Source organism: Streptomyces sp. NPDC018029 (assembly GCF_044327655.1).
Lineage (GTDB): Bacteria > Actinomycetota > Actinomycetes > Streptomycetales > Streptomycetaceae > Streptomyces.
In genome coordinates, this window is record NZ_JBIRFV010000002.1 from 573843 (window position 1) to 687503 (window position 113661).

At 71.8% G+C, this 113661-nt stretch carries 92 protein-coding genes, 2 tRNA genes and 2 pseudogenes (2 of these 96 running past the window's edge); 48 read left to right on the forward strand and 48 right to left on the reverse strand.

Features of this window, described 5'->3' with window-relative positions:
• From ACH4D5_RS06725 to ACH4D5_RS06745, 5 genes are all read left to right on the forward strand, one after another.
• A protein-coding gene (locus ACH4D5_RS06725; protein WP_398299307.1) for an SsgA family sporulation/cell division regulator crosses the window boundary here: on the forward strand, positions 1-20 show its 3' portion. Its footprint begins 397 nt before the window's first position; the window shows 20 of its 417 coding nt (coding positions 398-417); its start codon lies off the left edge, out of view; its stop codon occupies positions 18-20.
• A 296-nt stretch (positions 21-316) separates the two neighbouring features.
• Positions 317-1960: an ABC-F family ATP-binding cassette domain-containing protein gene (locus ACH4D5_RS06730; RefSeq protein WP_398299309.1), complete on the forward strand. Its 1644-nt coding sequence runs from the start codon at positions 317-319 to the stop codon at positions 1958-1960.
• 10 nt (positions 1961-1970) lie between these two features.
• On the forward strand, positions 1971-4268 hold the full coding sequence (locus ACH4D5_RS06735; protein ID WP_398299311.1) for an ATP-binding cassette domain-containing protein: 2298 nt from the start codon (positions 1971-1973) through the stop codon (positions 4266-4268).
• A 38-nt stretch (positions 4269-4306) separates the two neighbouring features.
• Positions 4307-5083, forward strand: coding sequence for a dimethylargininase (ddaH, locus tag ACH4D5_RS06740; RefSeq protein ID WP_398299313.1), 777 nt, complete (start codon positions 4307-4309; stop codon positions 5081-5083).
• Positions 5084-5253: 170 nt separating this feature from the next.
• Positions 5254-6225 carry an acyl-ACP desaturase gene (locus tag ACH4D5_RS06745; protein WP_398299315.1) on the forward strand — a complete coding sequence of 324 codons (972 nt, stop codon included), beginning with the start codon at positions 5254-5256 and terminating at the stop codon, positions 6223-6225.
• 21 nt (positions 6226-6246) lie between these two features.
• Here the strand turns inward: ACH4D5_RS06745 and ACH4D5_RS06750 are convergent.
• The 6 genes from ACH4D5_RS06750 to ACH4D5_RS06775 all read right to left on the reverse strand — a co-directional run bounded on the left by ACH4D5_RS06750 (position 6247) and on the right by ACH4D5_RS06775 (position 10114).
• Positions 6247-6322 (reverse strand) — tRNA-Trp (locus ACH4D5_RS06750).
• 60 nt (positions 6323-6382) lie between these two features.
• Complete coding sequence (locus tag ACH4D5_RS06755) at positions 6383-7549, reverse strand: ribonuclease inhibitor (RefSeq protein WP_398299317.1); 1167 nt, start codon at positions 7547-7549, stop codon at positions 6383-6385.
• 16 nt (positions 7550-7565) lie between these two features.
• Positions 7566-8906: an SDR family NAD(P)-dependent oxidoreductase gene (locus ACH4D5_RS06760; RefSeq protein WP_398299319.1), complete on the reverse strand. Its 1341-nt coding sequence runs from the start codon at positions 8904-8906 to the stop codon at positions 7566-7568.
• A gap of 29 nt (positions 8907-8935) precedes the next feature.
• Positions 8936-9007, reverse strand: a tRNA-Ala gene (locus tag ACH4D5_RS06765).
• Between the two features lie 101 nt (positions 9008-9108).
• Positions 9109-9438 carry a branched-chain amino acid transporter permease gene (locus ACH4D5_RS06770; protein WP_398299321.1) on the reverse strand — a complete coding sequence of 110 codons (330 nt, stop codon included), beginning with the start codon at positions 9436-9438 and terminating at the stop codon, positions 9109-9111.
• On the reverse strand, positions 9431-10114 hold the full coding sequence (locus ACH4D5_RS06775; protein WP_398299323.1) for an AzlC family ABC transporter permease: 684 nt from the start codon (positions 10112-10114) through the stop codon (positions 9431-9433). Before ACH4D5_RS06775 ends, ACH4D5_RS06770 begins: the two co-directional genes overlap by 8 nt.
• 128 nt (positions 10115-10242) lie before the next feature.
• On the opposite strand from ACH4D5_RS06775, the gene ACH4D5_RS06780 reads away from it, so the two are divergent.
• The gene (locus ACH4D5_RS06780; protein WP_398299328.1) at positions 10243-10701 is read left to right on the forward strand and encodes an Lrp/AsnC family transcriptional regulator; all 459 of its coding nucleotides are present in this window, start codon (positions 10243-10245) and stop codon (positions 10699-10701) included.
• Positions 10702-10795: 94 nt separating this feature from the next.
• A complete protein-coding gene (locus tag ACH4D5_RS06785; RefSeq protein WP_398299330.1) occupies positions 10796-13267 on the forward strand; it encodes a hypothetical protein in 2472 nt (823 codons plus the stop codon).
• 17 nt (positions 13268-13284) lie between these two features.
• Here ACH4D5_RS06785 and ACH4D5_RS06790 read toward each other — a convergent pair whose 3' ends face one another.
• Both ACH4D5_RS06790 and ACH4D5_RS06795 read right to left on the reverse strand, forming a co-directional pair.
• Complete coding sequence (locus ACH4D5_RS06790; RefSeq protein ID WP_398299332.1) at positions 13285-13533, reverse strand: WhiB family transcriptional regulator; 249 nt, start codon at positions 13531-13533, stop codon at positions 13285-13287.
• 242 nt (positions 13534-13775) lie between these two features.
• A complete protein-coding gene (locus tag ACH4D5_RS06795) occupies positions 13776-14573 on the reverse strand; it encodes a VOC family protein (RefSeq protein ID WP_398299334.1) in 798 nt (265 codons plus the stop codon).
• A 256-nt stretch (positions 14574-14829) separates the two neighbouring features.
• Here ACH4D5_RS06795 and ACH4D5_RS06800 point away from each other — a divergent pair, with 256 nt between their 5' ends.
• On the forward strand, positions 14830-16071 hold the full coding sequence (locus tag ACH4D5_RS06800; RefSeq protein ID WP_398299336.1) for a glycoside hydrolase family 64 protein: 1242 nt from the start codon (positions 14830-14832) through the stop codon (positions 16069-16071).
• Between the two features lie 81 nt (positions 16072-16152).
• Here the strand turns inward: ACH4D5_RS06800 and ACH4D5_RS06805 are convergent, their stop codons facing one another.
• Both ACH4D5_RS06805 and ACH4D5_RS06810 read right to left on the reverse strand, forming a co-directional pair.
• A complete protein-coding gene (locus ACH4D5_RS06805) occupies positions 16153-17187 on the reverse strand; it encodes a LacI family DNA-binding transcriptional regulator (protein ID WP_398299338.1) in 1035 nt (344 codons plus the stop codon).
• A 118-nt stretch (positions 17188-17305) separates the two neighbouring features.
• Positions 17306-18763 (reverse strand): serine hydrolase domain-containing protein, encoded by a 1458-nt coding sequence (locus ACH4D5_RS06810; protein ID WP_398299340.1) that lies wholly within the window; start codon positions 18761-18763, stop codon positions 17306-17308.
• A gap of 137 nt (positions 18764-18900) precedes the next feature.
• Here ACH4D5_RS06810 and ACH4D5_RS06815 point away from each other — a divergent pair, with 137 nt between their 5' ends.
• Both ACH4D5_RS06815 and ACH4D5_RS06820 read left to right on the forward strand, forming a co-directional pair.
• A complete protein-coding gene (locus tag ACH4D5_RS06815; RefSeq protein WP_398299342.1) occupies positions 18901-19623 on the forward strand; it encodes a TetR/AcrR family transcriptional regulator in 723 nt (240 codons plus the stop codon).
• Positions 19624-19642: 19 nt separating this feature from the next.
• Complete coding sequence (locus tag ACH4D5_RS06820; protein ID WP_398299344.1) at positions 19643-21121, forward strand: hypothetical protein; 1479 nt, start codon at positions 19643-19645, stop codon at positions 21119-21121.
• 54 nt (positions 21122-21175) lie between these two features.
• Here ACH4D5_RS06820 and ACH4D5_RS06825 read toward each other — a convergent pair whose 3' ends face one another.
• Positions 21176-22273 carry a multicopper oxidase domain-containing protein gene (locus tag ACH4D5_RS06825; protein ID WP_398299346.1) on the reverse strand — a complete coding sequence of 366 codons (1098 nt, stop codon included), beginning with the start codon at positions 22271-22273 and terminating at the stop codon, positions 21176-21178.
• Positions 22274-22472: 199 nt separating this feature from the next.
• Between ACH4D5_RS06825 and ACH4D5_RS06830 the strand changes: the two genes are divergently transcribed.
• Together ACH4D5_RS06830 and ACH4D5_RS06835 are read left to right on the forward strand one after the other, a co-directional pair.
• Positions 22473-24998 (forward strand): ThuA domain-containing protein, encoded by a 2526-nt coding sequence (locus tag ACH4D5_RS06830; RefSeq protein ID WP_398299348.1) that lies wholly within the window; start codon positions 22473-22475, stop codon positions 24996-24998.
• Positions 24998-27229, forward strand: a complete 2232-nt coding sequence (locus ACH4D5_RS06835; RefSeq protein ID WP_398299981.1) for an OmpL47-type beta-barrel domain-containing protein — start codon at positions 24998-25000, stop codon at positions 27227-27229. Before ACH4D5_RS06830 ends, ACH4D5_RS06835 begins: the two co-directional genes overlap by 1 nt.
• 83 nt (positions 27230-27312) lie before the next feature.
• Here ACH4D5_RS06835 and ACH4D5_RS06840 read toward each other — a convergent pair whose 3' ends face one another.
• Together ACH4D5_RS06840 and ligD are read right to left on the reverse strand one after the other, a co-directional pair.
• A complete protein-coding gene (locus ACH4D5_RS06840) occupies positions 27313-28194 on the reverse strand; it encodes a DUF6183 family protein (protein WP_398299350.1) in 882 nt (293 codons plus the stop codon).
• 32 nt (positions 28195-28226) lie between these two features.
• Entirely contained in the window at positions 28227-29258 is a 1032-nt protein-coding gene (ligD, locus tag ACH4D5_RS06845) for a non-homologous end-joining DNA ligase (RefSeq protein ID WP_398299352.1), read from the reverse strand.
• Between the two features lie 74 nt (positions 29259-29332).
• On the opposite strand from ligD, the gene ACH4D5_RS06850 reads away from it, so the two are divergent.
• From ACH4D5_RS06850 to ACH4D5_RS06860, 3 genes are all read left to right on the forward strand, one after another.
• Complete coding sequence (locus ACH4D5_RS06850; protein WP_398299354.1) at positions 29333-30406, forward strand: ATP-dependent DNA ligase; 1074 nt, start codon at positions 29333-29335, stop codon at positions 30404-30406.
• Positions 30407-30573: 167 nt separating this feature from the next.
• A complete protein-coding gene (locus ACH4D5_RS06855; protein ID WP_398299356.1) occupies positions 30574-32373 on the forward strand; it encodes an FAD-dependent oxidoreductase in 1800 nt (599 codons plus the stop codon).
• A gap of 38 nt (positions 32374-32411) precedes the next feature.
• Positions 32412-33368, forward strand: coding sequence for a DUF3048 domain-containing protein (locus ACH4D5_RS06860; protein WP_398299358.1), 957 nt, complete (start codon positions 32412-32414; stop codon positions 33366-33368).
• Here the strand turns inward: ACH4D5_RS06860 and ACH4D5_RS06865 are convergent.
• Complete coding sequence (locus ACH4D5_RS06865; RefSeq protein ID WP_398299360.1) at positions 33298-33813, reverse strand: MarR family winged helix-turn-helix transcriptional regulator; 516 nt, start codon at positions 33811-33813, stop codon at positions 33298-33300. The genes ACH4D5_RS06860 and ACH4D5_RS06865 overlap by 71 nt on opposite strands.
• A 170-nt stretch (positions 33814-33983) precedes the next feature.
• On the opposite strand from ACH4D5_RS06865, the gene ACH4D5_RS06870 reads away from it, so the two are divergent.
• The 6 genes and pseudogenes from ACH4D5_RS06870 to pcaD all read left to right on the forward strand — a co-directional run bounded on the left by ACH4D5_RS06870 (position 33984) and on the right by pcaD (position 39463).
• Complete coding sequence (locus ACH4D5_RS06870) at positions 33984-34739, forward strand: CoA transferase subunit A (protein ID WP_398299362.1); 756 nt, start codon at positions 33984-33986, stop codon at positions 34737-34739.
• A complete protein-coding gene (locus ACH4D5_RS06875; RefSeq protein WP_398299364.1) occupies positions 34739-35401 on the forward strand; it encodes a CoA transferase subunit B in 663 nt (220 codons plus the stop codon). The genes ACH4D5_RS06870 and ACH4D5_RS06875 overlap by 1 nt, the downstream gene beginning before the upstream one ends.
• Before the next feature lie 44 nt (positions 35402-35445).
• Entirely contained in the window at positions 35446-36174 is a 729-nt protein-coding gene (pcaH, locus tag ACH4D5_RS06880) for a protocatechuate 3,4-dioxygenase subunit beta (protein WP_398299983.1), read from the forward strand.
• Positions 36174-36722: pseudogene (pcaG, locus tag ACH4D5_RS06885) on the forward strand (protocatechuate 3,4-dioxygenase subunit alpha); the annotation flags it as partial. The gene pcaH and the pseudogene pcaG, both read left to right, overlap by 1 nt.
• Before the next feature lie 119 nt (positions 36723-36841).
• Entirely contained in the window at positions 36842-38221 is a 1380-nt protein-coding gene (gene pcaB / locus ACH4D5_RS06890) for a 3-carboxy-cis,cis-muconate cycloisomerase (protein WP_398299366.1), read from the forward strand.
• A gap of 96 nt (positions 38222-38317) precedes the next feature.
• Complete coding sequence (pcaD, locus tag ACH4D5_RS06895) at positions 38318-39463, forward strand: 3-oxoadipate enol-lactonase (protein ID WP_398299368.1); 1146 nt, start codon at positions 38318-38320, stop codon at positions 39461-39463.
• A gap of 152 nt (positions 39464-39615) precedes the next feature.
• On the opposite strand, the gene ACH4D5_RS06900 is transcribed toward pcaD, so the two are convergent.
• Together ACH4D5_RS06900 and ACH4D5_RS06905 are read right to left on the reverse strand one after the other, a co-directional pair.
• A complete protein-coding gene (locus tag ACH4D5_RS06900) occupies positions 39616-40545 on the reverse strand; it encodes an SDR family oxidoreductase (RefSeq protein ID WP_398299370.1) in 930 nt (309 codons plus the stop codon).
• A 45-nt stretch (positions 40546-40590) separates the two neighbouring features.
• The gene (locus tag ACH4D5_RS06905) at positions 40591-41355 is read right to left on the reverse strand and encodes an SDR family oxidoreductase (protein ID WP_398299372.1); all 765 of its coding nucleotides are present in this window, start codon (positions 41353-41355) and stop codon (positions 40591-40593) included.
• 68 nt (positions 41356-41423) lie between these two features.
• Here ACH4D5_RS06905 and ACH4D5_RS06910 point away from each other — a divergent pair, with 68 nt between their 5' ends.
• Genes ACH4D5_RS06910 through ACH4D5_RS06925 form a run of 4 tightly spaced genes read left to right on the forward strand, consistent with a single transcriptional unit; the run spans position 41424 to position 44990 of the window.
• Positions 41424-42179 (forward strand): enoyl-CoA hydratase family protein, encoded by a 756-nt coding sequence (locus tag ACH4D5_RS06910; protein WP_398299374.1) that lies wholly within the window; start codon positions 41424-41426, stop codon positions 42177-42179.
• Complete coding sequence (locus tag ACH4D5_RS06915; protein ID WP_398299376.1) at positions 42176-43093, forward strand: CoA transferase subunit A; 918 nt, start codon at positions 42176-42178, stop codon at positions 43091-43093. The genes ACH4D5_RS06910 and ACH4D5_RS06915 overlap by 4 nt, the downstream gene beginning before the upstream one ends.
• Complete coding sequence (locus ACH4D5_RS06920) at positions 43090-43884, forward strand: CoA-transferase subunit beta (protein ID WP_398299378.1); 795 nt, start codon at positions 43090-43092, stop codon at positions 43882-43884. Before ACH4D5_RS06915 ends, ACH4D5_RS06920 begins: the two co-directional genes overlap by 4 nt.
• A 29-nt stretch (positions 43885-43913) precedes the next feature.
• The gene (locus ACH4D5_RS06925; RefSeq protein ID WP_398299985.1) at positions 43914-44990 is read left to right on the forward strand and encodes an NAD(P)H-dependent flavin oxidoreductase; all 1077 of its coding nucleotides are present in this window, start codon (positions 43914-43916) and stop codon (positions 44988-44990) included.
• Here ACH4D5_RS06925 and ACH4D5_RS06930 read toward each other — a convergent pair.
• From ACH4D5_RS06930 to ACH4D5_RS06945, 4 genes and pseudogenes are all read right to left on the reverse strand, one after another.
• Positions 44970-47635: pseudogene (locus ACH4D5_RS06930) on the reverse strand (ATP-binding protein). The gene ACH4D5_RS06925 and the pseudogene ACH4D5_RS06930 overlap by 21 nt on opposite strands.
• Positions 47636-47783: 148 nt before the next feature.
• A complete protein-coding gene (locus ACH4D5_RS06935) occupies positions 47784-48941 on the reverse strand; it encodes an acetyl-CoA C-acetyltransferase (protein ID WP_398299380.1) in 1158 nt (385 codons plus the stop codon).
• Between the two features lie 42 nt (positions 48942-48983).
• A complete protein-coding gene (locus tag ACH4D5_RS06940; RefSeq protein ID WP_398299382.1) occupies positions 48984-49631 on the reverse strand; it encodes a TetR/AcrR family transcriptional regulator in 648 nt (215 codons plus the stop codon).
• Between the two features lie 15 nt (positions 49632-49646).
• Positions 49647-50429 (reverse strand): SDR family oxidoreductase, encoded by a 783-nt coding sequence (locus ACH4D5_RS06945; RefSeq protein ID WP_398299384.1) that lies wholly within the window; start codon positions 50427-50429, stop codon positions 49647-49649.
• Between the two features lie 109 nt (positions 50430-50538).
• Between ACH4D5_RS06945 and ACH4D5_RS06950 the strand changes: the two genes are divergently transcribed.
• The 4 genes from ACH4D5_RS06950 to ACH4D5_RS06965 all read left to right on the forward strand — a co-directional run bounded on the left by ACH4D5_RS06950 (position 50539) and on the right by ACH4D5_RS06965 (position 55069).
• On the forward strand, positions 50539-51738 hold the full coding sequence (locus ACH4D5_RS06950) for an acyl-CoA dehydrogenase family protein (RefSeq protein ID WP_398299386.1): 1200 nt from the start codon (positions 50539-50541) through the stop codon (positions 51736-51738).
• A complete protein-coding gene (locus tag ACH4D5_RS06955) occupies positions 51738-52724 on the forward strand; it encodes an acyl-CoA dehydrogenase family protein (RefSeq protein WP_398299388.1) in 987 nt (328 codons plus the stop codon). The genes ACH4D5_RS06950 and ACH4D5_RS06955 overlap by 1 nt, the downstream gene beginning before the upstream one ends.
• 121 nt (positions 52725-52845) lie before the next feature.
• On the forward strand, positions 52846-54030 hold the full coding sequence (locus ACH4D5_RS06960) for an anhydro-N-acetylmuramic acid kinase (protein ID WP_398299390.1): 1185 nt from the start codon (positions 52846-52848) through the stop codon (positions 54028-54030).
• Between the two features lie 85 nt (positions 54031-54115).
• Entirely contained in the window at positions 54116-55069 is a 954-nt protein-coding gene (locus ACH4D5_RS06965; RefSeq protein ID WP_398299392.1) for a DUF2510 domain-containing protein, read from the forward strand.
• Positions 55070-55222: 153 nt separating this feature from the next.
• On the opposite strand, the gene ACH4D5_RS06970 is transcribed toward ACH4D5_RS06965, so the two are convergent.
• Positions 55223-55807 carry a TetR/AcrR family transcriptional regulator gene (locus tag ACH4D5_RS06970; protein WP_362994993.1) on the reverse strand — a complete coding sequence of 195 codons (585 nt, stop codon included), beginning with the start codon at positions 55805-55807 and terminating at the stop codon, positions 55223-55225.
• A 159-nt stretch (positions 55808-55966) separates the two neighbouring features.
• Between ACH4D5_RS06970 and ACH4D5_RS06975 the strand changes: the two genes are divergently transcribed.
• Both ACH4D5_RS06975 and ACH4D5_RS06980 read left to right on the forward strand, forming a co-directional pair.
• Positions 55967-56803, forward strand: a complete 837-nt coding sequence (locus ACH4D5_RS06975; RefSeq protein WP_398299394.1) for a phosphatase PAP2 family protein — start codon at positions 55967-55969, stop codon at positions 56801-56803.
• Positions 56800-57711, forward strand: a complete 912-nt coding sequence (locus ACH4D5_RS06980; RefSeq protein ID WP_398299396.1) for a DMT family transporter — start codon at positions 56800-56802, stop codon at positions 57709-57711. Before ACH4D5_RS06975 ends, ACH4D5_RS06980 begins: the two co-directional genes overlap by 4 nt.
• A 175-nt stretch (positions 57712-57886) precedes the next feature.
• Here the strand turns inward: ACH4D5_RS06980 and ACH4D5_RS06985 are convergent, their stop codons facing one another.
• From ACH4D5_RS06985 to ACH4D5_RS06995, 3 genes are all read right to left on the reverse strand, one after another.
• The gene (locus tag ACH4D5_RS06985) at positions 57887-58819 is read right to left on the reverse strand and encodes a phospholipid scramblase-related protein (protein ID WP_398299398.1); all 933 of its coding nucleotides are present in this window, start codon (positions 58817-58819) and stop codon (positions 57887-57889) included.
• Positions 58820-58904: 85 nt separating this feature from the next.
• Complete coding sequence (valS, locus tag ACH4D5_RS06990; protein WP_398299400.1) at positions 58905-61484, reverse strand: valine--tRNA ligase; 2580 nt, start codon at positions 61482-61484, stop codon at positions 58905-58907.
• 63 nt (positions 61485-61547) lie between these two features.
• Positions 61548-63605: a phosphocholine-specific phospholipase C gene (locus ACH4D5_RS06995; RefSeq protein ID WP_398299402.1), complete on the reverse strand. Its 2058-nt coding sequence runs from the start codon at positions 63603-63605 to the stop codon at positions 61548-61550.
• Between the two features lie 239 nt (positions 63606-63844).
• Between ACH4D5_RS06995 and ACH4D5_RS07000 the strand changes: the two genes are divergently transcribed.
• Positions 63845-65092, forward strand: coding sequence for a serine hydrolase domain-containing protein (locus tag ACH4D5_RS07000; RefSeq protein ID WP_398299404.1), 1248 nt, complete (start codon positions 63845-63847; stop codon positions 65090-65092).
• 66 nt (positions 65093-65158) lie between these two features.
• Here ACH4D5_RS07000 and ppk2 read toward each other — a convergent pair whose 3' ends face one another.
• Positions 65159-66118, reverse strand: a complete 960-nt coding sequence (gene ppk2, locus ACH4D5_RS07005) for a polyphosphate kinase 2 (RefSeq protein WP_398299406.1) — start codon at positions 66116-66118, stop codon at positions 65159-65161.
• Positions 66119-66255: 137 nt separating this feature from the next.
• Here ppk2 and ACH4D5_RS07010 point away from each other — a divergent pair, with 137 nt between their 5' ends.
• Positions 66256-66759 carry an FBP domain-containing protein gene (locus ACH4D5_RS07010; RefSeq protein ID WP_398299408.1) on the forward strand — a complete coding sequence of 168 codons (504 nt, stop codon included), beginning with the start codon at positions 66256-66258 and terminating at the stop codon, positions 66757-66759.
• 24 nt (positions 66760-66783) lie between these two features.
• Here the strand turns inward: ACH4D5_RS07010 and ACH4D5_RS07015 are convergent, their stop codons facing one another.
• The 5 genes from ACH4D5_RS07015 to ACH4D5_RS07035 are packed head-to-tail and all read right to left on the reverse strand — an operon-like array spanning position 66784 to position 72753.
• Positions 66784-68220, reverse strand: a complete 1437-nt coding sequence (locus ACH4D5_RS07015; RefSeq protein WP_398299410.1) for a polysaccharide lyase 6 family protein — start codon at positions 68218-68220, stop codon at positions 66784-66786.
• A 35-nt stretch (positions 68221-68255) separates the two neighbouring features.
• Positions 68256-69548, reverse strand: a complete 1293-nt coding sequence (locus ACH4D5_RS07020; RefSeq protein ID WP_398299412.1) for an alpha-L-fucosidase — start codon at positions 69546-69548, stop codon at positions 68256-68258.
• Positions 69549-69593: 45 nt separating this feature from the next.
• Positions 69594-70460: a carbohydrate ABC transporter permease gene (locus ACH4D5_RS07025; protein WP_398299414.1), complete on the reverse strand. Its 867-nt coding sequence runs from the start codon at positions 70458-70460 to the stop codon at positions 69594-69596.
• Positions 70457-71428, reverse strand: coding sequence for a carbohydrate ABC transporter permease (locus ACH4D5_RS07030; RefSeq protein ID WP_398299416.1), 972 nt, complete (start codon positions 71426-71428; stop codon positions 70457-70459). Before ACH4D5_RS07030 ends, ACH4D5_RS07025 begins: the two co-directional genes overlap by 4 nt.
• Entirely contained in the window at positions 71425-72753 is a 1329-nt protein-coding gene (locus ACH4D5_RS07035) for an extracellular solute-binding protein (RefSeq protein WP_398299418.1), read from the reverse strand. The genes ACH4D5_RS07030 and ACH4D5_RS07035 overlap by 4 nt, the downstream gene beginning before the upstream one ends.
• Before the next feature lie 375 nt (positions 72754-73128).
• Here ACH4D5_RS07035 and ACH4D5_RS07040 point away from each other — a divergent pair, with 375 nt between their 5' ends.
• On the forward strand, positions 73129-74139 hold the full coding sequence (locus tag ACH4D5_RS07040; protein ID WP_398299420.1) for a hydroxyacid dehydrogenase: 1011 nt from the start codon (positions 73129-73131) through the stop codon (positions 74137-74139).
• A 5-nt stretch (positions 74140-74144) separates the two neighbouring features.
• On the opposite strand, the gene ACH4D5_RS07045 is transcribed toward ACH4D5_RS07040, so the two are convergent.
• From ACH4D5_RS07045 to ACH4D5_RS07065, 5 genes are all read right to left on the reverse strand, one after another.
• Entirely contained in the window at positions 74145-75254 is a 1110-nt protein-coding gene (locus tag ACH4D5_RS07045) for a 3-oxoacyl-[acyl-carrier-protein] synthase III C-terminal domain-containing protein (protein ID WP_398299422.1), read from the reverse strand.
• An 18-nt stretch (positions 75255-75272) separates the two neighbouring features.
• The gene (locus tag ACH4D5_RS07050; RefSeq protein ID WP_398299424.1) at positions 75273-75779 is read right to left on the reverse strand and encodes a PaaI family thioesterase; all 507 of its coding nucleotides are present in this window, start codon (positions 75777-75779) and stop codon (positions 75273-75275) included.
• Positions 75780-75816: 37 nt separating this feature from the next.
• Positions 75817-76758: a 3-hydroxyacyl-CoA dehydrogenase family protein gene (locus tag ACH4D5_RS07055; protein WP_398299426.1), complete on the reverse strand. Its 942-nt coding sequence runs from the start codon at positions 76756-76758 to the stop codon at positions 75817-75819.
• A gap of 105 nt (positions 76759-76863) precedes the next feature.
• Positions 76864-77253, reverse strand: a complete 390-nt coding sequence (locus tag ACH4D5_RS07060; protein ID WP_398299428.1) for a (2Fe-2S) ferredoxin domain-containing protein — start codon at positions 77251-77253, stop codon at positions 76864-76866.
• Between the two features lie 7 nt (positions 77254-77260).
• Positions 77261-78601 carry a 6-phospho-beta-glucosidase gene (locus ACH4D5_RS07065; RefSeq protein ID WP_398299430.1) on the reverse strand — a complete coding sequence of 447 codons (1341 nt, stop codon included), beginning with the start codon at positions 78599-78601 and terminating at the stop codon, positions 77261-77263.
• A gap of 95 nt (positions 78602-78696) precedes the next feature.
• Between ACH4D5_RS07065 and ACH4D5_RS07070 the strand changes: the two genes are divergently transcribed.
• Both ACH4D5_RS07070 and ACH4D5_RS07075 read left to right on the forward strand, forming a co-directional pair.
• Entirely contained in the window at positions 78697-79557 is an 861-nt protein-coding gene (locus ACH4D5_RS07070; protein ID WP_398299432.1) for a hypothetical protein, read from the forward strand.
• A 56-nt stretch (positions 79558-79613) separates the two neighbouring features.
• Positions 79614-80912 (forward strand): MFS transporter, encoded by a 1299-nt coding sequence (locus tag ACH4D5_RS07075; RefSeq protein ID WP_398299434.1) that lies wholly within the window; start codon positions 79614-79616, stop codon positions 80910-80912.
• A gap of 50 nt (positions 80913-80962) precedes the next feature.
• Here the strand turns inward: ACH4D5_RS07075 and ACH4D5_RS07080 are convergent, their stop codons facing one another.
• The 4 genes from ACH4D5_RS07080 to ACH4D5_RS07095 are packed head-to-tail and all read right to left on the reverse strand — an operon-like array spanning position 80963 to position 84226.
• Positions 80963-81454, reverse strand: coding sequence for a thioesterase family protein (locus tag ACH4D5_RS07080; RefSeq protein WP_398299436.1), 492 nt, complete (start codon positions 81452-81454; stop codon positions 80963-80965).
• A complete protein-coding gene (locus tag ACH4D5_RS07085; RefSeq protein ID WP_398299438.1) occupies positions 81451-82407 on the reverse strand; it encodes a 3-hydroxyacyl-CoA dehydrogenase NAD-binding domain-containing protein in 957 nt (318 codons plus the stop codon). The genes ACH4D5_RS07080 and ACH4D5_RS07085 overlap by 4 nt, the downstream gene beginning before the upstream one ends.
• 32 nt (positions 82408-82439) lie before the next feature.
• Positions 82440-83336 carry a 3-keto-5-aminohexanoate cleavage protein gene (locus ACH4D5_RS07090; protein WP_398299439.1) on the reverse strand — a complete coding sequence of 299 codons (897 nt, stop codon included), beginning with the start codon at positions 83334-83336 and terminating at the stop codon, positions 82440-82442.
• Between the two features lie 50 nt (positions 83337-83386).
• The gene (locus ACH4D5_RS07095; protein ID WP_398299441.1) at positions 83387-84226 is read right to left on the reverse strand and encodes a TetR/AcrR family transcriptional regulator; all 840 of its coding nucleotides are present in this window, start codon (positions 84224-84226) and stop codon (positions 83387-83389) included.
• Positions 84227-84403: 177 nt separating this feature from the next.
• On the opposite strand from ACH4D5_RS07095, the gene ACH4D5_RS07100 reads away from it, so the two are divergent.
• Entirely contained in the window at positions 84404-85363 is a 960-nt protein-coding gene (locus tag ACH4D5_RS07100) for an ADP-ribosylglycohydrolase family protein (RefSeq protein ID WP_398299443.1), read from the forward strand.
• 72 nt (positions 85364-85435) lie between these two features.
• Positions 85436-87364 carry an NAD-binding protein gene (locus tag ACH4D5_RS07105; protein ID WP_398299987.1) on the forward strand — a complete coding sequence of 643 codons (1929 nt, stop codon included), beginning with the start codon at positions 85436-85438 and terminating at the stop codon, positions 87362-87364.
• Between the two features lie 33 nt (positions 87365-87397).
• Here the strand turns inward: ACH4D5_RS07105 and ACH4D5_RS07110 are convergent, their stop codons facing one another.
• On the reverse strand, positions 87398-88252 hold the full coding sequence (locus ACH4D5_RS07110) for a metallophosphoesterase family protein (protein WP_398299445.1): 855 nt from the start codon (positions 88250-88252) through the stop codon (positions 87398-87400).
• 268 nt (positions 88253-88520) lie between these two features.
• Here ACH4D5_RS07110 and ACH4D5_RS07115 point away from each other — a divergent pair, with 268 nt between their 5' ends.
• Positions 88521-89270, forward strand: a complete 750-nt coding sequence (locus tag ACH4D5_RS07115; RefSeq protein WP_398299447.1) for a GAF domain-containing protein — start codon at positions 88521-88523, stop codon at positions 89268-89270.
• 474 nt (positions 89271-89744) lie between these two features.
• Here the strand turns inward: ACH4D5_RS07115 and ACH4D5_RS07120 are convergent, their stop codons facing one another.
• On the reverse strand, positions 89745-91391 hold the full coding sequence (locus ACH4D5_RS07120) for a cytochrome bc complex cytochrome b subunit (protein ID WP_398299449.1): 1647 nt from the start codon (positions 91389-91391) through the stop codon (positions 89745-89747).
• 206 nt (positions 91392-91597) lie between these two features.
• Here ACH4D5_RS07120 and ACH4D5_RS07125 point away from each other — a divergent pair, with 206 nt between their 5' ends.
• Positions 91598-93214 carry a GMC oxidoreductase gene (locus tag ACH4D5_RS07125; protein WP_398299451.1) on the forward strand — a complete coding sequence of 539 codons (1617 nt, stop codon included), beginning with the start codon at positions 91598-91600 and terminating at the stop codon, positions 93212-93214.
• Between the two features lie 19 nt (positions 93215-93233).
• Here the strand turns inward: ACH4D5_RS07125 and ACH4D5_RS07130 are convergent, their stop codons facing one another.
• Positions 93234-93659, reverse strand: coding sequence for a carboxymuconolactone decarboxylase family protein (locus ACH4D5_RS07130; RefSeq protein ID WP_398299989.1), 426 nt, complete (start codon positions 93657-93659; stop codon positions 93234-93236).
• A 69-nt stretch (positions 93660-93728) separates the two neighbouring features.
• A complete protein-coding gene (locus ACH4D5_RS07135) occupies positions 93729-94805 on the reverse strand; it encodes a dihydrodipicolinate reductase (protein ID WP_398299453.1) in 1077 nt (358 codons plus the stop codon).
• Positions 94806-94917: 112 nt separating this feature from the next.
• Here ACH4D5_RS07135 and ACH4D5_RS07140 point away from each other — a divergent pair, with 112 nt between their 5' ends.
• On the forward strand, positions 94918-97704 hold the full coding sequence (locus tag ACH4D5_RS07140) for an AAA family ATPase (RefSeq protein ID WP_398299455.1): 2787 nt from the start codon (positions 94918-94920) through the stop codon (positions 97702-97704).
• On the opposite strand, the gene ACH4D5_RS07145 is transcribed toward ACH4D5_RS07140, so the two are convergent.
• Positions 97677-98732 carry a diiron oxygenase gene (locus tag ACH4D5_RS07145; protein WP_398299457.1) on the reverse strand — a complete coding sequence of 352 codons (1056 nt, stop codon included), beginning with the start codon at positions 98730-98732 and terminating at the stop codon, positions 97677-97679. The genes ACH4D5_RS07140 and ACH4D5_RS07145 overlap by 28 nt on opposite strands.
• Positions 98733-98772: 40 nt before the next feature.
• Positions 98773-100119: an ATP-grasp domain-containing protein gene (locus ACH4D5_RS07150; RefSeq protein WP_398299459.1), complete on the reverse strand. Its 1347-nt coding sequence runs from the start codon at positions 100117-100119 to the stop codon at positions 98773-98775.
• 657 nt (positions 100120-100776) lie between these two features.
• Here ACH4D5_RS07150 and ACH4D5_RS07155 point away from each other — a divergent pair.
• The 6 genes from ACH4D5_RS07155 (at position 100777) to ACH4D5_RS07180 (ending at position 108204) form a co-directional block, all read left to right on the forward strand.
• A complete protein-coding gene (locus ACH4D5_RS07155) occupies positions 100777-101493 on the forward strand; it encodes a Clp protease N-terminal domain-containing protein (protein WP_398299461.1) in 717 nt (238 codons plus the stop codon).
• 140 nt (positions 101494-101633) lie between these two features.
• Positions 101634-102839, forward strand: a complete 1206-nt coding sequence (locus tag ACH4D5_RS07160) for a radical SAM protein (protein ID WP_398299462.1) — start codon at positions 101634-101636, stop codon at positions 102837-102839.
• A 9-nt stretch (positions 102840-102848) separates the two neighbouring features.
• Positions 102849-104990, forward strand: coding sequence for a DegT/DnrJ/EryC1/StrS family aminotransferase (locus ACH4D5_RS07165; RefSeq protein WP_398299464.1), 2142 nt, complete (start codon positions 102849-102851; stop codon positions 104988-104990).
• The gene (locus ACH4D5_RS07170) at positions 104987-106171 is read left to right on the forward strand and encodes a hypothetical protein (protein WP_398299466.1); all 1185 of its coding nucleotides are present in this window, start codon (positions 104987-104989) and stop codon (positions 106169-106171) included. The genes ACH4D5_RS07165 and ACH4D5_RS07170 overlap by 4 nt, the downstream gene beginning before the upstream one ends.
• Positions 106168-107295, forward strand: a complete 1128-nt coding sequence (locus ACH4D5_RS07175) for a hypothetical protein (protein ID WP_398299468.1) — start codon at positions 106168-106170, stop codon at positions 107293-107295. Before ACH4D5_RS07170 ends, ACH4D5_RS07175 begins: the two co-directional genes overlap by 4 nt.
• Positions 107296-107343: 48 nt before the next feature.
• The gene (locus ACH4D5_RS07180; protein WP_398299470.1) at positions 107344-108204 is read left to right on the forward strand and encodes a phytanoyl-CoA dioxygenase family protein; all 861 of its coding nucleotides are present in this window, start codon (positions 107344-107346) and stop codon (positions 108202-108204) included.
• A gap of 6 nt (positions 108205-108210) precedes the next feature.
• On the opposite strand, the gene ACH4D5_RS07185 is transcribed toward ACH4D5_RS07180, so the two are convergent.
• Positions 108211-109155: a Gfo/Idh/MocA family protein gene (locus ACH4D5_RS07185; protein WP_398299472.1), complete on the reverse strand. Its 945-nt coding sequence runs from the start codon at positions 109153-109155 to the stop codon at positions 108211-108213.
• 19 nt (positions 109156-109174) lie between these two features.
• Positions 109175-110176 carry a zinc-binding dehydrogenase gene (locus tag ACH4D5_RS07190; RefSeq protein ID WP_398299474.1) on the reverse strand — a complete coding sequence of 334 codons (1002 nt, stop codon included), beginning with the start codon at positions 110174-110176 and terminating at the stop codon, positions 109175-109177.
• A 258-nt stretch (positions 110177-110434) separates the two neighbouring features.
• Between ACH4D5_RS07190 and ACH4D5_RS07195 the strand changes: the two genes are divergently transcribed.
• Positions 110435-111964, forward strand: a complete 1530-nt coding sequence (locus tag ACH4D5_RS07195) for a glycoside hydrolase family 3 protein (RefSeq protein WP_398299476.1) — start codon at positions 110435-110437, stop codon at positions 111962-111964.
• Between the two features lie 31 nt (positions 111965-111995).
• Here ACH4D5_RS07195 and ACH4D5_RS07200 read toward each other — a convergent pair whose 3' ends face one another.
• A protein-coding gene (locus ACH4D5_RS07200) for a collagenase (RefSeq protein WP_398299477.1) crosses the window boundary here: on the reverse strand, positions 111996-113661 show its 3' portion. 677 nt of this gene lie beyond the right edge of the window; the window shows 1666 of its 2343 coding nt (coding positions 678-2343); its start codon lies off the right edge, out of view; it ends in the stop codon at positions 111996-111998.

The following is a 113661-nucleotide window of genomic DNA, read 5'->3' on the forward strand; positions in this document are numbered from 1 at the left end:
TGATGCGGGACGCCCTCTGAGGCGGCCCGCCGGGGTCCCGGTACAGCCGATAAAGCATTGACAGGCTCCACGGAGCCCCCTACGGTGTACAGCGGTTCTGTTGCCGTCGATAGGAGTAGGACGTTGCTCGTCTGAGGTCATGAGACACCGCGTCACGCAGCCTTCGCTGCCGTGCACGCCGTGTGCGACCTCGGCATCACGAGCCGTCCCGTCCCCCCGGCACAGGCCTTTTCTCTTTCCCGGCCTCGTCCTCGCCGCGGTGTCTCGAACGCGTTGCCCCTGACCGCGCTTCACACCACGCAACCGCGAGGCCCGTATGTCTTCTTCCCCCACCTCCATCACCTGTACGTCGCTCTCCTTCGCCTGGGCCGACGGAACCGACGTCTTCGACGACCTCCAGGTGACCTTCGGTCCCGGCAGAACCGGACTCATCGGCGTCAACGGCTCGGGGAAATCAACCCTGTTGAAGCTGATCGCCGGTGAACTGACGCCCACCGACGGCGCCGTGCGCGTCGCGGGCGAGGTCGGCTACCTGCCGCAGAACGTCACCCTCGACACCGGCCTGCGCGTCGACGAGGTGCTCGGCATCGCCGCGACCCGCGCCGCGCTGCACGCCATCGAGGCCGGTGACGTGCGCGAGGAGCACTTCACCACGGTCGGCGACGACTGGGACGTCGAGGAGCGCGCCGTCGCCACCCTCGCCGAGCTCGGACTCGGCCACATCGGTCTTGACCGCACCACGGGCGAGGTGTCCGGCGGCGAGTCGGTGCTGCTGCGCCTGGCGGCACTGCTCCTGCGCCGCCCCGACGTGCTGCTCCTCGACGAACCGACCAACAACCTGGACCTGTACGCCCGTCGGCGCCTGTACGCGGCCGTCGAGGCGTGGTCCGGTGTCCTGGTCGTGGTCAGCCACGACCGTGAACTCCTCGACCTCGTCGACCAGATCGCCGATCTGCGGGACGGGGAGGTCAGTTGGTACGGGGGCAACTTCACCGCGTACGAGGAGGCCCTTGCCGTGGAGCAGGAGGCGGCGGAGCGCATGGTGCGCGTCGCCGAGACCGATCTGCGCAAGCAGAAGCGCGATCTGGCCGACGCCCAGGTCAAGTTGGCCCGCCGCAAGCGGTACGGCCAGAAGATCCAGGACAGCAGGAGCCAGCCGAAGATCCTGATGGGCGCGCGCAAGCGGGCCGCGCAGGAGTCGGCCGGCAAGCACCGCATCATGCACCAGGAGAAGCTCGCCGAGGCCAAGGAGCGCCTGGACGACGCCGTCGAGGCGGTGCGCGAGGACGACGAGATCCGCGTCGACCTGCCGCACACCCTGGTGCACCCCGGGCGCACCGTGCTCACCCTCAGCGGTCTCGAACTGCGCTACGGAGCGCGCGTGAAGGGCGAGTTCGAGCTGCGCGGGCCCGAGCGGATCGCGCTGATCGGCCGTAACGGCGCCGGCAAGACCACGCTCCTGCGCACCGTCGCCGGAGAGCTGGATGCGGTCTCCGGCGAGGCGCGGACGCACGTACCGACGCGGTTCCTGCCGCAGCGCCTCGACGTGCTCGACGGCGACCTGACCGTCGCCGAGAACGTGGCGGCGTACGCTCCCGACGCGACCAAGAACCGCGTCAGGGCACGGCTTGCCCGGTTCCTGTTCAAGGGCGCCAAGGCCGACCAGCAGGCGGCCACCCTGTCGGGCGGCGAGCGGTTCCGCGCGGCGCTCGCGGCACTGCTGCTCGCGGAGCCCGCGCCGCAGCTGCTCATGCTCGACGAGCCGACGAACAACCTCGACATGGCGAGCGTGAAGCAGCTCTCGACGGCCCTGGAGTCGTACGAGGGCGCGCTGATCGTCGCCAGTCACGACCTGCCGTTCCTGGAGTCCATCGGCATCACGCGGTGGCTGCTCCTGGACGGAGAACTCAAGGAGATCACCCAGGAAAAGAGGACAGAAGCTGTCGGGTATTACTCGTAGCTTCGGACGCATGCACCAGGAAACGCACATCGTCATCGACGGAGCCCGTGAGAACAACCTCAGGGAAGTGAACCTGCGCATCCCGAAGGGCCGGCTCACGGTCTTCACCGGGGTGTCCGGGTCCGGGAAGTCGTCGGTCGTCTTCGACACGATCGCGGTGGAGTCCCAGCGCCAGCTGAACGAGACCTTCACCTGGTTCGTCCGCAACCGGCTGCCGAAGTACGAGCGGCCGCACGCGGACGCCATCGAGGGGCTCTCCCCCGCGATCGTCGTCGACCAGAAGCCGATCGGCGGCCACTCCCGCTCCACCGTGGGCACGATGACGGACATCTACTCCGTGATCCGCGTGCTGTTCTCCCGGCACGGCACACCGAGCGCGGGCCCGGCCACGGCGTACTCGTTCAACGACCCGGCGGGCATGTGTCCCGCGTGCGACGGGCTCGGCCGCACCGTGCGGCCCGACTACGACCGCATCCTGGACCCCACCAGGTCCCTGGCGGACGGCGCGATCCTCTTCCCGCCGTTCGCCGCGGGGACCTGGCAGGGCCAGACGTACACCAACACCACCGACCTGGACACGCACAAGCCGGTCGGCGAGTTCACCGCCGCCGAGCGGCAGTTCCTGCTGCGCGGCGGCGGGGGGAAGAGGAAGGTCAGCGTCGACAACACGGGCGGCGCGCGGGACATCGACTACGAAGGGCTCGCCGACCGCTTCGAGCGGCTGTACCTCAACCGCGACCTGTCCGCGCTCGCCCAGAAGACCCGCGACATGGTGCAGGGCTTCCTGATCGAAGGCGCCTGCCCGGCCTGCCGCGGGGCCCGACTCAACCCGGCGGCGCTCGCCACCCGCGTCAACGGCCTGGGCATCGCCGACTGCACCCGCATGGAAGTCACCGATCTGATCGGGGAGTTGGCCGGGATCGACGACGCGGTGGCGGGACCGATCGCCCGCGCCGCCGTGGCGGCCCTGGAGCGCATCGAGGCGATCGGCCTCGGCTATCTCAGTCTGGACCGGGAGACGTCCACGCTCTCCGGCGGCGAGGGGCAGCGCCTGAAGATGGTGCGCCACCTCGGCTCCAGCCTCACCGGCATGACGTACATCTTCGACGAGCCGAGCGTCGGGCTGCACCCGCGCGACGTGGGACGCCTCAACGACCTCCTCCGCCGGCTGCGCGACAAGGGCAACACCGTCCTGGTCGTCGAGCACGACCCGGACGTGATCGCGGTCGCCGACCACGTCGTCGACATGGGCCCGGCGGCTGGCACCGGCGGTGGCCTGGTCGTCTTCGAGGGCACGCCGGACGAGCTGCGCCGGGCCGACACCCTCACCGGCCGCCACCTGCGGCGCGCCACCGGCGTCAAGGAGCACCCGCGCGAGGCCGTCGGCGGCCACTGGGTCAAGGGCGCGGATCTGCACAACCTCAAGGACGTGAGCGTGCGGGTGCCGACCGGGGTGCTCACGGTGGTCACCGGTGTCGCCGGGTCCGGCAAGAGCACGCTGGTGTCGAAGGCGTTCGTCGAGGCGCATCCGGACGCGGTGGTCGTGGACCAGTCGTCCATCGGCATCTCCGGCCGCTCGACCCCGGCGACGTATCTCGGGATCATGGACACGGTGCGCAAGCTGTTCTCGCGCGAGACGGGCGCGAAGGCGAGCCTGTTCAGCTTCAACTCCCATGGGGCGTGCGAGCGTTGCCAGGGGCGCGGGATCATCTACAGCGATCTGGCGTTCATGGACCCGGTGACCACGACGTGCGAGGCGTGCGAGGGGCGGCGCTTCAAGGACGAGGTGCTGCGGCTGACCGTGGGCGGGCGTTCCGTCGTGGACGTACTGGACATGACGGCCGGTCAGGCGCTGGAGTTCTTCGAGCGCTTCGACGACACGTCGGTACGCCGCCGGCTGCGGGCGCTGCGGGACGTGGGCCTCACCTACCTCACGCTCGGCCAGCCGCTGAGCACGCTCTCCGGCGGCGAGCGCCAACGCATCAAGCTGGCCACGCAGTTGCACCGCACGGGCACCACCTACGTCCTGGACGAGCCGACCACCGGTCTGCACATGGCGGACGTCGACGGGCTGCTCGCGCTGCTCGACCGGCTGGTCGACGCTGGGAACACCGTCCTCGTCGTCGAGCACAACCTCGACGTCGTCAAGCACGCGGACTGGGTGATCGACCTGGGTCCCGACGGCGGCAAGCACGGCGGACGGATCGTCTTCGAGGGGACGCCCGCGCAGCTGCTGCGGGCCGAGGGTTCGTACACGGCGGAGCATCTGCGACGCGCTCTGGGCGAGGGCGGGGCCCGCGCTGCATGATGTGCGGCACCGTGCCGCCGGCGTGAGGAGAGCAAGCCGTGTCCAGCAAGAAGGCCCTGATCCGCCGCCCGGGACCCCGCCTCGCCGACGGCCTGGTCACCCACCTGCGGCGCACACCGGTCGACACGTGGCTCGCGGCGCGGCAGTGGGAGGCGTACGCGGCGGCGCTGGTCGGACACGGCTGGGAGACCTTCGAGGTGGAGCCGGCCGACGACTGCCCGGACGCGGTGTTCGTGGAGGACGCGGTGGTGGCCTTCCGGAACGTGGCCCTCATCGCGCGGTCGGGTGCCGCGTCCCGGCGGGGCGAGACACCGGGCGTCGAGGAGGCGGTGGGCGGGCTCGGCTGTTCGGTGAACCGGGTGCGGGAGCCGGGCACGCTCGACGGCGGCGACGTCCTCAAGATCGACGACACGATGTACGTGGGCAGGGGCGGGCGGACGAACGCGGACGGGGTGCGGCAGCTGCGGGAAGTCTTCGAACCGCTCGGGGCGCGGGTCGTCGCCGTCCCCGTGACCAAGGTCCTGCATCTGAAGTCCGCGGTGACGGCGCTGCCCGACGGCACGGTCATCGGGTACGAGCCGCTGGTCGACGCCGCCGCGCTCTTCCCGCGCTTCCTGCCCGTGCCGGAGGAGGCGGGCGCGCACGTGGTGCTCCTCGGTGGCGCGAAGCTGCTCATGTCGGCGAGCGCGCCGAAGAGCGCGGAGCTCTTCGCCGATCTCGGATTTGATCCGGTTCTCGTGGATATCCGGGAGTTCGAGAAGCTCGAAGGCTGTGTGACGTGCCTCTCAGTTCGCCTGCGCGATCTGTACGCCTGACCAGTGCTGGGGCCTTTGTTGCGGCAGGGGCGGGTGCGGTCCGGGCTCACAGCCTCTTTACGGCGGGTTTAACCTACGGCAACGTAACCTACGAGACCGTAGGTAGCGCACCGCTCGCGCTGCCTGCCCGCACCGCCTGTAAGTAGCCCCGTCCCCCCTCTGGAGCCCCCGTGACGATCACCTCTCCCCACCTCGGCAGCACGGACAGCTGGACCGATGCCCGTCTGCTCTACGCGCTGGAGGAAGTGGTCGAGCAGGAACTCAACCGCCACCTCAAGGTGGCCAAGGACTGGATGCCCCACGAGTACGTCCCGTTCTCCGACGCCCGCAACTTCCCCGGCTTCTTCGAGGACGGCGAGGCGTGGGAGAAGGGCCAGTCCCCGGTCACCGACATCGGGCGCATCGCCCTGGTGGTCAACCTGCTCACCGAGGACAACCTCCCCAGCTACCACCACGAGATCGCCTCCCTCTTCGGCCGCGACGGCGCCTGGGGCACCTGGGTGCACCGCTGGACGGCGGAGGAGGGCCGGCACGGCATCGTGATGCGCGACTACCTCCTCGCCTCGCGCGCCGTCGACCCGGACCAGCTCGAGCGGTTCCGGATGGTGCACATGAGCGAGGGCTTCGAGTCGGACAACCGCCACTCGATGCTGCACTCAGTCGCGTACGTCGCCTTCCAGGAGCTGGCCACCCGCATCTCGCACCGGAACACCGGCCACCAGTCGGGCGACCCGGTCTGCGACCGCATGCTGGCGCGCATCGCCACCGACGAGAACCTCCACATGGTCTTCTACCGGAACCTCCTGAAGGCCGCCTTCGAGCTCGCCCCCGACCTCACCATGCAGGCCGTCCGTGATGTGGTGGTCAACTTCCGGATGCCCGGTCACGGCATGCCCGGCTTCGAGCGGGCCGCCGCGCAGATGGCCATCGGCGAGGTCTACAACCTGCGCATCCACCACGACGACGTGATCCAGCCCGTGCTGCGCTTCCTGAAGGTCCTGGAGATCGACGGCCTCGGCCCCGAGGGGCTGCAGGCACAGGAGGAGCTCGGCCTCTACATGAACGGCCTCGACGCCGAGGCGTCGAAGTTCGACGAGAAGCTGGCCGCGCGCAAGGCGCGGATGGCGGCGCGGGGGGCCTGACCCCGGCCGAAGGCCCGAGGGGGCGGGGCGGCTGGATTCGAACCAGCGTGTTCCGGTTTTGGAGACCGGCGCGACTGCCTCTGCGCTACGACCCCGCCCTTGCGGAAGATCGTACGCCTCGCCCGCCCGGGGTCACGGCCCCCGATCCCGCCCCGGGTCAGCGGTGGACGCTGCGGACCGCCGCGACGTCCGGCGCGACCCGGGGCGCCGGGATGTCCGCGCTCAACGCCGCGAGACGGCGCTTGACGCTCGCCGCGATGCCCCGGCCGAGCACGAACCGCGTCGGGGTGCGCGCCAGTTCGGCGGTGTCGAGGAGCCGGTGGGCCTCCCGGCTGCGCATGCCGGTGTGGGTGAGCACCAGGTGGGCCAAGCGGTGCTCGCCCGCCGCGAGCGAGGCCGCGACGGCTTCGGACGCCTCGTCGTCCAAGTGATTGTCGGCCGCGCCGAGCACCCCGGCGGCCCGCACCCGGCCCAGATCGAGCAGCTCCACCCCGGCGGACACCGACGCGGCGACCAGCCCGGCCGCCGCACGCGGTCCGATGCCGTTGCCGGCGACGGACAGCCGGTCGAGCCCGCCGTGCGGGGCGCGCTCCAGCGCGGCGGCAAGCAGCAGTGCTCCCTCGTCGCCCAACCTCGCCGCCGACACGTACAGCTCACGTACCGCGCCGTGGGCGATCAGCTCCGCAAGCGGTGCCGCGCCGTCCCGCCCCAGCGGGTTTCCGCCCAGGAAGAGCCGCTCGACGTGCCGCCCGGTGCCGGCGGCTGCGAGGAGCGCGTCGGCGAGGACGGCGAGTCCGGCCGCGTCGAGGCCGGTCTGGACGAGATCGAGGGTGCGCAACGACCGTACGGACGCGATCAGTTCGGCCGCCGCGCGGCCGCCCTGCGGACCCAGCGGGTTGCGCTTGAGCCAGACGCCGGTCACGACCTGCGGCGAGGCGCGCAGCTGGTCCGCGATACGGCAGGCGCCGCCCGCCGTGATGCCGTTGCAGCCGAGGTAGAGGGTCTCGATGCCGCTCTCGCCGACGCTGCCCGTCACCTCCGAGGCTCCCGTGTCGCCGAGGCCGTCCGTGCCGAGCAGCAGGTGGCGTACGGGCGAGGCGCCCCCGGTGTCGCGCAGCGCCTCGGCGACGAGGGCCGCGCCCCGTGCGCCGATCGCCTGCTTGCACAGGTCGAGCCGCCCGTCGGGCAGCGCCGTACCCGCCGTGAAGTCGAGGCGTTCGGCCGCCGGGTTCCCTGACCTCAACCAGTCGAGCAGGGGTGCCAGTTCGCCCACCGGCCGGGGCACGACGTGCGGCACTCCGGCTGGCAGGCCGTACTCGCTCATGGCTGTACTGCCTCGGTCACCACTGCGCCTCGCGGTAGTCCTTGAGGAACACGCCCGAGACGGGCGCGCCCGCCTCCCCGCGCACGATCGGGTCGTAGATCCGGGCGGCGCCGTCCACGACGTCGAGCGGCGTGCGAAAGCCCGCGCCCGCGATGCGGTCCTTCTTCGGCGCGGGGTTCTCGTCGGTGATCCAGCCGGTGTCGACGGCACACATGTGCACGCCCTGCTCGGCGAGTTCGGCGGCGCTGGTGCGGGTGAGCATGTTCAGGGCGGCCTTCGCCATGTTCGTGTGGGGGTGCCCGGCCGTCTTGTTGCGCACGGCGAAGCGGCCCTCGACCGCTGTCACGTTCACGATGTACGTGCGGGGGCGCGGCGACGCGAGCAGCAGGGGCAGCAGCCGGTCGCAGAGCAGGGCCGGGGCGAGCGCGTTGACCAGCTGGGTCTCCAGGACTTCGGCGGGGTCGAGGCCGCCGAGCCGGGCGGACCAGGAGTTCTCAGGGGCGGGGTCGGGGAGCAGCCCGGCCTCGTCGGCGTCGCGCAGGACGAGCGCGAGGGCACCCTGTCCGGCGGCGCCCGCCACCGCCCGCATCGGCTGGAATCCCGGCGCTCTCCGGGCGAGCGCGGGCAGTTCGGCCCTCTCCCCCGCCGCGAGAGCCGCGTAGGACTCGGGGGGCCGCCGGACCGTCTGCGCCGCGTTGTTGACGAGGATGTCGAGGGGATCGCCCGTCTGCCGCAACTCCTCGCACAGGCCGAGCACTTGGCGTGGGTCGCGCAGGTCGACGGCGAGCACGGTGAGGCGGTCGAGCCAGGCCGCGCTGCCCGGTGCCGCACGGAAGCGCCGCACGGTGTCGTGCGGGAAGCGGCTGGTGACGAGGAGTTCGGCGCCGTCCCGCAGCATCATCAGGGCCAGCTGGAAGCCGATCTTCACCCGGCCGCCCGTGAGCAGGACGCGCCGCCCGCGAAGGTCCGTGGTGAGCCGGCGCCGGGCGCGGTTGTCGGCCGCGCAGTCCGGACAGAGCCGGTGGTAGAAGGAGTCGACCTGTCGATACACCGTCTTGCAGACATAGCAGGGGCGTGGGCGCCGGAAGACGCCGCCCGTGCCGGGGGCGGACAGGGGCGCGTCCTCGCGGCGGTCGTCCGCGCCGGTCGCGGTGGCGGCCATGGCGGCCGCGTCGGCTGCGGACAGCTCGGCGCCGCGCGCCTTGCGTCTGCGCAGCCGTCCGTCGCGGGCGAAGGAGGCGGCGACCTGCTCGGCGCGCAACCGCGCCGGGTCGTCGACGGGCAGCTCCCGGAGTCTGCCGACCAGGTCGTGGAAGGCCGCGAGGTCCGCCTCGCCGACCCCGCCGCTCTCACCCATGTGTTCCCGCCCCGTGTGTTCCGTGCTCGTGGTCCCGGCCGGATTCGAACCGGCGTACCCGCCATGCCATGGCGGTGAGTCTGCCTCTGCTCTACAGGACCTCCCGCCGCACGCCCGGCGTGCGGCCCCCGGATCTTAACCAGGGGCGCGCGCCTGTGTCGCTTCGGTTTTCGCGGGCGGCGGCGCTCACCCGCACGGGCCCTCAGGGGGCGAAGACGGTACTGGCCAGGACCACGTGGACTGCGGTGCCGCCGAGGATGCTCAACAGCGCGTTGCGGCGCCAGAGATGGAGGCCCACGGTGACGGCGACGGCCGCGATCGGGGCCAGGGCGGACCTGCCCGCGAGGGGGAGGTCGCGCAGGCAGTAGAGGACGAGGATCACCATGACGCCCGCGGGCATGCGGGCGGCGAGGTACTGGACGGTGCCGCTCTCGCGCAGCGGGACGAGGGCGGCGAAGGGCAGGGCGCGCAGGGCCCAGGTGACGGCGGCGGTGACGAGGACCGCGGCGATGGCGTACCTGGCGTCAGGCATGGCGCGGCATCCTCCGGGTGACCAGGTGACGGGCCAGGAGCCCCACGGTGAACAGGACGAAGGCGGCCAGGAGCAGCTCGCCGGGGAAGACGAGGCGGGCGAACAGGGCGCTGAACAGGGCGAGTACGGGCGTGGGCAGATCGCCGCGCAGGTCCCGTACGGCGTCGACGGCGAGCACGGTGAACAGGGCGGTCAGCGCGAAGTCCAGGCCCCGGACGCTGTCGGGGATGAGCGAGCCGAGCAGCGCACCGGCGATCGAGCCGGCCACCCAGTACAGATGCAGGAGGAGCTGCAGCCCGAGGATGCGCCGCCCCGGCCAGGAGCGGGCCTGTTCCGCCGAGGTCAGGGCGAACGCCTCGTCGCTGAGCGCGAAGGTGCCATAAGCCTTGCCGACCCGCCCCTGGACACGGTGCAGCGGGTAGGACAGCGCGTAGAACACGTGCCGGACGTTCACCATGAAGGCGGCCCCGGCGATCGAGGCCAGTGGGGCGACGGCGGCGACCATGCCGATGAGCAGGAATTCGAACGAGCCCGCGTAGACGAGCGCGGCGGACAGGCCCGCCCACCACCAGTCGAGCCCGGAATGGGTGACGAGAGCCCCGAAGGCGAGACCGAGCGGCAGGAACGCGAGTCCCACGGATGCGGTGTCCCCGAGCGCGGTCCGCAGCCCTGACATGGGGCGCGGAGGGGGGACGGAAGCGGACACAGAAGTGTCATCGGCGACGGGTGGTGCTATTCGCATGCCGACATTTTATGAAGATCCACACCTAATTTGGTTGCGGATAGTGGCCCTATGATGAGCCCGTGAGCAATGAAATCCGCCTTGATGCCCTGGACCACGAAATTTTGTTTCACCTGCGCCAGGACGGCCGTCTCACCAACGTCGAGCTGGCCAAACGCGTGGGCCTGACCGCGCCCCCCTGTCTGCGCCGGGTCAAACGCCTGGAGGAGGCGGGCGTCATCGCCGGCTATCACGCCGTCATCGACACCGCGGCGCTCGGGCGCGGCCTCGAAGTCCTCATCGACGTGGAGGTCAGCGCCAACGACCGCGACACGTACCTGGAGTTCGAAGAGGTCGTGGCCTCCTACGAGGAGGTCATAGAGGTGCGGCGCATGTTCGGCCGCCCCGACTACTTCATCCGCGTCGCGGTCGCCGACCACGCCGCCTACGAGGCCTTCCTCACCGGCAAGCTCACCGGCCTCCCCTGCGTCCTGCGTGTCGACTCGCACCTGACGATGAAGACGGTCAAGCCGGGACCCTGACCCGGGGGGCCCGGGGGCCCTGGCCCGAGAACCGGGGGCACACGATTTACGAACGCCTCTCGCGGTGCAACGGTGGGCACCGGGGGTGGAACCCATGGCGCAGACCCATGAGTGGATGTTCTACGAGGTCATGTGGCGCAGCTGGGCGGCCAGGGGGCGGGTGCCCTGTCCCGTGCCGTGGTGGGCGCAGCAGGCCTTCCGGCGCTGGAGCGACGACTTCGACTCCGGGACGTACGAATCGAAGGAGGCCGCCCTGGCCTCCAACGCCCTGTACCGCTACTGGCACATGGTGGGCGTGAAGGACCACCGTCAGGAGTCCCTGATCGGGCAGGCCGGCGAGATCGAGCCGGTCTACGACAAGTACTGCCTGGCCTTCTTCCTGTACGACCCGGCGACGGGCGCCCTGCGCCTGCCGCAGCTGCCCGACGGCGGCACGGTGTCGCAGCGCATGGAGGCCCCGCACCTGCCGGTGGTCCTCACGGACTTCCGCACGCCGGACGGTGTCGCGTTCGTGCAGCGCACCTTCGCGACGGCCGTGGGCGCGCGGCAGCGCGACCTCGTCGTCACGCGGGTGACGGTGGGCTCCGCGACCGGGCAGCCGCGCGAGGGCTGGCTGTGCGCGGCGGTCATGCCCGCGGGCCCGAGCGGCTTCCAGCGGCACGACCGCAACGGCCGGCAGATCACCGACCGGAGGCTGACGTTCCTACGGCATCTGCCGTTGGAGAACCGGGTGGAGACGAACAGCGGCTGGGGACCGGTGTTCGACACCGCGCCCGAGCAGTACGGCGTGTACGGCAACCCCGACTTCAGCCACGACCCGGACTCGTATCTGGCGCGCAACCCGTTCCACGACCTGGTCACGGGCGGCAAGCTGAACGGTGCGGGGCAGGCGCAGGACCAGGTCGCGGGGTTGTGCAGCGCGGCGTTCGCCTGGCCGTTCCGGGTCATCGACGACGAGATGTTCGAGCTGGATGTGCGGCTGCCCGTCGACCTGTACAGCGGGGCCGACGACCTGGCCGAGATCAGGGCCACGCCGGCCGCCGAACTGGAGGAGGCCAACCGGGCCTTCTGGACGTCGAAGCTGATCGACCAGGGCCTGCAGCCGGAACTGCCGCGCCCTGTCGCGCACTTGACGGACCTCTTCCGCGAGTCGCGCTCGCAGCTGCTCATCCTCTCCGATCACGGGGAGATCCACCCGGGCCCGACGGTCTACGACTCGTTCTGGATCCGCGACTCGTCCGTCGAGGCCACCGCCTGCTCGCTGGTGGGTGACGGCGCGCTCGCCGAACACCAGCTGGGCACGCACTACCCGCTGAAGTTCAACCGCGGCACCGGCCGCATCGGGCCGTGCGCGGAGTACGGCTTCTACGGCGGGCCGCACGAGCGGGACGACCGCGAGTGGGACAGCAACGGCCAGGCGCTCTGGGCGATCGGCCGCTTCGACCGCACGAAGGGCCGCGCCGCCGCGTTCGGCGCGAAGCTCTACACGCCGTACGTCATCGACGGCGCCCGCTGGCTGCGCGACAACCGCGACCAGTACGGGCTGCTGCACAGCGGTTGGAGCGCCGAGCACCTGGGCGAGCGCGACAAGCCGCACTACTGGGACGACCTGTGGGCGCTGGCCGGTCTGTACGAGGCGGCGCGGCTCGCGGAGCGCATCGGCTCGCCCGACGTGCCCGAACTCTGGGCCGCCTTCGACGACGTGAAGCGCGCGACGGCGGCCTCGGTGCGGTGGGTCCTCGCGGAGCAGCGCGGGCGCGGGGCGTGGGAGACGTACATCCCGACCGGGCCCGGCGACGTCGGGCGGCTCGACTCGACGATGATCGGCACCGCGGCGTTCTTCCACCCGCTGCGGCTGCACATGGGCAGCAAGCTGGGCACGGACATCGACGCGGCGGCGCGCTTCACCCTCGACACGATGTACGCCCACTTCGTGTCGGGCGGCTACCGGCACGAGGCCGCGTGGAACGCCTACGGGCCCTATCTCACGACACAGTTGGCGCACGCGTACCTACTGGCGGGTGACCCCGGGCGGATGGACGAGCTGCTCGGCTGGATCGTCGGGGCGGCGTTCCCGCGGACGGAGGAGCGGGCGGTGGCGCTCGGCGCGTGGAACGAGCAGCACGCCTTCACCGTCGCGTCGGACTTCCGGGAAGTGCCGTCCCGCCCCTGGTACATGGGGGACATCCCGCACGGCTGGGCCGCCGCCGAATATCTGCTCCTGATCCGCGACATCCTGCTCTTCGAGGCGGACGAGGACCACGATCCGCATGTGTACATCGCGCCGGGCGTACGGCCCCACTGGGTGCCGGACGGCGACACGGTGGCCGTCGAGTCCGCTCCGACGCTGTTCGGCGAACCCTTCGGGTACCGGCTCACGCACGACGCGGGCAGGCGGACGGTGACGGTGGAGGTCACGGAGGCCCCGGACAGCGTGCGCTACGTCTATCCGTGCCGTTTCGGACAGGTGCGGTCGGTGTCGGCGGACGGCCGGGAGCTGCCCGTCTCCGGCGACGACGTCCGGGTCCCCGCGGGGACCCGGCGATTCGTCGTCGCGTACGCCTGATGGCCCGTGGGCCTGGGTCAGGCGCGGGATTCGCGTCTGAGGGCGTACCGCTCCTTCTCGGAGAGGCCGCCCCAGACGCCGAACCGCTCGTCGTTGGCCAGTGCGTACTCCAGGCAAGCCGTGCGCATCTCGCACATCTGGCAGATGTCCTTCGCCTCGCGCACCGAGCTCCCGGGCTCGGGGAAGAAGAAGTCGGCGCCGGTCTGGGCGCACAGGGCCTGCTCCTGCCAGGCGAGTTCCGGCTCGGCTGTCATCTCGATCTGCATGCCACCGATGCTGTCCCACCACGCGAAACAAGCAATCAACGAACGATCAACGCCCGGTTGCCCCGCGCCCCGGTGCCGGTGCCGGGGCCGGTGCCCCGCTGAGGACTGCCCGTGGAGGGGCGGGGCGAAACTGTGGGGTTCGGGGGGAGGTATGTGAGGGGGGAGACGGACGGCCGCAGCGGACAGGGGCCCTGTCGGTCGGGCAGGGTCCCTGCCCCGTGTGCTGGTGTGGCCTGCTCGCGCTATGCGCCCTGCTCCGCCGGAGGCGACGGCTGCAGTACCGCGAACCGTGCGCCCGCCGGGTCCGCCAGCTTTGCGAAGCGGCCGACGCCCTCCATCGAGACGGGCTCCATCCGCACCTCGCCGCCGCCCTGCCGGGCCTTGGCGACCGCGCCGTCGCAGTCGTCCACCTGGAAGTACGGCAGCCAATACGCCCCGTCGCCTTCGGAGGGGTCACTGGCCAGCGGGACCACGCCGCCGAACATGTCGTCCGCCGTGCCGTCCGCAGGGTGCACCATCGTGTACGTCCCGCCGGGGAAGGTGGCCTCGGTGGTCTGCCAGCCGAACACGGAGCCGTAGAACCGGAGGGCGGCGGGGACGTCCGGGGTGTAGAGCTCGGTCCAGACCAGCCCGCCCGGTTCGTTCAGGACATCAAGGCCCTTCAGCTCTCCCTGCTGCCACAAGGAGAACGGCACGCCCGCGGAGTCGGAGAGACCCGCCATGCGGCCGAGGTCGAGGATGTCCGCGGCCTCGAACAGCGTGCCGCCACCGGCCTGCTCCGCCGACTTCACCGTGGCGTCCACGTCAGGCGTCCTGAAATACAGCGTCCAGGACGGCGGCGCTTCGTCCGCCGGCATGGCCATCGCTCCCGCGGCGGTGCGGCCGCCGAGCTGATACTGGCTGTAGCCGCCCACTTCCGCCGGACCCCGCTGGAGCTCCCAGCCGAACAGCTCCCGATAGAAGGCGCTGACGCCGTCGAGGTCAGGCGCACACGAGTCCACCCAGACGGGGGCTCCCGTGAGAAAACGGTCATTGAGCATGATCGACTCCTTTGTCGCATCTCTCTTCCGCACTTCTGAGTCTGGCACCCGCCACTGACAATCCGCCTCCTCTCGGCCACGGCCGCCTCCAGGAGCCCTGACGTCGCCATTATGTGAAGGAACAACATTTTTGAGAGCGCTCTCAGTCACAACTCTTGACGCCGCATTCCCGCGTCGGGACAGTGGTGCACCACCCCCGGACCCCCCTCTCCCTCCCCCACCCCCTCCCCCCACGCAACCGCGCAGGAGACCTTCCGTGATATCGCGTCGAACGTTCCTGACCTCCGCAGCCGGCGCCGCGAGCGCCCTCACCTACCCCGCCTGGGGCAGCGCCCTCAGCCCCGGCGCCCGAGCGAGCAACACGGCCGCCGCCCCCGCCACCTGCGAACTCGCCCTGGTGAACAAGTCACTGCCGGGACAGGTCCGCGCCTACGTCACCGGGCACGAACAGGGCACCGGCCGCTGGCTGCTGCTCAAGCCGGACGGCGGCGTCTACCGCCCCGAGTCGCCCTCGGCCCCGCAGACCCCGCTGCCCGTCGACTGCGCCATCCCGCTCGGCGCCGCGGGATCGGCACCCAAGGTCCTGACGTTGCCTCAGATGTTCGGCGCGCGCGTGTACTTCGTACGCGACGACAGGCTGGACTTCTTCCTCAACCCGGGCCCCGCGCTGGTCGAACCGGCCTTCGCCACCCGCGCGGACCCCAACTACGGCCGCACGTGGTCGTTCTGCGAGTTCACCTTCAACCCCCAGCAGCTCTACGCCAACATCAGCTACGTCGACCTCGTCACCGCGCTGCCCATCGGCCTGACCCTGGAGGGCGACGCCAGGCACACCGTCGCCCCGCTGCCGGACGGAGCCGTCGGCAGGATCGCGGCGGACCTCGCGGCGCAGGCGGCGAAGGACGGGCAGCCGTGGGACAAGCTGGTCATCCGCGGCGACGACGGCGGCGTGCTGCGGGTGATCTCGCCGCAGAACCTCATGGCGCCGTACTTCGACAGGCCTGACCAGATGCCGTTCCGCGACGTGTGGAACGGCTACATCGACAAGGTGTGGGACAAGTACCGCGGCACCGACCTCAAGATCGACCTCCAGGGCGGCCGCGGCGTGTTCACCGGGCGTGTCAGCGGCGACGTACTGACGTTCAACGGCGGTCACTCCTTCACCAAGCCCACCTCGAAGGACATCTTCACCTGCAACCACGGTCCGTTCGCCAACAACCCGAACGACCCCGACGACAAGAAGGGCCTGCTCGCCCGGCTCGCGGCCGGCTTCAACCGCAGCATCATGCTCACCCACCCCCAGCAGCCGAACGGCACGAGCACAGCCGACTACTACCGGGACGCGGTGACCAACCACTGGTCACGCGTGGTGCACGCCAACTCCCCCATCGGGTACGCGTTTCCGTACGACGACGTGCGGCCCGACGGGCAGCCGGACGTGTCGGGGGCGGCGCACGACGGGAACCCGCGACGGTTCACGGTGAGCGTGGGGTCCTGAAGCGCCACCCACCCCGTCACGCGCCACCCGTCCCGTCACGCGCCACCCACCCCGCCGGACGGGCCGGCTCCGGCGGACCGGTCACGCCGAGGCCCTGCACACCAGGGACGTCGGCAGGACCACACCGGCCGGCTCGACGGGGACGGGTTCCGCCCCTCCCCTGCCGCGCAGCAGCATCCCGGCCATCAACCGGCCCATCTCCTCGATCTCCTGACGGACCGTCGTCAGCGGTGGATCGGTCTGCTCGGCCACCGGAAGCATGTCGTCGAACCCGACCACCGCCACGTCGTCCGGCACCCTCCTGCCCCGCTCGCGCAGCACGCGGAGGGCGCCGGACGCGGTCAGGTCGCTGGCGGCGAAGACGGCGTCCAGTTCCGGTACGCGGTCGAGGAGTTCACGCATCGCGCGCTCCCCGCCCGCCGGGGTGAAGTCCCCCTCGGCGATCAGCCGCGGATCGACGTCGCCCAGCACGTCGCGGTAGCCGTCGAGCCGGTCGACCGCGGACGTCTGGTCGAGTGCCCCGGTGATGTGCGCGATACGGCCGCGGCCGAGGCCGGCCAGGTGGCGCACGGCCTCGCGCGCACCGCCGCGGTTGTCGCAGTCGACGTACGCCACGCCCGGTTCGCCCGGCCCCGCCTGCGGCCACCCGGGCCGGCCGCCGAACACGGTGGGCACCCCGGCACGCCGGATGATGCCGGGCAACGGGTCGTCGAGATGCAGCGAGAAGACGAGGGCGCCGTCGACGTGACCGCCCGCGAGATAGCGGCCGACCCGCTCGTGGTCGTCCCGCCCCTCGGTGAGCAGCAGCACGAGCTGGATGTCGTTCGCCGTCAACTCCTTGCTGATGCCCCGAAGTTGCAGCGCGAAGAACGGGTCGGCGAAGACCCGTGTCTCCGGTTCGGCGATCACCACGGCAACCGCGTCGTGGCGCCGGGTGACCAGGCTGCGGGCGGCGCGGTTGGGGACGTAGCCGAGCTCGTCGACCGCGTGCCGCACCTTCTCGGCAAGTACCTCCCGCACCCCTGGGTCGCCGTTGACGACACGCGAGACGGTGGCCCTGGACACCCCGGCACGGGCTGCCACGGCCTCCAGGGTCGGGCGCGGTTCCTCGGTCACCTCGGTCACTCCTCCCTGACGATGTTCAGGAGGCATCTTCCCGTATCGGCTCCCGGGACCGCCCGGCGAGGGCGAAGTCGTCGCCGGAGACGGGCGGTTCGCGGCCTCCCCGGCAGCACTACGCGACCTTGGGGCCGCAGCGCATCCCGATGTAGACGCAGCCCGTACCGTCCGGCAGCGTGGAGAAGACGACAGGCATGTAGTCCTCGCTGAACGCCGCGCCCACCCCCGTGCCCGCGAAGACCGAGTCCGTCACCGGCACCAGATCGATCTCCAGGGGCTCGGAGAAGTCCTTCATGCCGTCGACGAACTCGTACACCGCGTGTCCCGCGCCGTCCCGCTCGGTCACGGTGATGACCACACCCTCGCGCCGGTACGTGCCGACGAGCGGCGCGAGGTCGACCGCGGGCGGCTCGGCCGGCGGGGCGAAGGGCTCGGGCATCGTCACTCCGGCCAGCTCGGCGAGGAGTTCACGGAACAGCGCGCCGTACAGCTCGCGCGCGCCGCCGCCGTTGGTGAGCAGCACGACCGCGACGCCCGCCGACGGCACCACGCGCAGATAGCCGTACTGCCCGATGGAGGCGCCGTCGTGGCCGTAGCCCTGGACGCCGTCCCAGTCGTAGAGGGTCCAGCCCAGTCCCCAGCCGTCCGCGCTGACGGTCCACTTGTCCGGGGAGTCGACCACGCGCCGCCGCATCAGCGCGACGGTCTCCTCGGCGAGCACGCGCGTGCCGTCCTGCGCCACGCCGCCGTCGAGGTGCAGCTTCGCGAGCCGGGCGACGTCCCCGGCCGTGGCGATGACCCTGCCGTACGGGCCCGCGGAGCGCGGCATCAGGTCCCAGGAGGGCGCCGGGTCCGGATCCTGGCCCGCCTCGCCCAGGTGCCCCATCGCCGCGCGGAACCGCAGTGCCTCCTCGGGCAGCGTCATCGTGTGCGTGACGCCGAGCGGGGTGAGGAGCAGTTCCCTCAGCGCCTCGTCCCAGACCTTGCCGGTCACCACCTCGATGATCCGGCCGAGCACGTTGTACCCCACGCTGCTGTAGGAGAGCGCGGTGCCGGGCGGGCAGTCGAGTGCCACGTCCTTCGCGGCCTCGACGTACCGGGCGAGGCAGTCGTCACCCCGGCCGCTGTCATAGGTGAAGTCGCAGGTGAGGCCGCTGGTGTGGCTGAGCAGCCGGCGCGTGGTGATCGCCCTGGTCGCTTCGGGGTCGCCGACCGAGAACTCCGGGAGCACGTCGACGACCGGTGCGTCCAGATCGAGCTCGCCCGCTTCGGCGAGCCGCATGATCAGGGTGGCCGTGTACATCTTGGCGATCGATCCCACCTGGAAGACGGAGTCGGTCGTCGCCTCGACCCCCGTGCCGCGGTGCAGCACTCCGCCGGCCAGCTCGTGGACGGTCCCGTCGACGATGATCGCCAGCGAAGCGGCCGGGACGTGGTGCTCGGCGCGCAAGGTGTCGAGGCGGGCCTGCCAGTGGGCGAGGTCCAGCTTCCGGCCGCCCGAACTCCGGCTCCCCCACGCGCCCTCGGCGCCCCAGCTGCCCCGCTCGTCCCAGTTCACGGCGGTCTTCGGCATGGTGTCCCCCACTCGATGCGTACGGCGTTCTCCGTTGCGAACACTGTACGCACAGCGAAACGCTGTACGCAACCGCGAACGGTGTGCACTAGAGTCGGGGAGGCAGACCGCGAGGAGAACCGAGAGACGAGGGGCGCATGCCGACCGACAGGAAGCCGACCGCATCGGTGTGGACCCGTCCGCGGCCCCGGCAGCGGGAGCAGCTGACCCGCGAGCACATCGTGGCCACGGCGATCGAACTGCTCGACGCGGAGGGCATCGAGGCGCTCAGCATGCGCAAGCTCGGCACACGCCTGAACGCCGCGGCCACTTCCCTCTACCGGCACGTGGCCAACAAGGACGAGCTGATCCAGCTGGTCGTGGACGACGTCTTCGGAGAGCTGCGGGTCCCCGCCGCAGACCCCGCCGGCTGGCGCGCGGCAGTCACCCGCACCGCGGGCGATCTGCGGGCGATGGCGTTGCGCCACCCCTGGATCGCCCCCGAGCTGGGCCAGGTCGGCCTCGTCCACATCGGTCCGAACGCCCTGCGGATGTCCTCGGGGCTGCTCGCGCAGTTCGAGGCCGCGGGCTTTCCCGCACAGGAGCAGGACCGGGCCGTGGGGACCCTCACGGCGTACGTCGTCGGGATCGCGGCCTCCGAGGCGGCGTACCTCTCCCTGATCGCGCGCAGCGGCAGGACCGAGCGGGAGTGGGTGGCGGACCTGCGCCCGGCCCTCGACGCGGCGTCACAGGGGCACCCGCGGCTGCGGGAGGGAAGCTCCGCCCGGCAGGACGTGGACCCGCAGCGGATCCGCGACGACGACTTCGCCTATGGGCTCGACCGGGTCCTCGACGGCCTGACGGCCCGGCTCACCGCCTGAACACGCATACCCTGCCCCCATGTTCAAGAAGCGGAGAGAGCGCAGGCAGGCCGAGCTGCACGAGGAGCTGGCCGGCGCGTTGCGGGATCCGGACGTGGCGGTGCGGGCCAAGGCGGCCGTCGACGCGGCGGAGAGAGCCGACCTGAAGTGGGCGCTCCGGGAGCTGGCGGCGGCCGTGGCGCGCGAGCCGTGGGCGGACGACTTCCACGAGACCGTGGTGGACGGCTTCGCGGTCGCGCTGCGCCGCGACACGGCGATACGGGAGCGCACGGCGCGCATCGTCGCGGAGCATCTGGACGACCCGGAGGGCTTCGTGCGGGCGTGGACCGGTCTCGTGGCGGAGCTCGGCGGGCCCCCGGCGCCGAGCGAGATCGGCGCGGACCTCTGCGACGACATGCGGGAGCGTCTCAGGTATCTGCGCGGCGAGGGCTGGACCGCCGAGGGGCTCGACCGTCTCGGCCGGCCCGGCACCTTCATCCGCGAGCTGGCGTTCGACATCGCCGTCCTCCTGGCGTCGCTCGTGGTGCGCAGGAACGAACCGCTGTCCGCCGAGGAGGCGGAGCGGGTGCGGGGCGAGACGCGCGCGGTTCTGGACAGCGCCCTGGCCTGGCCCCCCGACAGCGAGGAACGCCTCGTCCGCATCGCCCCGTTGGTCGACGAGCCCGACACCGAGTCGTGGACGGACCGCGCACGGCACGGCGTACAGGTCGACGAGACGCTGGCGCTCTGCATGAGCGCGGACGACGACCGGGTGGTCCTCGGCGTCGAGACCCTGCACCACCAGATCATGCGGGACGACGTGCTCAGGCGCGGGCGGACCCGCGAGGTCCTCGACCGCCTGCTGGCGCGCGAGCAGCCGCCGTTCGTCCTGTTCCAGCTCCTCGGTTGTTACATCCAGCTGCACCTGGTCGCGCGGCTGCCGGACCCGCCGGTGGACCTGTTCCTCGCCAGGTTGCGCGACGCCGACGCCGACGTGCGCTCCTGCGCCGCGTCGGGCCTGGGGCTGCTGGCCCCTCGCACCCCCGCGGAGACCCGGGTCGTGGCCGCCCTCGTGGAGCGGCTTGACCACGACTCCGACGTCGGGGTGCGCGGTGCCGCCGCCGGGAGCCTGGCCGGCCTGGCCCGCCCCGAACTGCCCGCCGCCCGGACCGTGGCGGACGCCATGGCACGCCACGCCGGCTCGCCCGAGCCGGGGATCAGGGCCGCCACCCTCCAGTACGCCCTGGAACACGGCGCCCCGGACGCGTACGACCGGCTGCTCACCGAGTTCGACGCACCCGACGTGCACTGGGAGTTCCTGAAGGCGTTGCAACTGGCGGCCATGGACGTGCGGTTCAGCCTCCCCGAGGACGTCCGGCCCCGACTCGCCGAGCGGCTGGAGCGCCTGGCGGCGACCGGCTGGGTCGACCGCTGGGAGAACCCGGAGGGCCACCCCGACCTGGACGATCTCGACGAGGCGCTGGAGGAGCTGTTGGAGCGGGTACGCGACCGTAGCTGAAGGAGGAGGGGGCGTCGCCGGTTCGCGGGGCGGTCGCTATTCGCGGGGCGGTCACTAGTGGTGCGCGTGCTCCCCGGCGGCGCCTTCCGACGACTTCCCGGAGGAAGACTTGCCGGATGACGACTTCCCGGAGGACGACCCGGACGGCTCCTTCGACGACTTCCCGGACCGCGCCCCATGGTGTGGCTCATAGTCCGGGATCGTTCCGTCCGGCTTCTTCACCAGGAAAAGGCCCGCCATTCCCATGTCCGAGTGGCTCTGCACGTGGCAGTGGTACATCCAGGCCCCGGCTCCCACGCCCTCGCCGGCGATGACCTGGAAGCCGAAGGAGTCGCCCGGGCCCGTGATCTTGTCGTCGAGGATCTGGCTCGGGTCGTCGGGGCCGGTCAGCAGACCCGTGCGGTTGTCCGCCCAGCGGTGACCGTGCACGTGGAACGTGTGGTAGTACTCGCCGTGGGTGATCGAGACGAACTCGACCCGGTCGCCCACCGTGGCCTCGAAGGTGGGGCTGTCGTGGCCGGACTTGTTGTTGATCGTCATGTCGTTGAAGACGATCGTGAAGGTCTTGTCCGGCAGCAGGTCGCCCTTGCGGCGCACGATCAGCGGACCGTAGAGCCCCTTGCGCACGCCGCCGGTGCCGTGATCCGTGCCGACCACGTGGTCGTGATAGTGCCAGTAGCCCGCGGTGCCGGGGCGCCAGGTGCCGTCCTTGCGGCGGCCCGGGGCGTGCGTGCGCCACGTGTAGGTGCGCTTTCCGCCCGGCTCGACGTGGCTTCTGGTGTGCTTGGTGCCGTCGCTGGAGATCTCGTAGTCCATGCCGTGGACGTGCAGACTGGCGGCCACGTCCATCGTGTTCTCGAACTCGATGTGCAGGGTGTCGCCCTCGTTCAGCTCGATGAGCGGCCCCGGAATGGAGGCCTTGCCCTTCTCCAGGCCGTACCCCATCTGCCCGTCCGGGAGCTTCTCCGCGTACATCTTGATGCGCTTGACCTCGCCGCCCGCGGGGGCGGTCCGCGGCGCGTCCGCCGTGCTCGCGTCGGGCGCGCCCGCGATCGACAACGATGTCACACCGGCCGCCGCTGCCGCGCCGCCCACCAGCATCCGCCGGTTGAAGCTCCGCCTGTCGAGATCCTGTCGGTTCCGCCGGCCCATGACGAACTCCCCACTGCGGTACGGCAACTGACGGGGCGCAGGAGGCCCCGGGGACGGCCACACGGTATCGGCCGGACCTTCGTTTATCCACAGGCAGGACAAAGTTCGTGCTATCGCGGTGATACCTATTGGCGAGTTGCGAAAAGAGGTCTAGCTTCGTCGGCGCTGTTGCTGTGACCGACGAGGGGTGGGTGTACTCATGCGGCGCACACCGCATCAAGAGCCCTTGACCGTACGAGGGTCGATCCGAGCACGACACAGACCGAACCGCTCGCGCCGGGCCTGGACGGCCGCGCTGCTGTCCGGAGCCATGGTCACCGGGGCGCTCTCGGCGCAGGCCGCTGCCGCGCGGCCGTACCCGGAACCGCCGCCGACAACGATGTCCGTCCCCTCGCCGCCCGGCGGGGCCAACGTCAAGGTCCTGGTCTTCCACGGTTCGGCGGCGGGCGGCGACGAGTCCCCGGTGGTCAACGCCGGCATCGAGGCGATCGAGAGGATCGGCCGGTCGGGCCCGGCCGCCCAGCGGTTCAGGATCGAGGCGACGGACGACCCGGCCGTCTTCACGAACGAGGCCAGGCTCGGGAAGTTCAACGCCGTGGCCTTCCTGACCGGCGGCGGTGACGTCCTCGACCCCGAGCAGGAGGCGGGCCTGGAGGCCTACATGGAGGCCGGCGGCGGCTTCCTCGGCATCCACGACGCGGCCCGCGCCGAGCCGTACTCGAACTGGTTCACCGGCCTGATCGGCGCCAGGCCCGCCGACGCGAGCCCGACGGATGTCCAGCGCGCGACCGTGGAGGTCGGCGACCGCGAGCACCCGGCGACCAAGGAGCTGCCCCTCCAGTGGAAGCGCCCCGACCGGTGGCTGAACTGGGAGAAGAACCCCTCGGGTGAAGTGCATACGGTCGCCCGTGTACGAGAGACGACATACAAGCCTGGCTCCGGGGCGAACGGTTGGGACCACCCGGTGTCCTGGTGCCGCGACTACGACGGCGGACGCTCCTTCTACACCGGCATGGGCGGCACCGCGGCGTCGTACGACGAAGCGGACTTCCGCAACCATCTGCGGGGCGCCCTGCTGTGGACGACCCGCATCGCGCGTGCCGACTGCAAGGGCACGATCAACGCCCACTACAAGGCGGAGCGCCTCACGCAGGCCAACCAGCCGGGCAAGAACGACCAGATCGGCGAGCCGCACGGCCTGGTCACCGCGCCCGACGGAAAGGTCTTCTACATCGGGCGTGGCGGCGCCGACTCCTCCCAGCCGGTCGTCACCGACTGGAACAACCCGGACATCGGCAAGGGCACGGGCGAGATCCACGTCTATGACCCGAAGACCAAGAAAGTGACCCTCGCGGGCGCCTTGACGGTCTTCGGCAACAAGGGCGGCGGCGACGAGCTCATCAAGGTCGAAGAAGGCCTGCTCGGCATCGAGCTCGACCCGAAGTTCGAGGAGAACGGGTGGGTGTACCTGCACTACACACCCCACTCGAGGATCAACCGCGAGACGCACATGGCCGAGCGGTACGTCTCCCGCTTCACGCTCGACCGGGCCACGAACAAGCTGGACATGGGCAGCGAGAAGGTGCTCCTGAAATGGCCGGTGCAGATCCACAGCTGCTGTCACGCGGGCGGCGGGATGGCCTGGGACTCCAAGGGCAACCTCTACATCGCAACCGGTGACAACAACTCCTCGGGATTCACCGGCGGTTACTCGGGCAACAACCCGCAGCCCAACTTCAAGGGCGTCTCCTTCGCCGACGCCCGCCGCACCGCGGGCAACACCAACAACCTCAACGGCAAGATCCTGCGCATCCACCCTGAGGCCGACGGGACGTACACCCTTCCCGAGGGCAACCTCTTCACCGGCAAGGAGCAGGCCGAGGGCGGCGGCAAGACGCGCGGCGAGATCTATGTGATGGGTGTCAGGAACCCGGCGCGCATCTCCATCGACAAGAAGACCGACACGCTGTACGCGGGCTGGGTCGGCCCGGACGCCGGCGCGCCGTCGACGACGTGGGGCCCGGCGAAGTACGACACGTTCGCCGCGATCACCCACGCCTCCAACCGCGGCTGGCCGTACTGCATGGGCAACAACCAGCCCTACCGCGACCGGAATCTGCCGGACCCGACGAAGCCGCTGGGCTGGTACGACTGCAAGAACCTCAAGAACGAGTCGCCCAACAACGACGGCCTGGTGAACATCCCGCCGGCCGAGCCGAACAACATCTGGTACTCGCCGCAGGGCGGCGGCGTCGACTACCCGCGCGACGCGAACGGCGTGCCGAGCTACAAGACCGAGGAGCAGAAGCTGCTCCTGCCGTGGCTCAAGGGCGGCGGCCAGGCCACCATGAACGGCCCGGTCTACCGCTACGACGCGGCGAGCACGAGCGCCGACAAGTGGCCCTCGTACTGGGACGGGAAGTGGTTCGTCGGCGACTTCTACGACGGCGACCAGCCGCGGCACGCGGTCGTGACCGATCCGAAGACGGTCGGCAGCGGCGGCCTCCCGGTCCACGCCGCATCCCTGAAGAAGATCATTCCGACCGGCAACGACGGCATCAAGAACCTCATGGACTGGAAGTTCGCGCCGGACGGCTCGCTGTACGTCCTCGACTACGGCCGCGGCTTCTTCACCTCGGACGCCAAGTCGGCGCTGTGGCGCGTGACGTACAAGGGCGGGGCTGCGACGCCGGCCGCCGACGACCTGGCAAGGAAGGCGGGATGATGCGATCTCCGACGCAGCGGGCCGCACGGAGGCGGGCCGTTCGGAAACGAAGACTGCTCACAGCGCTGTTCGCCGCGCTCCTCATGGTGCTCGGGCTGACGTCGACCGCGGCGACGGCGCGGCCCGACAACACCGGGCTCGCCGCCGCGCAGACCCTGACCTGGACCGCCGACAACGACATCGCCAAGTACAAGTCGGCGCCCACGACGGCGGTGGCGGGGCCGACGACGATCGTCTTCGAGAACAGCGAGGCGACCGGCAACACCACGGGCATGCCGCACACGCTGACCTTCGACGTCTCCGACCCGGAGTACAACAACGACGTCCCGCTGAACATCCTGGCCAACCCCAACGACGACCAGGGCGGCAAGCACACCGCCGAGGTGACGCTCACCCCGGGCCGCTACCGCTACCACTGCACCATCCCCGGCCACGGTGCGATGCAGGGCATCCTGGTCGTGACCGAGGGCGGCGGCGAGGACACCACGGCGCCGGCGGCCTCGGCGAAGGTGGAGGGTCAGACCAACGCCGACGGCGCGTACGTCGGTTCGGCCTCCGTGGCCGTGACGGCGACGGACGAGCGTTCGGGCGTCGACAGGATCGAGTACGCGGTCGGGGCGGACGGCGCGTGGCAGCCGTACACCGCGCCGGTGGTCGTCGACCAGGTCGGCACCCACAGGATCCGCTACCGGGCCACCGACAAGGCGGGCAACACGTCCGCCGAGAAGGCCGTCGACTTCAAGGTCGTCGCGCCGCCGACGGACGACAGGACGCCTCCGGAGACGTCGGCCACGGTGACCGGCGAGAAGAACGACCAGGGGCAGTACGTCGGGATGGCGACGGTCACGGTGACGGCGTCCGACACCGGTTCCGGCGTCAACAAGATCGAGTACGCGATCGGCTCCGGGGCCTGGACCGCGTACACCGCGCCGGTCATGGTCCACGAGGCGGGCGCCCACAAGGTCCGCTACCGCGCGTCCGACAAGGCGGGCAACACGTCCGCCGAGAAGGCCGTCGACTTCACGGTCGTCACGCCGCCCGTGGAGGACAGGACGCCTCCGGAGACGTCGGCGAAGGTCGAGGGCGACAAGGACTCGGACGGGGCCTACCTCGGGAAGGCGAAGGTGACGGTCACCGCCACGGACGCCGGTTCGGGCGTCGACAAGGTCGAGTACTCCTTGGACGGCGGCCCCTACCTCGCGTACGAGGCGCCGGTCGTCGTCGACCGCGCGGGCCGCCACACGGTGGCGTACCGGGCGAGCGACAAGGCGGGCAACGCCGCCGCGGCGAAGACCGTGGCCTTCACCGTGGCCGAGGGCGGCGGCGTGCCGGCTCCCAACTGCCCCGAGTACGACGAGCGGTTGACGGTGTTTGTGGGCACGGTCGACACGGGCATCCCCAACCGCGTCACGAACAACCGCTGCCGCATCGGTGAGCTGATCGAGGACGAGAAGGAGTGGACGTCGCACGCGCTCTTCCTGAAGCACGTCAAGAGCGTGACGGACAAGCTCCTGAGGGCGGGCGAGATCGACCAGCGTGAGTACAACAAGATCAACCGCGCCGCCAAGCAGTCCGGCATCGGCAAGCCCGGTCAGACGGAGGGCTACCGCAAGCTCTTCGACGGCACCGCGGCGTCCCTCGCCAAGTGGGAGCAAGTGGGCGGCGGCAAGTTCGGTCTCAACGCCGACGGCACCATCACCAGCTCGACCACGGTCCCGGGCATGGGCATGCTCTGGTTCCCCGAGCGGAAGTACGGCGACTTCTCGCTGAAGCTCCAGTGGCGGGACGACGCGCCGGGCAACGGCAACACCAACTCCGGTGTCTTCGTGCGCTTCCCGCAGGTCCACGACCACCCGGAGGAGTCGCGGCCCGAGTGGGTGGCCATCAAGTACGGGCACGAGGTGCAGGTCCACGACCGGCCCGACGGCGACATGTACAAGACGGGGTCGATCTACGGCTTCGACCGGGTGGGTCTGGCCGGTGCCGGGGTCACTCCGAAGGGCACGTGGAACGACTACGAGATCCGGGTGGTGGACCAGCACTACTCGGTCTACCGCAACGGCGTCCTGATCAACGAGTTCGACAACACCGGCGGCCAGGAGTTCACGCCGCCGCGCGCCGACGACCCGGGCACGGACGGCCGCAGGTACGCCTCCGGCTACGTCGGGCTCCAGGTCCACGGCGTGACGGACGTGGTGTCGTACCGGGACATCCGGATCAAGGAGCTGTAGCCGAGCCTCCTGCCGTTCCGCTTCGGCGCCCTCGCCCCCGCACGGGGCGGGGGCGCCGTCGCGGTGGGGTGCTGATGCGGGGTCTAGTCGTCGGTGTCCGTGGCCGCAAGGACCGACACCTGTGTGCCGGAGGGGTCGAGCACTGCGAGGCCCACGTCGGCCGTGTCGTGCCGGAACCAGCGCGTGAACGCCATGAAGCGCAGCCACCGGCACCCGGCCGCGTACCGCACGGCGTCCAGGAACGATGTGTCCCACGGCAGGTCAAGGAGGGCGTACAGGCCCTGCCAGGCGTGGAGCCGGGCGTAGGCGCCGTACAGGGGGCGGCCGTTGACACCGCCGGCGGCCGCCGCCGAGTACAGCGCGTCGAGCGCGTCGTCCGCCGCCGTGACACAGGCCGTCAGCCCGCCCGGTCCCATCTCCCCCGCGAGGCAGTCGAGCGGCAGCTCCTGGAGGAACGACATCCCGAAGTCGTCCCCGGCCAGCGGCCGCGGCAGCGTGAAGAACCGGACCTCCGGTTCGCACGTCCAGCCTCCTGCGGTGAACGCTCCGGCGGCCGCCCGTGAGCGTGTCGCGTCCGGTGCCTCCCGCGCGGTGCGCCCGGCGGCCGTCCCGCGCTCGGAGGCCGGGACCTCCGGAAAGCGCGCCCGCAGCTGACCTGCCGACCGCACGGGCCCGACGCCGCGCGTCCGCGCCCCGAAGCGGTGTTCGATGTCGAGCCGCGTCTCCGGGAGCCGGGCCAGCGGGTGCCCCGCCTCCCGCAGCCGCTCTGCGTACGCGTCGAGCGCGGGCCGCTGCCGCCACGGCACTCCCCGCAGCGACAGTTCGCCGAGGAGGCAGGCCCGCAGCTCGGCCTCCGGGTCGGTGGCGCTGCGCGGGGCCTCGGCAAAGAGCGGTTCGAGTTGCGCCAGGGACCGGCTTCTCGCCAGTTCGGCGGCGCGTGCCAGGATCGTGTGGTCATCGCTCACACCGGGAGACTACGAGCCGAGCACCGGGCTCCTCACTCCTCGTGCTTCGCGCGGCTCGGCTGGACGCGTTTCGGCTCGCCCGGCATCTTCGGGTACTCCGGCGGGTAGGGCAGGTCGCCGAGGCCGTGGTCGTGCTCGTCCTTGGTGGCCAGTTCCAGGAGCGCCTCGAGCGAGTGGGCCCGGTCGTCCATGCCCGCGTGGAGGTCTCCGACCTCGGCGAAGCGGCCCGGCATGGTGGCGAGGTCGAAGTCCTCGGGGCGGGCGTCCTCGACCTCGTCCCACCGCAGCGGGGCCGACACAGGGGCGTGCGGGCGGGCGCGCAGGGAGTAGGCGGAGGCGATCGTGCGGTCCCGCGCCGTCTGGTTGTAGTCCACGAAGATCCGCTGCCCCCGCTCCTCCTTCCACCAGGCCGTCGTGACCGCGTCCGGCATCCGCCGTTCCAGTTCCCGTCCGCAGGCGATCGCGGCCCTGCGCACCTGGGTGAAGGTCCAGCGCGGTTCGATGGGCACGAAGACGTGCAGGCCGCGCCCGCCCGACGTCTTGGGCCAGCCGACCAGGCCGCCGAACTCGTCGAGGACCGCCCTCAGTTCGTGGGCGGCCCGTACCGCGTCCGTGTAGTCGGTGCCGGGCTGCGGGTCGAGGTCGATGCGGAGCTCGTCGGGGTGGTCGAGGTTGTCGCCGCGTACCGGCCAGGGGTGGAAGGTGAGGGCGTTGTACTGGGCGGCCCAGATGACGGCGGCCACCTCGGTCGGGCACATCTCGTCGGCGGTGCGGCCGCTGGGGAAGGCGATGGTGGCGGTGGGGATCCAGTCGGGGTGGTTCTTCGGGACGCGCTTCTGGTAGAAGAACTCGCCGGCCGCCCCTTCCGGGTAGCGCTGGAGGGTCGTGGGGCGGTTCCGGAGCGCGCGGAGGATGCCGGGGCCCACGGCCACGAAGTACTCGGCGACGTCCAGCTTGGTGAACCCACGCTCGGGGAAGACCACCCGGTCCGGGCTGGACAGACGCACCGTCCGCTCCCCCGTGTCGATCTCCACGGCCGCGCTCTTGCCCTTGGCTGCACCCATGCGAGCCACGCTAAGCGCCTCTGACATTCCACGCACACCGGGCGACAAGTGACATTCCGGAGCAGAATCGGACCATGGATCTGCCGGTGATGCCGCCCGTGAAGCCCATGCTCGCCAAACCCGTGAAGAAGATTCCGCCGGGCATGCAGTACGAGGCCAAGTGGGACGGGTTCCGCTCCATCGTGTTCCGCGACGGCGCCGGGATCGAGCTCGGCAGCCGCACCGGCAAGTCCCTGACCCGCTACTTTCCCGAGCTGGTGACGGCCCTGCGGGAGCGGCTGCCCGAGCGGTGCGTGGTGGACGGCGAGATCGTGATCGCCCGGGACGGCCATCTCGACTTCGACGCGCTCACGGAGCGTATCCACCCGGCCGCCTCGCGCGTGGCGACGCTGGCCGAGCGCACGCCCGCCTCGTTCGTGGCGTTCGACCTCCTCGCCCTGGGGAACGAGGCGCTGCTCGACGCGCCCCTGACCGACCGGCGCGCCCTGCTGGTGAAGGCGCTGGCCGGTGTCACGGCGCCCGTCCATCTGGCGCCCGCGACCACGGACCCCGAGGTGGCGCAGGTGTGGTTCGAGCAGTTCGAGGGCGCGGGCCTCGACGGCGTGATCGCCAAGCCGCTCGACCTGCGCTACCGCCAGAACGAACGCCTCATGTTCAAGGTCAAGCACGAGCGCACGGCGGACTGCGTGGTCGCGGGCTACCGCTTCCACAAGAGCGGGCCCGTCGTCGGCTCGCTGCTCCTCGGGCTGTACGACGACGGGGGCGCCCTGCAGCACGTGGGCGTGTGCGCGGCCTTCTCCATGAAGCGCAGGGCCGAACTCGTCGAGGAGCTGGAGCCGCTGCGGATGGAGTCCGCCGCCGGGCATCCGTGGGCCTCCTGGACGGACGAGGCCGCGCACGAGACGGCCCGCATGCCCGGCGCCCCGAGCCGCTGGTCGGGCAAGAAGGACCTCTCCTGGGTGCCGCTGCGCCCGGAGCTCGTCTGCGAGGTGGCGTACGACCACATGGAGGGCGGGCGGCGCTTCCGCCACACGGCCGCGTTCCGCAGGTGGCGCGAGGATCGGACCCCGCAGAGCTGTACGTACGCGCAGCTGGAGGAGCCGGTGCGGTACGACCTCGCGGACGCGCTGGGGACCACCACCGGCTGACCGCGCACCCGCACCCCCCGTTCACCGCACCCGTTGCCGAGCGCCTCAAGGACCACCATAATCACGCCATTGTTCGATTCAGCACCCGGGTAGCTTCCGCCCCCTGGGCCGTGACCGTATGCTCCTGCGCCTGACACGTCAGTTACCGACGGTAAGGGGGGCGGGGCATGGGGCACAGCGGTGCCGAGGGAAGCACGCGGCGGGGGTTCGTCGCGGGAGCCGCGGCGGTGGGCGGGGCGGCCGCGCTGGGAGTCGGGACGGGGGCCGGGGCGCTGCCCGCGGCGGCAGCCACGCCGGACGCACCGCGCGCGAAGCAGTCGGTGGCCGTGCTCGGCGGTGGCGTCGCCGGGCTCACGGCCGCGCACGAACTGGCCGAGCGCGGCTTCGCCGTCACGGTCTACGAGCGCAGGGAGCTGGGCGGCAAGGCCCGCAGCATGGACGTGCCGGGCAGCGCGAAGGGCAACCGCAAGCCGCTGCCCGGTGAGCACGGCTTCCGGTTCATCCCGGGCATCTACCACAACCTCCCGGATACGATGCGCCGCATCCCGTTCCCCGGGAACGCGAACGGCGTGTGGGACAACCTGATCGCGCCCCGCGAGATGTCGTTCGCGCGCACCGGCCGCGAGGACATCAGGATGCCGATCCCGTGGCCGGGCAGCGAGCCGGAGAAGCTCACCCTGGACGACATCCGGCGGGCGCTCACCGCGCTGCTCGACACCGCGTTCAACCTGCCGGCCCACGAGGCCGCGTACTTCGTGAACCGCGCCCTGGTCTTCTTCACGAGCTGCGACGAACGCCGTGACGACGACTGGGAGTCGACGCCCTGGTGGGACTTCACCCGCGCCGAGCGCATGTCCAAGGACTACCAGCGCATCCTCGTGATCGGCGTGACCCGCAACATCGTGGCGACGAAGGCCGAGGAGGCGAGCACGCGCACCGTCGGCACGCTCGGCGAGGCGTTCGTCCTCAACGCGCTCGGCCAGGGCGCCGACGGCCCGCCCGACCGCATCCTGAACGCGCCGACGAACGAGGCGTGGATCGACCCCTGGGTCACCCATCTCAAGTCGCTGGGCGTGGAGTTCCGCATCGGCTGGACCGTCCGCGAGCTGGCGTTCGGCGGCGGCCGCATCACGAAGACGGTCATCGAGGACCCCGACGGCGTACGGCGTGACATCACCGCCGACCACTACGTCCAGGCCATGCCGGTGGAGCACGCCCGCCGGACGTGGAGCAGGGAACTGAAGGCGGCCGACCCGCAGTTGGCGCGCTGCGACAAGCTGGAGACTGACTGGATGACGGGCATCCAGTTCTATCTGACCGAGCGCCCGCCCGTCGTGAAGGGCCACTTCAACCTCATCGACTCGCCCTGGTCGCTGACCGGCATCGCCCAGGCGGGCCACTGGCCCGAGCGCGACTTCCCCGCCGACTACGGAGACGGCGTCGCGGTCGACTGTCTGTCGGTGGACATCTCCGAGTGGGACAAGCCGGGAATCCTGTACGGCAAGACGGCCAAGCAGTGCACCCGCGACGAGGTCGCCAAGGAGGTGTGGGCGCAGCTCAAGGCCGCCCTCAACGACACCGGGAAGACGGTCCTCAGCGACAGCAAGCTCCACTCGTGGTTCCTCGACCCGGGCGTCGACGGCCTGGGCACGCCGAACCCCACCAACGAGGACCAGCTCCTCATCCACCCGGTGGGCACGTTCCACAACCGCCCGTCGGCCGCCACGAAGATCCCGAACCTCTTCCTCTCCGGCGACTACGTCTCCGTAGACATCGATTTGGCGACCATGGAAGGCGCCAACGCCTCGGCCCGCCAGGCGGTCAACGCCCTCCTGAAGCAGATCGGTTCGGACCAGAAGCCGTGCACGGTGCGGCCGCTGCACCGCGTCCCGGCGATCGAGGCCCTCAAGCGCCACGACCGCACCCGCTACCGGCTCGGGCTGCCGAACGCCCTCGATCTCGGCTGACGCGCTGCGTTCGGGCGCGTTCGGGGTAGGACTCCCGCATGACACGGCGGACGCGGGCAGGGACGCGGGCACGGACACGGAGCAGGGCCGGGGCGGCGGTGGCGATCGCACTCGCCGCCCTGGTGTCCGGTTGCACGATCGAGGGGGCGGACGGGAAGGCCCCCGGGGCGGGCGGTGGCGGCGGCAGCGTGCTCGCCGTGAAGGTCGACAACGTACGCCCTGCGCGTCCGCAGACCGGTCTCGACGCCGCGGACGTCGTGTACGTCGAGCAGGTGGAGGCGGGACTCACCCGGCTGATGGCGGTGTACGCGTCGCGGCTGCCGCCCGCCGTCGGCCCCGTGCGCAGCGCGCGCGAGACGGATCTCGAACTCCTGCGGCAGTTCGACCGGCCCGTGCTCGCGTACTCCGGAGCGCAGTCCAAGCTCCAGCCGCTGATCGCCGGCGCGCCCGTGCGGGCACTGTCGCCGGGCAAGGCACCCGACGGCGCGTACTACCGGGGCGGCGCGAAGCCCGCGCCGCACAACCTCTTCGTACGCCCGAAAGCCCTGAAGGCCGACCCGCGCGCGGACGCCCTGGCCGACGCGGGGTTCCGGTTCGGGCCGCGCCCGCGGGGCGGCACTCCGCAGACGCGGCGGACGGTCGCCTTCCCCGCGGCGCGCTTCACCTTCGACTGGGTGGAGTACGAGGGGCGCTGGCGCGTCGCGATGGACGGGGAGCGGGCGCGGACGTCCGACGGCAAGGAGCTGAGCCCCTCGACGGTCGTCGTGCAGTACGTGAAGGTACGGCCGTCCCGCTTCCACGACCGCTCGGGCAGCGTCTCGCCCTTCACCGAGACGGTCGGCGAGGGCTCCGCGAGCGTGCTGCGGGACGGGCGCGCCTACGAGGCGCGGTGGAAGCGTCCGACGGCCGGGGCCGGCACGGAGTTCACGACGGCCGAGGGCGAGCGGCTGCCGTTCGCGAAGGGGCAGGTGTGGGTGGTGTACGCGAAGGCGTGAGCGGGGCCGGGGCGCGCAGGTCCTCCGCCGCGTCCGCGACGCGCTGGATCAGGTCCAGGAAGACGGACCGCTCGTCGGCGGAGAGCGGGGCGAGCAGGACCTGGTTCATCCGGGCCGTCCGCACGGTCAGTGCACTGTGCGTGCGCAGGCCCTCGTCGGTGAGGCGCAGCAGGTAGCGGCGGGCGTCCTGCGGGTCGCGCACCTTGTCGAGCAGCTCGCGGCGGATCAGCCGGGCGACGACCTCGGCGATCGTGGACCGGTCGAGGCCCACCCGCTCCCCCACGGTGCGCTGATCGAGGCCTGGTTCGGCGACGAGTGCGTTGAGCACGGCGAACTGCGGTGAGGTGATCTCCTCGGACACCATCGTGTTCCACAGCAGGTGGTGCGCCTGCTGCAGCCGCCGGGCCAGGTGCCCGGGGTGGGTGGCAAGGTCCACCGCGGCCATGGGGTCCTCCGTGTCGCTTCGACTCTCCCGGCGCATTTCGTCGGTGCACTGAACAATACTCGCCTTGCGCTCCGAACAGTCCAGCTCTTGTGCGGCAGTTCGAGTCCCCCTATCCTCGCCGAAATAGTCAGTGCCCTGATTAATTCGAATGGAAGAGAGGGGCCGCGCGGATGGACAAGGTGGTGGCCACGGCTGCCGACGCCGTGGCGGACGTCCCGGACGGGGCGTCGCTCGCGGTCGGCGGCTTCGGGCTGAGCGGCGTGCCCGCCGAGCTGATACGCGCGCTGCACGCGTCCGGGGTCTCCGGCCTGCGGGTCGTGTCCAACAACTGCGGCGCCATGGACTCGGGCCTCGCGGTGCTCCTGGCGGCGGGCCGCATCGCCCGGGTGACCGGGTCCTACATAGGCGCCAACAAGGAGTTCGCCCGGCAGTACCTGGGCGGCGAACTGGAGGTCGAGATGATCCCGCAGGGCACGCTCGCCGAGCGGCTGCGGGCGGGCGGCGCGGGCATCCCCGCGTTCTACACCCCGGCCGGAGTGGGCACGCAGGTCGCCGAGGGCGGGCTCCCCTGGCGCTACGACGGCGAGGGCGGGGTCGCGCTCGCGTCCCCGGCCAAGGAGGTACGGGAGTTCGACGGCACCGCCCATGTCCTCGAACACGGCATCCGGACCGACTTCGCGCTGGTCCGCGCGGCGAAGGGCGACCGGCACGGCAACCTCGTCTTCAGCAGGTCGGCCCGCAACTTCAACCCGCTCGCTGCGATGGCCGGACGCGTGACCGTCGCGGAGGTCGAGGAGCTGGTGGAGCCGGGCGGGATCGAACCGGACGCGGTGCATCTGCCGGGGATCTTCGTGCAGCGGGTGGTGGCGCTCACCCCGGAGCAGGCGGCGGACAAGCGGATCGAGAAGCGGACGGTGGCCGGCTGATGGCATGGACCCGTGAGGAGATGGCCGCCCGCGCCGCGCGCGAGCTCCGGGACGGCCAGTACGTGAACCTCGGCATCGGACTGCCCACGCTGATCCCCAACCACCTTCCGCCCGGCGTCGAAGTCGTCCTGGAGTCGGAGAACGGCATCCTCGGAGTGGGCCCCTATCCCACCGAGGCGGAGGTCGACCCCGATCTGATCAACGCGGGCAAGGAGACCGTCACAGTGCTGCCCGGCGCCTCCTTCTTCGACTCGGCGCTCTCCTTCGGGATGATCCGCGGCGGTCACATCGACGTGGCCGTGCTGGGCGCGATGCAGGTCTCCGCGCGCGGGGACCTCGCCAACTGGGCGATCCCCGGAAAGCTGATCACGGGCATCGGCGGGGCCATGGACCTCGTGCACGGCGCCCGGACGGTCGTCGTCGTCATGACGCACACCGCCAAGGACGGCTCACCGAAGATCCTCGAGGAGTGCGCGCTGCCGCTCACCGGCAAGCGCTGCGTCGACCGGATCATCACCGACCTCGGCGTACTGGAAGTGACCGCACACGGTCTCGAACTGGTCGAGACGGCGCCCGGCGTCACCGCCGACGAGATCGCCTCGAAGACCGCGGCGAAGATCCACGTCCCGGACGGCCTTCGCGCAGGGAGCCACACCACATGACCCTCACCACCGAACCTCTGCCGGACGGGCTCAGCCAGGACGCGATGGACGCCGAGGTCACACGCGCACAGCTGGCCGCGCCGCCCGGGGCGCACCATCCGCCCCGCGACTACCCACCGTACCGCAGCACCCATCTGCGGCACCCCAAACAGCCGTTGATCCCGCTGCGCGACCCGGAGGCCGTGGAGCTGAGCGGCCCCGCGTTCGGCGTCACCGACGTCTCCGCGCTGGACAGCGATCTGACGCGGCAGCACGCGGGCGAGCCGCTGGGCGAGCGCATCACCGTGACCGGCCGGGTCCTCGACCGCCGGGGGCGGCCCGTGCGCGGCCAGCTGGTCGAGCTGTGGCAGGCCAACGCGTCGGGCCGGTACGCCCACCAACTGGACCGGCACCCCGCGCCCCTCGACCCGAACTTCACGGGTTTCGGCCGCTGTCTGACCGATGACGACGGCAGGTACTCCTTCACGACCGTCAAGCCGGGCGCCTATCCGTGGCGCAACCACACCAACGCCTGGCGTCCTGCGCACCTCCACTTCTCGCTCTTCGGCACGGCGTTCACCCAGCGCCTGGTAACGCAGATGTACTTCCCCGGCGACCCGCTCCTGCCGTACGACCCGGTGCTGAGCTCGGTGACCGACGAGTCGGCGCGGCAGCGCCTCGTCTGCGCGTACGACCACGGCCTTTCCGTCCCCGAGTGGTCCCTGGGCCACCGCTGGGACATCGTCCTGGACGGCCCGTCCGCGACGCTCTTCGAGGAGGAGGACGACCACTGATGCACGCACCCACCCCCTCCCAGACCGTGGGCCCGTTCTACGGATACGCGCTGCCGTTCCCCGGTGGCGGCGACGTGGCGCCCTCCGGCGACACGGAGACGATCACCCTGCACGGGTACGTGCTCGACGGCGCGGGGCAGCCCGTGCCCGACGCCCTGATAGAGACCTGGCAGCCCGGGCCGGACGGCTCGCGCGCGGGCGTGCCGGGATCGCTGCGGCACGACCCCGTGACGGGGCGGGTCGTCGGGCGTGACGGTGTCGCGTTCACCGGGTTCGGCCGGGTGCCGACCGATGCCGACGGCCACTGGGCCGTGCGGACGCTGCCGCCGGGCGGCGTCTCGTACATCTCGCTCGCCGTCTTCGCGCGCGGTCTGCTGCACCACCTGTACACGCGCGCGTACCTGGTGGACGAGCCCGGTGACGCGCTGCTCGGCTCCCTCGCGGCCGAGCGCCGGGCCACGCTGGTCGCCCGGGGCGAGGCCCCGCGCACGTACCGGTTCGACATCCGCCTCCAGGGGTCCAGTGAAACGGTTTTCCTGGAGTTCCCGGCGTGCCCCGAGGAGTCGGAAGCCTCGGAGGCCCCGGAAGCCTCGGAAGTCCTGGAATCAGCGGAAGTCCTGGAAGCACCGGAAGTCCCGGACGTCCCGGAAGCACCGGAGGTGTCCCCGTGACCGGACTGTTCTCTCCGGGGTGGGCGGGCTCCCCCGCCGCCGACGCGACCTCCGACCTCTCCTTCCTGGAAGCGCTGCTGGCCGCGGAGGCGGCCCTGACCCGCGCGCAGGCGGCTGTGGGCCTCGCGCCCACGGAGGCGGCGGCAGCGGTCACGGAGGCGGCCGCGGACGTCGGCCGATTCGACGTGCGGGACCTCGCTCTGCGCGCGCGGGACGGCGGAAACCCGGTGATCCCGCTGGTGGCGGCCCTGACGGCGGCGGTGCCCGCGGACGCGGCGCCCTATGTCCACCGGGGCGCGACGAGCCAGGACATCCTGGACACGGCCCTGATGCTGCTCTCCGCGCGAACGCTGGACCTGATCCTCGCGGCCCTGTCCCGCACGGAACAGGCACTGGCCCGCCTCGCCGCCGAACACCGCGACACGGCGATGCCGGCCCGCACCCTCACCCAGCACGCGGTGCCGACGACCTTCGGCCTGAAGGCGGCGGGTTGGCGCTCCCTCACCCTCGATGCCCGGGACCGGGCCGAGGCCGTGCGCGGCAGCCTGCCGGCCCAGCTGGGCGGCGCGGCGGGCACGCTGGCGTCGTTCCGGGCGTACATGGCTCGGGCGGGCAGGGCCTCGGGGGCGTCGCCGGTTCCGGTACCGGAGACTCCGGTCCCGGCCCCGGAGACTGTCGTGGCGGCGTTCGCCGACGAACTGGGGCTGTCGGCGCCACTGTTGCCCTGGCACAGTCTTCGCACACCCGTCGCCGATCTCGCCTCCGCCCTCGCCTTCACCGCGGGCGCCCTCGGCAAGGTGGCGGCCGACGTCCTCACCCTCTCCCGTACCGAGATCGCGGAGGTTTCCGAGGGCGCGGGCGGCGGCTCGTCCGCCATGCCGCACAAGAGCAACCCCGTACGCGCCACGCTGATCGCCGCCGCCGCGCGGCGCGCGCCCGGCCTCGCCGCGACCCTGTACGGCTCGCTGGCGGCCGAGGACGAGCGGCCCGCGGGGGCCTGGCACGCCGAGTGGGAGACCCTGCGCGACCTGTTGCGGCTGGCCGGGGGTGCGGCACGGGACGCGGCAGAGCTCGCCGAGGGGCTGCGGGTGCACCCGGAGGCGATGCGTGCACATCTCGGCCTCACCGGCGGGCTGATCGTCTCCGAGCGGCTGGCGATCGAGCTCACGCCGTCGCTCGGCGCGGCCCGCGCGAAGGAACTGCTGGCCGGGGCAGCCCGGCGCGCCCGCGCCGAGGGCCGGACGCTCGCGGAGGCCCTCGCCGACGACCCCGCCCTCGACGACATCGACCTCACCGACCTCGCCGAGCTCACCGACCCCACCCGCTACACCGGTTTCGCCGGTGACCTCACGGACCGCGCCCTGGGACGACGTTGACCGGCAAACCGCGCGGTAATCGCACCGACCGCTCCCAGGAGCGACGTTGACCGACAAACCACCCGGCGACCTCACCGACCGTGACTTGGAGCGACGTTGACCGACGAACCGCGCGGCAGGCGCAAGCTGCCTCTGCCGCACCACACCGTCGAAGGGGCGGCGACCGCGCCGCCGCTCCTCCTCGGCCCGTCCCTCGGCACCTCCACCGCCCTGTGGGACGCCGTCGCACCCGAACTCTCCACCACCCACCGGGTCGTGCGCTGGGACCTGCCGGGCCACGGCAGGTCGCCCGCGGACCTGATCGGCCCCGGCGCGACGGTCGCCGACCTCGCCGGGCTCGTCCTCGCGCTCGCCGACTCGCTCGGCATCGACCGCTTCGCGTACGCCGGGGTCTCGCTCGGCGGCGCCGTGGGGCTCCAGCTCGCGGCCCGGCACCCCGACCGGGTGACCGGCCTCGCCGTGATCTGCTCGTCGGCGCACTTCGGCGGCGCGGCACCGTGGCGGGAGCGGGCCGCGCTGGCGCGCCGCGAGGGGCTTGCCGGGATCGCGGAGTCGGCGCCTGAGCGCTGGTTCACGCCGGGGTTCACGGTGCCCGCCCTCGTGGCGGACCTCAGGGCCGCCGACCCGGGTGCGTACGCGGCGTGCTGCGACGCCCTGGCCGCGTACGACATGCGGGACGCGCTGGCGTCGATCGTCGCGCCCACGCTGGTCGTCGCCGGGCGCGCGGACCCGGCGACTCCGCCCGCCCACGCGCGAGAGATCGCCGACGCCGTCCCCGGCGCCTCCCTGACGGAGCTCGCGAACGCCTCCCACCTGGCCCCGGCGGAGCGCCCCGACGCCGTGGCGGCGGCCCTGCGCGCCCACTTCACGGGCCCGCCGGCGAACGGCACGGCGGTACGGCGCGCCGTGCTCGGCGACGCGCACGTGGACCGCGCGCAGGCGCGCACGACACCTTTCACGGCGCGCTTCCAGGACTTCATCTCCCGTTACGCGTGGGGCGAGATCTGGACCGATCCCACGCTCGCACGCCGCGAGCGCAGCATGATCACCATGACCGCGCTGGTCGCCCACGGCCACCTCGACGAACTCGCGATGCACGTGCGCGCCGCCCGCGGAATCGGCCTGACGCCCGAGGAGATCGGCGCGGTCCTGCTGCAGACGGCGGTGTACTGCGGAGTTCCCGCAGCCAACGCGGCGTTCGCGGTCGCCGAACGGGTACTCGCCGAGGAAGCCGGGGCCTAGGACGCGACGAAGGGTGACGCGCGCCGACCGACGCCCCTGGGCCCCGCACCACGACTGCACCGGATCCCCCTTCGCCCCCCCGCGAAGCGCCACCGCGTCCGCCAACGCGAAGTCCGACGGAGGGTGGCTCCGTGGGGTCGGGGGGTGTGGGATCAGCGGGACCCGTACACCGGGCGGGGTGGCCTCGCGGCCCCGAGCAGCTTCAATGCCGTCTCGCCCGCCTCCGTCGGGGTCCAGCGGGCGCCTTTGTCGGCGGTGGGGCCGGGGTGCCAGCCCGCCATGACGGTGATGCGGCCCGCCTCGGTCTCGAAGACTCGGCCGGTGACCCCGGCGGAGGCGGGTGAGCCGAGCCAGACGACGAGAGGGGACACGTTCTCCGGGGCCATCGTGTCGAAGCCGCCGTCCTCGGGGGCGGCCATCGTCTCGGCGAAGGTCTGCTCGGTCATGCGGGTCCGGGCGGCAGGTGCGATGGCGTTCACGCGCACTCCGTAGGAGGCCAGTTCGGCGGCGGCGACCAGGGTGAGGCCGAGGATGCCCGCCTTCGCGGCGCTGTAGTTGCCCTGTCCGACGCTGCCCGAAAGACCCGCTCCGGAGCTGGTGTTGACCACGCACGCGTGCGGGGTGCGGCCGGCTTTCGCCTCGGCGCGCCAGTGGGCGCCCGCATGCTTCAGCGGGAGGAAGTGCCCCTTGAGATGTACGCGCATTACGGCGTCCCAGTCGTCCTCCTCGAGGTTGACCAGCATCCGGTCCCGTAGGAAGCCCGCGTTGTTGACGAGGGTGTCGAGGCGCCCGTACGCGTCGAGGGCGGTCCGCACCAGCGAGGCGGCGCCCTCGGACGTGGCGATGTCGCCGCCGTGCGCGACGGCCTCCCCGCCCGCCGCGCGGATCTCCTCGACGACGTCGTGGGCGGGCCCGCCGGAAGCCCCGGAACCGTCGGGCCCCACGCCGAGGTCGTTGACGACGACCCGGGCGCCCTCGGCCGCGTACGCGCGCGCGTGCGCCCTGCCGAGGCCGCGACCCGCACCCGTGACGATCACGACGCGGCCTTCGCAGATCCCGTCGGGCTTGGCAGTTGACGTCATGGCGGAACTCCTCGCTTTGTGCGGTCGGTTGACGGGCGCGCGCGTTCAGTGGTTGACGGACGCCGCGTCCAGGAACGCGGGCCGTTCGCCTCCGCCGTGCAGCCGGAGCGCGGCTCCGCTGATGTACCTGGCGCGGTCGGAGGCCAGGAAGACGCAGGCGTCGCCCACGTCGGAGGGGTCGGCGAGGCGGCCCAGCGGGACGGTGCGGGCGACCCGGGCGACGCCCTCGTCGTCTCCGTAGTGCAGGGCGGCGCTCTCGGTGCGGGCGAGGCCGAGGACGACCGTGTTGACGCGGACGGCCGGGGCCCACTCGACGGCCATGGTCCCCGCGAGGTTCTCCAGGCCCGCCTTCGCGGCGCCGTACGCACCGCTGCCGGGCGAGGGCCGGGTCCCGCTGACGCTGCCGATCATCGTGATGCTGCCGCCGGTCTCCTGACCGCGCATCACTTCGTACGCGGCGAGCGAGGCGTACAAGGGAGCGAGGAGATTCAGCTCGACGATCTTGGCCTGGCGGGCCGGTGCGGTCTCGAAGAGCAGTCCGAACGGTGTGCCGCCCGCGTTGTTCACCAGGGCGTCCACCGCCCCGTGGACCGCGGCGACCTCCGCGAAGAAGGCGGTGGCCGCCGCCGGGTCGCGCAGGTCGAGGGGCCTGAACTCGGCGGCGGCGCCCGCCGCTTCGACGGGCTCGTCCGGCGGCCTGCGGGCACAGATGACGACCCGGGCGCCGGCGGCGAGGAAGCTGCGGGCGATTCCGGCACCGACGCCGCGGGTGCCGCCGGTCACGACGACCACCTGTCGGGTGTCAGTCATCGCTGCTACCTTTCCAACTAACAAATGTTTGGTTGAGGCGTGTGGGTTGAAAGGTAGCGGATCGTCTGATGTCTGTCTCCACCTCCGCCCCGGACAAGGGCGTCACCGTCGTCACCGTCGACCACCCACCCGTCAACGCCCTGCCGGTACGCGGTTGGTACGACCTGGCGGACGCCGTGCGCGCCGCCGGCCGCGACCCCGAGACCCGCTGCGTCGTCCTGACCGCCGAGGGCCGGGGGTTCAACGCGGGCGTGGACATCAAGGAGATGCAGCGCGACCCCGGCCACACCGCGCTGATCGGCGCCAACCGCGGCTGCTATGAGGCGTTCTCCGCGGTGTACGAGTGCGAGGTGCCCGTCGTCGCGGCCGTGCACGGCTTCTGCCTGGGCGGCGGCATAGGCCTCGTGGGGAACGCGGACGCGATCGTGGCGAGCGAGGACGCCACCTTCGGCCTGCCCGAGCTGGACCGGGGCGCGCTCGGCGCGGCCACCCATCTGGCCCGCCTCGTCCCGCAGCACCTGATGCGCGCCCTGTACTACACCTCACGGACCGCGACGGCCGCCGAGCTGCACGCGCACGGCTCCGTGTGGCAGGTCGTGCCGCGCGCGGAATTGCGCGACGCCGCCCTGGAGTTGGCGCGGGAGATCGCCCGCAAGGACGGCACGCTGCTGCGCCTCGCCAAGGCCGCGATCAACGGAATCGACCCCGTGGACGTGCACCGCAGCTACCGCTTCGAGCAGGGCTTCACCTTCGAGGCGAACCTCAGCGGCCTGGCCGACCGCATCCGTGAGGAGTTCGGGACGCGAGAAGAGGGCGAGTCATGAGCGACGAGACCGACAGGACCGACAGCAGGACCGGCAAAAGGGCCGACAGCAGGACCGACAAGAGGATGACGCCCGAGGAGGTCGTGGGGCGGCTGGCCAGCGGCATGACGCTCGGCATCGGCGGCTGGGGCTCGCGCCGCAAGCCGATGGCGCTGGTCCGCGCACTGCTGCGGTCCGACGTCACGGACCTGACCGTCGTGTCGTACGGCGGCCCGGACATCGGCCTGCTCGCCGCGGCCGGCCGCATCCGCAAGCTCGTCACGGCCTTCACGACACTCGACTCGATCCCCCTGGAGCCGCACTTCCGCGCGGCACGCGAGCGTGCCGCCTTCGAACTCTCCGAGCTGGACGAGGCGATGTTCATGCAGGGCCTCACCGCGGGCGCCCAGCGGCTGCCGTTCCTGCCGATCCGCGCCGGGCTCGGCTCGGACGTCCTGCGGGTCAACCCCCACCTGCGGACCGTCACTTCGCCTTACGAGGACGGGGAGGAACTCGTCGCCGTGCCCGCCCTGCGGATGGACGCGGCCCTGGTCCACATGAACCGCGCCGACCGCTTCGGCAACGGCCAGTACCTCGGCCCCGACCCCTATTTCGACGACTTGTTCTGCGAGGCCTCCGACACCGCGTACGTCTCGTGCGAGCGGATCGTCGACTCCGCCGAGCTCACCGCGCACGCCGCGCCCCAGACGATGCTGGTCTCCCGCCACTCGGTGACGGGCGTGACCGAGACACCCCAGGGCGCGCACTTCACGTCCTGCGTCCCCGATTACGGCCGCGACGAGCCCTTCCAGAAGGCGTACGCCACCGCGGCGGCCGACCCCGAGGCCTGGCAGGCCTTCCGCGGCCGCTTCCTCACCGGAACCGAGCGGGACTACCAACTGGCCGTCCAGACCTGGCACAAGGAGCAGCGATGACACGGCCCCGACCGGGCACGCCGGAGGCGCCCGGGCACACCGCCACCCGCGCCGAGTACTGCGTGATCGCCTGCGCCGAGGCCTGGCGGGACGACGGCGAGATCCTCGCCTCCCCCATGGGCACGGTCCCTGCGGTCGCGGCCCGCCTCGCCAAGCTGACCTTCTCCCCCGACCTGCTGCTCACGGACGGCGAGGCCCTGCTCATCGGCGACGTCCCGGCCGTCGGCTCCGCGTCGGCGGTGGCCGAGGGCTGGCTGCCGTACCGCAGGCACCTGACCATGGTGATGGGCGGCCGGCGGCACGTGATGATGGGCGCGAGCCAGCTCGACCGCTTCGGCAACCAGAACATCTCGTGCATCGGCGCCTGGGAGCGCCCGAAACGGCAGCTCCTGGGCGTGCGCGGCGCGCCGGTCAACACGCTCAACAACCCGGTGAGTTACTGGATCCCGCGGCACTCGTCCCGGGTGTTCGTCGAGAAGGTCGACATGATCAGCGGGGTGGGGTACGACAGCGCGGCCGCCGCCGGGCCCTCCGCGACCCGCTTCCACGAGCTGCGCCGGGTCGTCTCCGACCTCGGCGTCTTCGACTTCGACACCCCGGATCACAGGATGCGCCTGGTGTCCCTGCATCCAGGTGTGACGCTGGAGGAGGTGCGCGAAGCCACCGGGTTCACCCTGGCCGTGCCGGACGACGACGTCCCGTACACCCGCGAGCCGACCGCCGAGGAGCTGCGGCTGATCCGTGACGTGGTGGACCCGGGCGGCCTGCGCGACCGCGAGGTGCGCCCGTGACACCGGAACCGCAGCTCGTGACACCCACACTGAGGACGCCCCTCACCGAACTGGTCGGCGTCCGGCACCCCATCGTCCAGACCGGTATGGGGTGGGTGGCGGGCCCCCGCCTGGTCTCCGCGACCGCGAACGCCGGGGCGCTCGGCATCCTGGCCTCCGCGACCATGACGGTCGAACAGCTCCGGGCGGCCGTCCGCGAGGTCAAGTCCCGTACGCCCGCGCCCTTCGGGGTGAACCTGCGGGCGGACGCGGGCGACGCGCGGGACCGGGTCCGCATCATCATCGACGAAGGGGTGCGGGTCGCGTCCTTCGCGCTGGCGCCGTCCAAGGAGCTGATCGCCGAGCTGAAGGACGCCGGCGTAGTAGTGATCCCCTCGATCGGCGCGCGACGGCACGCCGAGAAAGTCGCCGCCTGGGGCGCGGACGCGGTGCTCGTGCAGGGCGGCGAGGGCGGCGGGCACACCGGCGAGGTCGCCACCACTGTGCTGCTCCCGCAGGTCGTCGACGCGGTGGATCTTCCCGTGGTCGCGGCCGGCGGCTTCTACGACGGCCGCGGCCTGGTCGCCGCCCTCGCCTATGGAGCCGCGGGCGTCGCCATGGGCACCCGTTTCCTGCTCACCTCGGACTCGACGGTGCCGGACGCGGTCAAGGCCCGCTATCTGGCCGCCTCCGTCAAGGACGTCACGGTCACCACGCGCGTGGACGGGCTCCCCCACCGCATGCTGCGCACGGAGCTGGTGGCGGGCCTCGAGCGGTCCGGGCGCCTCGCCTCCCTCGCCCGCGCGGTGCGGCACGCGGCGGCGTTCCGGAAGGTGTCCGGCCTCGGCTGGACCCGGCTGGCCCGCGACGGCCTCGCGATGAAGCGCGGCAAGGACCTCACCTGGAGCCAGGTCCTCCTCGCCGCGAACACGCCCATGATGCTCAGATCGGCGATGGTGGACGGCCGTCCGGAGCTGGGCGTGATGGCTTCGGGCCAGGTGGCGGGGCTGATCGACGACCTGCCCTCGTGCGCGGAGCTGGTGGCACGGCTGATGCGGGAGGCTTACGAGGCCATGGACGCGTTGCCCGGTCGGTGCGGACCGGGGTCAGGCCCGCCCGGCGACTGAGGGCCGAGGACCCAGGTGGTCCAGGGCGCGGTCGGCGAGACCGTCCGCCCCGCAGGTCCGCGCCAGGGTCAGTCCGTGCTCCAGCTCCACCGCGGACCCCGCCGCGATTCCGTACTCGACGCGGGCGACCGCGTGTTCGTACGCGCAGGGCGAAGCCTCCAGATAGGTGACGGCCTGGCGGTACAGCGCCACCGAGCGCGGGCCGCTCTCCAGGGCCGCCGCACACCGCAGCGCCTCACCGATCGCGGTGTCCGTGCCGAACCGCTCGGCCTGCATCCGGGCGTCCGAGACGAGGTGCGCCGCCCGCTTGGGGTCGTCGTCGGCCAGGGCGCGAGCGAGGTCGTACGCCCAGGGGGCGAGGACGGTGTTGTACTGGCCGCGGGCCGTCAGCGCCTTCGCCGTGGCCTCCAGTTCGTTGAGCCCCTCCTCCGTGCGCCCGAGGGCGAGCAGCAGCCGTCCGCGTACGGACGGCGCGTCGGGGACGTAGATCGTGGAGGCGGAGGGCGGTGCGAAGCCGTACCGGTCGGCGACCTCACCGGCCTCGTCGATGTGTCCGCGCGCCAGGAGCGTGTCGATGAGCATGCTGGCCGCCTCCCAGTGCATGGGCAGGCCCTGGCCGACGCGGTCGGCAAGACGCAGGCTCTCGCGCAGCGAACGCTCGGCGTCCGTCAGCCGTCCGCGCCTGCGGTACACGTACCCGAGGAAGGCGTGGGCGAGCGCGAGGTGTCCGCCGCTCCAGCCCGCGGTCTCGTAGGCGCGCACGGCCTCGGTGAACAGGCTCTCCGCGCGGTCGAGGCGGTCCGAGAAGGCGTACGACCCGCCGAGCATCAGGCGGAGCTCGAAGCTCCACTCCGTGTCGGTCCAGCCGAGTCCGGGCGCGAGGCGGCCGTTGACGAGGGCGCGGTCGCAGAGCTCGACGACCAGATCCGCGCTCTCGCCGCGGGTCATGGCGTCGAAGGCGCGCAGGATCAGCAGGGCGCGCTCGGAGTTGTCGCGGCCGGTGAGGGGTCCGGCGAGAGCGGCGAGCCGTCGCGAGCGTCCCGGCGAGTCCTGCTCGCCCGCGTGGATGCCCTCCCACATGTACTGCACGGCTTGCAGGCGCAGCCTCGCGGGCCCCTGTTCGAGCCTGCCCGCCTCCTCGGCGATGGCCCGCAGGCCTTCCTCCAGCTGGTCGTTGTGGACGAAGGCCTGGGAGAGACGGCAGACCGCGTCTACGCGCAGCTCCCGGTCGAGGCCGCGCATCGAGAGGGCTTCGCGCAGATGGCGGACGGTGGTGGCGGGCGAGGTGAGCATGGTGGCGCAGCCGAGTTCGTAGAGCACGCGCGCGTGGATCTCGGGCAGGGGCGGCTCGCGCAGGGCCCGCTCCAGGCAGCGGCGGGCCGCGTCGGGCGCGCCGACGGCGAGGTGTTCCGCGGCGGCCTCGCGCAGCTGCTCGACGAGCTCGGGGTCGTCGTCCGGGTGGACTTCCAGGAGGTGCCGGGAGGCGGCGGCCGCGCCGCGGCCGGAAAGGGTGACGATGGAGGCGGCCTGGCCGTGCATCGCGGTGCGGGTGGCCGCCGGGATGGAGCGGTAGACCGTGCTGGCGATCAGGGGGTGGACGAACTCCAGGCCGTCGTCGCCTTCGGTGAGGATGCGCGCGGCGCACAGCCGCTCCGCGCAGCGTTCGGCGTTGTCGGGCAGCATTCCGGCGAGCTGGGCGGCCAGGTCGAGGGAGATGGCGCTGCCGAGGATGGCGGCGGCCCAGGCGAAGCGGGTGGCGTCGGTGCCGAGTCCTTCGAGGCGGGCGACGAGACCGCGGCCGCGGGCGCTGCGGTTGAGGGCGCGCAGTTCGTCGGCGGAGCTCTCCACCGGTTCCAGTTCGCTGTCCTGCACCTTGGCGAGGAGTTCGACGGATTCGTACGGATTGCCGCCGGTGACCGCCCAGACCTCGCGGCAGAACGGGGCGTCGGCGTGCTCGCCGAGCGTCGCGCGGGTCAGGCCGGCCGCGGCGTCCGGCGTGAGGGCGCGCAGTGTGCTGAAGGAGCGGGCCTCGGCGGCGACCGTCGCCAGGTGGCGGGCGCTGTCGCCGGTGGCCTCGCCGGGCCTGCGGGCGACCACGACGAGTACGGGCAGTTCGTCCAGGCGCTGGGCGAACGTGGCCAGCCAGTGCAGGGTTTCCTGGTCGGCCCAGTGCGCGTCGTCGATGAGGAGGACGAGCGGCCAGTGCAGTCGGGAGAGCCGGGAGACCGCTTCCACGAGGCCGTCGCAGACGCCCTGCGGGTCGGCCTGGGGTCCGCCGGGCTCGGTTATGCCGAGGGCGGGGCCCGCGATGTCGCGTAGCAGTCGCCGAAGTACTCGCGGGCCTCGTCGGGGGTGAGCTGGACGAGCGCGGGCTGCAGCAGTTGCCGTACGACGTTGAAGGGGACGGAGGTGACCGTCTCGCCGCCGCGGGCGGACCAGACCGTGGCGCGGCCCTCGGCCATGCGGCGCACTTCGGCGAGGAGCGCGGTCTTGCCGATGCCGGCCTCTCCGCAGAAGGCGAGCAGGGTTCCCGTGGTCGTCGCGTCGGCGCAGAGCTCCTCGACGGCCCGGGCCACCGCGGCGAGTTCGGCGTCGCGCTCCCACAGCGGGGCCCAGGCGGCTCCTCCGGGCCGTGCCTGCGTCATCGCGCTACCTCCCGGGGTCGCTCAATCGACGTACAGAAGTCGAGACTAGCCGGGTCGGGGCCGCTGTGGAGCGCGGTCGGGGCAGGTACTCCCGCAAGGGGTGAGGAAGAGGGCGTCTCGGGGACGGCCGGTGTACACCGGCGGGCCGTCAGAGGCGTTCGATGATGGTCACGTTGGCCTGGCCGCCGCCCTCGCACATCGTCTGGAGGCCGAATCGGCCGCCGGTGCGCTCCAGTTCGTGCAGGAGGGTCGTCATGAGCTTGGCGCCGGTCGCGCCGAGGGGGTGGCCGAGTGCGATCGCGCCGCCGTTCACGTTGACCTTCTCGGGGTCGGCGCCGGTCTCCTTCAGCCAGGCGAGGACGACGGGCGCGAACGCTTCGTTGATCTCGACGAGGTCGATGTCGTCGATGCCCATGCCGGTCTTCTTGAGGGCGTGCGCGGTGGCGGGGATGGGTGCGGAGAGCATCCGGATGGGGTCCTCGCCGCGCACGGAGAGGTGGTGGACGCGGGCGCGGGGCGTCAATCCGTGTTCCCTTACGGCGCGTTCGCTCGCGATGAGCAGGGCGGCGGCGCCGTCGGACACCTGTGAGGAGCAGGCGGCGGTGATCGTGCCGCCGTCGAGGACGGGCTTGAGGGCGGCCATCTTCTCCAGGGTCGTGTCGCGGCGCGGGCCCTCATCGGTGGTGACTTCTCCGTGGGCGACGAGTTCGCGGTCGAAGCGGCCCTCGTCGATGGCGCGGACCGCCCGCCGGTGCGAGCGGAGCGCGAACTCCTCCATGTCGCGGCGGGATATGCCCCACTTCTCGGCGATCAGCTGGGCGCCGTGGAACTGGTTCACCGGCCGGTTCCCGTAGCGGGCGCGCCAGCCTTCGCTGCCCGCGTACGGGCCTTCGGTGAGGCCGAGGGGTTCGGCGGCCTGCCGGGAGGCGAAGGCGATGGGGATCATCGACATGTTCTGTGTGCCGCCGGCTACGACGAGGTCCTGGGTGCCGGACAGGACGCCCTGGGCCGCGAAGTGCACGGCCTGCTGGGACGATCCGCACTGCCGGTCGATCGTCACGCCGGGCACCTCTTCGGGGAGCCCGGCCGCCAGCCAGCTGGTGCGGGCGATGTCGCCGGCCTGCGGCCCGACCGTGTCCAGGCAGCCGAAGACGACGTCCTCGACGGCGGCGGGGTCGATGCCGGTGCGCTCGACGAGCGCCTTGAGGACGTGGGCGCCCAGGTCGGCGGGGTGGACCCGGGAGAGTCCTCCCTTGCGCCTGCCGACGGGGGTGCGGACCGCTTCGACGATGTAGGCCTCGGCCATGAGTACTCCTCGGTCGGGGGGCGCCGTGCGTCGACGCTCCGCTCACGTACGTACGGAGATGCCGTCCAGGACCATCGACAGGTACTGGCGGGCGATCTCCTCGGGGCTGTGGCCGCCGCCGGGGCGGTACCAGGACGCGGCGACCCAGACGGTGTCGCGCACGAAGCGGTAGGCGAGCCGGACGTCCAGGTCGGCGCGGAAGACGCCTTCCGCGACGCCTCGCTCCAGTGTCGTCAGCCAGGCCTTCTCGAAGCGCTGCTGCGAGTCCGACAGGTACTGGAAGCGCTCCTGGGCGACCAGGTGCCTGGCCTCCTTCTGGTAGATGGCGACGGCGGCGCGGTGCCGGTCGATCTCCCGGAAGGACTCGGTGACGAGGGCTTCGAGCGTCGCGCGGGGGTCGAGCTGGGCCTGGAGGACGGTGTCGTACCCGTCCCACAGCTCGGTGAGGAAGGTGCGGAGGATCTCTTCGAGCATCGACTCCTTGGAGTCGAAGTGGTAGTAGAGGCTGCCGGCGAGCATGCCCGCGGAGTCGGCGATCTTGCGGACCGTGGTCGCGTTGTACCCCTGCTCGGCGAAGACGTCGGCGGCGATGCCGAGGAGTTCGCGGCGGCGCTCGGGCGAGGGGCTCACCTGGGGCTTCTTCTTGCCGGTGGCCGGCTGGTCACTGGTGCTCTGCTTCTGTTTCGACACACGGTCATTCTCCGCCTAGGCGTGCTGGCTGCTGACCGAGACCGTCTCCCCCGTCATGTACGAGGAGTAGCCGCCGGCCAGGAACACGATGACGTTGGCTATCTCCCAGGGCTCCGCGTGCCGTCCGAACGCCTCGCGTGCGGTGAGCTCTTCGAGGAGGCCGGGCGAGGTGACCTTCGCGAGGTGGGGGTGCAGGGCGAGGCTCGGCGCGACCGCGTTGACCCGGATGCCGTGGGGGGCGGCTTCGAGGGCGGCGCACCGGGTGAGGGCCATGACGCCCGCCTTCGCCGCGGCGTAGTGCGCCTGTCCTGCCTGGGCGCGCCAGCCGAGCACGGAGGCGTTGTTCACGAGCACGCCGCCCCGGCCGGCGGCCCGCAGGCGGCGCAGGGCGGCCCGGGTGGAGCGGAAGGTGCCGGTCAGCGTGACGTCGATGACTTTGTCCCACTGCTCGTCGGTCATCTCCGTGAGCTCCGCGGTGCCACCGAGTCCGGCGTTGTTCACGACGATGTCGAGGTGGTCGTGGCGCCGCTCGGCCAGGTCGAACAGCGCCTGGATCTGCCCTTCGTCGGTGACGTCGCACGGAATGCCGTCGACCCGGTCGGCGCCGAACTCCTCGGCGAGCGACGTGACCGTCTCCTTGGTGCGGCGTGGGTGGGCGTCTCCTATGACGATGCGCGCGCCCTCCTCCAGGAAGCGGCGTGCGGTGGCGCCGCCGATGCCGGCTCCGGCGGCTGCCGTGATCACGGCGGTGCGGCCCGCGAGCAGGTCGTGCGCTGGCATATAGGCGGGTGCGTCCATGGGCGGCGGCCCCCCGATTCCGGATTCAGGCTCTCGACGGTCGGACTGCTCCTAGGCTAATCTACCAAACACTTGTTAGGGAAGAGTGAATCGAAGAGGTGGGCCACTGATGGACCTCGACTTCACCGCCGCGGAAGAGGAGTTCAGGCAGCGGGCCCGTGACTGGCTCGCCGCGCACGTGCCGGCCGCACCCCTGCCCTCACTGGAGACCGAGGAGGGTTTCGCGGCCCACCGGGAGTGGGAGCGCACGCTCGCCGCCGACCGCTGGTCGGTGGTGTCCTGGCCCGAGGAGTACGGCGGACAGGGCGTCGACATCGTCAAGTGGCTGGTGTTCGAGGAGGAGTACTACGCGGCGGGCGCGCCCGGCCGCGTCTCACAGAACGGCATCAGTCTCCTCGCGCCCACCCTCTTCGACTTCGGCACCGAGGAGCAGCGCGCGCGGGTGCTGCCTCCCATGGCGGCCGGCGAGGTGATCTGGGCGCAGGCCTGGTCGGAGCCGGAGGCGGGCTCCGACCTTGCGTCGCTGCGCTCCACCGCCCGCCGCACGGAGGGCGGTTGGCTGATCAGCGGGCAGAAGACGTGGTCGTCACGGGCCGCGTTCGCCGACCGGGCGTTCGGCCTGTTCCGCAGCGGGCCGTCCGAGGGCCGCGGAGGGGGCCCGGAGCGCGAAGGGCGCGCGGACAAGCCGCACCGGGGCCTGACGTATCTGATGTTCCCGCTCGACGCGGACGGGGTGACGGTCCGTCCCGTCGGGCGCCTGGACGGCAAGCCCGCCTTCGCCGAGCTCTTCCTGGACGACGTCTTCGTACCGGACGAGGACGTGATCGGCGAGCCGGGCCAGGGCTGGCGGATCGCCATGTCCGCCACGGGCGACGAGCGCGGCCTGACGCTGCGCTCCCCCGGCCGCTTCCTCGCCGCCGCGGACCGGCTGGTGCGGCAGTGGCGGGAGCGCGCGGACCCGGCCGACACGGCGCTGCGCGACCGGGTCGCCGACGCCGTCATCGGGGCGCGCGCCTACGCGTTGTTCACCTGGGCCAACGCCTCGCGGTGCGCGGCCGGGGAGACGATCGGCGCCGAGTCCAGTCTCAACAAGGTCTTCTGGTCGGAGTACGACATCGCGCTGCACGAGACGGCGCTCGACCTGCTCGGCCCGGACGGGGAACTGACCGACGGCGTCCCACCGGACGGTTCCGCCTGGGCCGAGGGGTACGTCTTCGCCCTCGCGGGACCCATCTACGCCGGGACGAACGAGATCCAGCGCGACATCATCGCCGAGCGCCTGCTCGGTCTGCCGAAGGGACGCCGCTGATGAGGTTCCTCCTCGACGACGCGCAGCGGGAGTTCGCCCGCTCCCTGGACGCGATGCTGACGGCGGCCGACACGGTGGCGGCCACGCGCGCGTGGGGGCTCGGCGACCCCGCGCGGGGGCGGGCGGTGTGGGCGCGGCTCGCGGATGCGGGGGTCTTCGCGCTGCCGGTGCCCGGGGAGTACGAGGGTGTGGGGCCGCTGTCCGTCGAGACGGCCGTCGCGTTCGTGGAGCTGGGGCGGCACGCCGTGCCGGGGCCGGCCGTCGAGACGGTGGTGGCGGCCGTGCTCCTTGCGCAGCTCGCCGAGGAGGGTGAGCGGGAACCGGCCAAACGATTCCTGCCCTCCCTGGCCTCGGGGGCGGCGAGCGCGACGCTGACGCTGCCGGACGGCGGCCCGCTCGCCCTGGACGCCGACGCGGCGGACCTGATTCTCGCCGTGACGGACGGCGACCTGCGGCTGGCGCCCGGGCACGCGCGCGTGCGCCGCTCCCTGGACCCCGCCCGGCGCCTCGCCGCGCCGCTGCCCGGCGGGGAGCTGCTCGCCTCGGGGCCCGCCGTGGCCGCGGCGGCGCGACGGGCGGGCGACTGGGCGGCGCTCGCCACGGCGGCGCAGTCCCTCGGCGTCGGCCTCGCGCTGCTCGACAGGACCGTCGCGTACGTGAAGCAGCGCACCCAGTTCGGGGCGCCGATCGGGACGTTCCAGGCCGTCAAGCACCGGCTCGCGGACGTGCTGGTCCGGCTGGAGTTCGCGCGGCCGCTGGTGTTCGGCGCGGCGACGACCATGGCGCGGGCCGATGTCGCCGCCGCCAAGGTGACGGCGGGCGAGGCCGCGTACGGCGCGGCCCGTGCCGCGCTCCAGCTGCACGGGGCGATCGGGTACACGGCGGAGTTCGACTTGTCCCTGTGGCTCACGAAGGCGCGGGCGCTGCGGAGCGCCTGGGGGGATCCGGGGGTGTGGCGGGGACGGGTCCTCGACGCCCGGGAGTGACCCGGAAGAGGGGGAGCCTGCGGCTGCACCGCGTGCCGCTTTCCGGGAAGACGAGCCGTCCGCGGCCCCCGGGATGCGATGATCAAGCACATTGGTGAGCCGACCGAGAAGGGGGCCCCACGTGCGCGTGATCGGGCTGATGTCAGGGACCTCGTACGACGCGATCGACGCGGCAGCCGCCGATCTGGCCCTCGACGGCGACCGTCTGACGCTCACCCCCCTCGGACTGATCAGCCGTGGTTACGAGGCAGGGCTGCGCGCCCGGCTCGCGGCCGCGCTGCCGCCCGCCGCCACCACGCTCGCCGAGGTCTGCCGCCTGGACACCGGCATCGGGCGGGCCTTCGCGGCGGCCGCGGTCGAGGCGGACCGTGAGCTGTGCGACGGGCGGGCCGAGTTGGTCGCCTCGCACGGGCAGACCGTCTACCACTGGGTGGCGGACGGGCAGGTGCACGGCACGCTGCAGCTCGGGCAGCCCGCGTGGATCGCCGAGGCGACGGGCCTGCCGGTGGTCGCCGACTTCCGCCCCCGGGACATCGCCGCCGGCGGCCAAGGGGCGCCCCTGGTCAGCCTGGTGGACCGGATGTGGCTGCGCGGCAGGCCGGGCAGTCCGGCCGCGGTGAACCTCGGCGGCATCGCCAACATCACCGCGGCCGACGGCACCGCCTTCGACACCGGCCCCGCCAACGCCCTGATCGACGCCGCGGTGCGCGAGGCGACGGGCGGCCGTCTCGCCTACGACCTGGACGGCGAGCTGGCCGCCCGCGGCACGGTCGACGACGGACTCCTCGCGCGGCTCCTGGCCGAGCCCTACTACGCCCTCCCGGCGCCGAAGACGACGGGCAAGGAGCTCTTCCATCTGCCGTATCTGCGTACGGCGTTGGAGGGGTACGAGAAGCTGTCCGCCGAGGACGTCGTCGCCACGCTCACCCGGCTCACCGCCCGGACGGTCGCCGACGCCGTGCGTTCCGTGCGCGCCTCCGAGGTCGTCGTCTCCGGCGGCGGGACGCGCAATCCGGCGCTGATGGCCGCGCTGCGGGCGGAGTTGGGCGCCGGGATCCCGGTGCGCACCTCCGACGAGCTGGGTCTGCCCGCCGCGGCGAAGGAGGCGTACGCCTTCGCCGTCCTCGGCTTCCTCACCCTGCACGGCCTGCCCGGCACCGTCCCCGCGAGCACGGGGGCGCGGCACCCGAGCGTGCTGGGCTCGATCACACCGGGACGCCGGGGAACGCCGTGGCCCCGGACGGTGGAGGGGGCGACGGGGCCCGAGAGGCTCCTGGTCAACGGCCATGGGAGCGCGGGCCGGTAGCCGGAGCGGGGATCGGCGGAAAAAGGCCGGGACAAGGGCGGCCCCTCTCATCCGCCTTTCACGCGGTGCTCATACGCTGGCGGCCATGACCCAGATGACTCCCCCAGGCTGGTACCCCGATCCCGGCCAGACCGCCGGCGGTCCTCCCACCGAGCGCTGGTGGGACGGGAACGTGTGGACGGACCAGGTGCGCGCCGCCGCCGGTACCGCGGCGTACCCGACTCAATCGGCCTTTCCGGCGCACCCCGGAGAGGCCCCCGCCCCGCGCCGCAGACTGCGCGTGGCGATAGCCGCCGGCGTGGTGCTCGCCGTGCTCGCCGGGATAGGCGGCGGCGTGTACGCCCTGACCTCGGACGACGACGGGGACGGCGCCGACACCGTGGGCAAGGAGCCGTCGGCCGACGCCCCGCGGGAGCCGGGAGCGCCGGAGTCGACGGAGCCGCCCCGGGCGCCGCGGTCGCCGGGCGGGCCCGAGGACCGGCTCCCGGGGCAGGACCCGGGCTTCGCGAGCGACGTGCTGAACGGCATCAAGATCCCCGTGCCGGACGGCTGGAAGGGCGGCACCACGCAGTTCGGCGCCGGGGTGCAGACCGACCCGATCCCCTGCCCGGGCAACCCGGACGAGCAGTGCACCCGCGGCAGCGCCTACTCGCAATCGGCCGAGCAGCTGAAACTCGACGCCAAGACGCCCGAGGCGGCCGCCAAGGAGGACATAAAGAAGAACGCGAAGGAAGGGTACGGAGGCAAGACCTACGGCAAGATCACCTCGCACAAGGTGCTGGCCTCCGAGCCGATCACCGTGGCGGGCCAGAAGGGCTACCACGTCCGCTGGAAGGCCGTCACGCAGAAGAGCGACGACGGCTACGTCGAGTCGCTCGCCTTCCCCTCCCCCACCGACAAGTCGAAGCTCGTCGTCGTCCGCATGGGCATCGACGTCAACGACAAGGCCCCCTCGCCGTCCGCCATGGACGAGATCGCGAAGGGGATCAAGGCGGGTCCGGTCGTCGAGGGCGGCGGCGGGGCCGGCCAGGACGTGTGACGGACCGGGGAACAGCCCGGACAACAGGACCGGACGGGGTTCCTCGCCGCTCACAAGGAACCCCGTCCGGTCCGGGGGTGCGCGCCGCCCCCGTCCCCACGGTGCGGCGCGGGCAGGCCCGGGTCCCGTCATCCGACAGACCCGGGCCCACGATCAGGTGAGGCCCAGTGCGGGGAGCACGCAGGCCTCCACGAAGCGGGTCACGTACTCCTCGTCGGCGTACGCGCCCTCCAGGATCGGCCTGGCCCGCAGCACGCCGAACAGCTGCACGGAGAGGAACTCCACCGCCGGGTGCCCCGCGGCGATCTCGCCGCGCTCGACACCGCGCTCGATGATCGCCGCCATGGCCCTGAGCTCCGGCTCGACCAGCGTCTCGCGCAGCACCCGCTGGAGGTCCTCGTCCTGCAGGACCGCGTGGCTGAGCGCCTGGACCAGCATCGTGTCGCGCCCCGACTGCTCACCGGCGGCGCGGGCCGCCTCCCGCAGGTCCCCGGCGAGGCTGCCGGTGTCGATGCCGGCGAACCGCACACAGCGGTTGGCGCGCAGCGCGGCGGCCACGAACTGGGGCTTGGTCTTCCACTGGCGGTAGAGCGTGGACTTGCTGCACCGGGTGCGGGCGGCCACGCCTTCCATGGTCAGCGCCTCGTAGCCGCACTCGCGGAGCTGGTCGAGGACGGCGTCGTAGAACTCCTGCTCACGCTCCGGCGTGATCTTCGAGCGGCTCGACGTCGACGTCATGGCTCTTCTCCTCGGTACGGCGGCCGACCGGCTCGATCGGCACCTTTCGATACGCCAGTGTACCGGTACGCCTCCGTATCGGTACACTGGCGTATCGATGAGTGGGGCGATCCTCCGCTCAGACCGCACTACCCAGTCATCACGTAAAGGGGCCGGGGGATGGAATCCCGAACCGAGCCTGTCGAACGGGAGCCGGACATATCCGTCCGGGAGCCGGGCGCCACCGCCGTCCGGAAGCCGGACACATCTGCCCGACCGCCCCTCGTCCGCGAGCTCCTCCTCGTCGTAGGACTTTTCCTCGTCTACAAATTCGGCAGGCAGCTCGCCAACGGTCACACCGGCGAGGCCTTCCAGAACGCGCACCGCGTGTGGGACGCCGAGCGCTCGCTGCACCTGCCCGGCGAGGGCGCCGTGCAGGACGCCCTCCTCAGCAGCGACTCGCTGATCCACGTCGCGAACACGTACTACGCGACCGTGCACTTCCCGGCGACGCTGCTGTTCCTGGTCTGGCTGTACTGGCGCCGCCCGCGGCACTACGTGTGGACGCGACGGGTGCTCGCCGCGCTGACCGCCGCCGCGCTCGTGCTGCACCTCGGCTTCCCGCTCGCGCCGCCGCGGATGCTGGACGTCGCGCACCTCGTCGACACGGCACAGGTGTACGGGCCTTCGGTGTACGCGGCCAAGCCCGCGACCGACACCATGGCGAACCAGTTCGCCGCCATGCCCTCGCTGCACTTCGGCTGGGCGCTGATGCTCGCCGTCGGGCTGATCGTCGCCACGTCGTCGCGGTGGCGCTGGCTGTGGCTCCTTCACCCGCTGCTGACCCTGCTCGTGGTGGTCGGCACCGCGAACCACTACTGGCTCGACGCGCTCGCGGCGACCGCGCTGCTCGGCATCGCGCTCGCGGTGATCCGGCTGCCCCACCCGGGGCGCTCACGCGTCGTGCGCCGCTCGGTGCCCGCACCGGAACTGATCACCTCGGGGGCCGGCCGATGAACGCCACGCTGCTCGCCGTCGCGCTCTCCCTCGTCTCGGCGGCCGCGTACGCCGCCGCGGCGGTCGCCCAGGAGCGGCTCGCCTCGCGGGTCCGCGAGGGCGAGAGCGGGGTCATGGGCATGCTCGCCAACGCCACTTGGTGGTCGTCCGTCGGGCTCAACGCGTCCGCCGCGCTGCTGCACGTGGCGGCCCTGAAGTACGGCCCGCTCACCCTGGTCCAGCCGCTCGGCGCGCTCACCCTGGTCGCCGCCGTGCCGCTGGGCGCGCGGCTCGCGGGCCGCCGGGTCACGCGCCTGGAGTGGCGCGGCACGGGGCTCACGCTCATCGGCCTCGGCACGCTGCTTTTGACCGCCTCGGGACCGGCGCCCGACGACACGCTGACCGTGCCGGAGGCGCTGGTCGTGGCCGCCGCGACCATGGCGGTCATCGGGGTCCTCTCCCGGCCCGGCACCCGGCCCGGGCTGCGGCACGCGACCGCGTCCGGCTTCGCGTCCGGGGTCGCGTCGGCGCTCACGCAGACCGTGACGGTCGCCGTCACGGACCGGTCGGGCCCGCTGCTCAGCCCGCAGGTGATCGTCGTGGCGCTGCTGGTCGCGGCGTTCGCCGCGGGCGGGCTGCTACTCTCGCAGACCGCCTACCGCGGGGGCCTCGGCGCGCCGCTCGCCGTGGTGACCCTCGCCAATCCCGTGGCGGCCTCGGTCATCGGCGTCGCGCTGCTCGGCGAGCGCCTCCAGGGCGGGGCCGGTGGGATTCTCCTCGCCGTGGCGGGGGCGGGGGTGGCTGCGTACGGGGTCGTGGTGCTCACGCGGTCGCCCCGGGGGGCGGTGGATGGCCCCGTGCCGGAGCCTCTGCCGTCGATCCCGGCTCAGCCGGTGGAGACCGCGGGGCTTCGCCTCTCGCGGTCCTGAGCCCGCTCGGTCCGCATACGACAGCGGCGTCGGCGGCACGCTGCCCCTCCGGGGGTGTGCCGCCGACGCCGTCCGGGGACTGCGGGTGGGATGTGGCTGGGCGCGCAGTTCCCCGCGCCCCTGGGGACGACGGGGCTCGGCCAGCCGTCTCGTGCCCCGGGGCGCCGGGGCTCGGTCAGCCGAAGCCTCGGGCGTCCTGCTTGAGGGCTGTGTCGACCGTCAGGGCCGTTGCCACGACCAAGCTCAGGAGGGGGTCCGGGAGCTGGTAGTGGATCTGGAGGACGTAGTTGTCCGCCGTGGTGAACATCGTCTTGGCGAGGCCCTCCCACGTCTTCGTGATCCGGGCCACCTCGTTGTCGGCGTGGTCGACGATCGAGAAGTTCCAGGCGCGCCAGTTCTCCGCCTTGATCGCGCCGACCTGCTGGCCGTTCACCATCATCGCGAAGTTGATCTTGCCGATCATGTTCTGCTGGACGATCTCGCCGACCTGCTGGCCGTCCGGGCGCTCGACGATCACCCGCGACTTCATGAACTTGCGGGGGCGGGTCAGCATCATCTGCGGCTGGCCGTACGCGTCGCGGATCTCCAGCTTGTGCGTCATGAACTGATCGACGCTGGCGACGAAACGGGCGACCTTCTTCAGCGTGCTCTGGCCGACCTGGACGACCGAGCCGAGCGTGTTGCCCGCCTGGTCCATGACGCTGTACTCGTTCGTCAGCTCGATGAGCTTGGCCTTCTGGTTCACGACCAGGACCGGCTCCGTGAACAGCGTGCCGCCGCCCTGCGCGGACGGCGCGACACCGGCCTGCTTCTGCACCTGGCGCTGCACCTTGGCCGGGTCGGCCGCCTGCGGAGCCTGCGGCTGCGGCTGGCCGAACTGGCCCTGCGGCGCCTGCATCTGGGGCTGACCGAACTGACCCTGCGCGGGCTGCTGGGCCTGTGCGGCGGGCTGCGCGGGCTGCGCCTGCTGCGGGACCTGCTGGGCCTGGCCCTGCGGGGCCGGGTTGGTGTGGTCCGTCCACTGGGAGCCGTCCCACCAGCGGAGCAGCTGGGGCGCGCCGTGAGGGTCCGGGTACCAGCCTGCAGGAGTGTTCGAATGCGTTGTCACCCGGGAGACCCTACCCTCCGTGTACGGGGCGTTCGCCAGTCCCTCAACGGGGGTGTGACGTCCGTTACGGAGGGCGGTGCGCCCTTCAGAACGCGGCCTCGACCCGCAGCTCGCCCTCGCCCTCCCGCAGTTCGAACGTCCCGACCCGGCCCGCCGCCCGCAGATCGCCCTGCGCCGCCGCGAAACGGTCGAGTGCGGCACGGTCCGCCGTGACCGTCGCCGTCACGACCTCCGCCCGCATCGAAAGCTTCGCCCGCGACTTGGCCCCGCGGATCGCCGCGATGGCCTCCGACGCCGTGCCGAGGACCGCCGCGTCGCCCGCGTGCTCGCGCAGCTCCGACCCGCTCGGCCACTCCGCACGGTGGACCGAGCCCTCGCGCCACCACGACCAGATCTCCTCCGTGACGAAGGGGAGGACCGGCGCGAAGAGCCGCAGCAGGACGTCGAGCGCCGTGCGCAGCGCCGCCCGGGCCGACGCGGTCGCGGGCGCGTCGCCGTGGTCGCCGTACGCGCGGGCCTTGACGAGCTCGACGTAGTCGTCGCAGAAGCGCCAGAAGAACTGTTCCGTGCGCTCCAGGGCGCGGGCGTAGTCGAAGGCGTCGAAGGCCGCGGTGGCCTCGTCGGCGGTCGACGCCAGTCCGGCGAGCAGCGCCCGGTCGAGCGGCTCGGTGACGGCGGCCTCCGCATCGACGTCGCCGAGGCTCAGGACGAACCTGCCGACGTTCAGCAGCTTCGTGGCGAGGCGGCGGCCGATCTTCATCTGGCCGACGTCGAACGCCGTGTCCGTGCCGGGGCGGCCGCTCGCCGCCCAGTAGCGGACCGCGTCCGCGCCGTGCCGGACGAGGAGGCCGTCCGGCGTGACCGCGTTGCCCTTGGACTTCGCCATCTTCTTGCGGTCGGGGTCGAGGATCCAGCCGGAGATCGCCGCGTGCCGCCAGGGCAGCGCGTCGTGCTCGGTGTGGGAGCGCACGACCGTGGCGAACAGCCAGGTGCGGATGATCTCGTGGGCCTGCGGGCGCAGGTCCATCGGGAAGACCCGCGCGAACAGATCCGGGTCCGTCCGCCACTTGCCCGCGATCTGCGGGGTGAGGGAGGACGTCGCCCAGGTGTCCATGACGTCCGGGTCGCCGACGAAGCCGTGCGGCGCGCCGCGCTGTGCCGGCTCGTAGCCGGGCGGGGTCTCCGCGCTCGGGTCGACGGGCAGGGCGGCGCGGTCGGGGACGATCGGGTGGTCGTGGTCGGGCCGGCCCGAGCCGTCCAGCGGGTACCAGACGGGGATCGGGACGCCGAAGAACCGCTGGCGGCTGATGAGCCAGTCGCCGTTGAGGCCGCCGACCCAGTTCTCGTAGCGGACGCGCATGTGCGGCGGGTGCCAGGCCAGTTCGGTGCCGCGGGCCAGCAGCCGGTCGCGCAGGGCGGTGTCGCGGCCGCCGTTGCGGACGTACCACTGGCGGGTCGTGACGATCTCCAGGGGCTTGTCGCCCTTCTCGAAGAACTTCACCGCGTGCGTGACGTGGCGTGGTTCGCCCCGGAGGTCGCCGCTGTCGCGCAGCATCTCGACGACGCGTTCGCGCGCCATGTGCGCGGTGGCGCCGGCCAGCTTCGCGTACGCGGCGACGGCGGCCGGTGTCTCGACGCCGCTCGGCGGCTCGGTGCGGAAGCGGCCGTCCCAGCCGATCACCGGCCGGGTGGCGAGCCGCAGTTCGCGCCACCACGTGACGTCGGTGGTGTCCCCGAACGTGCAGACCATCGCGATGCCCGTGCCCTTCTCGGGGGTGGCGAGGCGGTGCGCGACGACGGGGACCTCGACGTCGAAGAGCGGGGTGCGGACGGTCGTGCCGAACAGGTGGCGGTAGCGGTCGTCGTCGGGGTGTGCGACGAGGGCGACGCAGGCGGGGAGCAGTTCGGGGCGGGTCGTCTCGATCTCGACGAGGTTGCCGCCGACGGGGCTGCCGTCGTCAACACTGCCGTCGGTGCCGTGGAAGGCGATCCGGTGGTAGGCGGCGGGCCGCTCACGGTCCTCCAGCTCCGCCTGGGCGACCGCCGTACGGAACGTGACGTCCCAGAGCGTGGGCGCCTCGGCGACGTACGCCTCGCCGCGCGCGAGGTTGTTGAGGAACGCGAGCTGCGAGGCGGCGCGGGCGTCGGCGCCGATGGTCCGGTAGGTGCGGGACCAGTCGACGGAGAGCCCGAGCCTGCGCCACAGGTTCTCGAAGGCCTGCTCGTCCTCGGCGGTGAGCAGCTCGCAGAGCTCGATGAAGTTCCGTCGGGAGATGGAGAGTTGGCGCTTGCCGGGCTTCTCCGGCGGGACGAAGTCCGGGTCGTACGGCAGGGCGGGATCGCAGCGGACACCGAAGTGGTTCTGGACGCGCCGCTCGGTCGGCAGGCCGTTGTCGTCCCATCCCATGGGATAGAAGACTTCCTTGCCGCGCATGCGCTGGTAGCGGGCGACTGCGTCGGTGTGGGTGTACGAGAAGACGTGGCCGACGTGCAGCGAGCCGCTGACCGTGGGCGGCGGGGTGTCGATGGAGAAGATCTCGTCCCGCGTCTTCGAACGGTCGAAGGCGAATACGCCCGACTCGTCCCATCGCCGAGACCACTTCTCTTCGAGCCCGTCGAGGACGGGCTTCTCGGGGACGCCTGCACGGCGATGGGTGGATGCCATGCCTCTGGATGCTATCCAGGCCCGCCGCCCGCAGGCGTCCCCTTTTTCGGCGCTCTCCCGGCGTCAGCCGGTGCTGATCGCCGGGTCGCTGACGCCCGCCGCGCCGGTCTCCACATGGCCGGCGAGGCGCCGCAGGAATCCGGCGTCGGTGTCGGACTTCACCGTCAGGTCGTACCAGCGCTTGCTCGCCCGCAGGTCGACGGTGTGCTCCACGGAGGCGCCCGCCCTGACCTTGAAGGTCTGGCCCGCGCCTCCGTAGGCGTTGGTCACCGTGAGGTTCACATCGGCGCTGCCCGCGTTCTTCAGGGTCAGCTTGATGTTGCCCGTCGTGCCGTCGTGGCGGGCGACGACCTCGGGGCCCGCCTTCTTGCCGGGGCCCTTGAAGGTGCGCAGGAAGCCGTTGGGGCCGAAGACGGAGAGGTCGTAGGCGTCCTTGGAGTACTTCGAGTTCCAGGTGTCCGAGAGGGTCTTGCCCGCCTCGGTGGTGTAGGTCCACGGGCCGTCGGTGCGGTTCGCGGACCGGACGTGGAAGCAGACGCCGGCCTTGGCGCCACCGCTGAACGTGAGCGTGAACTTCCCGGCCACCGGGTCCGCCGCGCCGTCGACCAGCGGGGCGTACGGCAGCGCGCGGGCGGGCCGGGAGCCGGGCTCCTGCTTGGGCAGCGCCGGGTTGGCGGGCGCCTTGGGCACGTAGTCGGGGTGGCGCTGCTTGTCCGGCGGCTCGTAGGCGGCGGTGTCGGGGAGCTTCGCCGGGTCGGTGTCCTTGCCGCTGAAGTCGAACGCGGACGTCAGGTCGCCGCAGATCGCACGGCGCCACGGCGAGATGTTGGGCTCCCTGACGCCGAAGCGCTTCTCCATGAACCGGATGATCGACGTGTGGTCGAAGACCTCGGAGTTCACGAAGCCGCCGGTGCTCCACGGCGAGACGACGATCATCGGGACGCGCTGGCCGAGGCCGTAGTGCCCGGCCGCGTAGGAGGCGTTGCCCGGGAAGTAGTCGAGGGTGGTGTCGACGGTGGACTTGCCCTGGTTGGCGTCCTTCGGCACGTACGGCGGGACGATGTGGTCGAAGTAGCCGTCGTTCTCGTCGTAGGTGATGAACAGGGCCGTCTTCGCCCACACCTCGGGGTTGGAGGTGAGCGCGTCCAGGACCTGGGCGATGTACCAGGCGCCGTAGTTCACCGGCCAGTTGGGGTGCTCGGTGAAGGCCTCCGGGCAGGCGATGTAGGAGACCTGCGGGAGCCTGTCCGCCTTCACGTCGGCCGTGAGGATGTCGAAGTAGCCGTCGCCCGCCTTGGCGTTGGTGCCGGTGCGGGCCTTGTCGTACAGCGGGTCGCCGGGCTTCGCGTTGCGGTACTTGTTGAAGTAGAGGAGCGAGTTGTCGCCGTAGTTGCCGCGGTAGGCGTCGTCGATCCAGCCCCAGTGGCCCGCCGCGTCCAGGCCGTCACCGATGTCCTGGTAGACCTTCCAGCTCACGCCCGCCTGCTCCAGGCGCTCCGCGTACGTCGTCCAGTCGTAGCCGAGCTCCTGGTTGCCGAGGACCGGGCCGCCGCCCTTGCCGTCGTTGCCGACGTGGCCCGTGAGCATGTAGTAGCGGTTGGGGTCGGTGGCCCCGATGAACGAGCAGTGGTAGTCGTCGCAGACCGTGAACGCATCGGCCAGCGCGTAGTGGAACGGGATGTCGTTCCGCTCCAGATAGGCCATCGTCCGCTCGGACTTCGCGGGGATCCACTGGTCGTACGCGCCGTTGTTGAACGCCTTGTGGCCGCCCGCCCAGTCGTGGTCGAGGCCCGCGATGAACTGCATGCCGAGGTTCTCGGCGTCCGGGTGGAAGGGCAGCACCTCCTTGCCGCCGCCCCGCTGGTGCCAGACCGGCTTGCCGCTGGGCAGGGTCACCGGGCGCGGGTCGCCGAAGCCGCGTACGCCCTTCATCGTCCCGAAGTAGTGGTCGAAGGACCGGTTCTCCTGCATCAGTACGACGACGTGCTCGACGTCCTTGATGGTGCCGGTGGCGCGGGCGGCCGGCAGGGACGCGGCGCGGGCGATGCTCTGGTTGAGCATGGCGAACGTCGCGGTGCCGCCGGCCAGCTGCATGAAGCGGCGCCGATTGAGTTCAGGCATGAATGTTCCGACCTCGTGTTTTGTGGGGGACGTGAGCGGGGTGAAGTGTGCCAAGGGGAGCAAGCGATACGGAAGAGCCTGTGACGGCTGTGTGAAGAGAAGTCCAACCTCTGGCGGGCAGGACACAAGCGCCGGTCATCGAGGCGGAAACCCGTACATTCGGCGCAGACATTTCTTCACTCGTCGTACACACCTCCGGCCCTCTTGCGGCGATAGGTGCCGTAGGCAACCATGAGCCCATGACTCTGCGCGTGCACGGCACCTGCGCCCCCGGATTCGAGCGCGTACGCGCGGAATTCGAGCGGAACTTCACCGAGCGCGACGACCTCGGCGCGTCCGTCGCGGCCACGGTCGGCGGCGAGCTCGTCGTCGACCTGTGGGGCGGCGACGCGGACCGCACCGGCACCCGCTCCTGGGAGCGGGACACGCTGGTCAACGTCTACTCCACGACCAAGGGGATGACGGCGCTCTGCGCCCATCTGCTCGTCGACCGCGGCGAGTTGGACCTGGACGCGCCGGTCGCGCGGTACTGGCCGGAGTTCGCACGGGAGGGCAAGGCCGACATCCCGGTGCGCTGGCTGCTGAGTCACCGCGCCGGTCTCATCGCGCCGAGCGAGCCGATGGCGCCGGGCGCGGTGTACGACTGGGAGAAGGTGACGGACGCGCTGGCGGCGACGCGGCCGTGGTGGCGGCCCGGCACCGCCCAGGGCTATCACGCGGTGACGTTCGGCTTCCTCGTCGGCGAGGTGGTGCGGCGCGTCACGGGTGTCTCGCTCGGGACGTTCCTGCGCACGGAGGTGACCGGGCCGCTCGGCGCCGACGTCCACGTGGGCACGCCGGAGAGCGAGCACGGGCGGTGCGCGGACATGGCGCCCGCCCTCCGCGCCCCCGAGAAGCCTTCGTCGGCTCCCGAGGAGTCCGGCGAAGCACCGAAGTCGGCCCGCACCGTGTTCGGCGAGGCGCCGAAGCCCCCGGTGGGCGGTCTGACGGACCATCCGATGGCGCCGGTCACGCTCGCCCTGCAGTACCTGCCGCTCGGCGACGTGAACGCCGCCGCCTACCGCGGCGCGGAGATCCCCGCGGTCAACGGCCACGCCACCGCACGTGGACTCGCCGCCGTGTACGCGGAGTTGGCGAACGGCAGACTCCTCTCCCCCGGCGCCGTGGAGCGGCTGCGCACCCGGCAGGGCAAGGGCGACGAGCCCGACCTGGTGCTGCGGGCGGGCACCCCGCTCGCCGAGAACTGGCCGTGGGGCGTCGGCTACATGCTCAACCAGTTCGGGCAGGCAGGACCCAACCCGCGGGCGTTCGGGCACGGCGGCGCGGGCGGGTCGTACGCCTTCGCCGACCCGGAGAACGGCGTCTCGTACGCGTACACCATGAACCGCATGGGTGCCGGGACCTCCGGCGAGGACCTGCGCAGCATCCACCTGGTCGGGGCGCTGTACGAGGGGCTGGCCGAACGGGGACCGACAGCGGGGGCATGACGCCCCGGGCCCGGCACGAGACGCCGGGGATCCGCCGACCGCAGGGACCGGGGTGCGGCCGGGGACTCAGGTGTCGGGGTGCCGGCCGGGACCCTTGTCGTTGGGGGCGAGCTTGCTGGGCGACAGGTCCGTGGCGTCCTCCCCGGGCTCCAGCAGGGTGTTGGCCGGGCCGATGATCAGCGGGTCGGCCTTCCCTACGGCCTCCGTGTCCTTGGCCTCGTAGTCGACCCGCAGCAGCAGATGGCGCATGGCTTCGAGGCGGCCGCGCCGCTTGTCGTTGGTCTTCACGACGGTCCAGGGGGCGTGCGCCGTGTCCGTGGCCCGGAACATCTCGACCTTCGCGTACGTGTAGGCGTCCCACAGGTCCAGTGAGGCGACGTCAGTGGAGGACAGCTTCCACTGGCGCACCGGGTCGACCTGCCGGATCGCGAAACGGGTCCGCTGCTCGGCCCGTGAAACGGAGAACCAGAACTTGACGAGGATGATGCCGTCATCGGTGATCATCTTTTCGAACAGCGGAGCCTGTTCCAGGAAGTGCCGGTGCTGGGCGGGCGTGCAGAACCCCATCACCGGCTCGACGCCGGCGCGGTTGTACCAGGACCGGTCGAAGAAGACGATCTCGCCGGCCGTCGGCAGCTGGGCGACGTACCGCTGGAAGTACCACTGGCCCGCCTCGTGCTCGTTCGGCTTGTCGAGGGCCACGGTCCTCGCGCCGCGCGGGTTCAGGCGCTCGGTGAACCGCTTGATCGTGCCGCCCTTGCCCGCCGCGTCACGCCCCTCGCACAGCACCACGATGCGCAGGCCCCGGTCACGCACCGACTTCTGCAGTTTGAGCAGCTCGATCTGGAGGATCCGCTTGCGCCGCTCGTACTCCCGGCGGCCCAGCTTCTCCGCGTACGGGTAGTTCTCCCGCCACGTCTGAAGGGGCTGCCCCTCCTCGTCGAGGAGCACCGGGCGCTCCGGGCGGGCCTCGTCCACCGAAAGGCCCTTGAGCAGATCCTCGCCGTTCTCACCGGTCGGCACCACGCGGCCACCTCTCCCTCGAAACTCCCTCGACGCCTCAGTCGACAGCCTGCCCCGAGGACCGCGACTCAGCACCCGCGCCCGGTGGCCGGCAGAAAATGGCAGGACGGCCCGCGCGGCCCGTTGGTACCTTGCGGATCATGAAGTCCGTCAGTGAGAACGAGATCCGTGCGTCCTTTGTGAACTGTTCGAAGGGCGAGGCCCGCAGACTCACCCTCCCTGCGGACTTCGCCGACACCCCCTGGTCCGACCTGGACTTTCTCGGCTGGCGGGACCCCAAGGCGCCCGAGCGCGGCTATGTCGTGACGTGGCGGGACGACCGGCCCGTGGGCATCGCCCTGCGGGCCTCCACCGGGGCCCGCAGGAGCATGCTCAAGTCCAGCATCTGCTCGGTCTGCGTGACGCCGCAGTCCGGCTCCGGCATCACGCTGCTCGTGGCCCCGAAGGCCGGCGCGGCGGGCCGCCAGGGCAACTCCGTCGGGCTGTACATCTGCGCGGACCTGGCCTGCTCCCTCTACGTACGGGGGAAGAAGACCACGGCGCAGGCCCGCCGCCGCCTGGAGGAGAGCCTCACGCCGGAGGAGCAGAACGCGCGGACCATGCAGAACCTGAACGGTTTCCTGGACCAGGTCCTCGACGGCTGACCGGAGCCCGTCAGGAGCCGCCGGTCAGGGCGCGTGCGGGCCGACGTCCGCCGCCGTGAGGGGGCGGCGCAGTGGTGCCGCCGTCGCGTACTCGTCGGCGCCGATGTCCCGTGTGGCGCCGCGCGGGTCGCCGTCGATGTCGTCGGTCACGGCCGGGCTGCCCAGCGTGGCCCTGCCGATCGCCGGGCTGCCCGCCGAGAGCCGGAACACGCCGTCGGGCCCGCGCCGGAGCTTCGGGTCGGCCCGGGTGAAGCCGCCGGAGGGGATGTTGCCGTTCGCCGCGGCGCCCCACAGGAGGTTGCTCCGCCAGGTGAAGCCGGTGGTCCTCTCCATCGCGACGAGGTCTCCGGAGTCGCCCACCAGGAGGTTGTCGGCGACGACCACCTTCTGGGGTTCGTAGGGGCGGTCCTCTCCGGAGAGCGTCTCGGCGTTGCCGTACAGGGTGTTGTGCACGATCACCGCGCGGTCGCAGGCGTCGTTGCCGCGCCGCTCGTCGGCCGTCTCTCCGGAGTGGTGGTCGCGGGTGCTGCCGCTGCCGATGACCAGCGCCCGGCCGGACAGACCGGCCACGTAGTTGTTGACGATCAGATGGTCGTTGCCGTAGAGGCGCAGGCCTTCCTTGCCGTCGATCAGGTAGTTGCTCTCCACCCGGGTGCGGTTGCCGTGGCGCAGGACGATGCCGCCGGCGCTGTCGCGGATCGTGTTGTACCGGACGGTGTTGTCGGACGACTTCACCGAGATGGCCTCGGGGTCTCCGTCGCACCGCTCGAACAGGTTGTATTCGACGACGGCGCGGGCGCCGGACAGGGCGCGGGGGCTGACGCCGAGGCGGATCGGCTCCCCTCCGTTGGCACCGGCGAAGGTGTGGTCGGAGAAATGGTTCCGGAGGATGTGCACGCGCTGGGCCATGGCGGTGCCGCCCGCTCCCTCGACGCCGAGGAAGACGCCGAGGGTGGTCTTGCCGTGGAAGTGGTTGCGGTCGATCTTCGTGTCGTCGGCGCGCACCATCACCCAGTGCAGGCCCTCGATGTCGGCGAGCCGGAAGTCGTTGCGGGTCAGCCGGATGCGCGAGCAGTTCGCCGGTATCTCCAGAGTGGTGCTCTGGCGGAACGCGAAGCCGCTGACGGTGATGTTGCTCGACCCGCTGAAGACGAAGCCGCGCTCACCGCGCAGGACCGCGCCGCCGCGGGAGGCCGCGGTGATGGTGATGGGCGCGTCCTGGGTGCCGTGCTTGCCCGTCACGTCGATGGAGTCGCCCGGCGGAACGGTGTAGGTGCCGTCCGCAAGGACGATCCGGTCGCCGGGCGCCGCGCCGTCGATGGCTCTCTGCAGATCGGGCAGGGAGCTGACGGTGGCGGACGCCGTGGGCTCGGCCGCGCCCGCCGTGCGCAGGGTGGCGAGCGGCGCGGCGGCGAGTGCCGCTCCGACGGCGGTGCCGGTGAGGAACGTGCGGCGTTGCATGGTGCCTCCATGGGGGGTTTCGGGGGGGCGGTGCGTCAGCTGTCGGTGGATGTGTCCAGGTACAGCTCGATGACGGGGACGGGCGTGTCCGGGCGCTGCACGGGGAGCTGGAGGGTGAGGGTGCCTGCGGGCTGCCCGCCCATCTCGGTGTTGAGCGCGGGCTGGCCGGGGGCGATCTCGACGCGGGGGATCTCGGACGCGTCGTTGAGGAGCTGGGCGTACCGGACCCGGCCCGCGAGTCCGGGCAGGTGCAGGTGGCGCAGCGGCCAGGCGAAGAGGTGGAGGTAGAGCCGGTCGCCGCGCCGGGTGTAGCGGCAGTCGGCGGGGGCGGTGTACGGGGCGGGGCCGCAGCCGCGGACCGACCTCTCGTGCAGGTCCATCCAGCGGCCCAGCTCGCCGAGGACGGCGACGGTGTGCGGGTCGAGGTCGCCGCGGCCGGTGGGGCCGACGTTGAGCAGCAGGTTGCCGCCCTTGGAGACGCCGTCGACGAGCATGCGGATCACCAGGTCGGCGCTCTTGTGGTCGTGGTTGTCGCGGTCGTAGCCCCAGCTGCCGTTGAGGGTCTGGCAGGCCTCCCAGACCACGGGTTTCCCGTCCTTCGTCATGGGCCCCGCGGGCTGGTACTGCTCGGGGGTGACGAAGTCGCCGGGCAGGCCGGTCCTGTCGTTGACGAGGACGTGCGGCTGGAGCTCGCGGATCAGCCGCATCAGCCCGGGTGAGTCCCAGTCGTCGGGGCCCTTGCCGCCCCACCAGTGGCGGCCGGCGTAGGAGAAGTCGAAGAAGAGGTGGTCGACGCGGCCGAAGCCGGTCAGCAGCTCGCGGACCTGGCCGTGCAGATAGCGCCGGTAGTCGGCGATGTCGCGGTCGGCGTGGGCGGCCTTGAACTCCTCGTCGTCGCGCTGGGGGTGGGTGCCGTCGACGGGGAAGGACGGGTGGTGCCAGTCGATCAGCGAGTAGTAGAAGCCGACCTTGAGCCCTTCGGCGCGGCACGCCTCGACGAACGGGGTGAGGAGGTCGCGGCTGTACGGGGTGTTGGTGACCTTGTAGTCGGTGAGGGCGCTGTCCCACAGGCAGAAGCCGTCGTGGTGCTTGGTGGTGAGGACGACGTAGCGCATGCCGGCGGCCTTCGCGGTCCTCGCCCACCGCACCGGGTCGTAGCGGTCGGGGTCGAAGTGGTCGAAGTACACCTGGTACTGCTCGTCGGACAGCTTCTCCCTGCTCTTGACCCACTCGTGGCGGGCGGCGAGGGAGTACAGGCCCCAGTGGACGAACATCCCGAACCGGTCGGTGGTGAACCAGGTCGTGTCCGGGGCGGCGGTCGGGGTCACGGGGTGGCGCTCCTTGAGGTCGACGGATGGGGGCGGGTGGGCGCGTCAGCCCTTCAGGGCGCCGGAGGACAGCCCTGACACGAAGGAACGCTGGAAGAAGAGGAAGACGATCACGGAGGGGAGCAGCGCGAGCAGCGAGGCCGCGAGGACCACTCCCGGGGTGACGTCGGGGTCGATGCGCAGGGTGCGCAGCGCGAGCGGGAGCGTGTAGGAGGAGGAGTCGGTGGCGACGAGCAGGGGCAGCAGGTACTGGTCCCAGATCATCGTGAAGCCGAAGACCCCGATGACCCCCAGCGCCGGCTTGCACATCGGCAGGATGATCTGGGCGAAGATCCGCAGGTCACCGGCGCCGTCGATGCGGGCGGCCTCTTCGAGTTCCTTCGGTACGTCCTTCATGAACTCGGTCATGACGAGGATGGAGAAGCCCCAGGCGCCCAGCGGGACGATCATGCCGGCGAGGGTGCCGATGAGGTTGAAGTGGACGACCGGGAGATCGGCGAGGATCAGGGAGAGCGGGAGGGCGAGGATCTCCTCGGGCAGCATGAGCGTGGCCAGGATCGCCACGAGGGCGATGGTCATACCGGGGAAGACCTTGCGGGCCAGCGCGTAACCGGCCAGGACGGAGACGGCCACCTGGAGCAGCAGGCCGAAGCCGACCACGAAGAACGAGTTCAGGAGATACGTCAGCACGCCCTGGTCGAAGGCGATCCTGAAGTTGTCCAGGGTGGCGCCGGAGGGGACGACGCTCAGCTGGGTCGGGTCCTTGACCTTGCTGAAGGCGCTGACCAGCAGGGCGAGGAGCGGCCCCGCGAAGAGGATCAGTACCAGGAGGTAGGTGACCACCTTCAGGAGGCGGCCGCCCGGGCTCCTGCTCTCGGTGAGGCCGAGCGCGGTCTCGGTCGGCGCGTTCATCTGCTCTCCCTGCGGCGCACGAGGTGGACGACGATCGTGAGGACCAGCGTCGTGAGGAACAGCAGGACGGCTCCCGCCGCTCCGACGCCGAGCCGGTTCTGTTCGAGGCCGAGCTTGTAGATGAGGGTCATCACGACCTCGGTGGAGCCGTCGGGGCCGCCGTTGGTGAGCAGGAAGACCTCGGTGAACACCCGCAGGCCGCGGATCGCGGCGAGGATGAACAGGATCGAGAACACCGACCGCAGCCCGGGCACCGTCACGTGCCACACCCGCTGGAACCGGGAGGCGCCGTCGACCTTCGCGGCCTCGTACAGGCCGCGGTCCACGCTGGCGAGCCCGGCGAGGAAGATCATCATGTCGTAGGGGGCGCCCCGCCAGATGCCGGTGACCATGATGGACGCGAGCGAGGAGTCGGGGTCGTTGATGAATCCCGACGGGCCGAACCCCACAAGGCCGAGGAGGGAGTTGACCATGCCGTCCCCGGTCGGGTGGTACATGATCCGCCACAGTTCGGCGACGACGGCGATCGGCACCACGACCGGCAGGAACGCCGCGGAGCGCACGAATCCCAGGCGGCGGCCCTGCCCCTCCATCAGCAGCGCGAGCACCAGACCGAGGAGCATCGAGCCCGCCGTCTGCCCGGCGGCCAGGACGACGGTGTGCCAGGCGGCCTCGCGGAAACCCGCGGACCCGAGGACGGTCGCGTAGTTCTCCGTGCCGACCCACTTGTTGCCGAGATAGGGCTGGACCTCCTGGAAGGACATGGTCAGCGCGTTGGCCATGGGGATGAACTTGAAGTACAGGAAGAGGAGCAGCGCCGGGGCCAGGAAGAGCCAGGGCGTCCACCACCGGCCCGTGCGGCGGCTGCGTCTTCGGCGGGCGGCCGCGGCGCCGCCGCCCGTCCGCCCCTTCGGACCGGCGGGCCCACGCCCGGAGTGCGGGGCGTGTTCGACCTGGTCGAGGCTCATGACGCGGCGATTCCCTGTTCCTCGAGGATGCCGGCGAGCTTCTTGTCGAGGTCGCGGAGCTCGCCGCGGGTGTCCAGGTCGCAGTCGGCCATCAGCGCGTTGACGGTCTCCGCGGTGGTCTGGCGCACCGCGGTCCAGTTCGGGACGGAGGGGGCGTACCTGCCGGAGGAGCGGTAGATCTCGTCGTACGTCTTCCAGCGCGGGTCGGGGCGGACCTTGGCGACGTCCACCGTTTTGTTGACGGGCAGTTGGACGGTGAAGCCGGTCTCGCCGCGCATCCCGGTGCGCTGCCCCTCGGGGGAGATCGCGAAGTCGGCGAAGGCGTCCTGGCCCGCCCGGTTCTCGGAGCCCGCCATCAGGTAGACGGTGCCGCCCTCGGCGAGGACGGTCGCGTCCTTCGGACCCTTCGGCATCGGCACGACCTCGTACTTGTCCTTGCCGAGGACCTCGTCGAAGCGGGGCAGCAGGTAGGGGCCGACGGCGAACATGCCGGTCCGTCCCGCCTCGAACGTCTCGTTCGTGGGCGGGGTGTCCATGGTGACCGCGCCGGGCTGGACGGCCTTGGCCGCGCAGCCGAGGTCGCGGAACCACTGCACGGCCCCGACCGACTCCTTCGTGCTCATCGCGGGTTTGTACTTGCCGTCCCCGGTCTCGGTGATGAAGTCGCCGCCCGCGGCCCAGAGGAAGTTGGAGAAGTACCAGGAGGCGTAGCCGCGCTTGGTGGAGAGCGGGGCGGCGAGGCCGAAGGTGTTCTTCTTGCCGTCGCCGTCCGGGTCCTTCGTGGTGAAGGCCTCGGCCATGGCGGCGAAATCGTCCCAGTTCCGGGGGACGCCGAGCTTCAGCTTCTGACGCCAGTCCTTGCGGATGAGCAGCCCGGTGGCCTGTGCGGAGTACGGCAGGCCGTACTGCTTTCCGTCGACGCCCTTGCCGGAGTCGAGCCCCTGGGCGACGACCTGCCGGCTGTGCTCGATCTTGTCCAGGTCGATCTCGCGCAGCAGCCCCTGGCTGTGCATGGCGCCGAGCTGCGTCACGTCGTTCATGACGATGTCGGGGAGGTCCCGCTGCGCGGCCCGCTGCTGCAGTTTGGTCTCGAAGTCGTCGAAGATGGCGGTGACTTCGACCTGGTGTCCTGTGGCCTTCTCGAAGGCGGCGGCGAGTGCGAGCGTGCCCTTCTCGCCCGGTCCGCCGGGTGTCGTCCTGGTCCACAGTTCGAGGGGCGCCTTGGTGTCCTGCTCGACGTCCGCTCCCGCGGGTCCTGATGTACAGCTGGTGAGGATCAGTGCCGACGCGAGGAAACCCGCGCCGATCCACCGCGATCTCTGCATCGCAACTCCCGTTCCACCGCGTCACAACCGCCTGTAGCAAGCGCTTGCCGGGGGACGCTAACGGGCGCCAAATCCTGGGTCAATACTCCGATGAATACGAGATTCCTTCGGCAGGGCCACGGCAGCCCGGGCCGACGCCCACCGAGTTGCCCTCGCCCGGACCCGCACCTGGACACGGGATAAGCCGCACCGCGACACCGTACGCCGAACAATTGCCCTCTACGGGTGGACACTTGAGTCATCCGATGTATCGTCTCCTTCCAGGCGGTTCGGTCGATATTTCGAACACGCTGCTCCACGCTGCGACACACGGCCGAACTTTTGCGCACAGACCCGACCGGGCCAGGAGCGTCTTCGACGAGGAGCGTCATCGACATGGACGAGGCGGCACACCGACCGACGGCCCTGCTGGTCATGGAGGAGGAGCGGAGAGCTGACGTCTATCCGCCCGAGGTGCTTGCCGGCATCGACCGGCTCGTGGACCGCGGAAGCCTCTCTCTCACCCGCCATCAGCTCGACGAGCACCCCGACGCCCTGCGCCGCGCCGAGATCCTCCTCACCGGCTGGGGAGCCCCCGTCCTCGACGCGGCCTTCCTGGCGCGCGCGCCCGCGCTGCGGGCCGTCCTCGTCGCCGCGGGCTCCGTACGGCATCTGACCACGCCCGCCTTCTGGGCCCGGGGCATACCGATCGTCTCGGCGGCCGCGGCCAACGCCGTGCCGGTGGCGGAGTTCGCCCTCGCCCAGGTCCTCCTCGGCTTGAAACAGACCCATCGCATCAGCCGCGAGGTGGCCCGGAACCGCGGCTTCCCCCATGACCCCGAAGTCCCCGGTGCCTACCGGTCACGCGTGGGTCTGCTGGGGCTCGGTCACATCGGCCGGCTCGTCGCGGCGCACCTCGGCCGCTTCGACGTCGAGGTCCTCGCGACGGACCCTCTCGCCTCCGCCGACACCGCGCGGGAGGCGGGCGTACGGCTCGTCGGCGTCGAGGAGCTCTTCGCCACCTGCCACGTCGTGAGTCTCCACGCGCCCCTCCTGCCCGAGACCCGCGGCGTCGTCGGAGCGCGCCTGCTGGCCTCCCTGCTGCCGGGCGCGACGCTGGTCAACACGGCCAGGGGTGCGCTCGTCGACGAGGCGGCGCTGGCGGACGTCCTGCGCGCGAGGCCCGACGTCACGGCCGTGCTCGACGTCACCCACCCGGAGCCCCCGGCCCCCGACTCGCCCCTCTACGACCTCCCCAACACCGTCCTGACCCCTCACCTCGCCGGCGCACTCGGCGCCGAACGCCACCGGCTCGGGCACCTCGTGCTCGACGAACTCGACCGCCTCCTGCGAGGCGAGCCCCTGCGGCACGCCGTCGACCCCGAGCGGGCCGCGACCCTGGCGTGAAGGTTCTACAGAACCCCGGATCCGATATCGACCGAGGTGATGAACGCGCCGCGTTCCGGACCCGATCCGACCACGCTGAAGCACACCGGGTCTCCCGCGGAGAGGGATCCTTCCGCGAGGTCTTCCTGGAGCAGCGCCAGCGTGGAGGGCGAGACCATGTTTCCGTACCGTGCCGCGTTCGAAGGGGCCATTTCCTTTCGCATGCTCACCGATTCGGCGAACGCCTCCACGAGGCGCGGGCTCGCCTGGTGCGTGTAGACGCGGGAGACCTGGTCGAGGTAGCCGGGCCTGTGTTTCTCCAGAGTCTTGTGGTTCTCCGTCATTCCCTGCATGTAGTAGGTGATGATCTCCTCGCTGTTCATCCCGTACGACATGAGGAGTGTGGAGTTCGGCTCCCCCGGCGGATTCTGGGCGCCTCCGCCCGGGTAGTGGATGAGCGGATCCGTGAGTCCCGGGCCGTCCGCGAAGGAGAGCGCGTCCCTGCTGTAGAAAGAGATTCCGTCGCTGTCCGGAGTTCGCGTCAGCACCATGGCGGCCAGGGCATCGGAGAACAGTACGGCGGAAGCCCACAACAACGCCCCGAAGGGGTGTGCCTCATTGCCCTCCCCGTGGGAGTACAGGGCTCCCCGGGAGTCGACGGAATGGCGGCTCGCCACGTTGTAGGCGACGATCAGGGCCCGCTCACTGTTCATCCTGCGGACGAGTTCCGCCGCGCGGGCCAGCCCCGCGCAGCCGGCTCCGAGCTGGAGCGGAGAGACCGTGTCCGGCACTCCGAGGTCGCGCGCCAGGCTGAGCGCGTCCTGGTCGAGCATCACCTGGAACGGCGTGCAGGACACGAGGATCAGCGTGTCCACGTCCCGCGCCGTGACCGCCGCCGAGTCGAGAGCCGTCCGGGCCACGTCCGTGAGGACACGCGCGTCGGAGAAGCGGTCGCGGGCCCAGGCTTTGCCCGTCACCCCCAGGATCTTCTGCAGGACCTCCCCGGACATGGTCGAGCCGGGATGCTTCTGGTCCGGAACCCGGGCCCGCTCCGCCCAGGCCCCGATGTCGACCTGATCCCCCAGTTCCACGGCCAATCCGGTGATCGTGTACGGGAAGCCGTTCACCGCGCACACAGAAGACCCTCCTAGCGGTTATACGGACAGGACACGCACGTCGGCGGTCGCCGTGGCCAGTACTTTCCCGTCCGGGTCGACGAGTTCGGCGGCCGCCCGGGAGCGCCCCTGCTCGGGCACGGGGGCCGACCCCACACAGCGCAGCTCCTGCTGCCCGGGGCTCACCGGGTGCAGGAAACTGACGCACAGTTTTGCGGTCACGGCGTACGAACCGGCCGGCAGATGGGTCTGGACGGCGTACCCGCACACGGCGTCCGCCACGGACGCGATCAGTCCACCGTGCACGTTCCCGCTGTGGGTCCCGTGCCACTCCCTGGGCCGCACACCGACGGTCACCGACCCCCGGTCGACCTCGACGACCCGGTAGTCCAAGGTGGACTCCAGCGGGGCCGCCGTGAGTGAACCCTCCTTCAGCCGACGCATCAACTGGAGCCCGTCCAGGGCCAGGAGGGTCGGAATCTGAGTGGACGGGTCGTGGAAGAAGTACGTCCTACGGCTCGGCGCCGTCTCGTCGCGCGTGCTCATGAGTCTTTCTCTCCCCTCGGCCCGGCGTCCGGCTTGCCTACTTGCTCGGATATTCGTAGAAGCCCTTGCGGGACTTTCGCCCCAGAAGACCTTGGGAAACCATGCGAGAGAGGGTCACCGGCGGCTCGAAGACAGCCTCCCCTGTTCTCTCGTACGCGTATCCGAAGCTCGCAAGCGCCACATCCAGCCCCACGGCGTCGAGCGATTTGAGCGGCCCTGTCGCATGCCCGAACCCCAGCTCACAGATCGCGTCGATATCGGCCGCACTCACGGCTCCGGATTCGTGGAGACGAATCGCCTCGGCCGCGAGAACACCGAACAGGCGGTTCACGACGGGGCCGGATACGTCGTCCTTGACGATCAGGCAGCGCTTCCCCCACTCCTCGAACCGCACACGGACGCGGGACACCGTTTCCTCACTGGTCGCGGTTCCGGTGAGGACTTCGACCAACGGGCGGATCGGAGCCGGGTAGATGAAGTGCGTACCAAGGAAGTCCTGCGGCCTTCGGGTCGCCTCCGCGAGCGCGTCGATCGGGATGGACGACGTATTGGTGGACAGGATCGTGTTCTCGTCGCAGACGCGGTCGAGCTGCGCGAGGACCTCCTTCTTCACGGAGAGGTCTTCGGCCACGCTCTCGATGACCAGGTCGGCCGCAGCCAGCTCACGCACATCGGTGACCGGCTGGATCCGCGAGACCGCGTCGTGTGCGGAAGCCTCGTCGATCCAGCCCTTCTCGACGGCTCGGCCCAGATCCCTTCCGCACTTGTCGACGCAGGATCGAAGTGTCGTCTCCCTCCGACTCCAGACGAGAACGGGGGACCCGGCGAGCGCGGCCGTCAGAGCGATCCCCCCGCCCATCACCCCGGCGCCCGCGACTCCAGTCACATTGCCCATGCCGTCATGCCTCCCCGGCTTTTCCCGGGCCGCGCCTCGGACGGGCCGGAATGGCCCGAACGGCGCAACCGCCGGGCGCTCCAAATACGTCCGCGCGGAGCCGACCAGCAGCGTGCCGGCCGTCGTGCGGAACGGGGCCAGGACTTCCCAGCCCGACGAAGCACCTCGTCCTGACCCGCCGGACAGGCCCTAGCTCGCGCGGGGGTCGACCATCTGGAGGCTGAGCGTGTCCGAGGGCTCAGCGAGGCCCGGGCCGCCCGCCGCGGCCCAGGTGAGTATTCCGTCGAGCGACTCGTCGTCCGTGACGAAGCCGACCCAGGCGGCCCGGCCGCCCCGCCTGCGCCCCTCGGACGAGGGCTGGACCACGACGATGTTGGCCTGGCCGCACGGGCCCAGGCAGTCGCTCGTGCGCACCGCGAACCGGCCGCGCGAGGCCGCCGCCGCGGAGCGCAGCCGCTCCAGCTGCCAGGCGTGGTCGATGCCGGGGTTCTTGCGCGCGTCGCCGCAGCAGCAGCCCCGGCACACGACGAGCGTGCAGGGGCGGCGGGCGGCGGCACCGATGGAGACGACGGGACTCATGTCGTGATCATCTCAGGTACGCGAGGCCGGGGTGCACGCCCCGGTAGCCGTCCACCAGGCGCCGCGCGACGGTCACGGAGTCGACGAGCGGGTGCAGCGCGAACGCCTTGACGGCGGTGGTCGCCGAGCCGCTGTCCGCCGCTTCGAGCACCTCGCGCTCGACGGCCTTGACCGCGCACACCAGGCCGGTCGCGTGGCCGGGCAGCGGGGTCACCGCCATGGGGTGGGCGCCGTTGGCGTCGACGGAGCAGGGCACCTCGATCACGGCGTCCGCGTCCAGCGCGGAGAGGGTCGTGCCGTTGCGGACGTTGAGGATCAGCGTCGACCGCTCGTCGCGTGCGATGGCGCGCATCAGCGCGAGGGCGACCTTCTCGTACCCGCCGGACTCCAGGTCCTCCTCGGCCCGCTCCCCCACGCCCGCCGCTTCCCTGTTCTCCGCCATGTACGCCGCCTCGCGCTCGGCGAGGGTGTCGGTCCAGGCCTTGAGGGCGGGGGTGCCGGGGTGGCGCATGTCGGTGTAGAAGCGGGCCTGTTGGTGGTGGAGGAAGGCGCCGCGGGTCCGCTCGGCCTGCTGGTAGGCGCGCACGGTGTCGCGGTTGAAGTAGTAGTAGTGCAGGTATTCGTTGGGGATCGCGCCGAGCGACTGGAGCCAGTCGGGGCCGAACAGCCTGCCCTGCTCGAAGGAGACGAGGAGTTCGGGCTCGGCGAGCAGCCGCGGCAGTTCGTCGCGGCCCGCGACGTGCAGGCCCCGCAGCCAGCCCAGATGGTTGAGGCCCACGTAATCGAAGAACGCCTCGTCGGGGTCGGCGCCGAGCACCTGCGCGACCCTGCGGCCGAGGCCCACGGGCGAGTCGCAGATGCCGATGACGCGGTCGCCCAGGTGGCGGGACATGGCTTCGGTGACGAGGCCCGCGGGGTTGGTGAAGTTGATGACCCAGGCGTCGGGGGCGAGCCGGGCGACGCGGCGCGCGATGTCCACGGCGACGGGCACGGTGCGCAGCCCGTAAGCGATGCCGCCCGCGCCGACCGTCTCCTGTCCGAGTACGCCTTCGGCAAGGGCGACGCGTTCGTCGGCGGCACGCCCCTCCAGGCCGCCGACGCGGATGGCGGAGAACACGAAGTCGGCGCCGCGCAGCGCCTCGTCGAGGTCGGTGGTGGCGGTCACGGAGGGCGCGTCCGGGATGCCGGCGGCCTGGTCGGCGAGGACGCGGGCGATGGCGTCGAGCCGGGCCGCGTCCAGGTCGTGCAGCACGACATCGGTGACGCGGCCCTCGGCGCGGTCGCCGAGGAGAGCCCCGTAGACAAGCGGCACACGGAACCCGCCGCCGCCGAGAATTGCCAGCTTCACGTCTGAACCGCCTTCTGTCGGACCGTTATCACCGGTGCTCACGTTACGTACGATGACGCGGCAGCGTTCCGACCCCCCACGGAGGTAGCGCCCCAATGACCCTTTGGAAGGCATCAACCGCCCTGCTCGGCACCGTCGCCCTGGCGGTGATGACGGGCGGCGCCGCCTCGGCAGCGCCCGCCTCACCCGGCGGCTGGCAGGAGTCCGGCACCTTGTACGTCAACTCCCTCACCGGCAGCCAGGGCCTGGCGAGCCGCGCCGACGGCAGCCTCCTCTACCGGGGGCTCGGCTCGATACCCCTTGATCTGCGTGCCAAGGGCTGGGGGCACATAGGCGACCCGGACATCGCGAACGGCCACACCTTCGACGCCTACCAGGGCGGCGACAGCGCGCGGTCGAAGATGTTCGCGGTCACGACGCCGACCGGGAAGCGCTACCTGTACGAGCACGGGCTCGACGCGGGCGAAAAGCTCAACAACTCGTTCGCGGCCGTCTCGCCCGACGCGCGGTGGCTGGTCTCCGGCGAGTGGGGCGACCAGCACCGCCTCCAGGTGTTCCCCGCCCCGCTCCTCAACTCCTCGACCCCGCCCGCCGGCGGGGCGCTCCCCCAGGCCGGGCAGATCACGCTCGACAAGCCGGTGCGCGACATCCAGGGCTGCGACTTCGTCTCCGATACGCGCCTGGTGTGTGCCTCCAATGACGCGTCCAAGGAGCTGTTCCCCGAGGACCGCCCGGTCCTCCAGGTCGACCTGGAGCGCCCGCTCGACGGGCAGCCGGTGACCGGGCGCGTCACGAGCCTCTTCGCGGCGCCGCAGCGCAGCATCTGCTCCGGCACGTTCGAGACGGAGGGCGTCGACTACGACACCGCGCGCCGCACCCTGCGCGTCGAGGTGGTGCCGCCCACACCGTGCCTGGTGACGACGGCGGTGTACGCGTACAGGCCGACGTCGGGCTGAGTCCGCCTGGCGGACAGGACGTGTGGGGTGCCGTGGGGCAGGGGAAGGTCGTGATCATGACACAGCACGACCAGCAGGTGACCGCCGCCGACCCCGCCCCCGAGCCGCGCCCGATACGGCAGTTGCTCGCCGCGTCGGTCGGCAACGCCGTGGAGTGGTACGACTGGTACGCGTACACCTTCCTCGCCACATACATCGCCGACCAGGTCTTCCCCAAGGGATCCGACAACTCCCTCGTCCCGCTGCTCTCCACGTTCGCCGTCTTCGCGGTGGGCTTCTTCATGCGGCCCGTCGGCGGACTGCTGATGGGCGCGGTCGCCGACCGGCAGGGGAGGCGGGCGGCGCTGACCGTCACGATCCTGCTGATGGGCGGCAGCAGTCTGCTGGTCGGCCTGACCCCGACGTACGCGGCCGTGGGTCTGCTCTCGCCGGTCGTGCTCGTGCTGGCCCGGCTGCTCCAAGGCCTCTCCGTGGGCGGGGAGTTCGCCGCGTCGACGACGTTCCTCGTCGAGTCGGCGGGCCCCGGGCGGCGCGGCCTCTTCTCCAGTTTCCAGTACGTCTCCACCAGCATCGGCCAGCTCGCGGCGTCCGGCGTCGCCGCCCTCCTCGTCGCCACGCTCTCCGACGGGCAGATGGACGGCTGGGGCTGGCGGCTGCCCTTCTTCATCGGGGCGGCGCTGAGCCTGGTCGGCTTCTGGATCAGGCAGGGGGCGCACGAGACGCACCGGACGCCCGCCGAGGAGGGCGACCGGCCGGGCCTCTTCGACGCACTGCGGCACCACCCCCGTCAGTCCCTGCTGATCTGCGGCATCACGGCGGGCGGCACCCTCGCCTACTACACCTGGACGTCGTACCTGCCCACGTACGCCGAGCTGAACACGGACATCAGCAAGGGACAGGCGCTCCTCGCCGGCACGATATCTCTCGCCTTCTTCGCCGCGCTCCAGCCGGTGGGCGGGCTGCTCTCCGACCGGGTCGGGCGCAGGCCGCTGCTGCTCTTCTTCGGCGTCGGCTTCGCCGTCCTGAGCGTGCCGCTGCTCAAGTCGCTCTCCGGCTCGTTCGGTTCGCTGCTGCTCGTGCAGTGCGCGGGGATGGTGCTGCTCACCGGCTTCACGTCGATCTCGGCTGCCGTGAACGCCGAGGTGTTCCCCGCGCGGGTGCGCGCCGCCGGAATCGGCTTCCCGTACTCGCTGACCGTCGCGGTGTTCGGCGGCACGGCCCCGTACATGGGCACCCTGTTCAAGGAGATCGGCTCCCCCGGGCTCTTCCCCGTGTACGTGGCCGTGCTGTGCGTCGTGTCCTCGGTGGTCTACTTGCGGCTGCCGGAAACGGCGCGCGAGCCGCTGGAACGGTGAGTTCTGTGGCTGCGGGTTCGTCGCGGCTGAGCGCGCAGTTCCCCGCGCCCCTAGGGCACCTTCGGTACCTCGGCGATCGAACGGCCCGCCCAGTCCGGGGCCGCCTCCGCGAGGTTCGTCAGGCGCTCGCGGATCTCGTCCGGGAACGGGGTCGCCCGACCTGCGTTCTGGTCGACGTGGAGGGCGAGCAGCTCCGTGGTGGCCACGGGGGTGGCGTCCGGGGCGGGCTCAGCGCCCTCGGCCCCGACCACGTACATCTCGTGCGTGAACCGCGCCTTCTTGGCGTCCGCGCCCAGTATCCGCGTGCGGACGGCGAGCTGGGAGCCCTCGGAGACGTCGTCGAGGTACCGCACGTGGGCCTCGACCGTGTAGAGGGAGCAGCCGGTGGACTCGCGGTAGCCGGCGTGCAGGCCCGTCTCGATCATCATGGCGTCGGTGGCGTAGCCGAAGACGAGGACGTAGAAGGCCTCGCTCATGTGGCCGTTGTAGTCGATCCACTCGGGGCGCACCGTCCGGTGGCACAGGGGCAGGGGCTCGGTCACTTGGTGCCTCCGGGGAGCCGGCCCGTGGCGCGCAGGACGTCGATGACGCCCTGGTCCCGCTCGGCGACGAGGTCCGCGATGGTGCGGCCGTTCGCCTCCTCTTCGCACCCGGCGACCACGGCGTCGTACAGCTTCTTGTCGAGTTCGGGTGCTTCGAGGCGCGTCCACGGCGACTTCAGGGACGGGCCGAAGTGGTCGAGCATGTGGGCCATGCCGCCCTCGCCGCCCGCGAGCGCGAAGGTGAGCATGGGGCCCATGAACGCCCAGCGCAGGCCGGGGCCTTCGGTGATGGAGTCGTCGATCTCCTGGACGGTGGCCTCTCCGTTGGCGACCATGTGCAGCGCCTCGCGCCACAGGGCTTCCTGGAGGCGGTTGGCGATGAAGCCGGGCACCTCGCTCTTCATCGTGATGACGGATTTGCCCGCGACCTCGTAGAACCGGGACGCCCAGGCCACGGCGGCGGCGTCGGTCCGCTCGCCGCCGACGACCTCGACGAGGGGGATCAGGTACGGCGGGTTGAAGGGATGTCCGACGACGAGGCGGCCCGGTGTGGCGGCCTCGGTCTGCATGTCGGTCATCGGATAGCCGGAGGTGGAGGAGGCGATGACGACGCCGGCGGGGGCGGCGGCGTCCACCTTCGCGAGGAGCTCGCGCTTGAGCTCCAGCTTCTCGGGAGCGCTCTCCTGCACGAACTGGGCGTCGCCGACGGCCTCTTCGAGGGTCGCGGCGACGGTCAGGCGGTCCTGCGAGGCACCCTCGGCGAGGCCGAGCTGCGTCAAGGCGGGCCAGGCGGCCTCGACCAGGCGGCGCAGCCGCTGCTCGGCGTCGGGCGCGGGGTCCCAGGCGGTGACGTCGTAACCGCGGGCCAGGAAGTGGGCGACCCAGCCGCCGCCGATGACGCCGGCGCCTATGCAGGCGACGCGGCGGACGTTCTCGGGGGTGGTGTTGCTCATGGTGATGGTGTCCTCTGTGGGGGGGGCGGGGGTCAGGACCGGGGCTTGAGGCCGAGCTTCTGGCGGGCCTCATCGGGCGTCGCCACCCGCGAGCCGAGGTTCTCGGTGATCTGGACGGCGCGCTCCACGAGCTGTGCGTTGGTCACCTTGTTGCCCTTGCCGAGGTAGAGGTTGTCCTCCAGGCCGACGCGGACCTGCCCGCCGAGCAGGATGGACTGGGCGACCCACGGCATCTGCATGCGGCCGAGCGCGAAGCTCGCCCACTGGGCGCCTTCGGGAAGCATGTTGACCATGGACTGGAGGACGCCGGGGTCGGCGGGGGCGCCCCACGGGATGCCCATGCAGAGCTGGAAGACGGTGGGGTTGTCCAGCAGTCCCTCGGCGAGGAGCTGCTTGGCGAACCACAGCTGGCCGGTGTCGAAGATCTCCAGCTCGGGGCGGACGCCGAGCTCCTGGATGCGCTTGGCGCCCTGGCGGAGCATGTCCGGCGTGGAGATGTAGAGGTTGTCGCCGAAGTTGAGGGAGCCGCAGTCCAGGGTGCAGATGTCGGGCAGCAGGTCCTCGACGTGCGGGAGGCGCTCCAGGCCGCCGACGAGGTCGGTGCCGGGCAGTTCACCGAGGTCCTTCAGCGGCTGGACGGGGTCGATGACGAGGTCGCCGCCCATGCCCGCCGTCAGGTTGATGACGACGTCGGTACCGGTCTCCTTGATGCGCTCGACGACCTCGCGGTACAGGCGCGGGTCGCGGGAGGGGTCGCCGCTCTCGGGGTCGCGGACGTGAATGTGCACGACGGCGGCGCCCGCCTCGGCGGCCTCGACCGCGGAGGTGGCTATCTGCTCGGGCGTGACGGGCACGTGCGGGCTCTTGCGCACGGTGTCGCCCGCGCCGGTCAGGGCGCAGGTGATGATCACGTTGTCGTTCACGGGCATGCTGGACTCTCCCTCGGGGGTGGGGTGTTGCGTACGGGACGGAGGTGCGGTCAGCGCGCGGTCAGTGTGGCGTCGACGTAGGCGACGAGGGACTCGTGCATGTCGTCAGGGCTCGTGCCGGGGCTGTCGGGCGCCGTGGCGAGAACCTGTGTGGCCAGACCGTCGATCAGCGCGGTCAGCCGCAGCGCGGCGGCCTCGGGGTCGGCGGGGCGGAAGACGCCTTCGGCGATGCCGCGGCGGATGACATCGGCGACGGTGGTGCGCCACTGCCGGTAGTAGTCGGCGTGCAGGCGGCCCACGGCGGTGGAGCGGGCGGCCTCCGCCCACAGGTCGAGCCAGACGCTCCACTGCCAGCGCTGCTGCGGGGTGCGGGGGATCTGCAGCTCGATGAGCTGGCGGAGTTCGTCGGCGGTGTCCGCGGCGTCCGCGATCCGGGCGGCCCGGCGCGCGGTGTCCTCGTCCATGCACCAGCGCACGGCGGCTTCGAGGAGGTCGTCGCGGCCGGGGAAGTGGTAGTGGATGGCGGCGGTGCTTGCGTCGCAGGCCACCGCGATGTCCTGCACGCGCACGGCGTGGAAGCCGCGCTCCGCGATGAGACGGACGGTCTCGCGGACGATCTGCAGGGGGCGGCCGCCCTCGGGCGCCACGGCGCGCTCGCGCCGGGCGGCGGGCTCCGCGGGCCGGGCGGCGCCGAGCAGCCAGCCCGCGTCGACCCCGCCGGTGTCCGCGATGCGGGCGAGCTCCGCGGCCGTGAAGCGCCGGGTGCCGCCCAGCGAGCGGGAGAGCTTGGAGGGGTCCATGACGATACGGCGGGCGAATTCGCGCTGGGTCACTCCGGCATCGGCGATCACCTTGCGGACGCGGTCCGCCACCTCGGGGTCGTGCTGCATGGTCGGCGACCCTACCCGCGTGTTGCGGTGAACGCAACGCGTACGCCCACTCGTGGTCACCTCACTCCCACCACTCACCAGGAGTTGAGGAGATCCTGGGCAGGAATTGCGATTCTGACTGACGCATCAGTCACTGGCTCTTCCGGCCGCGTCACGGGGCCTCGGTAGGCTGCTCCGATGGAACGTCGTCAGCGCGCCGCGGGCGCCCTCGTCGGGTCGGCCGTGGGGGACGCGCTCGGCGCGCCCTTCGAGTTCGGGGCGGAGGGCGCGTTCTCCGCACGCTTCCCGACGGCCGGGGACGACCGCGCCCGCGACATGTGCGGGGGCGGCGGCTGGGATCCCGGGGAGGCCACGGACGACACCCAGATGGCCGTGCACGTCGCCGACTCGCTGCTGGAGCGGGGCGGGCTCGATCTGCCGGACATCTTCGCCCGCTTCCAGCGGTGGGCCGCCGACGAGCCCAAGGACATCGGGCTGCAGACCGAGGACGTCCTCACCAACGGAAGGCCCTGGGACCTCGCCGCGCAGGCCCACTACCAGGTCAACCTCCGGGCGGCGGGCAACGGTTCGCTGATGCGGGCCACCACATCCGCCGTGTACTTCGCCCCCGCCGGGCAGGCCGCCACCCTGGACGCGGCCCGCCGCATCGCCGCCCTCACGCACGGCGACCGGGCCGCCTGGGAAGGCACCGCCCTCTTCCACGAGCTGCTGCGCGTGGCCCTCGCCGGGGACGATCCGCTCGCCGCGCTCCCCGACACGCTCGCCCTCGTCCACCCGGACCACCGCGACCGCTATGCCGTGGTCCTCTCCCCCACCTGGCATCCGGACGACGCCACCGAGTTCAACGGCGCGGTCTGGCCGTGCCTCGGCTCGGCGCTGTGGGCGCTGCGTACGACGACGTCGTTCGAGGGTGCCCTGCGCGCCGCCGTCGACCTGGGCGGCGACACGGACACCGTCGCCGCCGTCACCGGTGGGCTGGCGGGCGCCTGTTACGGTCTCGGCGCGATCCCCGCCCGCTGGACGGCGCCCCTCCACGTACCGCTGCCCGGGGCTGCCGAGACCGGACGGGTGCTGCGCCTCGCAGACCTCGTCGAACTCGCCGAGCGGCTCGACACGGGGAACCGGCCGGCCATATGAGGCACTCTTCCTTCTGTGTCGCACGCATCTTCGTTTCCCCCACAGCGCCCGCCGCTGCCCGCATCCGGCCACATGGTCGTGTGCGGCGGCGACAACGTCCTGGCCCACCGCCTCGCCGCCGAACTCCGCGGTGTCTACGGCGAACAGGTCGTCCTCGTCGTGCCGCCCGCGGGCCGCGGTGAGCCGAACCGGCCGACGGGGCGGGCCCGGACGACGGCACTGATCGGACGTATCACCGCCGCCGTCACGCGCACCACGGGCAATGGAAACGGCTCCGCCCACGCGAACGGCAGCACGCACGGCAGCGCGCACGGAGGTGCGGGCAACGGATACGGGGAAGGCGGCGGCCCGGCGGAGCTGCCGCGGACCCTGGAGGCCACCGACCTCACCGACGACGTCCTGGCCGACGCGGGCATCCCGCAGGCCGCCGCGCTCGCGCTCATGCACGACGACGACGAGACCAACATCCGCACAGCGCTCGCGGCCCGCCGGCTCAACCCCCGGCTGCGCCTGGTGATCCGGCTGTACAACCGCAAGCTCGGACAGCACGTGGAGGAGCTGCTCGACCAGGCGGCCGCCGTGGCGGGCCTCGCCACCACCGATGCCAGCGTCACCGTCCTGTCCGACGCGGACACCGCGGCCCCGGCCCTCGCGGCCACCGCGGTCGCCGGCACCACCAAGGTCGTGCACGCCGACGGGCTGCTCCTGCGCGCGGTGGAACGGACCCCGCCGGCGCCCGGCGAGGTGGCGCCGCGCGGCCTTGCCACCCTCGCGCTGCTCTCGGCCACCGCCAACGACCCTGCGGGAGCGGAGGGTTCGGACGACGCGGGCGCCGGCGCGGGGCCCCGGCTGCTGCCGGACGACGACGCCGTCGCCGCCGCTCCCGGGCGGGGCGCGCTGGTCCTGGAGACCGTCTCTTACTCGGGTTCCACGCCACCGCCCGGCTTTCTCGCGGGGCGCGGCGTGCCGCTGCGCGAGCTGTTCTCGCGGCGGCTGCGCTGGTCGGTGGCCGGGTTCGCGGCGGCCGTCGTCGGCATGGCCATCGCGTCGATCGTCACCACCGAGAACACCACCCCGCTGCACGCCACGTATCTGACGCTCCTGGACCTCTTCTCGATCAACGACCCGGCGACCGACGGGCCGATGAGCCGGCAGATCCTCCAGCTCCTCGCCGGTCTGGTCGGACTGCTGCTCCTGCCGATCCTGTTCGCCGCCGTCCTGGAGGCGCTCGGCACGTTCCGCACCGCGTCGTCGCTGCGCCGTCCGCCACGCGGCCTCTCGGGCCACGTCGTCCTGCTGGGCCTCGGCAAGATCGGCACGCGGGTGCTCGCCCGGCTGCGCGAGCTGGACATCCCGGTGGTCTGCGTGGAGGCCGACCCGGAGGCGCGCGGCATCTCCCTGGCCCGGCGCCTGCGCGTGCCGACCGTGATCGGGGACGTGACGGAGGAGGGCGTCCTGGAGGCGGCCAAGGTGCACCGCGCGCACGCCCTGCTCGCGCTGACCAGCGCGGACACCATCAACCTCGAAGCGGCCCTGTACGCACGGTCGGTGAAGCCCGATCTGCGGGTGGCGCTGCGGCTGTACGACGACGAGTTCGCGACCGCCGTCTACCGCACCCTGCGCGCCGCGCACCCCGGCGCCCTCACCCGGAGCCGCAGCGTGTCCGCGCTCGCCGCGCCCGCGTTCGCCGGGGCGATGATGGGCCGGCAGATCCTGGGCGCGCTGCCGGTCGAGCGTTCGGTGCTGCTCTTCGCGGCGCTCGACGTGTCGCTCCAACCGCAGCTGACGGGCCGCAGGATCGCCGAGGTGTTCCGGCCGGGGGCGTGGCGCGTCGTCGCCCTGGAGCGCGCGTCCGGCCAGGGGCCCCGTCTGTCGTCGGGCCTGGAGTGGGAGCTCGACCCGGAGTACGAACTGCGCCCCGAGGACCGCGTCGTGCTGGCCGCGACCCGGCAGGGCCTGGCCGAGCTCCTCTCCCGCAGACCGCTGCCCGCACAGCCCTGACGGGACCGCGCCCAGCCCTGCCGGGCCCGCCCGTCACTCCTCGGCGGGCGGCACCAGCAGGATCTGCCGCAGATGCGGGTCGGGGTGGAAGTCCCTGCGCCACTCGCGCGGGTAGCCGACGGACGCCTCGATGTGCGGCACCCCGTCGTGCACGGTGGTGCGCGGGATGTGCAGGTGGCCGTAGACGACGGCGGCCGCCTCGTACTTCACGTGCCAGTCGGCGGTGCGCTCGGTGCCGCACCACAGGGCGAACTCGGGGTAGCGCAGGATCCGCAGGGGTTCCCGGATGAGCGGCCAGTGGTTGATGAGGATGGTGGGCATGCCCGCGGGCCGCTCGGCGAGCCGCTCCTCGGTGTGCTTGACGCGCGCGCGGGACCAGTCGTCGCGGGTCGCGTACGGGTCGGGGTGCAGAAAGTACTCGTCGGTGCAGACGACGCCCGCCTCGTGGGCGACCTTCAGCGCCTCTTCCTTGTCGTGGGTGCCCTCGGGCCGGAAGGTGTAGTCGTAGAGCAGGAAGAGCGGGGCGACCAGGACCGGGCCGCCCTGGCCGCGCCACACGGGGTAGGGGTCCTCGGGGGTGACGACCCCCAAATCGCGGCAGAGCGCGACCAGATGCTGGTACCGCTCCTCGCCGCGGAGCTGGACCGGGTCGTCCTTCGGCGTCCACAGTTCGTGGTTGCCCGGCGACCACACCACCTTGGCGAAGCGGCCGGCGAGCGTGCGCAGCGCCCACTCGATGTCGGCCATGCGCTCGGCGACGTCACCGGCGACGATCAGCCAGTCCTCGTCGGTGCGGGGCCGGATGGTCTCGACGTACTTCCTGTTCTCCGCGTAGGCCACGTGCAGGTCGCTGATCGCGAGCAGGTTCGGAGTCTTCTCGGATGCCATCACTGTGTGAGGCTAACCGAGCCGGTGGGGTTCCTCGCCGGCCCCACCGTCCCCCGACAGCTGTCGCCGATCGCGGCGGGGAGGGGGTGTTGCGTCGGTCCCGCCGACGGAGGAGGGTGGGGGTGCGGCTCATTTCCCCAGACCTCCTTCCGGAGAGCGGGTGTCGACCGCGTGCCGGGATGTAGCCCCCGCGACATTGGATTTCGTGGGCCTCGGTTACCGCCCACCTCTCCCGGGCAGCGGGCCACGGCCCGTGGAACGGATCTCGATGAGCTCCCCCAACGGTGACACCGTCCATGTCTCCGGCGTGCTCGACCTGCTGCTGGACACCGAAACCCTGGACGACCTCCTGCACGGCCTCGCGGAAACGGCGATGACCCATGCGCCCGAGGCGCAGGGCTGCGGCATCACGCTGCAGCGCCAGGGCCGCCTGCTGACCGTGTCCAACGCGGGCACCTGCGCGCCGGCCATGGACGAGAGGCAGTACGGCCTGGACGACGGGCCGTGCCTGCAGGCGCTGCGCACGGGCAAGGAAGTCCACGTCAGCGACATGATGGAGGAACAGCGCTGGGGAAGCTTCCCGGCGCACGCGGTGGCCTCGGGCACCCGATCCTCCCTGTCGTTCCCCATCGCCCCGCGCAGCCACACCGCCGGCGCCCTGAACCTGTACTCGCCCATCCCGCACGGCTTCGACACCGCCGACCTCGCCGCACTGCGGGCCCTCGCCTCCCAGGCCACCGGGGCCATCGTGCTGGCCCAGCGCATGTCCCGCTCCCGGCAGTTCACCGAGGACGTGCAGCAGGCGCTGCGCTACCGGGGTGTGATCGACCAGGCCGTCGGCATCATCATGGCCCAGCAACGCTGCCCCAGCCGTGCGGCGTTCGCGATCCTGCGTGCCGCCTCCGAGAACCGCAACGTCAAGCTCCGCACCCTGTGCATCGACCTGATCACGCGGCTCACCGGGCAGCCGCCCCACGATCCACCCGAACTGCGACCGCCTCCCCTCGACCAGGACTGACCACCCCGACATCCGGCCCGCCACCGGGAAAAGGGCACGTCAAAGCGGGTTCCGATCAACGGCACGGTCCCGGTATCCTCCCGAATGGAGTTGGGATGAAGCTCCGTGACCGCACCGGCATCCGCTCCAGCCTGCCCCTGTTTTCTCGGTTACAGCGCTGTCCGGATGCCCGGAGCCTGCTGGAGCCGCATCGCCGACAACGCGGCTCCAGCCCGGTCCTCCCGGTGGGGAAACCTCCCGCATCCCCCCAGGGAGGCCATGGCGCGAGGAGCTGACGAGGGGGAGCCTCGCTCCTCACGCCTCGGCGGCCGTCGCCACCCGGATGGGCGGCGGCCGCCCCCGACGAGCCGCCCGAAGCGGCCCGTACCCCCACGCTACGCCGCTCCGGCCCGTCCGCCTGCCATCCGGCAGAACAATCACCGCACACCTGGTGCGGCCCCCGGCCCGCGTCTTCGGGGATTCGTGAACGCGCTTTCAGTGGTGCTCGCCGTCCCCCCGCTGAATCGCGAGGTACTCCTCCGGTGTCGCCTTCGGGACCTGCGCCTTGGGTCCGTACATCGCACGGGCGAGGCGGGCGCGGAGGCGGTCGGACGCACGCACCTTGCGGGACACTCCGTTGGCGTCGACCGTCGGGCCGATCCGGTAGGGCACGGGCTGTTCGTGGGCGGTCAGCCGGAACAGCTCGGCCTGCGTCAGCGGTTCGTGGATCTCGACGTACTCGCCGTGCGGGAGGCGTTTGATGGTGCCGGTCTCCCTGCCGTGCAGCACCTTCTCGTGGTCCCTGCGCTGCAGCCCGAGGCAGATCCGGTGGGTGACGACGAAGGCGAGGGCGGGCACGACGAAGGAGCCGATCCGCACGAACCAGGTGAGCGCGTTGATGGAGAGGTGGAAGTGGGTGGCCCAGATGTCGTTGCCGCCGCCGATCATCAGCACGCCGAACAGGGAGAGCCAGGCGACGCCGAGGCCGGTGCGCACCGGCGCGTTGCGCGGCCGGTCCGCGATGTGGTGCTCCCTCTTGTCGCCCTTGACCCACGCCTCGATGAACGGATAGACGCCGATCGCCAGGAGGATGAGCGGGAAGAGCGAGAAGGGGATGAAGACGCCCAGGTTGAGCGTGTGGCCCCAGGCGTTGATCTCCCAGGCGGGCATCACCCGGATCAGCCCCTCGGAGAAGCCGAGGTACCAGTCGGGTTGGGCGCCCGTGGAGACCAGGTCGGGCCGGTAGGGGCCGATCGCCCAGACCGGGTTGATGGAGGCGACCGCGCCCATGATCGCGAGCACGCCGAAGACGAGGAAGAAGAAGCCGCCCGCCTTGGCGATGTAGACGGGCAGGAACGGCGCGCCGACGACGTTCTTCTCGGTCCTGCCTGGCCCGGCGAACTGGGTGTGCTTGTGGTAGAAGACCAGGATCAGGTGGGCGACGACGAGCCCCAGCATGATGCCCGGGAGCAGCAGCACGTGGATCGGGTAGAACCGCGGAATGATGTCCTCCCCCGGGAACTCCCCGCCGAACAGGAAGAAGGAGAGGTACGTCCCGACGACGGGGACGGAGAGGATGGCGCCCTGCATGAAGCGGATGCCGGTGCCGGAGAGCATGTCGTCGGGGAGCGAGTAGCCGGTCAGGCCGGTGAGGATGCCGAGGAACAACAGGGTCCAGCCGAACAGCCAGTTGAGCTCGCGCGGCTTGCGGAACGCCCCGGTGAAGAACACCCGCATCATGTGCACGAGCATCCCGGCGACGAAGACGAGCGCGGCCCAGTGGTGGATCTGCCGGATCAGCAGGCCGCCGCGCACCTCCATGCTGAGGTCCACCGTGGATTCGTACGCCCGGGACACCATGATCCCCTTGAGCGGCACATACGGCCCGTCGTAGACGACCTCGGACATGCTCGGGTCGAAGAAGAGGGTCAGATAGGTGCCGGTGAGGATCAGGATGATGAAGCTGTAGAGGCAGATCTCCCCGAACATGAACGACCAGTGGTCGGGAAAGATCTTGCGCATCTGGCTCTTGGCCAGGGTGTGGATGCCGAGCCGCCCGTCCGCCCAGTCGGCGACCCGCTCCCCCTTGGTGAGCCGTACAGGTTGTGCATTGGTCCCGGTGCGCTCGATGCGTCCGCTCATGCGACTCCCTTTCAGGCGGTTCCAGGGTAGGTCGCTTGTATGACGGATCCAACAGTCGCGGCTGTGACATGTCGGCCCGGCGGTGGTGTCCACCGGTCGACACAGGGGGGCAAGATCGGACAGAAGTTACTTTTAGGTATGGCGTGACTTCCCATGCGGCCAGCAGTAGAACTCGTTGCGATTCGGCCAAACGTGAGGAAGGTCACATGAGCACTACACCCAAGCACAACACGCCATCTGATGGGGTGTCACGTCGAAGATTCCTTGCAGGAACGGGTTCTATTCTTGGCGGCGTCGCGCTCGCGGGCCACGCCGCGCCGGCCCGCGCGCTCGACGCCGCCCGCGTCCCCGCCCTGGTGATCGGCACCGGGTACGGCGGCTCCGTCGCCGCGCTGCGGCTCGCCGAGGCGGGCGTCGACGTGCACATGGTCGAGATGGGCATGGCCTGGGACACCCCGGGCTCCGACGGCAAGATATTCGCCAACACCACGAGCCCGGACGTCCGTTCCTACTGGCTGCGCACCCGGACCAAGCAGCCCCTGAGCAACTTCCTCGGCTTCCCGCTCGACAAGGACGTCCCGCGCCACACCGGGATCCTGGACGCCGAGGAGTTCGGCGGCATCACCGTCTACCAGGGCCGCGGTGTCGGCGGCGGCTCGCTGGTCAACGGCGGCATGGCGGTCACGCCCCGGCGCGAGCACTTCGCCGCCGTCCTGCCCACGGTCGACGCGGGCGAGATGTACGGCACGTACTACCCGCGTGCCAACGCCGCCCTCGGCGTGAGCACCATCGACCCCGACTGGTTCGAGACGGCCGAGTGCTACCAGTACGCCAGGGTCGGCCGCAAGCACGCGCAGCGCTCCGGCTTCGGGTTCGTCTTCGTGCCCGACGTCTACGACTGGGACTACATGAAGAAGGAGGCCGCGGGCACCGTCCCCAAGTCAGCGCTCGCGGGCGAGATCCTCTACGGCAACAACCACGGCAAGAAGTCCCTGCAGCAGACCTACCTGGCCCGCGCCGAGGCGACCGGGCGGGTCACCGTCTCCCCACTGCACAAGGTCACCTCGGTCGCCCCGGCGGCCGGCGGCGGCTACACCGTCACCATCGACCGGATCAACACCAGCGGTGACACCACGGCCACCACGTCGGTCACCGCCGACCGGGTCTTCTTCGCCGCCGGCAGCGTCGGCACCAGCAAGCTCCTGGTCAAGCTGAGGGCCACCGGCGCACTACCCCGCCTCAACGGCGAGGTCGGCAAGGGCTGGGGCGACAACGGAAACGTCATGTGCGGCCGCGCCAACCACATGTGGGACGCGACCGGAAAGCTCCAGTCCTCCATCCCCACGGCCGGCATCGACAACTGGGCCGCGGGCGGCGCCTTCGCCGAGGTCGCGCCGCTGCCCACCGGCATCGAGACGTACGCCTCGTTCTACCTGTCGATCACCAAGAATCCGCACCGCGCCGAGTTCACCTGGAACGCCGCCGCGAACCGGGCCGAACTGAACTGGCAGACCGCCTGGAAGCAGCCGTCGATCGACGCGGCCAGGACCATCTTCGACAGGATCAACGCCAAGGAGGGCACGATCTACCGCACCGACCTCTTCGGCACGTACAAGATCTGGGGCGACCACCTCACGTACCACCCGCTCGGCGGCGCCGTGCTGGGCAAGGCAACCGACAACTACGGGCGCCTGCACGGCCATCCGGGGCTCTACGTCATCGACGGCGCACTGATTCCCGGCAACACCAGCGTCAATCCGTTCGTCACGATCACCGCGCTCGCCGAGCGGAACATCGAGAAGATCATCGAGACCGACCTGTGAGCGAACCCCCAAAGGGGCATCAGGGCTTGGGCAGCACGCACACCGTGTCGAGGCCGAGCACGTGATTGAGCCGGCCGAAGGCGAGCCACGCCCCGATGCTCATGCTCAGCTCCACGATCTCGGCCTGGCTGTAGTGCGCGGTCATCCGCGCCCAGAACGCGTCGTCGAGGTGGTGGTGGTCCAGGGCGTACCGTTCGGCGTACTCCGCGGCCAGCCTCGTGCGGTCGTCGAAGGCATCGGTGGTGCGCCACTGGGTCACCGCGTCGGCGAAGCCGTCCTCGACCTTCTGCCCGTCGCGCTCGGTGCGCCAGTCCAGGCAGAACAGACAGCCGTTGATCTGGGCGATGCGCAGGCGCGCGGCCTCGAACTCCCGTAGCCCCAGGGTGGTGTGGGCGTACACGGCGAGGGAGAAGTTCGACGCGGCCGGCCCGATACCCGGCACCATGTCGCCCCACACGTAAGGGATCGCGTCCTGGCCCTCGGGGATGTCGATGCGCAGGGGTCCGCTCACGGGTCACTTCCTTCCCAGTCGGCCGGCTGCCGGGCGCAGCGGGACGTCGAGCGCGTCGTAGAGGCCCGGTTCGGCGTTCACGAGCCAGTCGATGGCGTTCACCAGGCGGCCCACCGCCGTGGCGTTGCCGCCCGCCGAACGGTTCTCGTCCTCGTCGGTGGCCTCGACCGTGACCTCGACGCGCGGCCGGCCCTCGACGATCACCCGGTGGGCGCCGTCGCCCCCGTCGGGCGGGGCCGGCCAGTCCGGCGCGCAGGACGGGTGGATGCGGGTGACGTGCTCGATGACGATGCGCGGTTCGCCCTCGATGATGCCCCGCACCTCGAAGCGCACGGCTCCCTGGGTGCCCGCAGCGAACTCCCCCATCGTCCGCGTACGCACTGCCTCGTCGAGCGGTCGGCGCTCCAACGTCTCACGTATCTCGTCGAGTTGTACGTTCAGTGCTCTGGCCATCAGCCTGATCTGTCCGCCCCACACCATGGTCGGGACCGAGGGTGCGAGCATCGGCGGCTCGTACTCCATCGGATGCCCCATGCCGATCAGGTGGCGGACCGAGTCCTCCTGGTCGTACGTCGCGTAGTCGAAGATCTCCTGGCAGCGGATCGCGTCGACGGTGGAACCGAGGCCGCTGACCAGCAGTGGCAGGACGTCGTTGGCCCAGCCGGGGTCGACGCCGGAGACGAAGAGCGAGCCGCCGCCCTCCGCGACGGCAGCGAGCACCGGTTCCCTGGACTCCGCCGGTGCGCCGAGGCGGTCGTAGAGCGCGTACAGCGCGGGCGTGACGACGACGGCACCGGCCCGCACCGCCCGTACGACATCGGCGAGCGCCTCGTCGGGACGCAGATCGCCGGAGGCCGCGTACACCACGGCACGCGGCCGGGCGGCGAGGACCGCCTCCACATCGCCCGTGGCACTCACGTCCAACTGCCTTTTGAAACCGGCCAGTTCGCCCGCGTCGCGGCCCACCTTCGCGGGGCTGTGCACGAGCACCGCCGCGAGCGTCAGCTCAGGGTGGGCCTCGACGGCGCGGACGGCCGCACGGCCGACGTTGCCGGTGCCCCAGACCACCGTGGGAATCATGCGCGGAGGGTAGCGAGGGGCGGCAGCGGTTGACAGAGGCGCGGCCCGAGAAGAAAAGAAACGTCCCCTTCCACGCCTCTCCGAAGTCTTGTACCGCCGGTACGCTTTACGCATGCTCCTGGGGCGTTCGGCGGAATGTGCTCGTCTTCTCGCTCTCATCGACAAGGCACGCGGGGGCGAGAGCAGCGCCCTGCTCATCCGCGGGGAAGCCGGCATCGGCAAGACCAGCCTCGTGGGTTACGTCGCCGAGCAGGCCGACGACCTGCTGCGGCTCGGCACCCGCGGCGTCGAGGTCGAGTCCGACCTGCCCTACGTGGGCCTCGCCGATCTCCTCCGGCCCGTCCTGCACTTCCTCGACCGCATACCGGAGCGGCAGGCCGCCGCGCTCACCGGCGCGCTCGCCCTCGGGCCCGCCGTCGCCCAGGACCGGTTCGCGGTGGCCGCGGGCACGCTCAGCCTGCTCGGCGCGCTCGCCGAGGACGGCCCGGTCCTCGTCACCGTCGACGACGCGCACTGGCTCGACCCGTACTCCCTGGACGCGCTCGCCTTCGCCACCCGCAGGCTGGGCCGCGAGGGCGTCGTCGTCCTGTTCACCGCACGCGACGAATCGGAGGAGGCCGTGGCCCGGCTCGCCTCCGTCGAGACGTTCACCCTCACCGGCCTCGACCCCGAGTCCGCGCACCGCCTGATCGCCGAGGAGGGCACCGCCGAACTCACCGAGCAGGAGGCGGCCCGGCTCCTCGCGGAGGCACGCGGCAACCCCCTCGCCCTCATCGAACTCCCCGCCCTCCTCGCGGGCAGCGGCGCCGGGGACGACGACGGCGAAGGCTCCGGAGCGCCCCTGCCCATCGGCGAGATGCTGGCCCACACCTTCGGCAGCGCCGTGGCCCGGCTGCCCCAGGAGGCACAGGACGCCATGCTGCTGCTAGCCGTCCTCGGCACCCGGCCGCTCGCGGGCACCGAGGCGGCGCTGCGGGCGCACGGGCTCAGTTACGAATCGCTGGAGGCCGCCGAGGAAGCCGGCCTGGTCGTCGAGGAACGCGACGGCTACGCCTTCCGGCACCCGCTGGTCCGCTCGGCGGTCTACCACGGCGCGACCCCGGTGCGCAGGCGCCGCGCCCACCACGCCATCGCCCGCTCCCTGCAAGGAGCGACCGCCCCCGCCCTGGAGCAGTACGCCTGGCACCTGGCCGCCTCGGGCGCCGAGCCGGACGAACACGTGGCGTCCCTCTTGGAGAACGCCGCCTCCGGAGCGCCCGACACCCTCGCGTATCCACTGGCCTCACGGCTGTACGAGCGGGCCGCGCGCTTCACCCCGGCGGGGCAGCACAAGGCGGAGCGGCTGCTGTGCGCGGCCCGCGCCTCCCAGGCGGCCGGGTCGCTGAACGAGGCGGCCACGATCCTGGACCGCGCCCTGGAGCACGCCGAACAGCTCGGCACCCAGCTCGACATCCGACAGCTCCGCTGCTACCTGGACGTGCAGCGCGGCCGCCCCACCCGCTCGCGCGAGCTGCTCAGGTCCGCCGCCGACGAGGCGGAGAAGGTCGACCCGGCGCTCGCCGCGATCATGCTCGGCGGCATCGCGCTCACCGAACTCGCCGTCGGCGACCTCACCGCGGCCCGCGCCACCTCCGCCGCGGCGATGGCCCTCGCCGACTCCGCGCACGAGACCCTGCTGCCCGTACGTCTCCTGCGCACTCTCGTGCTGCTGCTCGGCGGCGACGCGGAGGCGGGCCGCGCGCTCCTGCGCGAGCTGGCGGAACCCCTCGCCTCACCGGACCCCGTCTTCCCCTACCCGCTCGCCGGGGTGGGCGGCCTCTGTCACCTCGCCGCCGAGGAACTCGACGAGGCGCACGACATGCTGGACCGGGCCGCGTACACCGCGCGGAGCTCCAGCGCGGTGGGACTGCTCTCGCACCTGCTGTGCACGCTGTCGGTCGTCGAGTTCTGGCGGGGCCGCTGGACGACGTCGCTCGCCCACGCCGACGAGGCGGTGCGGCTCGCCGAGGCCAGCGGCCAGCTGATCGAGGTGTCGCGCGGCCTCCCCGCCCTGGTCAAGACCGAGGCCGTCCTGAACCGCGAGGAGGACTGCCGGCGGCACGCGGCGCAGGCCATGGAGTGGGCCGCGTCCACCGAGCTGCAGATGGACGCGGCACGGGCGCTCGGCGGGCTCGGCCTCCTGGAGCTGGGCCTCGGCCGTTTCGAGGAGGCCGTGCACCACCTGGAGGAGGTACGGGCCTTCTCGCAGCGGCACGGGCGGGGCGACGGCCTGTATCTGACGTGGGCGGCGGACCTCGCGGACGCGTACGTCCACCTGCACAGGACCGAAGAGGCGCGCGAGGTCCTCGGCGTCCTGGAGTACGAGGCGGGGCGCGGCCACCGTCCCGTCACGGCGGGGGCGGCGGCCCGCTGCCGCGGACTGCTCGAACCGGGCGATCCGGAGGCGGCGTCACGGCACATGAGGCGCTCCCTGGCGCTGCTCTCGGAGCGCCCGGTGCCCTTCGAGCGGGGGCGGACCGAGTTCGCGTGGGGCGAGCAGCTGCGCAGGCAGGGCCGGCGCAGCGAGGCACGGCGCCTCCTGGAGCGGGCGCTCGCCACGTTCGAGCGGCTCGGCGCGGCCGGGTGGGCGGCGCGGGTGGCGGCCGAACTGCACGCCGCGGGCGGCACCGAAGTGCGGCCCGAGCGGGCGCCGTTGGAGCGGCTGACACCGCAGGAGCTGCAGGTCGCGCTGGTCGTCGGCCGGGGTCTGACCAACCACGAGGTGGCGGAGCGGCTCTTCCTCAGCGTTAAGACCGTCGAGTTCCACCTGAGCAACATCTACCGCAAGCTCGACGGGGTGCACCGCAGGGCGCAGCTGGTCAGGCTGCTCGCTCAGGCCTCGGAGGTCTCGGGGGTCTGATCTCCCGGTGCCGTCGGCGGGTCGGATGCGCCGGGGAGCAGGCCCGCCGCCTCGAACGCCTCGGTGGCGCCCGGGAGTTCGAGGACCCCTGCGTCCCGGAAGAGCCGGACGGTGCGGGCCGCGGCGGACCGGAGGGCGTCCTCGCTCCGCCGGGTGCGGTAGCTGTCCGCGATGACCTGCCGCACGGCGTCGGCGCGGAGACCCGCCACGGTCAGCGCGGCACCCACCGGCCGCAGGTCGGGCGCGACCCCGGCGACGATCAGCTCGGGCAGACAGCGGGCCGCGCGGCGCTTGAGCGGCACCGGCAGGTCGCCCCACAGCCGTTCGAAGAAGCGGGAGAAGTACACGTGGTGGTGGTCCTCGTCCCGCGCGTGGTCGCGGACGACGTCGCGCACGACGGGCAGCACCGCACGGTCCCCTGGCACTTCGTCCAGGGCCGGCGTGACGAGCGTCTCGAAGACGACGACCTGCAACAGCTGCGCCAACAGCGGTTCCCCGGGCAGCAGTTCCGAGCCGATGCCGTCGAGCTGGCGCAGGAACGGGTCGAAGGCGTAGGGCAGCGGCGGGATGCCGGTCGCTTCGGCGAGCTGCTCGACGAGGTCGAGACTGAAGAGGGCGTGGTAGCCCTCGTCGCAGTAGATGCGGTACGCGTCCAGGCGCACCGCGGCGGGCAGCGCGAGCCCGGTGCGGCCGTCCGCTATGCGCTCGGTGGCGCGGTTGACGACGCGGGTCTCGAAGTGGGCCGTGAACGTCAGGTACTGGTAGAGGTGCCGGGCCAGGAGTTCGTGGCGGCGCCGGTCGGGGAGGTCGCGGACCAGCGGGTGGCTCCAGTACGGCACGAGGTGGGGCGGGAAGAGCCTGGTGGCGGGGTCCAGGGGGCCCGTCACGGTGCGGTGGGGGCCACTGCGCACGCCTGACCGCTCGTACCAGTCGGTGCCGATGTCGGTTCCTGTGCCGGTGTCGGTTTCCGCTTCGGCATCCGTGTCGGTTTCCGCTTCGGCATCCGTGTCGGGCTCGCTGTTCGTCATCTCTTCTTTGATGTCGGCTCTCTCTCACAGCGCACGGCTCTCAAGAAGCGGCTCGTTCGTCGGGCGCCACGGACAACGGACCTGCTTTCAGGCGCACTTGGTCGGCCGCCGCGTCCAGGCGGGCGGCACATTCGGCAGGCGTGCCAGCCTCGCACAGGACGTACGCGTACCGCTGGAGATGACCCAAAGGCGGCAGCCCGCGCTCGTCGCCGGGCGCCGCGAGGGCCACGACCCGCAGCAGCCCCTTGGTCGCGTCGGCCTGGGGTACGGTCACGTGTTCCACCCGGCAGGGCTCCTGCGGGTGGAGGAACCGGATGCCGGCGGTACGGGTCAGGACGGGCGTGAGGCGGGGCGGAACGCGCAGGGCGACGTCCACGGCCACCAGGCCCGGGTCAATGCCCGTCGCCAGGAAACCGAGGTACGGGACGAGGTCGCCGCCGAGCCGTCCGTTCACCTCGACCACGACGAACCCCCGTGCGGTCAGGCGCACTTGGGTGTGCGTCATGGCGTCGTTGACGCCGAGCACGCGGTGGGTCTTGTCGAGCACCCAGCGCAGCGCCGGGTCGTCAAGGAGCGGATCGTCGGCGCTCACCAGGTGGCCGGTCTCCTCGAAGTACGGGGAGAGGGCGCCCTCCTTGCGGGAGAGCCTGCGGGCGAGGAAGAGAGGCGTGTAGCGGCCCGCGTGGACCACGCCGTCGACGCTGATCTCGGGCCCGTCCAGGTACTCCTCGACGAGGATGCCCACGCGGTACGTCGGGACGCCCGGCCAGTGCGCCGCCCGCGCCTCGGCGAACAGCTCCCGGAGTTCGGCCGCCGAGCGGACCAGCGCGACGCCTCTGCCGGCGCCGAGGCCGCGGGGCTTGACCACCACGGGGTAGCCGATCCACTCGGCCGCGGCGGCCGCCTCCGCGAGGTCGGCGACCACGGCGTGCCGGGGCTGCGGAAGTCCGGCGTCGCGCAGCAGGGCGCGGGTGCGGTGCTTGTCGCGGCAGTTGCGCACGGCGGTCAGGGACGGCCCCGGCACGTCCAGGGCCTCGGCGAGCCGGGCCGCGGGCAGGATCAGCGCCTCCTCGTGACAGAGGACGCCGCGCACCTTCCGGACGTCGACTACCGCGCGGGCCGCGCGGATCAGGGAGTGCGGGTCACCTGGGTCGGCCTCGGTCCAGCCGGTGAGGTGCGGGGCCTGCCAGGTGGGGGCCGCGTCGTCGAGCAGCCAGAGGTCGGCGCGGAGCGCGGCCGACCGCAGCAGGTACTCGCGGTACTCCTGGGTGCCGCTGCCGACCACCAGGACGGTGCCGGCCGCCCGGTCCGCTCCGGCCGCACCGGTGCCCCCGGCGGCCATGGCCTCTCCGGCGGCTTCCTCGGTGGCTTCTCCTGCGGGCTTCATCGGCCCTCCTCCGCCGGGCACGCGCCTCGCCCGACGTCTGCGCCCACGCCCGTGCCCCCGACAAGGGCGTAGGCGGTCCGGTCCTCGACCGGGCCGTCGGGGCCGAACCGCACGAGTTCCAGGCGCACTTCACGCTGCCGTCCGGCCCCCCGGAGCCGTATCCGCGACAGTGCGGTGCGCCCGGCCCTGAAGATGTCCCGCACCCGAGCGGGGGTGCCGTCGGGCACCCCCGTCCCCCGCCCTCGCGACGGTCGCTCCCCCGATCCTGGGCGGACCACCCGTGCGTACACCCCCGTAGTACGTCCGGTCACCGGTTCTTCCCCCCGATTCGGTGTTTTCAGGTCCGCCGCGGTTCCGCGACCGTGGGTACACCATGGACCCGTACACGGGCGGGGGCGACCGTGAAAACCCTGGGGTCCGGGGCCGGGAGCCGGGGTGGGCGGCCGGGCACCGCGGGGCGGGCGGGGCGGATGGGGCGTACGACCTCGAACGCGGGGCGCGTGAACCGTTGGTTCCGCCGTTCAACCACTTCAGCCGACGGCCGAACCCAGGGTTTTCCTCGGGCCGCCCCGGGCCCAAACCCCGACCCCAGCCCGCACACCAACGGGTGACAACCGCGGGTTGACACTCGCGAAAGTGTCAACCTACGGTTGTCACATGACGCTTCCCGACGGCACCACCCCAGCTCCGCCGGTCCGCCTCGACGACCTCATCGAGGCCATCAAGAAGGTCCACACGGACGCCCTCGACCAGCTCTCCGACGCGGTGATCGCCGCCGATCACCTCGGCGACATCGCCGACCACCTCATCGGCCACTTCGTGGACCAGGCCCGGCGCTCCGGCGCTTCGTGGACCGACATCGGCCGGAGCATGGGTGTCACCCGGCAGGCGGCCCAGAAGCGGTTCGTCCCCAAGAAGCAGGGGGAGGCGTCCGACCTCGACCCCAGCCAGGGCTTCAGCCGCTTCACCGAGCGCGCCAAGAAGACGCTGATGGCCGCGCACGAGGAGGCCAAGACCGCGGGGCACGCCGAAGTCCGCACCGAGCACCTGCTCCTCGGCCTGCTCAGCGAGCCGGAGGCGGTGGGCGCCCGGGCGATCACCGCACAGGGCGTCTCCCTGGACGACGTGCGCGCCGCGGCCGTCGAGGCACTGCCCGCGCCGGCCGCCGAAGTGCCCGCCCTCGTTCCGTACGACGCCTCGTCGCGCAAGGTCCTGGAGCTGACGTTCCGCGAGGCCCTGCGCCTCGGGCACAACTACGTCGGCACGGAGCACCTGTTGCTCGCCCTCCTGGAGCACGAGGACGGCACGGGACCGCTCTCGGGCCTCGGCATCGAGAAGGCCTCCATGACGGCCACGATCACCGAGTCGCCCTAGCTTCTCCAGAGACCGGCATCCCTGATTCCACCCTCGACCAGCGGGTTGTCTAGACCCATTGACAGCCTTTGTCCGGCTCCCTAGTGTCCCCAGCACCGCTCGAAGGACCACACCGCACATCGATCATGCGTGGGGGGCTCGTGGACAGCACTGCTGGTACCGGCGACATCGGAATGGCGGCCCCCCGGAACCGAGAAGGACTGCCCGTCGTCAGTCTCGACCAGGCGCATTCACCGCAGAAGGTCCTCGCCCACGGCGAATTGCTGCGACGCTTCGTCGCGGGCGAGGAGATCAAGCCGGTCCACATGCGGATCGGCATCATGGGCGCCTGCAATATGCGGTGCAATTTCTGCAACTTCCACTCGCCCAACGAAGAGCAGTTCTACGACCTGTTCTCGTTCAAGGATTCGATCGCCACCGACAAGACGGTCACGCTGCTCCGCGAGTTCGCCGCGAACGACGGGCGCGCCGTCACGTTCTGCGGCAGCGGCGAGTGCACCATCCACCCGGGGTACGCGGAGATCTGCGGCGCCGGCCACGCGGCCGGACTGCGCATCGGGCTGATCACCAACGGCTCGCGCCTCGGCCGGCCGAAGGTCGCCGACTGTGTCGCCGAGACGCACACCTGGGTCCGCATCGGCCTGAACGCCGGCACGGAAGCCACCTTCGACGACATCACGCGGGACCGCGAGCAGACGTTCTCGAAGTTCATCGGCTCGGTCGGCAGGCTCAGGGAGAACGCCGTCGCCCCGGACTTCCGTATCGGCTTCAACTACGTCATCACCCTGCAGAACTACCGGGAGATCATGGAGGCGGCCCGCATCGCCCGTGAGTCCGGCGCGCATTACGTGCGTTTCGAGCCCGAGTTCTACAGCGCGCTCGGCCACGAGACCATCGAATCCGTGCTGCCGGAGATCTCCGAATCCCTCCGCCACGCCGCCGCGCTCTCCACGGACGCCTTCGAAGTGTCGGTGCCGAAGCTGGACCGCGGTCCGATGGACCAGGTGGAAGAGGTGGAGGGCGACTTCGAGCGCTGCCACTACAGCCGTTTCGTCACGGCCGTCGGCGCCGACGGAAATCTCTATCCGTGCCCGCAGGTGCATCTCAACAGCCGCTATCTGATCGGCAATGTCGTCGAACAGGGATACGCGGAAGTCCTGGACGGCGGGCCGCGCGCCGAGTGGGAGGCGTCCAACCCGCGCAGGACCGACCTGTGCAAGTCGTGCTTCTACCGCCCGCAGAACGAACTCCTGGAGCTCCTCAAACGCGGCCAGATCAAACTCGACGAGGCGCTGGACGCCTACGCGCTGGAAGTGCCGAGCACCCTGCACGGCGACTTCGTCTGAGCCGGGCGCATGCAGCTACGCCACCTCCGCGGGCTCCTCGCCGCCGAGCCCGCCTTGCGCCACACGAAGAGCACCGAAGACCACGCGGCGCGGGCCGCCCGGGTGCGGGCCGTCGTCGAGCGGCTGGCCCGCGTCGAGCGCGCCCCGCTCACCACCACCGAAACGACCGTCTCCGTGCGGGACGGTCTGCGCCGCGAGCGGCTCCTGCTGAAATCGCCCGTACGCGGCTCCTTCCACGGCACGCTCCTCGCACCGGCGGACGCCGTGCCGGACACCCCACCGGCCCTCCCGCCCCGTCCCGCCGTCCTCGTCCTCGGCGGCAAGAACGCCCGCTTGGACCAGCTCACCGGCGACGTGCCGCCGGACCACCCCGACCGCAACGTCGCCGAGCAGCTGGCGCACGCCGGTTTCGTCACGCTCTCCTTCGACCACGGCATCGGCGGCGCCATGGACGCCGAGCGCAGGGCAGGGCGGGACGAAGGGACGCTGCTCGCCCACGCCTTCGCCCTCACAGGACGCTCCCTGCTCGGCGCCCTCACCGGCGACGCCCTGGGCGCGCTCGACGTCCTCGCCGCGCATCCGCTCGTCGACCCGCGCCGCGTCGGCCTGTTCGGCCACAGCCTCGGCGCGGCCGTCGCCCTGCACACCGCGCTGCTCAGCGGGCGCGAGGGCATCCCGCTCTGCACGGCCAGTCACGTCGGCAGCTATGGGGCCCTGTACGAAAGGCTGTTGACCGGGCATGAGGGGGCGGTGCTGCCCGGCATCCTGGAGTACGCCGACCTGCCCGACCTGTACGGCGCCCTCGCCCCGGCGCCGCTCCAGCTCCAGTACGGCACGGCCGACTCCTACCTGGAACCCGCCGACGCGCGGGCGGCGGCGGACACGGTCCAGGAGGCGTACCAGGCCGCCGGGGCCGAGGCGGAGGTCCACGGGCTCCCCATGGGGCACGGCACACACGTCGGCCACGCCGCTGACTTCTTCACCCGCACGCTCGCCGAGCCCGCATCCGTGGGTCCCGCCGTACCGGCCCAGCGCATCCACTTCGAGGTGTCCGAGCGGCGTGCCGTGCTCGACCACGTCGACGCCGCGCTCGCCTCGGGCATCCTCACGCAGGGCCCACAGGTGGCCCGCTTCGAGGCGCTCGCCCGTCCCTGGACCGGCCGGGACACGGCGGCGGTCGCGTCCGGTTCGGCGGCCCTGGAGATCGCGCTGCGCGTCATCGGTGTGGCGGGCCGCACGGTGCTCGTGCCGGTCAACACGTTCTTCGCGACGGCGGCCGCCGCCGTGCGCGCCGGTGCGGCCGTGCGCTTCGTCGACATCGAACTCGACGGCCTCGGCATGGACCCGGACGCCCTGCGCGCCGCCCTGGACCGGCACCCCGACACCGCCGCCGTCCTGCCGGTGCACATCGGCGGCATCGTCGCCCCCTCGCTCGACGCGACGCTCGCACAGTGCGAGCAGCGCGGCATCCCGGTCGTGGAGGACGCCGCGCACGCCTTCGGAGCCACGCTCGGCCGGCGCCCTGCCGGTGGCTTCGGCCGGTTCGGCGCCTTCTCCTTCTTCCCCACGAAGGTCGCGATCAGCGGCGAGGGCGGGCTGCTGTCCGCCGCGTCGGCGGCCGACCTGGAGCAGGTGCGGCGCTGGCGCGACCACGGAAAGAGCGCCCAGGGCTCCACACTGCACGACCGGCCCGGCGGCAACTGGCGGCTGAGCGAACTGCACGCCGCCGTCGGCACGGTGGACCTGGAGCGCTTCTCCCGCACCCTCGCCGCACGCCGCGCGCTCGCCGCCCGGTACGACGCGCTGCTCGCCGACGTGCCCGGTGTCCGGCCGCACACCGTGCCCGCGGCGGCGGGCAGCAACTACTACAAGTACCTCGCCTACCTGCACCCCGACGCACCGCTGGACCGCCCGCTCCTGAAGAAGCGGCTCCGGGAGCGGCACGGTGTGTCCCTGGCCGGTGAGGTCTACGACCATCTGCTGTGCGACCACCCGCAGTTCGCACCGCAGCGCCGCCAGGACGCAGCGGACGGCCCTTTCCAGCGGGCCCGCTGGTTCGCGCGGCACCACATCGCCCTGCCGTTGTACCCGTCCCTCACGGAGGCCGAGCAGTTACGGGTGGTCGCCGCGCTCCGCAGCGAGCTGCCGTGACCGCCGTGCTCTCCGCGTTCCGCCGGGGCGCGTGGCGGACGTCCCTGGACCGGGCTCCTCTGCCCGGCCCCGGGGGGCGGGAGCTGGCGCTGGTCCCGGAGATCGTCGCCGACGCGGACCGGCGTTGGTGGGACAGCACCCTGCCCGGCCTGCCCAGCCTCACCGGACGCCGCCAACTCCTGCTTGAAGCACTTGAATTGTTCGACCACGGCGCCGTCTCGGTGGGAGGCCTCGGCGAGCAGAGCGCCGAGGGCTTCCGCGCGGCGCTGTGGGAGAGCTCGGGGCTGCCGGGGCCGCTGGTCGACCGGTGGTGCGCGATGCTGCGGGACGGCCTCCTGAAGCGCGGTGACCCACCCGGACCCGACGGGCGGCTGGCCCTCGTCGCGCTGCCGGGCAACACCTTCACCTGTCTGGAGTCGGTCTGCGACCAGGCCGAGCGCTCGGCGGGCGTGTGGCTGCGGCCGAGCCGACGCGAACCGTTCTCCGCGGCCCGGTTCGTCGCCGCGCTGCTCGCGGCGGGCTGGCCTCCGGCCCGCATCGGCCTGTACCCCTCCGAACAGCGTGCCCTGTCGGGCCTTCTGCGGCTCACGGACCGGCACGTCGTCTACGGCGGCGCCGGACTCGCCGCGACGCTCCGCGCCTCCCCTGCCCTCAACCTGCACGGCCCCGGCCGGGGCTGCGCGCTGGTGCCGCCGGGCATGCCGACCGACGAGGCGGTGGCATGGCTGCTGCCCTTGGTGGCGGCGGACTCCGGGCGGTTCTGCAGCAACGTGCGCACCGTCGTGTGCGAGGAGCCCGACGCGGCGGAACAACTGGCCGCCGCGCTGGCCGCCGCCCTCGACGCCCTGCCCCCGGACGGCGCGTGGCCTCTGGCCGCCTTCCGCGAACCGGGCACCGCGGAGCACGCGGCCCGCACCGTCCGCGACCGCCTCCGCCCCGGCGACCGTGTCCTGACCCGCCGGCCACCCGTACTCACCAGTGCGGCGAACGACGTGTACGTGCTGCCCCATCTCACCCTGCTCGCGGGCCACTTCACGCACAGCGCCCCTTCTCATCCCCTGATCGGCCACGAGGTCCCCTTCCCCTCCGCCGCCGTCCTGAGCGCCTCCCCCGAGGCCGCGCGGGCCATCACCGCCGCCTCCTTGTTCGTGTACCGCCCGGTGAAGCGAGGCCCCGAATGACCACCGTCTTCAGCACCCTGTCCGACACGCTGCGCGAACGCGTCCCCGAGCTCGGCGTGGACCTCGACACATGGACGCGCCGCATGATGCGCTGGCACTTCGACCCGGAGACCGGCAGCCCCTTCTGGGTCGCGCGGCGCGGCAGGCTCGGCTTCGACCCGGTCGAGGACATCGGCGGCTTCGCCGACCTGACGCGCTTCGGCCTCTTCGACAAGGCCGAGCTGCGCGTCGCGCACGCCCGCGACCTGCGGCCCCGCGGCTACCGCGACCGGCCCTTCCGGGTCTTCGAGACCGGTGGCAGCACGGGCGCTCCCTGCCGGATCGTCAACGTCACGCGCCTCGCGTACGACGTGGAGATCTACCGCACGGTCCTCGAGGCACGCGGCGTGGCCGGCGGCGACGTGCTCGCGATGACGCCGAGCGGGCCGCACGCGTACGGGCACTTCGTGGAGGGCCTGGCCGACAGCTGGCGCGGTGCCGTGCACGCCATCGACTTCGACCCGCGCTGGGTGAAGGCCGCCCTGCGCTCGGGCGGCGAGGCCGGCGCCTACACCGCGCACCTGATCGACCAGACCCTCGTCCTGCTGGCCGCCGAACGCCCCGCGCTGCTCTTCACGACCTCGCGGCTGCTCGTCGAGCTCGCGATGCGGCTGCCCCGCCCCCTACACACGTACGGCATCCGTGCCGTGTGCACCGGGGGCACCTCGTGCAGCGCCGCCGAGGCCGAGTTCCTGCGCGAGGAGCATCTGCCGGGCGTGCAGTGGATCGACACCTACGGCAACACGCTCGTCGGCCACGCGCTCCAGGCCGACGCGGCGGCGGGCGCGGTGGCGGGCGCACCGGACGTGCCGGGCGGCACCGGGCACTCGTACCATCTGCCGCCGCCCTTCGCCGTGTTGACGGTCGTCGACCCGGCCGACCCGTGGCGCGAGGTCGCGGTCGGGCAGCGGGGCCGCGTGCGCGCCACGACCCTTCTGGAGGACCTGTTCCTGCCCAACCTCCTGGAGCGGGACAGCGCGGTCAGGACCGGGCCGCATCCGTGGTTCCCCTGGGACGGGGTCGCCGCCGTGCGCCCCTTCCGCGACTCGGGGGCCGCCGAGGAGGCGGTGGAAGGCGTCTACTGACCGGTCCGCCGGCCGGTCCACCGACCGATGGATCGAGGGCCACACATCGTGAACCTGTCGTCGAACGGCGTACCCATACCCTGCACGCCGGAGCTCTTCGGCCCGCTGCGGCCCAGCGCCGACCTGCTGGCGCCGAGAGACCCCGGCGCGCTCCGGGAACGGCTGCACACGGACGGCTATCTGTATCTGCCGGGCCTGCTCGACCGTGCGGAGGTGCTGCGGCTGCGGGGCGCGTACTTCTCACTCTTCCCGCCAGGCCTGCTGGCGCCGGGCACGGGAGCGGAGGACGGGGTGTTCTCCGGGCAGGTGCCCGAAGGCGTTCCGGAGTACGGGGTGGCGGGGCACCCGGCGTACGCGTTCGTACGCTCTCCTCACTTCGACCGCTTCGTCGCCGACCCCATCCTCTCCACTCTCGCCGCCCAACTCCTGGGCGCCGACGCGGAGATGCTGCCGCGCCGCATCCTGCGCCACTTCCACCGGGGCACGCGGCGCGCCTCCCGCGCGCACGTCGACTTCGACTACATGGACGAGGGCTCCCCGTGCGTCGTCACCTTCTGGATCCCGGTCGGTGACTGCCCGCCGCGCACCGGCGCCCTGGTCTACCTGGAGGGCTCCCACCGGCTGCCGCCCGAGGAGTACGCGCCGCTGCGCGACATCACCGACCGGCCCGGCGACCGCCGGCAGATCTGCCACGACCTGGAGCTGACCGCCCGCACGCTGGGGCGCCGCTGGCTGTGCGCCGATTTCGCGGCGGGCGACGTCATGGTGCACCTGCCCCGCATCATCCACGCGTCCCTGGACACGACGACGGACGCCATGCGTCTCTCCGTCGACACCCGTTTCGTACGCTCCGGCGACACTCCCGACCCGCGCTGGCTCCGCCCCTGGTCGGCGGACGACGGGGCGTGAGCCCCTTCAGATCCTGACGGCCCGCCCTCCCGCAGCGTCCGACCGTTCCGCCGCGACGATCACCTCGTCGACGAGGCGGGCCTCGGCCACCGGGCAGACCGGAGTGGTGCCGGTCGCCACGGCGGCCACGAAGTCGGCAAGCAGCGGCTGGTGGGGGTTGGGCGCCGGGGGCAGCAGGAGAGGTGAACCGGGGGTTCCTTCGAGGTGGCCGGAGTCGAGCGGGTCGAGCGTCACGGTGCGTCCGCCGCCGCTGAGCCGGATGCGGTCCACGGGCGGGCCGTCACCCCACTCCACGAGGCAGTGCGCCCGGAGTCCGGACCGCCAGCGCAGGACGAGCCGGGCCTGCCGCTCCGCGCCGCGCGGGAAGCGGCGGCCGAGCCGGGCCGCCACCTCGTCCGGCCGTCCGAACAGGTGCAGCAGCAGATCGATCCGGTGGCTCCCGGCGTCGGCGAGGACCCCGCCGCCGGACACGGCGAGGTCGGTGCGCCAGCGCATCGGATCGTCGGGCCCCGGTTCGAAGGCGCGGCGGAAGCGCACCTCGACCCGCTCGGGTGTCCACCCGCCGAGCTCCTCGCGCAGCCGCCGCACGGCGGGCGCGAGCCTGCGGTAATAGGCGACGCCCGCACACCGCCCCGCCGTGTCGAGTGTTCCTCCGGTGCCGAGGCCGCCCGCGAGCGGCTTCTCGATCAGCACGGGCAACCCCGCGTCCAATACGGCCCGGGCGACCGGCACATGGAGGACGACGGGAGTGGCGACGTACACGGCGTCGACGCCGGACAGGAGGAGGTCGGGTGCCGCGCCGGACCTCGCGATCCCGTACCGCTCGGCGGTGCGGGCGGCGCGGTGCGGGTCGCGGCCCCAGAGGGCCACCGGTTCCTCGCCGAGCGCGTGCAGGGCGGGCAGCACGCGGCGTGTCACGACGTCGCCGTATCCGGCGATGCCCCACCTCATGCGCTTGGCCGTCGGCCGTTCAGGGGACGATCGCCACCTTCAGGGTCTCGGGCGGCGGGCCGTCATAGGGGGCCTGTTGGGCGTCCGGGTAGAGGGAGCGGCTGGCGGAGAGCTGTTCCAGGGCCTTGGGGAGCTCGTCGAGGGGATAGGTGTGCGTGTGGAGGTCGGGCAGGCGCAGGGAGTCGGTGCGGCGGTGGGCGAGCCGTTCGGCGACGGCGAGCGCCTCGGCGCGCGCGGTGTCCAGCGGCTCCGCGGAGCTGTGCACGCGCAGCCCCTTGCGCTCCCAGGTGACCAGGTCGACGGTGACGTGCGTGTCGACGTGGTGCGTGCCGAGGAGGACGACGAGGCCGTTCTGCCGTACGAGACGTACGCAGGCGTTGAGGGTCGTGGGGGTGCCGACGGCGTCGACGGCCACATCGAAGTCGGCGCCGACGGAGGCCAGTTGTACCGCGCTGCCGTCCACGCGGCGCACGTCGTCGGCGCCCGCGGCGGTGGACCGTTCGAGCCGCCAGTCGTCGAGGTCGACGGCGACGACCTCGGCGGCCCCGCGCGCCAGCGCGACCCGCAGCGCCAGCTGCCCGACGGGCCCCTGGCCGACGATCGCGACGCGGTCGCCGAGCCGGATGCCGCGGGTGGCGTGCACGGCCAGCGGCAGGAGCTGGAGGATCGCGCCCTGTTCGAAGGGCACGTCGTCGGGCAGCGCGCCCACGGAGATCTCGCGGGCCAGCGCGTAATCGGCGTACCCGGTGGTGAGCGGGGTCCGCACGAAGACCCGCTGCCCGGGCACGACACGCCGTACGCCCGCGCCGGCCGCCTCGACGACTCCGGCGATCTCGTGGCCGAAACACCCCTGGGAGCAGTGCTCGCGCAGGCCGTAGTAGTGCAAGTAGGCGAGGTCGCTGCGGTTGCAGACCGTGCAGGCCCGGACGCGGACGACGACCTCGGACGGCCCGGGTTCCGGCACCGCGACATCGGTGACCAGCCTGATGTCGCGCCTGCCGACGAGCTCGTACCTGCGCATGGCCCTCTCCCCTCAGCGGATGCGATCTGCGGAAGTCCCAAGGATTCCCCAACTCTGCCGCCGGGAGGGTGGATTCGCCCGCCTCGACCTGTTCCGACTCCTTGACAGCCCTGTTTGGTACGAGCCAATATCCACTATCCGATTGGCCTGGACCAATCAGCAGCAGCCCCGCCGCACACCCGCTCCCCCCCGTGCACCCCGCACACCCTGTGCCCCGTACGTCTCCCGTACGTACCCCGCAACTTCGGAGGTCGCGCCATGGCACCGAGCAGTGACCCGACTCTGGAGCACCTCGCCCACTCCGTGCTGCAGCCCGGCTTCGAGGGCACCACGGCCCCCGACTGGGTGCGCCGCAGGATCTCCGAGGGCCTGGGCTCCGTCGTGCTGTTCGCGCGGAACATCGAGACGCCCGAGCAGGTCGCGCGGCTCACCTCGGCGCTGCGCGCGGAGAATCCCGACCTCATCGTCGCCATCGACGAGGAGGCGGGCGACGTGACGCGCCTGGAGGCGTGGACCGGCTCGTCCCGCCCCGGGAATCTGGCTCTCGGCGCCGTCGACGACATCGACCTGACCGAGCGTGTCGCCCACGACATCGGCCGCGACCTGCACGCGGCGGGCGTCTCCCTCAACTTCGCGCCCAGCGCCGACGTGAACTCCAACCCGCTCAACCCGGTGATCGGCGTACGCTCCTTCGGCTCCCGCACCGACGTCGTCTCCCGCCACACGGCCGCCTGGATCCGCGGCCTCCAGGAGGCCGGCGTCGCCGCCTGCGCCAAGCACTTCCCCGGCCACGGCGACACGGTCGTCGACTCGCACTACGGCCTGCCCCAGGTGAAGGGCTCCGCGGAGGAGATCGCGCTCACCGCGCTGCCGCCGTTCATCGCGGCGATGGAGGCGGGCGTGCGCGCCGTGATGACCGCGCACCTGCTCGCGCCCGCCTACGACCCGGACCTGCCCGCGACCCTCAGCCACCGCATCCTGGTGGAACTGCTCCGCGGTGACCTGCACTTCGACGGCCTCGTGGTCACCGACGGCATCGAGATGGGGGCGGTCACCGACCGCTACGGCATCGACGGCGCGACCGTGAAGGCGGTGGCCGGCGGCGTGGACGCGGTGTGCGTGGGCGGCGAGAGCGCCGACGAGTCCACGTTCGACCTGCTCTCCACGGCTCTGGTGAAGGCCGTGCTCGACGGCACGCTGCCCGAGGCCCGCCTCGCCGAGGCGAGCACGCGCGTACGGGAGTTCGCCGCCTGGTCCGGCGAGCGGTCCCGGGCCGTGGGGCGCGCCCCGAAACCCTCCGAAATCGGCGCCATCGGCCTGGTCGCGGCCCGCCGCGCGGTACGGGTGCACCACCGTGTCGGCACGGCGAACGCCGCGCTCCCCGTCGCCGGGGTCCCGCACGTCGTGGAGCTCTCCCCCACGATGAACCTCGCCGTGGACGGCCACACCCCGTGGGGCGTCGCGGTACCGCTGCGCGACCTGCGCCCCGGCACGACATCCGTACGCCTGACGGAGCCCGAACTGTCGTACTCCGTCGACGTGGTGGACCGCGATGTGCTGGCCCCGGCGCAGGGCCGGGCCCTGGTCGTCGTGGTCCGCGACGCGGCCCGCCACCGCTGGATGACCGACACCCTCAACCGCATCCTGCGCAGCCGCCCCGACGCCCTGGTCGTCGAGATGGGCGTCCCCTCGGGGGACGCGCTCGGCGCCACCCACCTGATCACCCATGGCGCGACCCGCGTCTCGGGCATCGCGGCGGCGGAGCTGCTCGCGGGGGCGGCGGGCTGACCCGCCGCCCCCTGATGAGCGACCCCGGTCGCTAGCTCTTCAACGGGCCCTCGCAACTGAAGTCCGCGCTGCCCGCGCGCCCGTCGGACCAGATGTCCACCTCGCCGAAGGAGCAGTTCATGTCGGTGAGGTTGTTGTCACCTGCCAGGGAACGGTCGAGCAGGTAGTAGTCCACCGTCTCCGACATGTCCTTGAAGACGGCGTCGGGGTCGTCGGCCGCGGCGAGGTGCGCGGTGATCCTGCCCGTGCAGGTGTACCGCGGACGCTCCGGTGCGCCGTTCGAGCGGCAGTCGGGTGTGATGCCCGTCGTCGCGGCGATGGAGGTGCGGACCTGGGCGGCGGTGGTGTCGCGGAGCTCGCCGACCGGCACGTACTTCGTGTCGGGCACGAAGAGGTCGTCGACGTGCGCGATCTGCTTGTCCAGGAAGGCGTCGTACCGGCTCTGCAGCCCGCGGTCCTTGCCGAGCCGGTCGCGCCAGGCGTCGAAGGCAGCCGGGTCGTCGGCCCGCAGGTGCCGGTACATCTCCTTGATGAGGGCGGGGCGTTCGGTCCACAGGAACTCGAAGAACGTGCCGGCGTAGTCGTAGAAGCGGAAGCCGTCGCCTTCGTAGGTGGCGTGCAGCAGCTGGTCGACGGTCATCCTGGGGCCGCCGTTCGCCGTGTCGTCGATGATGCCCTGGACCAGCGACCTGCGGACCTTGATGCCGTCGTCACGGGTGGCGCCGTCGAAGAACTCCGCGGTGCCCTCGTCCATGGCGGTGGTCCGGTCGCCCTGGTACCAGGGTCCCTCGCCGAAGAAGCCCGGCACCGCCCAGCGGCCGTTGAGGTAGTGCGTGTACTCGTGGCGGAAGAGCTCCTCCAGCGTCAGCGTGGAGTCCTGCGGGACGCGCCGCTGGTAGGTGTAGAAGGTCGCGCCGCGCTCGATGTAGACGCCGCCGTTGTTGGTGTCCATGCCGGTGAGCAGCGGGTGGTAGTTCTCGTAGTCGACGCGGGAGGCGTAAAGGACCGTGGTCAGCGTGGAGTTGGGGTCGCCCGCGAGCGGCTCGTCGGTGCCGACGACGCGGTGGAACTGCGCCTTGACCTGCTTGCTCGCGTAGTACAGCTGGTCGACGGTCCGCCGGTCCAGCGCCGTGCGGACCTTCATGCCGCCCTTGTCGTACGTGTAGGTGTGCGGGAAGACGCGGCGCTCGATGTCGGCCTTGCACACGTTGTACGGCGCACAGGCGTCGTACTCGTTCAGCCAGAGGGCCACTTTCGCCCACGGGGCGCTGCCCTCACCGAAGTTGCGGACGGTGACGGGCAGCAGGCCGCCGAGCCCGGGGACGATCTCGGCGGTGAGTCCGTCGATCTGGCCGAACCTGCCGTACTCGCTCAGGGCGTCCCGCACCACCCAGGCGTTGTTCGTGCCCTTGAGGTGGGTGTGTCCGCCGAAGGCCTTGAAGGCGGCGCGGTAGGACGGATCGGCCTTCACCGCCGCGTGGAAGGCGGTGTCCTTGTTGCCGGGGTACACGCCGAGGTAGCTCAGGGAGAGCGCGGCGAGCGCGGATCCGGCCCAGGCGGGGTCCTTCGCCGTGTCGGGGTGCTTGGCGTCCATGGTGGCCAAGACCCTTTTGACGAGCGGGAGTTGGTGCTGCCGCAGGCCGGGTGCGCTGGCTGCGTAGAGCGCCTCGCGCAGCGAGTCGGCGTTGGTGCGGGTC

What these genes read in the sequence shown, in the direction of transcription:
- ACH4D5_RS06810 (WP_398299340.1), bottom strand. Translation starts at nt 18,763, where the DNA reads ATGCCGAAGACCGCCGTGAACTGGGACGAGCGGGGCAGCTGGGGCGCC.
- ACH4D5_RS07165 (WP_398299464.1), top strand. Translation starts at nt 102,849, where the DNA reads ATGCAGCTACGCCACCTCCGCGGGCTCCTCGCCGCCGAGCCCGCCTTG.
- ACH4D5_RS06795 (WP_398299334.1), bottom strand. Translation starts at nt 14,573, where the DNA reads ATGCTCAATGACCGTTTTCTCACGGGAGCCCCCGTCTGGGTGGACTCG.
- ACH4D5_RS06920 (WP_398299378.1), top strand. Translation starts at nt 43,090, where the DNA reads ATGACACGGCCCCGACCGGGCACGCCGGAGGCGCCCGGGCACACCGCC.
- ACH4D5_RS07010 (WP_398299408.1), top strand. Translation starts at nt 66,256, where the DNA reads ATGAAGTCCGTCAGTGAGAACGAGATCCGTGCGTCCTTTGTGAACTGT.
- ACH4D5_RS06935 (WP_398299380.1), bottom strand. Translation starts at nt 48,941, where the DNA reads ATGGCCGAGGCCTACATCGTCGAAGCGGTCCGCACCCCCGTCGGCAGG.
- ligD (WP_398299352.1), bottom strand. Translation starts at nt 29,258, where the DNA reads ATGGGTGCAGCCAAGGGCAAGAGCGCGGCCGTGGAGATCGACACGGGG.
- ACH4D5_RS06975 (WP_398299394.1), top strand. Translation starts at nt 55,967, where the DNA reads ATGGAATCCCGAACCGAGCCTGTCGAACGGGAGCCGGACATATCCGTC.
- ACH4D5_RS07050 (WP_398299424.1), bottom strand. Translation starts at nt 75,779, where the DNA reads ATGAGCACGCGCGACGAGACGGCGCCGAGCCGTAGGACGTACTTCTTC.
- ACH4D5_RS07000 (WP_398299404.1), top strand. Translation starts at nt 63,845, where the DNA reads ATGACTCTGCGCGTGCACGGCACCTGCGCCCCCGGATTCGAGCGCGTA.
- ACH4D5_RS06970 (WP_362994993.1), bottom strand. Translation starts at nt 55,807, where the DNA reads ATGACGTCGACGTCGAGCCGCTCGAAGATCACGCCGGAGCGTGAGCAG.
- ACH4D5_RS07035 (WP_398299418.1), bottom strand. Translation starts at nt 72,753, where the DNA reads ATGCAGAGATCGCGGTGGATCGGCGCGGGTTTCCTCGCGTCGGCACTG.
- ACH4D5_RS06785 (WP_398299330.1), top strand. Translation starts at nt 10,796, where the DNA reads ATGGCGCAGACCCATGAGTGGATGTTCTACGAGGTCATGTGGCGCAGC.
- ACH4D5_RS06965 (WP_398299392.1), top strand. Translation starts at nt 54,116, where the DNA reads ATGACCCAGATGACTCCCCCAGGCTGGTACCCCGATCCCGGCCAGACC.
- ACH4D5_RS06870 (WP_398299362.1), top strand. Translation starts at nt 33,984, where the DNA reads ATGGACAAGGTGGTGGCCACGGCTGCCGACGCCGTGGCGGACGTCCCG.
- ACH4D5_RS06905 (WP_398299372.1), bottom strand. Translation starts at nt 41,355, where the DNA reads ATGACTGACACCCGACAGGTGGTCGTCGTGACCGGCGGCACCCGCGGC.
- ACH4D5_RS06865 (WP_398299360.1), bottom strand. Translation starts at nt 33,813, where the DNA reads ATGGCCGCGGTGGACCTTGCCACCCACCCCGGGCACCTGGCCCGGCGG.
- ACH4D5_RS07105 (WP_398299987.1), top strand. Translation starts at nt 85,436, where the DNA reads ATGGTCGTGTGCGGCGGCGACAACGTCCTGGCCCACCGCCTCGCCGCC.
- ACH4D5_RS06820 (WP_398299344.1), top strand. Translation starts at nt 19,643, where the DNA reads ATGTTCAAGAAGCGGAGAGAGCGCAGGCAGGCCGAGCTGCACGAGGAG.
- ACH4D5_RS06875 (WP_398299364.1), top strand. Translation starts at nt 34,739, where the DNA reads ATGGCATGGACCCGTGAGGAGATGGCCGCCCGCGCCGCGCGCGAGCTC.
- ACH4D5_RS06730 (WP_398299309.1), top strand. Translation starts at nt 317, where the DNA reads ATGTCTTCTTCCCCCACCTCCATCACCTGTACGTCGCTCTCCTTCGCC.
- ACH4D5_RS06835 (WP_398299981.1), top strand. Translation starts at nt 24,998, where the DNA reads ATGCGATCTCCGACGCAGCGGGCCGCACGGAGGCGGGCCGTTCGGAAA.
- ACH4D5_RS06950 (WP_398299386.1), top strand. Translation starts at nt 50,539, where the DNA reads ATGGACCTCGACTTCACCGCCGCGGAAGAGGAGTTCAGGCAGCGGGCC.
- ACH4D5_RS06855 (WP_398299356.1), top strand. Translation starts at nt 30,574, where the DNA reads ATGGGGCACAGCGGTGCCGAGGGAAGCACGCGGCGGGGGTTCGTCGCG.
- ACH4D5_RS07100 (WP_398299443.1), top strand. Translation starts at nt 84,404, where the DNA reads ATGGAACGTCGTCAGCGCGCCGCGGGCGCCCTCGTCGGGTCGGCCGTG.
- ACH4D5_RS07075 (WP_398299434.1), top strand. Translation starts at nt 79,614, where the DNA reads ATGACACAGCACGACCAGCAGGTGACCGCCGCCGACCCCGCCCCCGAG.
- ACH4D5_RS07140 (WP_398299455.1), top strand. Translation starts at nt 94,918, where the DNA reads ATGCTCCTGGGGCGTTCGGCGGAATGTGCTCGTCTTCTCGCTCTCATC.
- ACH4D5_RS06900 (WP_398299370.1), bottom strand. Translation starts at nt 40,545, where the DNA reads ATGACGTCAACTGCCAAGCCCGACGGGATCTGCGAAGGCCGCGTCGTG.
- ACH4D5_RS06790 (WP_398299332.1), bottom strand. Translation starts at nt 13,533, where the DNA reads ATGCAGATCGAGATGACAGCCGAGCCGGAACTCGCCTGGCAGGAGCAG.
- ACH4D5_RS07175 (WP_398299468.1), top strand. Translation starts at nt 106,168, where the DNA reads ATGACCACCGTCTTCAGCACCCTGTCCGACACGCTGCGCGAACGCGTC.
- ACH4D5_RS07015 (WP_398299410.1), bottom strand. Translation starts at nt 68,220, where the DNA reads ATGCAACGCCGCACGTTCCTCACCGGCACCGCCGTCGGAGCGGCACTC.
- ACH4D5_RS07070 (WP_398299432.1), top strand. Translation starts at nt 78,697, where the DNA reads ATGACCCTTTGGAAGGCATCAACCGCCCTGCTCGGCACCGTCGCCCTG.
- ACH4D5_RS07090 (WP_398299439.1), bottom strand. Translation starts at nt 83,336, where the DNA reads ATGCCCGTGAACGACAACGTGATCATCACCTGCGCCCTGACCGGCGCG.
- ACH4D5_RS06850 (WP_398299354.1), top strand. Translation starts at nt 29,333, where the DNA reads ATGGATCTGCCGGTGATGCCGCCCGTGAAGCCCATGCTCGCCAAACCC.
- ACH4D5_RS07030 (WP_398299416.1), bottom strand. Translation starts at nt 71,428, where the DNA reads ATGAGCCTCGACCAGGTCGAACACGCCCCGCACTCCGGGCGTGGGCCC.
- ACH4D5_RS06955 (WP_398299388.1), top strand. Translation starts at nt 51,738, where the DNA reads ATGAGGTTCCTCCTCGACGACGCGCAGCGGGAGTTCGCCCGCTCCCTG.
- ACH4D5_RS06735 (WP_398299311.1), top strand. Translation starts at nt 1,971, where the DNA reads ATGCACCAGGAAACGCACATCGTCATCGACGGAGCCCGTGAGAACAAC.
- ACH4D5_RS07190 (WP_398299474.1), bottom strand. Translation starts at nt 110,176, where the DNA reads ATGCGCAGGTACGAGCTCGTCGGCAGGCGCGACATCAGGCTGGTCACC.
- ACH4D5_RS07040 (WP_398299420.1), top strand. Translation starts at nt 73,129, where the DNA reads ATGGACGAGGCGGCACACCGACCGACGGCCCTGCTGGTCATGGAGGAG.
- ACH4D5_RS07115 (WP_398299447.1), top strand. Translation starts at nt 88,521, where the DNA reads ATGAGCTCCCCCAACGGTGACACCGTCCATGTCTCCGGCGTGCTCGAC.
- ACH4D5_RS06910 (WP_398299374.1), top strand. Translation starts at nt 41,424, where the DNA reads ATGTCTGTCTCCACCTCCGCCCCGGACAAGGGCGTCACCGTCGTCACC.
- ACH4D5_RS07145 (WP_398299457.1), bottom strand. Translation starts at nt 98,732, where the DNA reads ATGACGAACAGCGAGCCCGACACGGATGCCGAAGCGGAAACCGACACG.
- ACH4D5_RS07195 (WP_398299476.1), top strand. Translation starts at nt 110,435, where the DNA reads ATGGCACCGAGCAGTGACCCGACTCTGGAGCACCTCGCCCACTCCGTG.
- ACH4D5_RS06770 (WP_398299321.1), bottom strand. Translation starts at nt 9,438, where the DNA reads ATGCCTGACGCCAGGTACGCCATCGCCGCGGTCCTCGTCACCGCCGCC.
- ACH4D5_RS06775 (WP_398299323.1), bottom strand. Translation starts at nt 10,114, where the DNA reads ATGTCAGGGCTGCGGACCGCGCTCGGGGACACCGCATCCGTGGGACTC.
- ACH4D5_RS06915 (WP_398299376.1), top strand. Translation starts at nt 42,176, where the DNA reads ATGAGCGACGAGACCGACAGGACCGACAGCAGGACCGGCAAAAGGGCC.
- ACH4D5_RS07025 (WP_398299414.1), bottom strand. Translation starts at nt 70,460, where the DNA reads ATGAACGCGCCGACCGAGACCGCGCTCGGCCTCACCGAGAGCAGGAGC.
- ACH4D5_RS06755 (WP_398299317.1), bottom strand. Translation starts at nt 7,549, where the DNA reads ATGAGCGAGTACGGCCTGCCAGCCGGAGTGCCGCACGTCGTGCCCCGG.
- ACH4D5_RS06980 (WP_398299396.1), top strand. Translation starts at nt 56,800, where the DNA reads ATGAACGCCACGCTGCTCGCCGTCGCGCTCTCCCTCGTCTCGGCGGCC.
- ACH4D5_RS06860 (WP_398299358.1), top strand. Translation starts at nt 32,412, where the DNA reads ATGACACGGCGGACGCGGGCAGGGACGCGGGCACGGACACGGAGCAGG.
- ACH4D5_RS07095 (WP_398299441.1), bottom strand. Translation starts at nt 84,226, where the DNA reads ATGCAGCACGACCCCGAGGTGGCGGACCGCGTCCGCAAGGTGATCGCC.
- ACH4D5_RS07120 (WP_398299449.1), bottom strand. Translation starts at nt 91,391, where the DNA reads ATGAGCGGACGCATCGAGCGCACCGGGACCAATGCACAACCTGTACGG.
- ACH4D5_RS06830 (WP_398299348.1), top strand. Translation starts at nt 22,473, where the DNA reads ATGCGGCGCACACCGCATCAAGAGCCCTTGACCGTACGAGGGTCGATC.
- pcaH (WP_398299983.1), top strand. Translation starts at nt 35,446, where the DNA reads ATGGACGCCGAGGTCACACGCGCACAGCTGGCCGCGCCGCCCGGGGCG.
- ACH4D5_RS07085 (WP_398299438.1), bottom strand. Translation starts at nt 82,407, where the DNA reads ATGAGCAACACCACCCCCGAGAACGTCCGCCGCGTCGCCTGCATAGGC.
- ACH4D5_RS06760 (WP_398299319.1), bottom strand. Translation starts at nt 8,906, where the DNA reads ATGGGTGAGAGCGGCGGGGTCGGCGAGGCGGACCTCGCGGCCTTCCAC.
- ACH4D5_RS07060 (WP_398299428.1), bottom strand. Translation starts at nt 77,253, where the DNA reads ATGAGTCCCGTCGTCTCCATCGGTGCCGCCGCCCGCCGCCCCTGCACG.
- ACH4D5_RS06815 (WP_398299342.1), top strand. Translation starts at nt 18,901, where the DNA reads ATGCCGACCGACAGGAAGCCGACCGCATCGGTGTGGACCCGTCCGCGG.
- valS (WP_398299400.1), bottom strand. Translation starts at nt 61,484, where the DNA reads ATGGCATCCACCCATCGCCGTGCAGGCGTCCCCGAGAAGCCCGTCCTC.
- ACH4D5_RS06945 (WP_398299384.1), bottom strand. Translation starts at nt 50,429, where the DNA reads ATGGACGCACCCGCCTATATGCCAGCGCACGACCTGCTCGCGGGCCGC.
- ACH4D5_RS07125 (WP_398299451.1), top strand. Translation starts at nt 91,598, where the DNA reads ATGAGCACTACACCCAAGCACAACACGCCATCTGATGGGGTGTCACGT.
- ACH4D5_RS06825 (WP_398299346.1), bottom strand. Translation starts at nt 22,273, where the DNA reads ATGGGCCGGCGGAACCGACAGGATCTCGACAGGCGGAGCTTCAACCGG.
- ACH4D5_RS07185 (WP_398299472.1), bottom strand. Translation starts at nt 109,155, where the DNA reads ATGAGGTGGGGCATCGCCGGATACGGCGACGTCGTGACACGCCGCGTG.
- ACH4D5_RS07130 (WP_398299989.1), bottom strand. Translation starts at nt 93,659, where the DNA reads ATGGTGCCGGGTATCGGGCCGGCCGCGTCGAACTTCTCCCTCGCCGTG.
- ACH4D5_RS07150 (WP_398299459.1), bottom strand. Translation starts at nt 100,119, where the DNA reads ATGAAGCCCGCAGGAGAAGCCACCGAGGAAGCCGCCGGAGAGGCCATG.
- ACH4D5_RS07155 (WP_398299461.1), top strand. Translation starts at nt 100,777, where the DNA reads ATGACGCTTCCCGACGGCACCACCCCAGCTCCGCCGGTCCGCCTCGAC.
- ACH4D5_RS06995 (WP_398299402.1), bottom strand. Translation starts at nt 63,605, where the DNA reads ATGCCTGAACTCAATCGGCGCCGCTTCATGCAGCTGGCCGGCGGCACC.
- ACH4D5_RS07110 (WP_398299445.1), bottom strand. Translation starts at nt 88,252, where the DNA reads ATGGCATCCGAGAAGACTCCGAACCTGCTCGCGATCAGCGACCTGCAC.
- ACH4D5_RS07135 (WP_398299453.1), bottom strand. Translation starts at nt 94,805, where the DNA reads ATGATTCCCACGGTGGTCTGGGGCACCGGCAACGTCGGCCGTGCGGCC.